The following is a 115,343-nucleotide window of genomic DNA, read 5'->3' as shown; positions in this document are numbered from 1 at the left end:
AGTAAAAATATAACCGCTTGCAAAACCGCTTTCATTTTGCTATTATAAACTTGTACGTACAAGTTGCAGTTTATTTTTATTAAAGGAGAATAAAAATGTTTGGTTTTGGAAAGAAAAAAAGTGTAAGTGAGGACAAGAACCTTTATACACCTTTAGCGGGTACAGTTATTGATTTGGAAAAGGTTTCCGACCCTGTATTTGCCAAAAAAGTTATGGGAGATGGTTATGCTATTGAACCCACAAGTAATGACATTGTTAGTCCAGTAGCAGGAGAAGTCAGTCTAGTACAAGGACATGCTATCGGCTTCACGCGCGCAGATGGTTTAGAAGTGTTGCTTCATCTAGGAATTGATACAGTAAGTTTAAATGGACAACCTTTTCAGATTAAGGTTAAGGTGGGTGATATAGTCGACGGTGGCGATGCTCTGGGACAGGTCAATTGGAAAGAAGTGGAAGCAGCGGGTTTACCACTTACGAGTATGGTTTTAATTACAAATACAAATGAAAAGCTCGATAGTCTTACCGTTAAAAAAGGAATTGCTCAAGCAGGCGATCTGTTGGGCCAAGCAACTGCAAAATAAAAAGGAGAAATCATGGCAGATTACAAAAAATTAGCAACAGAAATTATTGCTGCTGTTGGTGGTGAGGAAAATATCACAAAGGTGATTCACTGTATCACACGCTTACGTTTCTATTTAGTCGACAAAGAAAAAGCAGACGATAAAAAACTTGAAGCAATGGATGGTGTAGCGGGGGTTGTCTACAATGCAAATTTGGGGCAGTACCAAGTCGTTATCGGTCAAGCTGTTGAGGATGTCTATGACGAAATTGTGGCCCAGCTGGGCAGTCGTGTCGTGGATGGTGAAAGTAGTGAAGAAGTCGAGGAAACAAAAGTTTCTAAAAATCCAATCATTCGTGCTTTTCAAGTTGTAGTTGGAACAATTACGGGGTCAATGATGCCGATTATTGGTTTATTAGCTGCTGGTGGTATGATTAATGGGATTCTTAACATGTTTGTTAAAGGAAACCATATTTTTGAACTTATTAGTCCGACAGATCCAACCTATATTATTATTTCAACAATGGCGATGGCACCATTCTACTTTCTTCCTGTCTTGGTCGGCTATGCTGCTGCTAAACAGTTAGGTTCAGACCCATTTGTCGTGGCTGCAGTTGGTGGATTTATGATTCACCCTGCTTTACAAGGCTTAGTTGCAGCACCTAATGTTATTGAGAAAGGAGAGATTGTAGCTGGAAAAGCACCAGTCGTCATGGAATTATTTGGCGTAACTTTTAATACAAGTTATTTTAATATTCCTGTTAGCTTGCCAAATTATGCTTATACTATTTTCCCGATTATTGTAGCAGCTTGGATGGCTAAACCAATCGGTGCTTGGCTTAAGAAACACATGCCTTTAGCGCTTCGTTCGATTTTTGTACCGATGATTACTTTCTTTGTTGTGGCTTCATTAGTACTCTTGTTGGTAGGACCCGTAATTAGTATTGTTTCCTCTGCGCTTGCTTCAGTCATTACAGGCTTGATTAATCTTAATCTCACAATAGCAGGAGCAATTATTGGTGGACTTTACCAAGTTCTAGTTATCTTTGGTCTCCATTGGTTGGTTATTCCTATCTTGACGCAACAAATCGTAACAACAGGAGAATCAAACATTAATATGATTGTTTCCTTTACAATGTTGGCACAAGGTGCTGGTGCTCTAGCTGTCTTTCTCAAAACACGCCAACAAAGTCTCAAAGGGTTAGCTTTACCAGCAGCGATTTCGGCTTTTTGTGGGGTAACTGAGCCAGCCATGTATGGGATTAACTTGAAATATATTCGTGTTTTCATTATGAGTTCGATTGGTGCAGCTGCAGGCGCTGCGGTTGCTGGCTTATTTGATCTGCATATGTACGGCTTCTCAGGCTCACTTATTGGTTTCCCTAACTTTGCTGCAACGACAAATCCTTTGACTCATGCTGCAGGTAACCCTAACAACTTTATCTACTTTTGGATTGCGACAGCTGTTTGTATTGTTGTATCCATGACTTTGGTTTGGTTCTTTGGCTTTAAAGATTCAGATACAATGGGAACAGGACTTGAAAAGAAAAACGTCTTTAAATCAGCCGTAAATAAATAAGAAACAAAAGGAAAAAACTATGACATTGAGTGAAAAAGTCATCTATCAAATTTACCCTAAATCATTTTTAGACACTACAGGAAATGGTATTGGTGATCTCAGAGGAGTAACGGAAAAATTACCTTATTTGGCGGAATTAGGAATCGATATGATTTGGCTTAATCCTTTTTATCCCAGCCCGCAAAGAGATAATGGTTATGATATTTCTGACTATACTAATATAGATCCAGTATTTGGTGATTTTAAAGATTTTGACCAAATGGTGGCACGTGGTAAAGAGTTAGGTATTGAATTTATGTTGGATATGGTTTTGAATCATGTTTCAACAGAACATGAATGGTTTAAAAAAGCACTTGCCGGTGATAAATATTACCAAGATTTCTTCATTCTTAGAGATGAACCTACGGATTGGGTGTCGAAATTTGGTGGCAATGCTTGGGCGCCATTTGGCGATACTGGTAAATATTATCTTCATCTTTATGATATTTCTCAAGCCGACTTAAATTGGCGTAATCCCAATGTTCGCAAAGAACTGTTTGAAGTTGTCAATTTTTGGCGTGGGAAAGGTATATCAGGCTTTCGCTTTGACGTGATTAACGTTATTGGAAAAGACGAAATACTTAAAAACAATCCAGAATTTGATGGGAAATTTGAGTATACTGATAAACCAATCACGCATGAATATTTGAAAATGCTCAATGCTGCTACTTTTGGCCAAGATGAACATGCCATAACTGTGGGAGAAATGAGCTCAACGTCCATCGAAAACAGTATTCTCTATACACAACCGGAGCGAAGAGAACTCAGTATGGTTTTTAATTTCCATCATCTAAAAACAGATTACAAAGATGGTGATAAATGGACCAAAGTTCCCTTTGATTTTCAAGCGCTCAAAGAGCTTTTCCATGAATGGGGCGAAAAAATGTCACAAGGTGGCGGCTGGAATGCTACTTTTTGGAATAATCATGATCAACCTCGAGCACTCAATCGTTTTGTGGATGTGAAAAATTTCCGTATAAAAGGAGCAACGATGCTAGCTGCTGCGATTCACCTCAGCCGTGGCACACCTTTTATTTATATGGGTGAAGAAATTGGTATGATTGACCCTGATTATGATTCTGTTGCCGATTACCAAGACTTAGAAGCTTTGAATGCTTACGAAAGACTTTTGAAACAAGGAAAAACAGAATCCGAAGCGTTTGAAATAATCAGCAGTAAATCACGTGACAATTCAAGAACACCGATGCAATGGGACGATAGCGCAAATGCGGGCTTTAGCAAAGGAGAGCCATGGCTGAAGTTGGGCAAACATACCGACATTAATCTGAAAAGAGATAAAAACGGAGAAATCTATAATTTCTATAAAGAAATGATTCGTTTACGAAAAACGGAAAAAATTATTTCTGAGGGAGATTATAAAGCTGCACTTAAAGATTCAGAGCACATTTATGCTTTTGTACGTGAATATAAAGGCCAACTTTTACTTGTACTGAATAACTTTGCCAATCACAGCGTGAACTTTACTTTGCCACAGGGTTTTGAAGATGCAGAAGTCTTCGTTAATAACTATGATTCATATAAGTCTGAAACACTGGCACCTTATCAGTCGGTTGCTTTATTAGCCAGATAGTGACCGTTATAAAAGTCTCTTTTGTTGAAAAAATACGATGAAATCGTTAAACTAGAGCTATCATAAATTTTTAGAAAGAGATGAAAATGACTGTATTACTTTTTGACATAGACAACACACTTCTTGATTTTGATAAGGCAGAGTACATGGCTTTAGGCAAAATCTTTGAGCAATACCATATTGAAGATACAAAAGAAAACAGAGCCATCTACTCACGTGAAAATAAAGCACTTTGGCGAAGTCATGAAGCAGGAGAAATCAGTCGTGAAGAGCTTCTTTCTACACGTTTTGCTAATGCTTTTAGAGCTTTGGGAGTTAAAGAAACTTACGATGCTTCGGCTGTTGATGCAGCTTACCAACTTCACTTGGCTCAAGGTCATGAATTGATGGACCACGCTATGGAACTTTTGGATTGCCTGGCGCAAGAAGCAACAGAAATGTACATTGTTAGTAATGGTACATCAAAAGTTTCTCGTCCACGAATTTTAGAGTCTGGCATTGCCGGATATTTCAAAGAAATATTTATCAGTGAAGAAATTGGAAAACACAAGCCATCAAAAGAATTCTTTGATTATGTATTGGAACATATCGATCATGCTGCGGATAAAGATTTTGCGATTGTTGGTGATACCTTAGCTACGGATATCCTAGGCGGAAAAAATGCAGGTATTAAAACAATTTGGTATAATCCTAAACACTTAGAGGCGCAAAAAGATTTAACACCAGATTGTGTTATCGAAGATTTATTAGAAATACCTTCTCTACCTGTCCTCGCTTGATAATTCCGAACAATGGAATAAGAATATATTTAGAAAAGCCCCCTGGGGCTTTTTCTTTTTCTCTAAATATCTTAAGATAGAAGTGAGAAGAAAGTGAGAAAATATGAGGGTTTTAGTTGTTGGCTCAGGTGGGCGTGAACATGCACTTGCACGAAAATTTGCAAAAAGTGAAAAAGTAGAGAAAGTTTTTATTTGCCCAGGAAATGTGGGTATGGCGGAGGAAAAGCTGGAAAGTGTAGCTATTTCCGAACTTGAAAATCATCTATTGGTAGACTTTGCGAAGAAGAAAAAAGTAGACTTGACTTTTGTTGGTCCAGAAACAGCATTGATGAACGGCATTGTGGATGCTTTCTTAGACGAAGGGTTGCTTATATTTGGACCGAGAGCTGAAGCTGCTCAAATCGAAGGCAGTAAAACTTTTGCTAAGTCAATAATGAAAAAATACGGCGTACCCACAGCAGACTACGAGAGTTTTACGGATCTCGGAAAGGCTCTAAATTACGTTGAGACAAAAGGTGCACCTATTGTTATCAAGGCAGATGGCTTAGCTGCAGGAAAAGGCGTCACAGTTGCCATGGATTTAGAAGCAGCAAAAGCTGCTTTAGAAGATATTTTCCAGACAAAAGCAGCAAAAGTTGTGGTAGAAGAATACCTTGATGGCGAAGAGTTTTCACTTTTTAGCTTAGTACATGATGGAAAGATATACCCGTTACCTATTGCGCAAGATCACAAACGTGCCTTTGATGGCGATCGAGGGCCAAATACAGGGGGGATGGGTGCTTATGCACCTGTACCTCATATTTCAGATGCTGTAGTACAAGAAGCCATAGAAAAAATTGTTCAGCCAACTGTGGCTGGGTTAGAGGCGGAGAATAAGCCTTTTACTGGTATTCTTTATGCCGGATTAATATTGACATCCGAAGGTGTCAAAACGATTGAATTTAATGCTCGCTTTGGTGACCCAGAAACGCAAGTGGTTCTAGAAACTATTACAAGTGATTTTTTTGAAAATATATTGGATATCTTACAAGGACGAGAGCCAAACTTGATCTGTAATACCGAAGAAGTTACCTTAGGAGTAGTTGTAGCAAATCAGGGCTATCCCGATGCTTCAACAAAGAGTGTTGTTCTACCAGAGCTACAGGATTTGAACTGTTATTATGCTGGTGTTATAAGAAAAGATGGTCAGCTCCTTTCAAAAGGGGGACGCATATACATGGTTACCGAAACCGGCAAAGAGATAAAAAGTATTCAAAAATCACTTTACGAGAAATTAGATAAGTTAGACAATACAGGGATGTTTTATCGTAAAGACATTGGAAATAAAGGAGTATAAAAATGGCAGATGTTGCAGTAATTATGGGATCACTTTCAGATTGGGAGACAATGAAACAAGCGACTCAAATTTTGGAGGAGTTCGGTATCGATTTTGATAAAAAGGTCATTTCCGCTCACCGGACACCAGAAATTATGATGAATTTTGCGAAAAATGCGGAGCAACAAGGCTATAAGCTCATAATTGCTGGCGCAGGAGGTGCGGCACATTTACCTGGAATGGTTGCTGCAATGACACTTCTTCCTGTTATTGGTGTGCCTATTCAGTCACGTGCCTTATCTGGCTTAGATAGCCTTTACTCCATCGTCCAGATGCCAGGTGGAGTTCCTGTTGCTAGTATGGCTATAGGCACTTCAGGAGCCAAAAATGCAGCTCTCTATGCTATTCAGATTTTGGCACTTGCTGATAAAAGCTTAGTAGAAAAATTGAAAAAATATAGAAAAGAAGCAGCCGATATATCAGTCTCTTCAACTAAAGAATTGTTGTAAACTTTTAATTTAAAAACGAGCGTAATATTTGTAAAAATATTTTGATTTTAGTAAACAAAAATCCGGATAATATGCGGATTTATTTTTAAACTATCCGAAAAGAATAGGGAGAACAAAGAAAAATGGCCTATAATAAGAATATGCAACATAAGAAAAAAACAATTGGAATTATTGGTGGTGGGCAGTTGGGCCAAATGATGGCTATTTCTGCACAATATATGGGCCATAAAGTGATTACACTCGATCCAAATCCGAACTGTTCCGCAGCAAAGTGTTCGGATGAGTTGATTATTGCGGAATATGATGATGTTGATGCGCTTCTTAAGCTAGCTTATGCTTGTGATCTGATAACCTATGAGTTTGAAAATGTATCGGCTAGCGCTTTACATCAGCTTGATGCCTGTGTTGCTATTCCGCAAGGCATTCGATTATTAGAAATCACGCAAAATCGTCGGTTAGAAAAAGAGTTTTTAGAACAATGTGGCGTGAAAATAGCCCCGTGGAAACTCGTAGAAAATGCTCAAAATCTTCCAGAGCAAGTAACAAAAAAACAAGTATTAAAAACAACAATGGGTGGCTATGATGGACACGGTCAAGTTGTTTTGAAATCTGATGAGGATTTGAAAGAGGCCATGAAGTTAGCAGAGAGTGCAGAATGTGTACTGGAGGAATTTGTTGATTTTGATTGTGAGATTTCTTTAATTATTAGTGGGAATGGTAAGGATTTTGTGACCTTCCCCCTTTGTCAAAATGAACATATTAATAATATTCTACACCGTACCATTGCTCCTGCTCCCGTACCTCTTGAGGTCAGCGAAAAGGCTAAAGGTTTGGCGCTGGCGATAGCTAAAGAGCTCCAGCTTTCAGGGACACTTTGTGTAGAAATGTTTCTGACAGCAGCGGGCGAGATTTATGTAAATGAACTTGCCCCACGTCCCCATAACTCGGGACACTATACAATAGAGGCTTGTGATTTTTCACAATTTGACTTACATATCAAGGGAATTCTCGGCGAGGAATTGCCGCAACCTCGCCTATTGAAAAAAGCCATTATGCTCAATATTCTGGGACAAGATGTTCCTCAAATGGAGCAATTAGCTCATAAAAGGCCTGAATGGCATATCCATGATTATGGAAAGTTGGAAGCGAAGGTCGATAGAAAAATGGGGCATGTGACGATACTGACAGATGATTTTACAGAAAGTCTGAAAGAAATATCCCGTTTAAAAATATGGGAATGATTTACAGGAAGGAAGAAGAGGATGCACACAATCAGGCTGTCGATGGAAAGTCGAAAAACAATTTTTCGAATCGAAACGCTGAGTGAAGAAATAAATCCTGAATGGACACTTATTTTTCGCAGGATATTCAAAGATAGACTGGTAAGTTATTTAGAAGAGCAAGAGAAAACGAAGCTTGGTCTCTTGTTTCAAGGAGAGACAACTTTCTGGCTACAACATTCCGCTATGCAGGCAACTTTATTTGTACCGCTGGCTTCACATGACTTTATCAGTTAGCGTATACATTACAGATGGCTTATATCTTTTATTTACGGACAGAGGAAATTTGTCAGTTTAGTCTGCTCTTCACTTCAGCTGCAGCACGAGTTTTAAACTTTTGGGAACAAGGGATAATACGTTCAAACTTAAATGGAGTGATGGGAAAGAATCTATGTATCGAGGCAGCCAGTCACTTAGAAGAAATCTTTAGCAATGTTACGCGACACACTGACTTAAGAAACCAGGCCTCTAGGGTTGTTGCTCTTTTAGAAAAAACGAAAAGTATCCCTATATCTGAAGACCAGGAGCTTTTTCAAAAAGGAATCGATACAATATCTTCTTATAAAAAAGCAGAAGTACTCAACGAGCTTCTTAAAAAGATAAAGCAAGAACAAGTGGTAGGAAGCTTAACAGAACTGTACTTTTGTCAGCTCCTCTTAAATTATTTTAAAATATAGAAAATGTGTCTCTGAAGAGAGGCATTTTTTTAATGCAAGTTGTTTGAAAATTATGTAAGACATGATATAATGAAGATAAGATTTACAAGTGTAAACACTAACTCAAGGAAAATAATTATGACAAAACTAAATTCGGAATTTGCACTGGGAGGGATACACCATGTTACGGCGATTACTTCAAGTGCCCAAAAGACCTATGATTTTTTTACAAATATTTTAGGACTGCGACTGGCAAAACTTACCGTTAATCAGGATGACTACGACACCTATCACCTTTATTTTACGGATGAAGAGGGAAATCCTGGTACGGATATGACATTTTTTGATTTCCCTGGAATAGGTGCCGGTAGCCACGGTATCAATAGCATTGACCGTATTTCTTTTCGTGTTGCTCAAGATATATCTTTAGAATACTGGCATCAAAGATTTGAAGCGGCAGCTGTGCCACATGGTTTGGTGGCAGAACGCTTTGGTAAAAAATATCTTGAGTTTGAGGATTTTGATGGTCAGCGGTACCAATTGATTTCCGACGAAAAAAATCAAGGTGTCCTTGCTCCAGGTAAACCTTGGCAACTTTCAAATGTAGAAGTTGAGCATGCTATTGTAGGCTTAGGACCTGTTTTCATTAAGCTCGCAGAAGTAAATATTATTCATCAATTGCTCGCAGAAGTTTTTGGATTTCGCAAGAGTGCTACTGAAAATAATTTCACTCTTTTTGAGGTAGCGAAGGGGGGCAATGGTGCTTCTATTATCATTGATCAGGATAAAGAAGCACAGAGAGCATATCAAGGCTATGGCACGGTTCATCATGTCGCTTTTCGTACAGCTAATCCTGATACCCTTAGATATTGGATTGAGCGTGTCAAATCTTATATGATGCCTCACTCGGGATTAGTAGAACGTTTTTATTTTTCCAGTGAATATGTAAATGTTGCACCCGGTGTGCTTTTCGAAATCGCTACAGATACTCCGGGTATTGCTGCCTTAGATATGGTACAATCCGGGCAAGCCAAGGTTGATAGTTACGAAGAAGCGCTCGTAACCTCAGGCTTTTGGATAGATGAGACTTCAGACGAGGCAGGTCTCTCACTAAGTTTGCCTCCGCATCTCTTTCCAGGAGCAGAAGCGGAAAAGGCACGAACTGCAGCTGCTTTACGACGTTTGGATACGTCAGATGCATTTCGAGATAGAAAATTAGAACCACTGTGGACTATGGAAAAAATTAAAGAACGTCGTATAGGGAGAAAGAATGAAAGTATTTAAACCAGAAGATATGAGCAGTACTGATGCTTACAAATTAATTTCAGGACTCGTTATTCCAAGACCGATTGCATGGTTGACAACCCAAAATTCTACAGGGCTTGTCAACGCAGCGCCCTTTAGTTTTTTTAACGTCGTATCAAAAGATCCAGTCATTGTATCCATTGCTATGACAGAGATGAAAGATTCTGTTAGAAACCTTTTGGAAACAAAGGAAGGTGTCATCCATCTGGTCAATATGGATAATGTTGAAGCCATGAATCAAACATCAGCACCTCTCACTGCTACAGAAAGTGAAATTGAAAAATTCGACATTAAAATTACAGCATCAGAAGAAGTAAAAGTACCTGCTATAGAAAATGCTAAAGCCCGTTTAGAGGTTGTGCTCCATCAGCATATTCCAGTAGGAAAAACAAGCCAATTAATGCTCTTAGAAGTAAAAAATATTCTTATGGATGATTCTGTCATTGATGAGGAAAGACTCTATATTAAAGCGAAAGAACTTGATCCCATTGCGCGCTTGTCAGGGAGAGCCTATACAAGCTTAGGTCATACATTTGAAATTACACGACCAACAAAGTAAGTGCTTCTAATTAAAGTAGAAACTAAATTTTTCTTTAATTTTCCAACCATATTATTATCTTTTTCTCTCTTTTTAATTTAAAATATAATTATACAGGAATTAAATTGATAATTTTAGAAAAGGGAGGCTTTTTATGAGAGAAAAATACAAAAACATTTTGGTAGCTGTTGATGGTTCAGAACAATCTGACAAAGCAGTACGTGAAGCTGTAAAAATTGCAGCACGCAATGAAACATCGCTATTTGTTTTGAATGTCAAAGACGATGTGCGACTTTATGGTTCAGCTTATGGTGTACCACTTATCTTGGAAAATTTAGAAGAGCAATCACGGGCAATCATTGAAAGAGCTTCTGAAATTATCAAGAAACAGGTAGAGTTTAAGGCATATCGAGTGGAAGGTTCCCCAAAAAAAGAAATCGTAGATTTTGCTCAAGCAAATGATATTGATTTAATCGTTATTGGTGTTACTGGTAAAGGCGCCTTTGACCGTTTATTAGTTGGTTCTACAACAGCATATGTTATTGATCATGCGCGTTGTAACGTTATGGTTGTCAAATAAGCAAAAAAGCTTTCCTCAGGAGAGCTTTTTTGCTTATAAAATTTTTTCTGAATTCTGAGTCGTTTTCCTTAAAAAAAAGGGCGAAGCATTATATAATAGTTTTTACAGGAAAAATAAGTAAAAGGATTTTATAATGAAAAGAGTTGTATTTGGCCTGGTTGCAATTATAGTTTTAATAGTTGGAAATTCTGTATGGCACAATTCAGAGCATGGTGGCAAGAATTTATTCGTGAAAATTCAAGAAGATGAAAAAATTGAAATGAAAAAATCGGATAATGGTCACGTTACAAAATATAAATATTCCGTCATTGGATTTGATGAAAAAGGAAAATCGCAAGAAATAAAGCTTACGGCACAATATAGTTTAAAACATTATGACTATTTGAAAGTCGTAACCAATAAGAAAAAAGGCGTTTTGAGTTGGAAAGAAGTTAAAAAGCAAGAAATTCCTAAAAACCCCCTGTTCGAACTTGAAAAAGCTTAAGTTAACTTGCATTAATTCTTTGATAAAATAAAATTATTTAACACTTGCGATAACGCTTTCTTGATGTTATAATAGCAGTGTAAAAAATAATAAACTCTATCCCTCAGCAATAAGGTTGGGGGATTATTTTGTGCCAAATTTAACGATTCAGACAAAAGAAAAACCGCTCTGTTGAGCGATTTTTTATTTCTATTTTATTTGTTTTACCTAGGAATTATTCCCATTCAACAGTTGCAGGTGGTTTAGAGGTAATATCGTAGACGACGCGGTTGATATGATCCACTTCATTAACGATACGTACTGAAATTTTTTGTAAAACATCCCATGGAAGTTTGGCGAACTCTGCTGTCATACCATCGATAGAAGTGATGGCACGGATAGCGAGTGTATAGTCATAAGTACGAATATCGCCCATTACACCGACTGAACGAACGCCAGTATTAACAGTGAAATATTGCCATACATCACGGTCTAATCCAGCAGCAGCGATTTCTTCACGAAGAATGGCATCTGAATCACGGACGACCGCGATTTTCTCAGGTGTCAAGTCACCCATAACACGAATGGCAAGACCAGGTCCTGGGAATGGTTGACGCCATACAATCTCATCAGGCATACCAAGTTCTGTACCAAGGGCACGAACTTCGTCTTTGAAGAGAGTATTTAAAGGTTCAATCAATTCGAACTGCATATCTTCTGGCAAGCCGCCAACATTGTGATGTGATTTGATTGTTTGAGCAGTATCTGTTCCTGACTCGATGACATCTGTATAAAGGGTACCTTGAGCGAGGAATTTAACATCTTTAAGTTTAGAAGCTTCATCATCAAAGACGTAAACAAATTCGTTACCGATGATTTTACGTTTTTTCTCTGGATCAGACACACCAGCTAACTTATTCATGAAACGTTCTTCAGCATTAACACGGATAATATTTAAGCCGAATTTGTCTCCCAACATGTTCATCACTTGATCACCCTCGCCTTTACGAAGGAAACCATGGTCCACAAAGATTGAAGTCAATTGGTCACCGATAGCACGTTGTAAGAGCACACCAACTACAGATGAGTCTACACCACCAGAGAGACCAAGCAAGACTTTTTTGTCTCCCACTTGTTCACGGATTTTTTCAATTTGCATGTCAATGAAGCTCTCCATTGACCAATCACCTTTAGCGCCACAAATATTTAAAGCAAAGTTGCGAAGCATATCTGTTCCGTATACAGAGTGACGTACTTCAGGGTGGAATTGAATACCGTAAATGTTACGTTCTGTGTTTTCAACCGCTGCAAATGGGCTATTTGGAGAAGTAGCAACCACATGGAAGCCTTCAGGGATTTCAACAACACGGTCACCGTGGCTCATGAGAACATCTTGTGTTTCAGGAGTATGAGCGAAAAGTTCAGATTTTGCTTTAAGTTCGATAGGTGCAACACCATATTCGCTTTCAGAAGCACTCTCAACTTTACCACCTAATTTGTGACTAATCAGTTGCATACCATAGCAGATACCTAAAATAGGTAATCCAAGTTCGAAAATTTCAGGATCAATATCAAATGAACCCTCGTCGTAAACAGAGTTAGGACCCCCAGAAAGTACAATCCCCAAAGGGTTTATTTCACGGATTTCTTGAGCTGTGACTTTGTGACTCATCAGCTCTGAGAAAACACCGATTTCACGAATGCGACGCGCAATCAATTGATTATATTGACTACCATAGTCAAGAACGATAATTTTTTCAAGTTGTTTATCAGACAAGTGGGCCTCCTAAAAATTAATATTAAAATATTTTATCATAAAAGAACAGATTATAAAAACGTTTGATACAAAAATACAGCATTTTTAATTAAAGAGTAAATTAATGTTATGCTTTTTCAAAACTTTTTCAAATAAATTTTATCAATGTAATGATTCTCTGTTTTGTGTAAGATGACTTCCGCACGATTGCGAGTGGGCTCAATGTAGTCACGCAAATTAGGCAAATTTGTATTGGCCCAAGTCTGACGCGCTAGCTGCATCACTTCATCGTAAGGCATTTTTGTAAATTGGTGATAATAATTATTTGGATCATTTTCGGCAAGTTTGAGTAGACTGTCAAAACGCTCCAAATACCATCTTTCAATCACAGCTTCATCCGCATCGACATAAATAGAAAAATCATAAAAATCACTAACATATAGATGCTCGCTCTGTGGATTTTGGAGAACATTTATCCCTTCGACAATTAAGATGTCAGGTTGATCGATCGTTTGGGTTTGATCTTTGAGGATATCGTAATTTTCGTGGGAATAAATCGGAATCTCACATGTTTCACCGTTCTTTACGCGGTAAAGAAAGTTCAAGAGGTGCTCCATGTCATAACTTTCAGGGAATCCTTTACGGTCTAACATGTTTCGCTCTTCTAAAACGGCTGTAGGATAAAGAAAGCCATCGGTTGTCACAAGTTCTACGCTTAATTTTTTAAATTCACGGGATAAAAGAAGTTGAACAAGGCGAGCTGCAGTCGATTTTCCAACTGCAACAGAACCGGAGATTCCGATAATTAATGGCGGCGTTTTAACAATTTTTTGTAAAAATAAGCCTTTTGAAAAGCTTAAATCTTCAATATTTTTCTTATAGAGGCGGACCAGATAAATTAAAGGCAAGTATACATCGATAACGTCTTGGAGTGAAATTTCATCATTGAGTGAACGAATGGCATCGAGCTCCTTATTTGTCAAAGGCACGATTGAAGAAAGGTAGAGATTTTGCCACGTTTCTCGCGAAATTTCATCATAATTGATGAATTTATTCATAAAGATATTTTAGCATATTTTGCTTGTCGGCTGTGTTTAGAGACTTGTTTTAACAGCAAGATTAACTTTATAAAATTATCAAGAAAGCCCTAAACCTAAGCAGTATCCAAGCTAGGAAGCTCCGACTTGTTTGAAAAAACAAGATTAGAATGTAAGGGTTTTCTAATCCTTCCTCTCTATCTGTAAAGGTTTTCCCAGAAAAAATGAAATATTTTGTGATAAAATAAACTGTAATGGTAAAAACAAATATGTATTATGAAGACAATCGAGATTTAGCACATGACGTGCAGGAACTATCGGTTGAACTTTTAGGGCTTCCCCTCCACTTTCTGACAGATGCAGGTGTATTTTCTAAAAACGCTATTGATTACGGTTCACGTGTTTTACTGGATAATTTTCAACCAGAAGGAGCGAAGACTTTGCTCGATGTCGGTTGTGGTTATGGTACCCTAGCTTTAACTTTAGCAAAAAAATATGGCTTGAAAGCCACACTTGTAGATGTAAATAGCCGCGCCCTTGATTTAGCTAAGAAAAATGCTGATAAAAATAATATAGAAGTCAATGGTATTTTTTTATCAAACATATATGATAATGTTGAAGGAAAGTTTGATGCTATTATTTCTAATCCCCCTATTCGTGCGGGGAAAGAAGTGGTCCACACTATTTTATCCGACGCCTATGAGCATTTAAATGATGACGGGCATTTAACGATCGTTATTCAGAAAAAACAGGGAGCACCGAGTGCACAAAAGAAAATGAAGGATGTCTTTGGCAATTGCGAGATTGTCGCTAAAGATAAAGGATATTACATTTTAAGAAGTTATAAGGAGAAACTATGACCTACAGAATGGTAGACCTGATTCAAAAAAAACGTGATGGCGGCCACTTTGAGAAGGCTGAAATCGATTGGCTTATCTCTGGTTATGCAACGGGCGAAGTTCCGGATTACCAAATGGCAGCACTAGCTATGGCGATTTATTTTAAAGGTATGACGACAGAAGAAACAGCCAACTTGACCATGGCCATGGTTGTCTCAGGTAAAGAATTTGATTTGTCAGCCATTCCTGGTGTGAAGGTAGACAAACATTCTACAGGGGGTGTAGGTGATAAAGTAACGATTATTTTAGCACCTTTAGTAGCCAGCTTTGATGTCCCTGTCGCTAAAATGTCCGGCCGTGGTTTGGGACATACCGGTGGAACCTTAGACAAGTTAGAGTCTATTCCCGGATTTGAAATTGAAAAAACAGAAGAAGACTTTATTGCCCAAGTAAAGAATTCAGGAATCGCTGTGATTGGTCAGTCTGATGAGTTGGTTAAAGCAGACAAACTTCTCTATGCACTTCGGGATGTGACAGCCACAGTTGATATTATTCCATTGATTGCAAGCTCTATCATGTCTAAGAAAATTGCTTCTGGCTCAAATGCTATTTTGCTTGATGTAACTGTCGGCGATGGTGCTTTCATGAAAAATATCGAAGATGCGCGCCTCTTAGCCCGCACGATGGTAGACTTAGGCAAGGCTGTTGGACGTGAAACAGTAGCAGTTTTGACCAATATGAACCAGCCGTTAGGACATGCTATTGGTAATCGTAATGAAATTACGGAAGCCGTGAATACGCTAAATGGAAAAGGTACATCGGCATTCCGTCACTTTATCGCGGAACTGGCTCAAATTATGCTTGCGTTAGCAGGTGTAGAAAAAACTGTTCCAGAAATCATCGAAAACCTTGATAATGGTAAAGCTTATGCTAAATTCCTTGCTATGTGTGAAGCACAACACGGAGATGCAACAGCATTTAAGCATTTGACTGCAGAATTAAATGTGGTACATACTGTTGAGATCTATGCTGAGCGTGAAGGTTTTATCTCACAAGAAAAAGCAATGGGTGTCGGTATTGTTGCGATGAAGCTAGGAGCTGGAAGAGCGACCAAGACAGATACAATCGATTTTGAAGCAGGTATTAACCTTGCGAAAAAAGTGGGTGACCCCGTCCAAAAAGGTGATCTTATTGCTACACTTTATAGCAATCGTGCCATTTCTTCCGATTTGATTGCGGAGTTTAAGGACAATATCGAAATTTCTGACCAGCAAGTTCATGCCCCTGAAATTTTGGAAATTATTCGCTGATGAAAAATGAACTTCCCCCTATTCCTAACGGAATAAAAGCACTCCAAAGTGTAACAGCCGCTGTACTTGGCGCAATTGGAATGAATCTTTGGGCCCAGAATACGCTGCTCAAAGTTACACTTTTTATTCTTATCTTTATCTCGGTTTATACGATTATTGGTATGCTTTACCTTAAAAGTCGCAAGCCCAAATAGATTTTAACGTTCACAACTAAAGCGTACTTAAAAGTTCGCATAATAAATAATAACTAGGAGAAGACCTAAAAATGAAAATCAATCAATACATTGACCACACAATCCTCAAAGCAGATGCAACACAAGAAAAAGTTCAAGCTATCATTGATGAAGCAAAAAAATACGAATTTGCTAGTGTGTGTATCAATCCAACTTGGGTAGCTTTTGCTGCTGAACAACTTAAAGATGAAGTTTCAAAAGTATGTACAGTTATCGGTTTCCCTCTCGGAGCAAATACTTCAGAAGTCAAAGCCTTTGAAGCCACAGATGCCATCAAAAAAGGTGCAGACGAAGTAGACATGGTGATTAATATTGGTGCAGCTAAAGACGGCAAATGGGACTTAGTGGAAAGTGATATTGCAGCAGTTAATGCCGTTAAGGATGGTCGTATCCTTAAAGTTATTATCGAAACAAGTCTTTTGACAGATGAAGAAAAAGTCAAAGCTTGTCAAGCTGCACAACGTGCGGGCGCTGATTTTGTTAAGACATCAACAGGCTTTTCAACAGCTGGTGCCAAAGTTGAAGATGTAAAATTGATGCGTGAAACCGTTGGACCAGATATGGGTGTCAAAGCTTCAGGTGGTATCCGTAATCTTGAAGATGCCAAAGCCATGATTGAAGCTGGCGCAAACCGCTTGGGCTGTTCTTCAGGTGTCGCTATCATGGAAGGTGAAACTGCCAATGCCAGCTACTAAAGAACTCATTGAAGCAGCACGCGAAGCAAGCAGTCATGCTTATGTCCCTTATTCCAATTTTCCTGTGGGTGCAGCGCTAGTCACTACGGATGGTAAAGTTTATCAAGGATGTAATATTGAGAATGCGAGCTTTGGCTTGAGCAATTGCGCAGAGAGAACAGCTATTTTTAAGGCTGTGTCCGAAGATCATTTGGAATTTTCAAGTCTGTATATTTATGGAGAAACGGCTGCTCCAATCAGTCCTTGTGGTGCATGCCGTCAAGTCGTATCTGAATTTTGTGAGGCTGATATGCCGGTTTATCTTCTTTCAAAAATGGGGGAAGTTAAAGAGACATCAGTGGGGCAATTGTTGCCTTATTCCTTTAAAGAACTGGAATAAAATTCTAAAATTGACAGAAAAAAAGCTATTTCCGAACAAAGATGTAGATAAATGCTACATCTTTCTTTTTGACTTGAATTAATATGCAAAATATCTTAAAATAAACTTATACATAAAAACTCTTACTTGCGAGAGTTTTAAAAATTTTTAAATTTGGAGGAAAACGTTTCCATGAATAAACGTATTTTCGCAGTTGGTGCTCTTGCACTTGCATCAGTAGCAGTTCTGGCAGGATGCCGTGGACGTGACGCAGCTTCAGGTGGTGAAGCCAAAACAGATCTCAATGTAGCGATGATTACCGATACTGGTGGTGTTGATGACCGTTCATTCAACCAATCAGCTTGGGAAGGTTTGCAAGCATGGGGTAAAGAAAACAACCTTTCAAGAGGTAAAGGTATCAACTATTTCCAATCTAACTCAGCTTCTGACTACACAGCGAACTTCAACTCAGCTGTATCTGGTGGATATGACTTAGTTTTCGGTATTGGATTCGGCCTCCAAGAAGCAACTTCACAAGCTGCTAAAAATAATCCAGACACTAAATTTGCAATTATTGACTCTGTGATTGAAAATCAAGAAAACGTTGTTTCAGCAACATTTGCTGACCAAGAATCAGCTTATCTTGCCGGTGTTGCAGCAGCCAAAACGACAAAAACTGACCATGTTGGATTCATCGGAGGGATTGCATCAGATATCATCACAGCCTTCCAAGTTGGTTTCCAAGAAGGTGTTAAATCTGTTAATCCAAACATCAAAGTAGATGTGCAATATGCAGGTTCATTTAGCGATGCAGGTAAAGGGAAAACCATCGCTTCAGCAATGTACTCTGGCGGCGCAGATATTATCTATCAAGCAGCTGGTGGTGTAGGTACTGGTGTATTCACAGAAGCACGTGTCCTTAACGAAACAAAGAACGAAGCAGACAAAGTTTGGGTTATCGGTGTAGACCGTGACCAAGAATCTGAAGGTGACTTTAAATCTAAAGATGGTAAAGAATCTAACTTCGTCTTAGCTTCTACACTTAAAGAAGTAGGTAATGTTGTCAAAGACGTTTCAAACAAAACTAAAGACAACAAATTCCCTGGTGGTGAAATTCTTAAGTACGACTTGAAAAACTCAGGTGTAGCTCTCGCACGTAACAATACTTCCGATGAAGCATGGAAAGCTGTTGAAACTGCTAAAGAAAAAATCATCAATGGTGAGATCACAGTCCCTGCAAAATAATTATACCAATTATATAAATCAGCTATTATAGCTGGTTTTTTATTTGAAATTGGTATATAATAATAAAAAAACAAGGCAGAGGGAGACACCATGCAAAGAAGCAATGTTCCAAATTATATAAGAATTCATGATGCAATCAAAGAAGAAGTTGAAAAAGCAGTTTGGAAGATTGGTGAACGGCTGCCGAGTGAACGAGATTTAGCTGAGCGCTTTGGCGTAAGTCGGATGACTGCGCGGCAAGCAGTAACATCGCTTGTCGAGGAAGGAATCTTGGAACGCCGTGTGGGGAGTGGGACGTATGTTGCTAGTCGTCGGGTGCGCGAAAAGATGCGGGGTACAACCTCCTTTACAGAAATTATTACTGCACAGGGAAAAACACCGTCAACTGAAGTTTTAAGTTACCTCAAAACTTTGCCTAACGAAGTCGAGTGCGAGAAGCTGGAAATTTCGAAAGAACAAACGATTATCCGGATGGAACGTGTGCGCTATGCAGATCAAGTCCCCATCTGTTATGAAGTTGCAAGTATTCCTTATGATGTGGTAAAATCTTTTGAAAAGAAAAATATTACCTCTAACTTTTTTAACACACTGACACAAGCAGGCTATGAAATTGAGCGTAGTCAGCAGATTATTTCCGCTAAAAAAGTCAGTACCGAAGTTGCTGAATATCTTAAGATTAAGTCAGGCGATGCTATTTTAGGACTTACCCAAATTTCTTATTTGGCCGATGGTCGCGCATTTGAGTACGTCCTGTCTCAGTATGTTGGAGATCGATTTGAGTTTTATTTGGAACGTTAAAAAGAAAAAAGACTCTCTTTATAGAAGTCTTTTTTCTTTTTATAAAGTAACAGTAAATGTCGTTCCTTTACCCGGAACGCTGATTACCTCGATGTGTCCTTGAAGTTCTCGGACGTTTTTGTCCACGATAGACAAGCCTAGACCAGTTCCTGTGACTTGGGTACGGCTTTCATCTACACGGTAGAAACGTTCAAAAATACGTGATTTTTCAATTTCTGTTAAACCAGGACCGTTATCTGTGACGGTGAAAACAACTTTTTTCTTGTTTTGATGGAGGCCAACGTAGATTTTTCCATGATCATCCGTGTATTTAATCGCATTTTCAATTAAATTTTCAAAAATGCTATGCACCATCTGACGGTTGGTAACTTGAGAGATGGGAGCAATATCTGTCTGAAGTGACAAGTGCTTTTCATCAAGCAAGGGTTGTGAAGTGTTTAAAATCTCCTCGACAAGTGTGGCAAGATTAATTTTCTTCTTGTCGATATGAATATTTTGTTTGGTTAAAAGAAGCGTGTCTTGAACGAGTGCAATCAAGCGTGAGCTTTCTTTACTGATAATGTGGGAAAACTCATGACGGTCTGCTTCAGAAAGTGTGTCATCTTTCAGTAACTCAGCAAATCCTTTAATTGAAGTTAAAGGTGTCTTCAGTTCGTGACTGACATTAGCAATCAGTTCATTATGGGCATTTAGTGTTCGCTTAAATGCTGTTATATCAAGTAAAGTGACTAAGAAGCGGTTGTCCAAGTCTGGTAAAGGTGAGATACGTACTTGATAATAAGCATTAATGTTCTCAAAGTAAAAGTTCTTCTCTTGTGTGGTCGGATTAAGCATCTTATCCACTAAGAAACTCAAAAAGTCAGCATAAGGGCTGAAAATATCAAGGTTGTGTGTATCCGCAAATTCATTTTTAAACGAAGCGTTTGTTTTACGAATTTTTCCTTTAGCATTGTAAATGAAAATAGGAAATTGGAACAGTTCAATGAATTCGTAAATATTCTCTTTCTTTTCACTGTGCGATAAAATTTGATTTTGGATGTATTCGCCCAGAGAATTTAGCGCTAGAGTTACTTTATCATCGTTTTCGCTCATCAAATAACTTTGCGTGAGAGGGCTACGCTCGATGTTTTTGATTTTAGCGACAATATCTTGAGTGAAAAGATAATTACGTCTGGCATGAACAAAAACGTAAGAAGCACAGGCAAGGTAAACAATCAAAGCAAAGCCACCGACCATCATGTTGGTAAACCAAGGTGAAGTGCGACTGTCTTCAGCGTGAAGGTAACCTGTTATCACACCGTCAACACGGATAGGGCTTGTAATTTCAATAGAGTGACGGCTAACAGATTGTGCATAGTCTGCGCCCTCTTCAATCTTTGCGGTTTCTTGGTTGTGTGTACCTGCAGGAAGATACTGAAACTTGTTAGGAAGCGCAGAATTTGGATTTTCTGCGAGGAGCGTTTTCGTAGTATCAATGGTGTGCAAGACACGATTGGTATCTGTTTTTAGAATCTGAATGTTGAGAAAAACAAGCAGAATCACAGTCGCAACAAGATAAATGATTGTCGAGAGGACAATATTTTTTAGCTTAATCTTTTTCATCAGAGAAGTAGTACCCAAATCCTCGTTTTGTTTTTATAAATTGATTGTCTAACTTTTTACGAATTTTGCTGATTAAAACATCAATAGTTCGCGTTTCGGCAGCGGAAGAAATCCCCCAAAAGTGCTGCAGCAATTCTTCACGCGAAATCACATCGCCTGAGCGCTCAATTAAAAGTTCTAAAATTTCAAATTCACGTTTAGTTAGCTCTAAAGGTTGTCCATCAAAGATACAAACTTTTTTAGTGAAATCAAGCTCCAATCGGTCAAATTTAATACCAGATTTTTCCGCGGATTTTTCGTTTTCAATCGTTTTATTATAGTGCTGGTGGCGTCGAATGAGCGCATTTACTCGGACAATAATTTCTTTCATAGGTGTTGCTTTGTCCAAGTATTCATCTGAACCTGAATTAAGACCAGTCAGTTTCATTTCTTCGTCATCACGCGCAGTGAGTATCAAAATAGGTGTGAAATTTTGCTTTTTTCGCAAAATTTCCGTTACTTCAATACCAGAGAGTTCGGGCATCATTAAATCCAGCAAAATTAAATCGTAATGATTTCTCTTAGCCTTATCCAGAGCTTGTTTGCCATCACTGACAGTTGTAACTTCAAAATCGCTCTGTCTAAAATTATAAGAAAGTAAGGTTAAAATCGAACGATCATCATCCGCAATTAAAATCTTTTTCATTCCTCTATTATAACAAGCTTTTATCTGAAAACAAAGCCTAAAATCTGGAAAGATGTCCTTATGATTATAACGATAATTATGATAAAATTATAAAAGATAACGGACAATTAAGTTATGAATAAGGATGAAAACAAAGATTAAAAAATCAGTTGTTTTCTTAGAATATTAGGAAATTATGGAAATCGAAAAAACAAATCGTATGAACACCTTGTTTGAGTTCTATGCGACACTTTTGACGGACAAACAGATGAATTATATTGAACTTTACTATGCGGATAATTATAGCTTAGCTGAGATTGCTGAGGAATTTAATGTTAGTCGTCAAGCTGTATATGATAATATTAAGCGGACAGAAAAAGTATTAGAAGGCTATGAGGAGAAGTTGCATCTTTTTTCTAATTATGTGGTGCGCAACCAGTTGATCGATGAGCTTTTAGCAGAATACGCATCTGATCAACACTTAACAACACAATTGCGTGAAATTCAAAAAATTGATGAAGATGAATTTTAAAAGGTAAAGAATGGAGTGTACAAAATGGATATCCGTATCATTGTTCCATTGATTCTACTGGCTTGTCTCTATTTAGGGGCTTGCTTTTACAGTATTTTTAAAAGTGCGCATGTTAAACACCTGCCAAAATGGGCTTGGGCCCTTGTCTGTATCATTTCGATTCCCTTAGGCGGAATTCTTTATTTTATTGTAGGAAGGGACACATATGAATAAAATCATTGAAATAGAAGACTTGACGGTTTCTTTCGGCAATTTTGATGCTTTAAAAAACGTGACGTGCTCAATCAGTGCAGATCCAGGTATCATTGGCTTGATTGGCCCTAATGGTGCAGGAAAGACAACCTTAATTCATGCGATTTTAGGACAACATAAAGCGAGTCAGGGTGAAATTAAGCTTGCTAATCAAGCTTTGGCCTATTGTCCGGACACACCTGAATTTCCTGCCTACCTTACCGCAACAGAGGTATTACAACAAAGTTGCGCCTTGAACGAAAAAGCAGAAGAGCCTCAACAAATTGAGGCAACCCTCGAAAAAGTCGGTTTGTCAGAGTATCCCAATAAGAAAGTTGGTGGCTATTCACGGGGGATGAAGCAACGTTTGGGAATTGCAGTCGCGCTCTTACTTGATCCAATTTTGATATTTCTAGACGAACCAACAAGTGCTCTAGATCCTATTGGTCGCATTGAGATTTTGCAACTGATTACTAAAGTATCACAGGAAAAAACGGTGGTTGTTTCCAGTCATCTTCTCGCAGATATTGAAAACATTGCCGATCGCCTCCTTGTTTTAAATCATGGCGAACTTATTTTTCAAGGCACACTTTATCAGTTCATTGAAAGCAGCCAGTTGGACGAGTTTGCAGAACTAGAGATTAAAAGTGAGCAAGTCAAACAGGAAGTCATGGATATTCTTCAGGTAAATGATATTGAATTCTATCCTGAAATTACGGGGAAATTGATGATTAAGAGTGAATATACAGAGAAACTGTTACAAATTTTCCCGGATATTGGGCAAAAAATAAGTACTTATCGTGCTACAAGCAACAGTCTTGAGATGGCTTTTGAGCGTGCAATTACAGGAGGAGAACAGTGAGAAGATTAATTCTTTTGGAAATGAAAATGTGGTGGCGCAATAGCCGTCTCCTCATTCTTTTCTTTTTATTTGCTTTTTTTGGCATTACCTCACCCGTTTTGATTTATTATATGAAGGAATTTCTTGCAACTTTTGGAGGGACAGAAGGGACGATTATTCTCATGCCAGACCCCAATTGGAAAGCTTTGATGGAGTCGTATTTTAGTAATATTTCTCAGATTGGCCTTTTTGTTTTGGTTTACTTTACTGCGGATACTTTTAAGTTGAAAAAGGAGAGTTCACTCGGGCTTTATTATTCAACCGTAGCCCGAAATTCGATTATCCTATGGACGCCTAAGCTTTTCCTTGCCTTTTTAGTCACTCTAGTGAGTAACTTGGTAGGTGTGGCAAGTGCCACATATGTAACCTGGGTTTTCTTTCCTGAAATTGAGTTGAGCAGGGTACTCTCGTCGAGTTTGGTTCAAAACCTAGCTCTACTTACCTTGGTCATATTTGGCAGTGCTGTTACTGTTTGGACACGGAAGGCGTTTCTAGCAGTTGTTTCTACAATTGTACTGATGGTAGTGAGTTCGATCATTCAGACACTGAGTGATATTTCCGAATGGTTGCCCCTCAGTTTGCTTTCTCCAATCAACGTGTTAAATGCGCCAGGCCAAGTTAATTTAGTCACTGTTGGCATTTGTGTTGGCATTATAGTCCTTTCGATTATGGCCATTTTAGTACGACCATTGCGCGTGAAATATTAGGTGACTTGTGCTATAATTAATGTCTGGAAGTTATTCCACCGTAACGGGGGCGTTACGGATTCGACAGGCATTGTCGCGCATGAACTGCAACTGGTGGTGATGTCACCTAAATCCATCGCAGATAAATATAACTGCTAAAAATAACACTTCTTACGCACTCGCTGCCTAAACACCAGCTTGCGTAGCTGATGATCGTTCGCCGATGGCGGCCTGAAGCTCTAAACCTCAGTCGGATACGTTTTTATGGTGGCTTTACATAAAAAAAGAGATTTTAAAGCACCGCAAATTTCTACTGTTTGAGACTGGCTTTGGAAATTTGTTAAACTAGAGAAAGTCCTATGGTTGTAGACGTTGATGTAGCAAGGTGTCTGGACAGGGGTTCAACTCCCCTCGCCTCCATATACCAGTTTATATAGATTCTTATAGACTAGAAAACCGCTTTATTGAGCGGTTTTTTCATACAAAAAAAGCGCCCATTCAAATAGGCGCTGTCAGTTATGCTATCGTTTCTAAATTATACACGGCTTCTTCAATGGTGTTGCCGATACTACTTAATGAAGAAGTAGGGTCTACCAGAGAAGCTTTAAATAAATTCGTTGAAGTATCTAGAGATACTGTGTATTTGAAGTTTTTAGTGTTATTAGTGAATGTCATATGCATTCCCCTTTCTTGTTTCTATTCGAAAGGACACTATAACGAATATAACGAAATTCTATTTTTATTGTAGCACAATAAACTTAAAACACAAATTTAATTTACTTAAATGTTCGTTAAAATTCCACTGCTATCTTTTGATATTAAATAATAAAGACAGGCAGCAATCGACCAGGCCCAAACGATATGTCCAAAGAACTCTGAGAAGTGTTCAGCAAACGGCTGTTTCCAAGGTGCAGGAATGGTTTTCATAACAGGCAATAAAACGATGTGCCAGATGAACCAGATGATGATTCCATAAGCAGCTCCTTGCCAAAGGGCAATGCAGGGCCAATATTGTGCAATAAAAATAAATAATGAAGCAAAGAATATGGAAAAACTAAAATGTAAGATTAAAGAAAACCAATATACTTTTTGATCACGTGAATATAAAACATAAGCATGCGTAAGTGAAGAGGGTACTCCAAATTGCTCCAACATACGCTGGGGTGGATTCGTGGCATTTCTTTCAGAAGTTCTTGGTGGTAGAATTGCTTCCCAACCAATCTTAACCATTCCAGAAATCATGCCTGAAATAAAGCCATACCAGATACTTAGAAAAATTATTTCTTGAAGAGAAGCGCTAGGGATAGTGAATGAAAACATAGAATAACTCCTTTTATTGTAATTTATATTTTAACAAAAAAACTTTGCAAGATTGTGTGTTAAAACTTTATAAATAAAACTCCTACACCGTAGGAGTTTTGTTTGCTTTTTTATCCGTTCTTTAAATCTTGAGAGGCAAATTTTGAATGATAGCCATAAGCTGCTAAGATAACGAATACAGGCAAGGCTTGAATAAGATAGCGACTTCTCCCACCTTCAAAGAGAAGCAAGAAGAGCATAAGCCCAATCATAGATAAGAGTAACCACATAACTTTAAAATCATATTTTGATTTTAAAGTTGAAAGTAAAATCCCAAAAATCACAATAATATAGATGATTTGAGCAAAGAATCTGTAGAAAAAAGTATTTTTTCCATTGGCATAACCTTTACCATTGCTATCAGTATAAATAAAGCTTCTTAAAAACTTTCCGAAGTTTGAATGAATAAAAGGTGAGAGTTTTTCGCTTGGATTGAGATTAGGTGTGACAAGAAAACCAGTTTTACCTGCACCGTCTGCGCCCCAAGCATAGGCACCATCACGGACAGTTTTACAATACTTTCCATATAGGAATTTGACATATCCTAGAGTTCCTAATTCTTTTAGTCTTTGCTTGAAGACCTCAATATTTACCTCTTTCTTTTCCTTAGCAGTTTTGGCTGATCTGGTAAGTCGCACGTCAGGTACATTATACATGCCATTTTTAGAGATACCTAACATCAAAAAATGAGTCATAGGAAACGCTTTATTTTTATCAAATTGAACATAGTTTTGATTGTTTTTATAAAGTGTAAAAGGCATTGCAAACACTAAAGCACCAATAATAAAGACTAAAAAGGAGATAAAGAAAGGTTTGAGTTTTCTTAGCTTAAGCATAGAAATTAAAAAGTATGCTATCACAAAAATAATTGCAGAGGGCTTCAGATAGTAAGCTATGGAGCTGAAAAAACCAGCAGAGAGTAAAGATATAAGTCTGTAGTGAGCGGAAATATTGTCTTGACTCCATTGTGTCAAAAAGAAGATACCTAAACTGACAAAGGGTAACACAAAAGTATCACTGTATGTGTTTAAAAACCAAGGACTAAAACCGAGTGTTGCTATAAAAAGTAAGATACTGTATCGAGCGGTTTGTTTATCGAAAAGATGCTTTGCTGTAAAATATGACATTGCTATAGAAAAATCTATTGCGATGATATTTAAAATTTGTAAAAGAGTTAGACTATGAACAACTCTCATAAATAAGAAAAGTAAAAAGTTATTAGGATAGTTCTGCAGATAGATCCACTTCTGAGAATTTATATCGCCCATAGCAGCATGATAGACTCCATAAACATCGTATCCTGAGAGTCCAGAAGCAAATAAAAGGGTAACTATTTGAAAGAGAACCATAATCCCAAATACTGCGACAATATTGTTACCTAAAAATCTTATAACAGATGATAACCAATCTTTTAATTTATCGCGATTCAGATAAGATACGATCAATGCTATTAAACTAAGGATGAAGATATAAGCTCCATTTTTTGAATAAATTTGCTCTAAAGAAAAATTTTCTGAACGAATAGCACTGAAAAGCCAAAAAGAACTCAAGAGAAAGGCTACTACAAATAGTGCTTCATATAGAAAAATTTTTTTAGTGATTGCTTTTTTGGAATTCTTTATCAAGAATGCTTACTCCTCTAAGTGTAGTGGCCCTGAAGTTAAAGTGAATAAAAATTTTTTCTTCTAGATAAAAAGAAATATATTTTCTGTCTATTTAATTTGGGGCTTTTATACCTGTATTATAGATAAAAAACACTGATTATGCAATTTTTTATACAACTAAAGTTGCATATTTTTGATAATTTTTAAAAAATATTTTCTAAAATAAAGACACTAAAGAGGGCTAATTATATAGAAGAAATAATGACAGAATCTTAAATAAAATCAGGAGTTTGGGAGGGCGAATTCGCCCTGTTCCAATAAAGCTCAGAATAAGAAAGAGTTAACGCAGTCCAAATATTAAGAAGACTCAAGCTTGATTATTACAATAATGTAAGAATATTTTAGACAAATTCGGAGTAAAATAATGCTAACAACTTAATGTTGTGTGTTGAATGGAAAAATAAAATGAAAAAAATATTGTTTGGTTTTTTAGGCGTGCTCTTAATTTTAGATATTGGCTTTTTTTGGAAAAATATTAGCTATACACAAACGATTTACTTTGCCCATGTGCAAGGGAAGGTAAATACGAAAATACTTAAGAACACGGATGGGACTTTAGACGGTCAATATAATTATACGGTAAGGGGAGTCAGTTCTAGAGGAGATGTTAGAGAGCTTCATCTTAAAACAGATCATCAAATACATGTGGGAACTTATCTGGAAATTCATGCGGCCAATAAAAAGGATGCAAACAGCTGGAAAACAAGGCAAGAGTATGAAATCCCTCGAACAGCACTAAATAAGCTTGAGGAATAGTGGATTTTTCACATTTAATGAAGAGTGAAAATTACTTTCTTAAGAAAATGTAAGTTATAACAGTAAAAATAACAGTAAAATAGTTTTATAGAAGAAAAATAAATGAGGTATGAAATATGAAAAAAGTATTAGTGGGAATTGTGGCACTTGTATTGATTGTTGTCGGTGGAGGTTATGGACTAATGTCAAATATTTAGACACAAAATGAGCTATATTTTCTTAAAATAGTTTTCTTCTTTCTGATTTGGAGTTAAACCATTGTTTGCGGAATGAGGATTATAGTTGTTATAAAACTGTTCGATGTATTCAAAGCAAGAGAGTTGAACTTCTTGAATGGAGTGATAAGTTCTTCTGTTTATTTCCCGTTGTTTGAGGTACTTGAAAAAGGCCTCAGTGACAGCATTATCATAAGGATATCCAGGTTTGGAGTAAGAAGCAAGCAATTGATGCTCATCTAATATTTTTCTAAAGGAAGCTGATTTAAATTGGCTACCTTGATCCGAATGAAAAATGATTGGTTCCTTAGGCTTCCTCTTATTTATAGCCATCCCTAATGTGTCACAGGCAAGTTTAGCATCAATCCTGTCACTTACTTTCCAAGCAATACATTTTCTAGAGTAGAGGTCAAGGATGGCGCAGAGATAAACATGCCGTCTATGTCCTATAGAAATATAAGTGAAATCAGTTGTCCATACTTGATTCGGGGACTTAGGATTAAATTCTTGTTTAAGGAGATTATCAGAAGAAAATGCAGGAGAGTGTTTTGATTTAACTCTAGGTTTAATCGTTGACATTTTAGGGAGTGTCATAGACTTGAGAAGTCTTAAGATACGCCCCTCAGAAATATTAACGCCATAATCACGCAGGAGAATAATTTTAAAAGCTCTCGTTCCAATTCTTTTCTTGGCTTTCATATAAATCTCAAGGAGTAATTTTCTCAAGCGTTGATTTTCTATTTCACGTTTTGAGGGCTTCTTGTTTATGAAGTTATAGTAGGTGGAACGATTGACATGTAAAACACGACAGAGCATAACTGTCGTGTGTTCAAATCGGAGTCTATAGACTGCTTTTAATCTCACTTGGAGTTTTGCATGAATATGGCACTTGCTTTTTTTAAGATAAGATTTTCTTCTTCGAGTTGGGCATTCCTTTTTTGTAATTCTTGAATCTGTTTAGCAGTCAAGACCGTATTATCTTCAAGACGAACTTGAGAGTACTGGTTGATCCATTTTGCAAGTGCAGAAGGGGAGACACCATAGTCTTTACAGAGTTCGGATTGAGTTTTACCTGTTTGGTAGAGATTAACGAGAGATTGCTTAAATTCCTCGTCGTAACGTTTAAAACCTGACATAAAAGTCCTTTCATTTTTGTGTCTTAATAGACAGATTATAACACACAATTTTCTGTCCACTTTTATAGTATAGCTCCAGTTATGCTTGGTATCATACAGCATATGGTGGCGACAGTTACTACGTGCATATACAAGAAGATGGTGTTGCTAAAAAAGAAAAAGACGATTCAGGGTAAGAATTTACGAGGTACTATTATACGCTGACCGGCTATGATGAAAAGGGAGAAGCAAAAGAAATGAACTTCACTGGAGATCATAATCTTAGACACGATGCTTATTTAAGACTCGTATATAACGATAAGAAGGGAGTCACGAGCTGGGAAGAAGTCCAGAAGCAAGATGTTCCTCAAAAAGCACTGAATAAAATCTAGAAAATATACTTATAAAAAAATCTACGTATATATAACGTAGATTTTTTGAATTTATAATATAGAAATAATTCGACAAGGGGTTATTCGGCCTTGGGATACGTATTTGTTGCTACGTCATAAGTAACAAGGTAAATGGTGCCATCAGGTAAAACTTTGTATAAACCAACGGTTCCGCTTCCACCATTTGCTCGCATTTCTTTTGAAAAAACTTGGATTACAAAAGAATCTTGCGTGTTCACAGCATCAAAATAAAAATCCTCTGGATTGGAAAGATAGCTTTTAAAATAATTAAGTACAGTATCCTTAGTAAAATTATTGCTGTCAAGTTGGGCTGCTAAAGTAAAATCAGAAGAAGTACCAGCATTATCTGTAATCTGAATTGCTTCAATCTTATCTGCTGTTGCATTAAAGTTGATCTCTACTTGTCCTTGATTAAAAAGATAAATTTGGTTAAAGGGTTGATTTTCAGTCTTAGATTTAAAAGTACTTTCATTGATAATGACAGAGCCAATATCTTTTCCGGTATGAGAATAATATTCAATATGGTCTTTTGTGATAATTAGAATATCGTTGCTGCTGTTTTTATAGAGTCCATGAAAGTTTGAATAGTCTCCTTTGGAAAACTGTTCTAAAGCTACAGGATAACTTTTTGGCTGTTCACTTGATGCGACAGTATCCTGAGAAGAACTAGGGGCAGATGTTGAGGAGGAAGTGTGAGTACTTGACTGCTTATCTTGAGCAAAATTGGCAGTGTTCTCTTTTTTATCCGCTCCGCAACCAACAAGTAAAAGTAGTGGAATAAATGCTAATATAATTTTTTTCATAAATTAATCTCCTAATTATAGTATACCATAGATGAAAAGAGTACGCTTTCTTTTACTGTAAGAAAGTCATTTAATAGAAGAAAAGTAGAAATAGAGGAGCAATTCAAACAATAATGTTCTAATTTCGCTTGATTAAATAAAAACAACATTTCATTTTGTTTTTACAATCGTCGATGATACAATAGAAAGGTTACTTTTTTTCAGAAGGAGAAGGATATGGAAAATAAGAGATACAAAGAACTGAAAATCGCTGAAAAAGGCGCGTGGATTAGTATTTCAGCATATATCATTTTAGCCTTTACAAAGATATTTATGGGAATATTTGCAAACTCGGAGGCCTTGCGTGCGGATGGCTTGAACAACTTTACAGATGTGATTGCCTCAATTTCCGTACTTATAGGACTGAAACTTGCCCGAAAACCAAAGGATGATGATCATCGTTATGGGCATTGGAAATTTGAGAATATTGCGAGCATGATTACGTCTTTTATCATGCTTATGGTTGGGCTCGAAGTTTTATATTCTTCTTTTGAAAAGATTGTAAATAATTCTTTTACACCACCAAATCCCTTATCTGCGTTAGTCGGTATCGGCTCTGCTTTGATCATGGTGGCTGTGTATATCTATAACAGCAGATTAGCGAAAAAAGTTAATTCGCAAGCCTTGATGGCAGCAGCAAAGGATAATTTAAGTGATGCTTATACATCAATTGGTGCGGCTGTAGCAATCGCCGCTTCTTATCTTCACTTTTATATTTTAGACACGATAGCTGCTTTTATTATTGGTATTATTATTATCAAAACGGCTATTGATATTTTCAGAGAGAGTAGTTTTACGTTATCGGATGGTTTTCCTGAAGAAGATTTGGAAAAGTATAAGAATTATATTTTAGAAATTCCTGGTGTGAGAGGTGTCCCTTTTCTTAGAGGAAGAACTTATGGTGCCAATATTTTTCTAGACATCGTCATCTATGTGGATGCTCAACTTTCGGTTGCGGAAAGTCACTTGATTACTGAAGAAATAGAGCAGCAGCTGTCCGAAAAGTTTGAAGTTTTTGATGTCGACGTCCATGTTGAACCCTTTTCCGACTAAAAAAGTACCGGTCATTTTCCGGTACTTTTTATTGCTTACATGATAGGTAAGAGAGAAGTGAACATCATCATTCCAAAAGAAATAATGATGAAAAGTGCAATTGCTACTTTAATAATTGAGGTAAATAAAATTTTAACCATTCCTTAATTCTATCAAAAAGAAAGAAGATAAGCAAAAGAAGATTAGAACTTTTTAAGCAATAAAGGCCAGCATTTTTGTGCCTATATAAATAAGAAGAAAGAGGCATACTGCCAAAATAAGCAATGCTTGAATTAATGCTTTAAAATAAATTTTTAACATAGATGAATTTTAACAAAAATGGCAAGGAGAAGCAAAACTTCTGTGATAATAGTTTATCTTATGAAGAGATAAAATATATCATGCGCTGCACACTCCCTAATTAAAAAGACCTTGATATTTCAAAGTCTTTTTAATTAGGGAAGAAAAGATTCGGTAGATGAAACATCAATAGCAACACTGGGGTAGCTTTCTTGATAAACTTGGTCAAATGCTCCAAAATAACTCATCTGCCGTGTAGTGAAATCCACCTCATATCGGATGACTCCCGCTTTCCAAAGCGACGCCAAGAATTCAGGGAAGGAAATTTTACCGGCTTGATTTGCACGAATGTTTTGGACCAGAGCAATTTGATCAAAATCTGGGCAAGGCCCAACACGCCCGATTAAAGGGTTTCCTGGGTTTACGAGTGAGCCCGTTTCCGAAAAATAAAAACTGTCTCCAGAAGGAAGATGCCATATATTTTTTACAATTCCTTCCTGTCTTAAACATTCGGCCAGATAGGGGAAGCCCTTAGATTCAGCACCGACATGGTTTGCTTTGAGCATCGCTCTTTGAATATTTTTTGAAATCATGTGTACAATCTCTTTTCTATTCAGATATCTATGATGCCATTAAATCATAATTTAGGGAAGAAGTAAATCTTTGAGGATATATTTGGGGGAGGAAAATTAGCTTTTTGAGTACAAAAAAAGGCATCTACTTAAACGTGTGAAGTAGATACCATCACGAGGAATAATCATCCATTGCTATGAGCTCCTTATGCTAATTCTTCCAAGTTGTGCATTGCTTCTTCAATGGTACGACCAAGCCCATAAACCGCTGGATCATTAGCCAAAAATACTTTAAAAATATCTTTTGAAGTATCCAAAGATACAGTATACTTGAAATTTTTGTTTTTGTTAGTGAATGTCATAATGCATTCTCCTTTCTCTATATGATATCGACGAAAGGACACTATAACGTACATAACGAAATTCCATAATTATTGTAACACATTCTTTTTAAAAGTACAAAAAAGCTACTTTTAAAAGTAATCCTAAATATTTGTTCTAACTTTTCACTGAAATATTTGAAATGTTGCAGCGAAAGAGCGATAATAGACTTAAGGAAAGAATGAAGCGGAGGTACTAATAATGGAAAAACAATATCACAATATTTTAGTTGCACTAGATGGTTCAGATCAATCTTATAATGCCGTACATGAGGCAATTACTTTGGCAAAGAGAAACAATGCAAAACTTCATGTTTTGACTGTTAAGGATATGGAACATCATTACGGAATGACCGGTTTTGGTATCGTCGAAAATCCTGAAATTGATATGATGGCACAAGATATTTTGAAGAAAGCAGCGGAGATTATCGGTGATGAAGTACCTTATGACAGTTATGAAATTGTTGGTGCGCCCAAACATATGATTGTCCAATTTGCAGGAGACAAGAAGATGGATTTGATTGTTATTGGCGCAACTGGGGCAGGGATGATTAATAAACTCATGTTAGGTTCAACCACACAGTTTGTTGTAAATCATGCACCATGCAATGTCTTGGTCGTTAAATAGATACAAAAAGTAGCTTGTCATTGACTTCTTTAAAAGCTTTAATTTTAGTATTGCTTAAGACAAAGGAGATATAATACAAGTATTCCAGTAAGATGTTTATCTTATCACTTCAATACGCTCACTATTGTGGGCGTATTTCTTTTACTCCTTTTTCGGTTGAGTGTTGCTTTTAAGGAAATGATTTCGTTTTTAGGGAAAGAAAATGTACAATAGAAGTAGAGAAAGACATAAAAGGAGGAATGATTATGACTGACTATTATAAAAATATTTTGGTTCCTGTGGACGGATCTGAACAATCTTACAAAGCAGTAGATGAAGCGATACGCATTGCTCGTCTCAATCATGCAAAACTACATGTTCTGACAGTAAAAGATATCAATAAATATTACGGTGCTGTTCATAAAGGTATTGTAGAAACACCAGGATTGGATCAACTTGCGCAAGATATTTTAGCAAACTGCAAAGATATTATCCGCGAACAAGTTGAATATGAAACTTATGAAATCGCAGGCAAACCGAAACTAAGAATTGTTAACTTTGCGGAAGAAGAAGATAAAAATATTGACTTAATCGTCATTGGTGCAACGGGAACAGATATGTTTGACCGACTTTTGGTAGGCTCAACCACAAATTATGTTATTAATCACGCACCTTGCAATGTCATCGTGGTTAAAAAATAGTATTCTTTGTTTGATTTAAGAAAAAAGGGTTATACTTTACTTGTTCCAAAATTTTTCATAAAACTCCCAAGTCCTCGTATTGCGAGGGCTTTTTTTGATTTTTAAACCATAGCCTCAAATCACCTATCTTCTATTTGACCTACAACCATAAGTCAGGAGGAAAAAAGGAAGCGAAGAAAGAGAAAATCTTGTTGTATTTTGCAGCTCTGAAAGGACAAAAATTATTTGGATAAGAAAAGGACTTTCGTATTTTTGTTTTTTGGAAAGATTTGCTTATTGTGTTCATTTTAAATATATGATATTATGTAAGTGTGAGATAAATGAGAGGTTTTTCGTGAAATAATATTTCGCTATAAAATTTTCTTGTGGACATCTGTAAAAAAAACCTTAATTTATTGAAAGAAGCTCCTGTTTTCAGGGGCTTTTTTCAATTTTTTTTTGTTTTTTAGTGCATTTTTTCTTGAGTTTTATGACTTTCTCTTTAAAAACAATTTTTTTATAACTATTTGAGAAAAAGATTGTGAATATATATACAGAAATATGAATTTTATTTCATTTTTCCTGTATGTTTTTTTATTTACATAGGTTAATTGGCAATAAAATTAAGGTTTGTCTAAAAAATGCAAGTGAATAAATAATTAAAGAAGGAAGCGTAGAGAGTGTATAAGAAGCTACTAAGAAAAATAAATAATTTATCAGAACTTGTAATGAAATTTAGTGACAAAGAACTCAAAAATAAAACTGATGAATTAAAAAAACGTATTTCAAATAATGAGAAAGAAATTGATATTATTGCCGAGGCATTTGCAGTGGTTCGCGAAGCAGATAGAAGGGTGCTGGGTTTATATCCTACAGATGAACAAGTTCTAGGAGCTTTAGCCCTTTATGAGGGGCAGATTGCTGAGATGAAGACTGGGGAAGGAAAGAGCTTAGTGGCTACTTTACCTCTTTATTTAAAAGCACTGTATCTGGACACAGTCTTTCTAGTGACAACGAATGACTACTTGGCCAGTAGGGACTTTGAACGTATAGGTGCGGTTTACCAATGGTTAGGGTTAGAAGTCGCAGATGGTACGAGTGATCCTGAGGAAGAAGAATTTGATGTGAAAAAAAGGCAAGAAGTTTATGCTGCAAATATTATATATATTTCAAATGGAACTTTAGCTTTTGATTTTTTGATTGATGGCTTGGCTGAAAAAAGAGAAGAGAAATTTATATCGAAGTTAACTTATGCCCTTTTAGATGAGGTGGATGAAATTCTCCTAGACAGTGCGCAAATGCCTTTGATTATCTCAGGTGCGCCAAAAGGTCAGTCCAATTATTTTGAAAACACGAATGCTTTCATTACGATACTCCAAAAAGAAATCGATTTTAAGTTGGACGAAGAACAGAAAAATGTTTGGTTAACAGAAAAAGGCATTATAAAAGCAAAGAAATATTTTTCGATTTCAAATCTTCTTGACCAACAATTCTTTACGCTCTACCAACATATTATATTGGCATTAAAAGCACATCATACATTAAAACGAGACCGAGATTATCTTGTGGAAGAGGGTGAAGTTAAACTGCTTGACCGAAAAGATGGACGAATTTTAGAAGGGTCGAATCTACAAAATGGTTTACACCAAGCTATAGAAGCAAAAGAATTTGTTGAATTAAGTAATGAAACACAGACAATCTCATCTATAACTTACCAAAATTTATTTCGTCAGTTTCAACAGTTGGCTGGCATGTCAGGTACAGCAAAAGTTGCAGAAAATGAATTTATCAATACCTATAATCTCCCAGTAAAAATGATAAAAACGCATAAAAAAAGTATCCGAGTCGACCACAAACCGAAAAGCTACACAAATTTTGCGGCTAAATTAGAAGCAAGTCTTGAAAAAATATCTTCCTTACATGCAGAGGGACGTCCTGTTCTCGTCATTACAGGGTCTGTTGATGCCTCAGAACTTTATTCTTTGAATTTACTTAATAGAGGAATTCCTCATAATATTCTTAATGCGAAGAGTAGCTCTAAAGAAGCACAAATTATTTCTGAAGCAGGTCAGGTCGGAGCGGTGACTGTTTCTACCTCTATGGCTGGTCGAGGGACGGATATTAAGATATCGGAAGAAGCTAGTGAAAAAGGAGGGCTTGCAGTTGTTATCACTGAGCGGATGTTAAATAGGCGTATTGAATTACAAGCCAAGGGGAGAGCAGGCAGGCAGGGGGAACCTGGAGATACTTATACCTTTGAGTCCCTAGAAGATGATGTGATTAAAAATTTCGTTCAAGAAAGCATACAAGCTTACTATGAAAAATATAAAGAAGTTACAAGACCAATTCGTAATTATAAGGTAAAACATGCTTTTATGAAAGCTCAAAAAATTTCAGAGCAAAACGGCTATGATGAGCGAATAAAGGCGCTCCAATTTGATGAAGTTTTACGCCTGCAAAAAGAGCAAGTAAATAAGAAGCGTCAAGAAATTATGGAACTTAGAAGTGTTTCTGAAGCTTTATTAATAGTAAATCAGAGTGCAGAAATTGTCGTTAATGAGTATTTTTCAACTTCAGAGAGACAGACATCACGGAGTATACAGCGTTTTATTTTAGATCATATTGACTATAATTTTAAAAATGTTAATGAAGAATACCTGAAAACAAATGAACTTAAACAATTGTATATAAGGCATATTTTAAAAGAAAATCTTCAAGTAAAAAGAGAAAAAATTGGTGATGATAGAGCTTTTCTTCAATATTTACAGATTACAATGTTGAAAGCTATAGATAATGCTTGGAGCAATCAAGTAGACGCAATGAATCAACTTCGTTTTGTTGTGCAAAGTCGATCGACAGCACAGAAAAAGTCAATTGCTGAATTTGAAAAAGAGGCCCAAAGAAGTTACCAACAAAGACAAAGTGAAGTCTCATTGCTCATTCTAAAAAATGCTGCATTAAGTTTGCTAGATATTAAGAAAGGGGAACTTATCGTAACTTTTCCTTAGAGAAGTGATAAGAGGACAGATGAGAAAGTATATAACAAATTTATATGGACAAAGTGAACAAAGCACGGCTATGACCGCGCAACATATGATTACCAAGCTTGCACAAGATGAAGGTTTTAAAGAAATCAGTATTTCTGCTTATTCGGTGAGCGAAGATACAGCAGAGGAAAAAGAAAAAAAGAATCTTTGGTATGCTGTCATCTGTTACGCAAGGCGATTTGGCCATTGCTCAAATGCCATCTTGGAATGGCATCGCATTTGATAAAGTTTTTTTGAAAATACTCCGTGAAAGGGTAGATAAACTGGTGGTATTTATCCATGACTTTGTGCCTCTTATGTTTCAAAATAATGATTATTTATTTGAGAGATACCTAGAGTGGACTAATGTCAAATATTTAGACACAAAATGAGCTATATTTTCTTAAAATAGTTTTCTTCTTTCTGATTTGGAGTTAAACCATTGTTTGCGGAATGAGGATTATAGTTGTTATAAAACTGTTCGATGTATTCAAAGCAAGAGAGTTGAACTTCTTGAATGGAGTGATAAGTTCTTCTGTTTATTTCCCGTTGTTTGAGGTACTTGAAAAAGGCCTCAGTGACAGCATTATCATAAGGATATCCAGGTTTGGAGTAAGAAGCAAGCAATTGATGCTCATCTAATATTTTTCTAAAGGAAGCTGATTTAAATTGGCTACCTTGATCCGAATGAAAAATGATTGGTTCCTTAGGCTTCCTCTTATTTATAGCCATCCCTAATGTGTCACAGGCAAGTTTAGCATCAATCCTGTCACTTACTTTCCAAGCAATACATTTTCTAGAGTAGAGGTCAAGGATGGCGCAGAGATAAACATGCCGTCTATGTCCTATAGAAATATAAGTGAAATCAGTTGTCCATACTTGATTCGGGGACTTAGGATTAAATTCTTGTTTAAGGAGATTATCAGAAGAAAATGCAGGAGAGTGTTTTGATTTAACTCTAGGTTTAATCGTTGACATTTTAGGGAGTGTCATAGACTTGAGAAGTCTTAAGATACGCCCCTCAGAAATATTAACGCCATAATCACGCAGGAGAATAATTTTAAAAGCTCTCGTTCCAATTCTTTTCTTGGCTTTCATATAAATCTCAAGGAGTAATTTTCTCAAGCGTTGATTTTCTATTTCACGTTTTGAGGGCTTCTTGTTTATGAAGTTATAGTAGGTGGAACGATTGACATGTAAAACACGACAGAGCATAACTGTCGTGTGTTCAAATCGGAGTCTATAGACTGCTTTTAATCTCACTTGGAGTTTTGCATGAATATGGCACTTGCTTTTTTTAAGATAAGATTTTCTTCTTCGAGTTGGGCATTCCTTTTTTGTAATTCTTGAATCTGTTTAGCAGTCAAGACCGTATTATCTTCAAGACGAACTTGAGAGTACTGGTTGATCCATTTTGCAAGTGCAGAAGGGGAGACACCATAGTCTTTACAGAGTTCGGATTGAGTTTTACCTGTTTGGTAGAGATTAACGAGAGATTGCTTAAATTCCTCGTCGTAACGTTTAAAACCTGACATAAAAGTCCTTTCATTTTTGTGTCTTAATAGACAGATTATAACACACAATTTTCTGTCCACTTTTATAGTATAGCTCCAGCTTGATGGAACATTTTAAAGCTGTACAGAAAAATGTTTCAGGTATGGCTCAAAAAGTACAAACAGCATTTACAGATGGTATTGATACAAGGCTTTTACAAGACGATGTTTGGCAAGATACATTCAATGTTGGAAGTGGTGCTAACATTGTAGCAGCACAGAAAGTTGTAGGAAGTATTCCAATTGATCAAGCAGGGCAAGAACAAGCAAAAACTGAAATACATGCACCAATGACTGTTGTTGTTCGTGAAAATCCATCAGAACGTGAAATTGTTCGTCAACAACAATTACAATGGCAACAAGCTGCATATGATTTTTAGAAAGGAAAGAATATGGCCAAACTTCCTAATGTGGAAATATCTTATAAAAATACTTTAAATCAAGAAATAAAGATGGACCGCTTTGGTCCTTTTTATCTGACAAGTTATGAGGGGTTTGGATCACCCGAAAATGAAATAAACTCACAAAAAATATTTGGTAAAAGTGGTCAAAGAAAAACATCCAGCTCACTTGCTTATCGGGATATGTCTGTAGGTCTCGCAATTAAAGAAGAAAGCTTTGAATCTTTAAAAGATAAAGAACATCAAGTTATGGCAATTATTAATCCAGAACTTGCAGGAACTTTATTTATTCGAATTGATAAAAACTTATACAGCATAGATGCTGAAGCTATAAAAGGCTATGAAGGTAGCAAAGATAGTAGTGCTTCAACTTCATCATCTATCATGCAATTTAGAGCTTTAGATCCAGAGTGGCGTGATGAAAATGTTAGAAACAAATCAATACCGCTCTCAACAAATGATAATAAACTTAAATTCCCATTATCAATTACTCCTGATTTTGCTTTTGCAACAATTTCACCAGGACAAATTGTAAAAATTTTGAATAAAGGAGACTTTGTTGTTGGGTTTGAATTAAATATTCAATGCAATGCTGAAGTCACTAATCCTCGAATTTACAATGTAGTCACGCAAGAATTCTTTGGTTGGACAGGAACTTTTGATGCTGGAACAGTGATTTATTTGTCCACAATTCATGGAAAAAAGAAAACCTGGTATCAAGATGATACTGATCCAGAAGCAACAAATGCAATGGGAACTCGTATGGCTGGTTCATCTTTCTTTGGATTGGATAATATAGAAGCAAACAATCTTGTAGTGCAAGCAGATATAGGTGAGGAGAATATTCTTGCAACTATCTCCTTCACTCCATTGATAATTGGGGTTTAATTATGGATATTGAAGTATTTAAACGTGTAGGAACAAGCGGATTTACATTTGAATCCGCAGGTATTATAGATACTTTTGATTCTTTAACTGTGAACTGGAGGTATTATACATATTCTCAGTTTTCTTTAAAAATATTGCTTGAAGATGTTCAGAAAGTTATTTATTCCAATGATGAGGAATCAATAGAAAAAAGAAATATCCTTACATCACTTTATACTGCAGACAATATTCTAAACATTAATAATGTTTATTTCTATATTGATCGTGTAACTTGTGATGATTCCACAAAAGGGAGTTTAGTTGTTTCTGGGAAGTCTTTAAGAGCGAAAGCCTTAAAACGTATTGTATACCGCATATATCACCAGACGAAGAAACCAGAGCAAATTATTTATGACCACCTTAACAATGAAGTAGTTAATCCAAGCCAAGCAAATCGCAAAATACAATATCTTTCAATTGCAGCGCCAGCAGCACTTTCAACAACAAATGTTGACTATCAAAAATCTTATGGAGTTGTATCTGATGAAGTGGATAATCTTTGCTCTACTTATGATATTGGTATTAGAGAAGTAGGTACAAACTTACAAACACCCCACAATAAGCTTGAAATTGTAAAGGGCCGTGATTTATCGGACATCGTGGAATTTAATGTTGACTTTGACAACTTGCTTTCAGAAAGTTATGAGTCCTCTAATTTTGATGAAGCTACGATGGCATGGGTGTTTGGAGAAGGAGAAGGAACTGCACGTATCAATGTCAAATTGAATGATACTCTTTCAGGTTTAGAACGAGAAGAAATTTATGTTGATGCACGAGATATTCAAAAACAAACGCAAGATGGTAATGGCAAAGATATTACTTTAACAGATGCTCAATATAAAGCAGCATTAACAAGTCGAGGCATTTCTAAGCTAGCAGAACAAGAAGCTATTTTGACATTAAATGGTGACATAGATTTGGAAACAGAACTTTTTGTTTATGGCAAAGATTACCAGCTGGGGGACCGTGTACGCTTTACAAGTAAACTTTTCAATGTAACAAAAACATCTGTCTTGGCAGGTATTGACGAAACATGGGACGAGGCAGGGCATCATATGTCTCCATTGTGGGATAAAGAAAGCCCAACTGTATTTGATATTATAAGAAGGAGATTAAACAAATGACACAATATAGTTTTCCGTGGAATGACGTCAACGGAGACCGACTTTATGATGCAGATGACTTTATGAGATTCTTTGCAGCATTTCTTAAAACAGGGGTTGTCATGTCATTCAAGGATGGATTGCGTGTACGATCTGCACAGAACGGTATGAATATTCAAGTTGGGGGAGGTTCTGCTGTTATTGGAGGAGGTTCGTACTTAAACGATGAAAATATTGCAATTCAAGTTAATGTTGCTTCATCAGTGCAAAATCGTACAGATTCAGTTGTTTTACGTATGGATAAGAATGCTCGAGACACATATCTTTACTATAAACCAAGTGACACAACGGTTGTTCGCAATGATATCTTGTTTGAACTTCAACTTGCAACCATATCTGTGAAGATGAATGCAACACAAATTACCGATGCGGATATTACAGATATGCGTAGTGATTCAACTGTTTGTGGTTGGTCTACTCCATTTGACAACATCAATGTGGATGGAATTGTAGATCAGTATACAAGCATATTTGAGCAGGCTGATTCAGATTTTAAATCATGGTTTCAGAATTTAAAAAATCAATTGGATGATAATCAAGCAGCAAATCTACAAAATCAGATTGATACTATAAATGGTGTTATTGTTCAAAAAAATATCCCAGATGGTGCAAATCTTGATGAATATAAATCAGAAGGAGAATTTTCAAAGAAAACACCAACTATAGTTGTTGGAGCACCAGAAGGTGTAACTGGGGCTTTTCGTTTATCTGTTAGAACAATGATAGGTTCAAGCGGAATTTTCCAAACACTTTATGATTATGTGACACGATCAATGTATTATCGTATTGGAAATACAACGTTAGGATTTAATCTTCCATGGAAGAGGGTTGCGACTACAGATGATATTAAAGAGCTTACGGCAGGAGATACTGATGGATTCTTACCATTAACCATGGATAAGGGATTCACAGCTAATCAAGCTGAATATTGTATCAAAAATGGTTGGATTTACATTACGGTTCAAGGTGCTAGACCAAATTCAACGGTTACTGGTGAAAGCTACTACACCTTCTTAACATTGCCAGCGGAAATTACTGCTCATATCACCCATAATGAAGGTTTTATGTGGAGTAACTTCCAGGGGGGAGGTACAACTTACTCAGGGGGTATTCTAAGCAATGGCCAAGTACAATTGTATCTATCACCGAAAACTAACTCTCTTGCAAGTAACCATAGATTTAGTTTTAACATGACAATACCACTAAGAAAAACTAAATAAAAAAAAGGAGAAAATAAAAAATTGGAAGAAATGTTTAGACATGCTTGGATATTATTCATGGATGTCTTAGAAAACTGGTCAGCATTGGTTATTGTGTCATTAATGTTAAGTTGGCTCTATCGTAGATTCACGAAGCGGCAGCAGTGTCAACTTAAAGATATTCAAATGCATATTAAACGTATCGAACTACTTCAAGCGATCAATCATGATTATGGGTTACAAGTTGTAGGTGGGATATTTGATGAATATGAAGCGTTGGGCGGTAATCATTACGCACATGATCAATTTGAACAATATAAAAAAAATAAAATGGAGGAAAGATAATGTTTACTAAACTATTTTTTAAAGATACTGCAGAACGTGCAGTAAAGACATTTGCGCAGTCAATGGTTGCGGTAATGACTGCGGGAGCTACAGGTGTACTTGATGTAGATAGGGTTAATGCACTGAGTGTATCACTATTAGCCACACTTGTTTCAGTGCTTACATCAATTGGAAGTGGGACAGTTGGCGATCAATCAGCAAGTGCAATCAATCTGAACAAGGAGAATAAATGATAAGTTTAGGACTATGGGGGCTGTTCATGTTCTTATTCTTAGGCGTCGTTATCTTTACTGAAAAAATAAAGGAGAAAAAGAAATGAGTAAAATTTATGATCTAGCGGTTGCAAAACTTGGACAAGTAGTAGACTTTGATGGGATGTACGGTGGACAATGTGCAGACCTTTCTACATATGTAGTCTATTGGGCCACAGGGGCACGTATTACAGGCAATGCGATTAATACGGTTGATGTTAATAATATTAATGCTATTAAAGCTAAAGGAGTGACACCACAAGTATTTATGGCTTCTGGTGGCTACTATCCCATTATTCCTCAAAAAGGGGATATCTTGGTAGAAAATCCAAATAATGGTGGATATGGTCATGTTTTAATTGTAGAGTCAGCAACAGCTACTACAGTAACAGCCATTGAACAAAACTATGATGGATCAGCTCAAACAGCAAGTGCTAAAGGTGTGGAACGTCGCACACGTGCTTATCTGACACCGTATGCAATCTTACGCATTCCAGATGCAAGTACACCGTTTCCCAGCGGACAAGGTGCGGGAACTTATAAAGTTACTGCATCGGCACTTAATGTACGTGATTATCCATCAACCAAGAAGGGTAAAGTGGTTGCTGCTTACAGCTTTGGGCAAAGCGTAAATATCTCTGAAGTAATTACTAGCGAAGGCATGAAGTGGGGAACATATACATCCTACAGTGGTGCGAAACGATATATTAGCATGGATTATTTGAAGAAATAAAAAAGAATGTCTGGTCAATTGACCGGGCTTTTTTGATTACTTTTAATTATCATGGTATAATGTGTATGAAAAATAAATTCTTTATCATTAACACTTAGCCCCTTCACGCTAGGTGTTTTTATATTTGTAATAATGTTTGTTTCATGTTATTATGTCTAGGTTAAGATTAATAAATTTTACCCTCAGCAATTGTGTTGAGGGTTTTTGTTTTGTCTAGATATTGAATAGTGATATAATATAATTATCAAAAGAAGAAGCTTGCTTCTAATTTTGTTTTTCTTAGTTCCCGGTCCTTTGACTGGGAGTTTTTTTGATACAATAAAGATATGTAAGATGTAGTTTCTCGGAATAAGGTACCAAGTGACTCTTTTGTTTTACTTTACTTCAATGGTATAGCATGTTAATATATAAGCATAAAATTTTTCACAAATTTTACTCCAAGACACCTCTGACTATTACATTCAGAGGTGTTTTTTGTTATAATATAAAAGGCAATAAAAATAAATTTTTGATTTATTATTTTTTCTATTTATCACGCCTTGCCAGCGTATTTTTTGTTAGATATTCACTTTTAAATATACTGTAGTTAACAGGTGTCTCCTTGGCACATAAGACAGATTCTTCGTGTATGAATTTCTTCGAGAGTTAGTTAAGTTTCTAACCGTTGGCATTTAATTCATAAGCGAAATTTTTTATGTCAATTTGACAAAAACAAATAAGCGTGATACTATGTACTAAGTAAGTTTAGTTAAAGTTATATATTTTAAATATGTCCTTTCACCATAATGATTTACAATCTAGTTGAAGGGAAATATATATACTATGACAAACGGAACAGTAAAATGGTTTAACGACTCTAAAGGTTTTGGCTTTATCACTGCAGAAGATGGGACAGATGTGTTTGCACACTTCTCAGAAATTCAAAGCAGTGGCTTCAAAAAACTTGAAGAAGGCGAAAAAGTAACTTTTGATATTGCGGAAGGCCAACGAGGCGCTCAAGCATCAAATATTTACCACGCATAATTAAAATCACTCTTAGGAGTGGTTTTTTTGTATCATTATGTTATTGGACATATTAGTGTTATAGTAAGAGTGTTCGTAGGCTACTTCTCTGTGACGAAGTTAGACCTCAAATACGAACTCTAGTTATGACGAGTAATTATAACTAGGCTATTCATCAGGAAGGCGCCTCTCACATATCGGGTGTCTTTTTTGTATGGTTCGCTATTGTCAATCTATTGTGTTATACTGACTCTGTCAGGCAGCTATACAATCCACTTACAAAAGAGTAAAGTTTCTAATCAATGTCGATGCCTGGCAGAACTTCTTATTGTGCGGTCGTGTATCTCAAGAAGTTTTTTTGATATAATGTAAGTGTATCAAGCTCGCATAAACCAATCTTATGCGCTTTATAAGAAGTAGAGTTTGATATAGCTCCCTTTTCAGGTTGGGAGAACTTTTTTGTTAAATAATGCAATTACTTGACATACTTTAATAAATAAAATATGATGGTACTTGAATAGGTCTCTATTCAATATTGTTAGTCCGTCAGTACAGTACTGAGGGACTTTTTATTAAGTATTCTCTTTACAAAAATAAAGTGTTGTGTAATTAATACATTCATTTAGGGAGGATATGATATGAAAAGAAATAAAGGTAGGGAGTGGCTAGGTGGACCAGCCCTTGTGATATTGGTTATTATGGCACCATTTGCAGTGATTTTATTCGTTCAAATTATTACAGCCATTTATTTGTACCTATAGTTGATAATTGAATATCCTATAATAAACGTCTGCTCTTAATGGTAAGTCTCTGCTTCGGTGGGGATTTTTTGTGCCAAATTTGTGCCAAAAGTTTTTTATTTGTATATTTTATGTATGATTTGAAAAGCAAGAAATATTAATATATAGGCGTTTTTCGGTTCTATATTTTGTATATATAATAGAAGAAAGTTTAAGATGAATAAATGAAAACAGCTCTAACCCTCGTGGTTGAGCTGTTTTATTTTCTGTATTCCAACTTGGTGTACATATTTTTTGAAAGTTTTAGTATTCTAAACTTCCTTGATTATTATTTTTATTTTCAGGGAGACCATGCTAAAATTGATAATGTCCTAATTATATTCAAACCCTAGTATAATTTTGATTTTTCATAATAAATATCCAACCCATGGATATAACCTTGATGTCCCCCTTTCTCCATAGGGGGATTTTTGCTTTGTTCCTGCGCTTTTGACAGTTGCAACTCTCTTTGTTAACGCTTACTTTAGTGCTATAATATAGATAAGGTAAATACTGAATCCTTTATTTCAGTATACACCTTTATTTGATCGCTCCATATCTGTGCTTTGGTTCTTTGCCCGCAGATGTGGAGTTTTTCTATATAAGCAATGATTTGTAATTATAATGTTATATAAGGTAATGAGAGGAGAAAGAGATGGAATTTCTTAGTGAAAACAAGATTTAGAAAAATAAGAAGAACAAGTGCATAAAAACAAGGAAAAATATTATGAAAAAGAGAACAAATACCATTATGAGAAAAAGTCACACAATAATTTGTTCAAGATTAAAATAAATACCATTATTGGTAGTTTAAGAAAATTATTCCAACATATGGGTAAGAAAAAATTATTTCTATTAACTGCCTCTCACATTAGAAAAAGAAGTTTTCGAGATAAATTCCTTAAACATCAATGATAATGAGCTATAAGAGTGTTTTAAGTCCAATATATAGTATAAAAAAATATGGAAATAAAAGAATGAAAACAAGAGCAATTTCTCCTTAATTTTTATTAAGAAAGTGGTTTAAAATCTTATTGTCTTAACTGAAACTAAAAATATTGAAAAAATTACTTAATTTAATTAGCAAAAATTTTTAATGTATTTAAATACAAAAAAAGACATGGTTAATTTTTTTAAAATAAGAAGCGCATTAAATAGGGGTTTTTATTATACATTTTTTCCATTTTGTAGAATAAATTTTCTGAATATTTTGTTTACAAATGTTTTCGCTTTCTTTTTTTTGTTCTGTTTATTTTAAGTTATGTTTAAGGTAAAGGTCATATAATGAGTCCCTCATGAAGGAAATGAATTTGACTTTGAAAATTTATTTTCTTCTGAGTGAACTTATACATTTTAAACCGTGAGCTTTCAAAGATATGTAATTTCGCAAGCAGCAGAGATTTGAAGGCTCCTTATAACAAACGTCCATAGCGTGCAATGACGTTAAACTGCTGACGGTAATCCTACACAAGCGTTCAAGACTTTATGATGTGTATGGGAAGTAACCATGATGATAGAGTATATACGGGGGTTCGTAATTGAGCTTTAACTCTATGGAATATTCTTAGTGGCGAAATTGAAAGGTCTAAATGAAATTCAGTAAAGTTGCTATTTCAACTGGTGTTATTGCTTCATTCATGTTTATCGGTACTGGTATGGCCCACGCGGACACACCGAAACAAACTACACATGATGTTGCAATTGAAGTTATTAACGGTAACTACGGTACAGGTCAAGATCGTGTCACAATGTTGACAAACAAAGGTTTTGACTTTGAAGACGTACAAACAGAAGTTAACAATATTTTGTTAGGAAAAGCTTCAGCAACTCCTACAACTGCCAAAAAAGTTGAAACACAACCTGCTAAATCTAAAGTAGCACAAACTGTATCAGGACTTGACTTAGGTCAAACTTCTGGTCAAGTAAATATTGAAGCCCTTGCCAACTACATGGTTTCTAATACTGCCAACGCAGCAGGATATTCTGCAAGCGAATGGGTATATATTATTGAACATGAGTCTAATGGACGTGCAGATGTTGCAAATGCAAGTTCAGGTGCATACGGTGCGTTCCAATTGTTAGGTCACGGTGAATACGCTGGCATGACTCTTGCTGAACAAATCGAAATGGCAAGTAAACTCCCTGCAGGAAGCTGGGTTGTTTATAACTAATAGGAAGTGAATTACAATTCGTTTCCTGGAGTGCTTAACTAAGATTAAACATCCAAGGCTATCACAAACAGTGAAGGCCTTTTTGTTTTGCCTTTAACCTTTTTAAAAATCAAAAAATCAAAAAAACTCTTAAAAAATTTAAAATTATATGTTATAATAAAAGAGTAGATTTAGTAAAACGTACTAAATTCATAACAATTAAAGAGACAATATAGGTTGGGCGCAAGCTTCAAGAGATTTCCTCCGAGGGTAAGGAGGAGATTTTTTGATAGCTTGCGCCCTTTTTGTTTACATTCTTTTTTTCGATTGCTACGCTCTTGAAAAAAATGAAGTGTATGCCTAACTGTCGAAAATACAAGGAGGAAGCTTTTGGAATTTTATAAAAAAGCAAAAGTAGAAGTTATTGAGGAGTTTTTAGTTGACACTAAGACTGGCTTAAATCATGAACAAATATTGAAACAAAGGGAGCTTCATGGAGAAAATAAACTTCCGGATGAAGAGGAAGAATCATACTTAGCTACGTTCCTCAAAAGTTTTAAAGAACCTATCGTTATTGTTTTACTTGGTGCGGTAGCTCTGTCCTTTGCTAGTTCTTACTACGCTTTTCAATTTCAAAATGATAGTAAGCATGGGATGGAGGCACTATATGAAGCGATTGCTATCTTAATCTTAATTATCATAAATGCCTTTTTAGGCTTTTATCAAGAAATTAGTGCACGTAAGAGTTTGAACGCATTAAAAGAGATGAACAATCGTTATGTTACTGTGTTACGAAATGGTCAATTTGAAAAAATACTTTCAACAGAGCTTGTCACAGGGGATATCGTAAAAGCCTCAATTGGAGACTTTGTCGAAGCAGATGTCCGTTGGATTGAAACCAATGAGCTCCAAGTTATCGAGTCGCATTTGACTGGCGAAGCAGATGCGATTAGCAAGCACACAGATGCTATTCTCGAGACGACAGAACTAGGTGATCGTCATAATATGGGCTTCTCTGGTTCAAGCGTTTCTGGTGGACAAGGTTTAGGGATAGTTGTGGCTGTTGGGGAACATACTGAACTTGGTAAAATTGCCAAACTGATTCAAGCAGTTGAAAACAGGACGTCGCCACTGCAAAATACGGTTCATAAGTTAACCAAAACCTTGATGCAAGTTTCAGCCGGTATTGTTGTCTTTACCCTCGTAGTGGGTATCATCCAAGCTGGTGAATTAAGCATAGCATCAATTACATCTGTTTTATCAACCTCAATCGCCTTAGCTGTAGCCTCTATACCTGATGCTCTACCTGCTGTGCTTTCGATTGTTTTAACGATTGGCGCTGCCAAAATGGCGAAGAATAAAGGGCTTATCAAGTCACTTAACAGTGTGGAAACACTAGGAAGTACTTCCTACATCTGTTCAGATAAAACAGGAACACTTACCAAAAATGAAATGACCGTTACACATTTCTATACAAACGGCCAGTACTATGAAGTTTCTGGTCTGGGCTATACTCCAGAAGGGGAAATTCGTAGTCTTTCTGATGAAGAGCAAGAGCCTTCATATTCGGCCTTTATTGCAGGTGCACTTTTGTGTAACGAGTCTGCTCTCAAAGAAGTCGAAGGAAAATTCGTGCCTTTTGGTAATCCAACTGAAATTGCCTTGACTGTTTTGGGGCAAAAAGCTGGCCGCACAAAAACTCAACTTTTAGAATCACATGAGCTCATCCGGACGCTGCCTTTCACTAGTGATCGTAAAACAATGAGTGTCATTGTCAAGAAAGGCGACAACTATCTTCTCTATATCAAGGGAGCGCCAGATGTTCTGGTTGAGAAAAGCCGCGCCCTTTTGATTGATGGTGAATTAAATACTGAAGAAAGCGAAAAGCAAAAATTTATCACGACTGTAAATGATTATGCCAATGAAGCTTTGCGTACCTTGGCGGTAGGATACCGTATCCTCAGTAAGGAAGAAGCAGAACAAGGTCAGCTAGAAGATTTAGAAAAAGATATTATCTTGACAGGGGTTGCAGGAATTATTGATCCTGCGCGTGAAGAAGTCAAAGCTTCTGTTAAAACATTGCAAGATGCAAGTGTCGAAGTCGTTATGATTACAGGTGATCACGAAAATACAGCTCGTGCTATTGCTTATAATCTTGGCATTGTAAAATCCAAAGAGGCTAAAGTCATCAAAGGTATCGAAATTGAAGAAATGACAGATGAAGAGCTCTATGAAGTCGTTAAAACAACGAATGTCTATGCGCGTGTTTCCCCTGAACACAAGCAAAGGATTGTTAAGCAACTTCAAAAGCACGGGGAAGTTGTGGGTATGACAGGAGATGGTGTTAATGATGCGCCGGCTCTAAGAGCAGCCGATATTGGAATTGCCATGGGAATCGCAGGAACTGAAGTAACCAAGGATTCTGCTGACTTGATATTGCTTGATGATAAGTTTACAACGATTGAAAAAACAGTCGAAAATGGTAGAACTATTTATGCCAATATTAAGAACTTTATCCGTCATGAATTAACGACGAACGTCGCAGAAGTACTTTCCTTGATATTAGGCTTACTTTTCTTCACTGTAAGTATTGGGAATGTTGACTATACCACACCAACTTTAACAGCCTTAATGGTACTTTGGGTCAATATGGTCAGTGATGCCGTGCCTTCTTTCGCTCTGGGATACGATGTCGCTGAGTCAGATATTATGAACGAAAAACCACGTGACCCTAAAGAATCTGTCCTAGCTAACTACACATGGTCAAGAGTCTTGATCCGAGGCACAATTATGGGCTTGATGGTCTTTGTAGCCTTTGTTTGGGCCGCAAAACAAGGCATGTCAAGTAACGAAGCACAAACGGTGGCCTTCTTAACACTTGTTTATGGTCAGTTGTGGCATGTTTTTGATGCAAGAAGTTCACAAACTCTCTTCAGAAGAAACCCATTCGGCAACCCACGTTTAGTCCTTGCTGTTGTCTTTGCAGGTATCTCTTCATTTTTAGTGACGATAATTCCATTCTTTAATGTTGTCATGGGAACTGCACCATTGAGCTTACCTGTTTATCTTCTTGTACTCTTTGTGCCAGCTTTACCAACATTTATCCTATCAGGTATTAAAGAAATCTTTAAAGTGAAAATTTGGTAAGGAGAATTTTTGAGATGTGTAACTATAATATGCTAAAATAACAGTATAGTAATCCTTGGAAGGAAGTATATACATGGAAAAAGTAAAAAGCTTTTTTACACCCAAAAGAATTTTAGTTCTCTTGATTCTTTTGCTCATCGTAATTTTTGCGGTTCTTAATTTCTCACCTGTTCGTGTTAACATGCTTTTCTTTAACATTGATATTCCCATGTTCTACGGTATTATCGCTGTAGGGCTGATTGGGTTTATATGTGGATATGTGATGCGGGGGAGAAAATAGCCTGAAAAAATCAAGACTGAAGTGTGTTACACGCTTCAGTTTTTTTATATTATTAGGTTTCCTCTTGCAAAAATATTAGAATTTAGAAAGGAGATTAAAAAGAAATGAGCATATAATATGGAAGAATTAATCCGGTTCTACATTAAAAAGAAGGAGTTTAAAAAGCTTCAAGTTATTCTTAAAGATTTACAAAGACATGAACTGAAAGAGATTTTTAAACATCTAAAGCAAGATGAACAGGTCATTTTTTTTGAAGTCCTTTCAGAAGATAAAGCAGTGGCGTTGTTCAAAATTCTTGGCACTCAGCAGCAAAAAAATCTTTTAGATGCGCTACAACCGCCAATGGTGCAAACTTTTCTCAATCAGCTGTCGTCAGACGATCGTGTCAGACTTTTTGACCGACTACCTGAAAGACGAGTGAAGAGTCTTCTGGGTGTTTTAACACCCGATAATAGATCAGAAACACTCCATCTCCAAGCTTATGTCCCAGAAACAGCCGGTCGAATTATGACAACGGAATTTGTAACTTTGACAGAAGATATGACCCAAGAAGAGGCGTTGGCAAAAGTCACAGAGGAAGCCACGCGCAAGGAAAACATCTATATTTTGTTTATTATTGACGAGAAGTTAAAGCTCACTGGTTTTATAACTTTACATCGACTTTTGATGATGGCGCCAACAGCAGTCATTAATGAGCATATGTCGCGTCAACCGATTTCTGTTAAAACTTCTGAGGACCAAGAAAAGGTGGCACAAAAAGTCAAAGAGTTGGATCTTCTGGCTTTAGCTGTGGTGGACGATACTAATAAATTAGTAGGCATAGTAACCTTCGACGATGCAATGGAAATTCTTGAAGAAGAGGCAACAGAAGACATTTTGAACCAAGCAGGTTTATCCGACTTAAAAGATACAGAGGAGGACCGCAGCAAGCTACTTATTAATGGCAAGTTAAATAAAATTTTGGCAGTACGTTTACCCTTTCTTTTAGCCACCTTGTTGTTAAGCATGCTTTCTGGTTTAGTCATTGAAAATTTTGAACAAACTTTAGAATCCATCGCAATGGTGGCAATTTTTATCCCATTGATTATGGGCATGGGAGGAAATATTGGGACACAATCTTCAACAGTCTTTACACGAGGCTTGGTTTTAGGGCATATTGAGATTGAGAACTTCCTTGAGCACTTTTTCAAGGAATTACGTGTCGGTTTGACCATTGGCGCATTGATGGGAATTATGGCGGGGCTAATGGCGACCATATGGCTAGGTTTTCCGATGTTAGGTTTGGCAGTTGGTTTAGCCCTTTTTGCCACGATGACCGTCGCATCCTTGCTGGGCTTTTTAGTCCCTTTTATCTTAATCAAGTTAAAAATCGACCAAGCTGCAGGATCAGCACCAATCATTACAACGATTAAAGATTTAGTTGCCTTACTGATTTACTTCACCTGCATTTCGCTCTTCCTTGGTCATCTTATTTCATGAGTTTGATAAGATAGAAAAAATTTAATTTCTGTTAAAATAGACAAATATGAGACTAGATCACTACCTGTTCCTCAATGGATGGAAGGATAAGAAAGAATGCAAACGCTTGATACAGACCAGAAAGATTATAATTGATGGAGAAGTAGAGTATAACCTAAGTCGCAATGTCGATCCTCAGATGCATGAAATTATTGTCAATCAGCAACAGCTCACAACATTTGGACATCATTATTTTATGATGAATAAGGCAGCTGGTGTACTTTCAGCCAATAAAGATGAGCACCTGCCCACCTATCGTGACCTTGTGGAAGAAAAGAATGATGCACTTTATCCTGTGGGACGGCTAGACTTTCTAACGACAGGATTATTATTCATCACGGACAATGGGCCACTGGGCATCGATATGCTTAAGCCACAGCAACATGTTTCTAAAACATATTTCGTAGAGACATGGGAACCACTTGAAGTAAGTGATAGAGCTGCCTTTGAAGCAGGCCTTGAATTTATCGGAGGCGTTCGTACGCAGCCAGCGCAACTCGAAATTTTAGATGTGCATCATGCTAAAGTTACTATCCAAGAAGGCAAATATCATCAGGTCAAGAAAATGTTCTTAGCTTTAGGTAAAAAAGTTGAGCAACTTCAACGTTTAAGTTTTGGACCGCTGGTCCTAGATGAAGATTTGCAACCAGGTGCTTATCGCCCTCTTACGCAGCAAGAAATCTTGAGTCTGAAGCCCTATATGAGAAAGTAAGATTCTTTGACAGTCTGATAAGGCAAGTGTTATAATCATTATCACTTAGAGCCGATGAAGAAAGGAAGTGTCACTATGACTATTTATGATTTCACAGTGAAGGGAAAACAAGGAGATGATATCTCTTTGTCCGACTATAAAGGCAAAGTTCTACTCGTAGTGAATACTGCGACAAGATGTGGTTTTACACCACAATATGATGGACTTCAAAAACTTTATGATGAATATAAAGAGTCCGGGTTTGAAATTCTCGATTTTCCTTGTAATCAATTTAAAGAGCAAGCACCTGGCACAGCTGATGAGATTGATCAGTTTTGTACATTGAACTATGGAACAACTTTCCCACGCTTTCAAAAGATTGATGTTAATGGCGCGGATGAAAGCCCGCTCTATACATGGTTAAAAGAAGAAAAAGGAAGCCCGCTTGGAAAAAAAATCAAGTGGAATTTTACGAAGTTTTTGATCAATGCTCAGGGGGAAGTTGTCGCACGTTATGCTCCAGCAACAGAACCTGAAAAAATTGCCAAAGATATTAAAAAAGAGCTTGAAAAAGTAGAAAAATAGGAGCACGTGCCTCCTGTTTTTTCTTTTGGTATCATTATAAAGAAGCTCATATTTATAGCTGGTTTATGCTATAATTGAGTCATGAATATTCTGCTCGAAATCCAAACGAAATTAAGAGAACTTTCCCCTAACGAGTCAAAAGTTGGAAAGTATGTTCTCGCTTTTCCTGAGGCTGTCATCAACCTAAGCACCCAAGACATTGCTAAAAATAGTCAAGTGTCACCAGCTACAGTTATTCGCTTTGTCAAATCCATCGGACTTGAAGGTGTTCCCCAACTTAAGCAGCAACTTTCCGTCTGGAAGGCGAGCGCCCAATCGGATACAGATTTTCAAGAATTACGTCCTAATGAAGAGATAGACTCAATAAAATCAAAATTAAAAGCGCGCATTAATCATATGACAGAACTTGTTAATGGTCATTTAAACAATGAAAGACTTGCTAAAACGGTCGACCTGATTGATGAAGCGGAGTTAATCTTTATTTTCGGGATTGGGGCTTCTTTTCTTGTGGCACAAGACTTAGCTCAAAAATTGAACCGTATTGGCAAAATCAGTATTTGTGCGGACAATACGCATACGATGGCTGTTAATTTAACCAATAATAATCAAAAGAAACTCTTTATCGCTGTCAGTGACCGAGGGGAATCCCGTGAAGTTTTAGCTATGCTTGATTTGGCTCAAGCTGAAAACATTGAAACCATTGCGATTACCGGTATTGAAAACTCAAGTCTTGCTAAACGTGCCGAATATCCGCTCATTTCTCTATCAGGAGAGAATTTTGAGTTTAGGCATGCAGCTACGGTTTCAATGTTGGCACAATTGTATCTCATCGATTTGCTCTTTTATGCCTATGTCAGCAAAAACTTTGATGATGCACGAGAATCAGTGATTCGTTCTTTAGATATCGTTCGTCATCTGGAAAAAAATTATTGATGTGAAGTTATACATAAAAACAGTAAAAATCTTGGCGTTTTCGTTGTGAAGCGCGATTTTTACTGTTTTCTTTACCTTAAACTTTTTTATGTTAAAATAGAAGAATGATTTTACTACAAGGGAATGGGATAGCACGCACTTTTGGTGGCGATGTTTTATTCGAAAATATAAATTTTAATCTTCAGGACCACTCACTTATGGCTTTAGTCGGACGCAATGGTGCGGGAAAATCGACTTTATTGAAGATTATTGCAGGCGTTGAAGAACCTTCAGCAGGATCGATTTCTAAGGTCAAGGACTTGCATTTAAACTATTTGGCTCAAGATACAGGACTTTCTTCAGAATTAACGATTTTTGAAGAAATGTTGACGGTCTTTGAAAAACTCCGTCAAACAGAGCGACAATTGCGTCAGATGGAATTACAGATGTCGGAGTTAACGGGTGGTGACTTAGAGAGTTTGATGCACCGTTATGATTCTTTATCGGAAGAATTTCGTCAAGCCAACGGTTTTACCTATGAAGCAGAGATTAAGTCAGTACTTAATGGTTTTCGTTTCGATGAGAAGATGTGGGACCGTGCTATTTCTTCCTTATCTGGTGGACAAAAAACACGATTAGCTTTGGCAAAAATGCTTTTAGAAAAGCCTGATTTGTTGATTTTGGATGAGCCAACCAACCATTTGGATATTGAAACTTTGGCGTGGTTAGAAACTTACCTGAAAAACTATTCAGGTAGTCTTTTGATTGTCAGTCACGACCGTTATTTCTTAGATAAGGTTGTGACAGAAACTTTGGAGATTTCACGAGGCAAGCTGACACGCTTTGCAGGAAATTACAGTAAATATATTGAACTTAAAGCAGAGATGCTCGCCACTGAGCAAAAGAACTATGATAAGCAACAAAAAGAAATTGAAAAATTAGAAGATTTCGTTGCTCGAAATATGGTTCGTGCCTCCACAACAAAACGCGCCCAATCACGCCAGAAAAAGTTGGAAAAGATGGAGCGTATTGAAGCACCGACCGGAAGTGAAGCAGCTGCACATATGACCTTTTCCCCAGCTAAAAAGTCGGGCAACATCGTTCTTACAGTTGAAGATGCAGCAGTGGGATACGATAAAGTCCTCGCTGAACCTATCAATATCGATACACGCAAACATGATGCCCTTGCTATTGTTGGACCAAACGGGATCGGGAAGACAACATTGATCAAGTCAATTATTGGTCAAATTCCTCTTCTTAAGGGTCAGGTGAAGCTGGGAGCGAATGTCGACTTAGGATACTATGATCAAGAACAAGGAGCGCTGACACCTTCTAACAGTGTTCTTGACGAGATTTGGAATGAGCATCGTCTCTTACCAGAAGTAGAAATACGTAATCTTTTAGGGGCTTTCCTTTTCAGCGGCGAAGATGTGAAAAAGACCGTTTCGATGTTATCGGGAGGAGAAAAAGCACGTCTTCTCTTGGCGAAGCTCGCTATGCAACATGATAATTTTCTTGTATTGGATGAACCTACCAACCACTTGGATATCGACAGCCGTGAGGTTTTGGAGAATAGCTTGATTGACTTCGATGGTACTTTACTCTTTGTCAGTCATGACCGTTACTTTATCAACCGTGTTGCGACCAAAGTCCTCGAAATATCACCTCAAGGAAGTAAACTTTACCTGGGCGATTATGATTACTATTTAGAAAAAAAAAGCCAAGAAGAAGAGACACATCAAGAAGTTGTTTTGGAAGAACAACCAGAAAGTTCGGGCCAGATGGACTATGCACAACAAAAAGAAGCACAGAAAATCCGTCGCAAGTTCGAACGTGAAGTCAATGCTGCGGAAGAAAAACTTGCTGCTCTGGAACAACAAAGCGAAGAAATTTCCCGAGCTATGTTAGACATAACAGATGACTTTGTTAAACTAGGTGAACTCCAAGCAGCACTCGACCAACTGGCTGAACAAAAAGAAGAAACAGAGATGAACTTACTGGAAGCGATGGAAAGCTTAGAAAGTTTATGATTGCAAACTTACAGTAAATCTGTTAGACTATATAACAAGAAACCTTTAAATTAGCACGAGAGGCTAGCAAGGAAACCGTATAATTGTCTATTTGTATAGTATTTAGGTGCATTCTAAATATTATTGGCATATTTTTTTACGCACTTGCAGCTTTATGCAAGTGTTTTTTTGTGTAAAACAGCGTGCTATTGATATTAACTTAAGGGACTAGAAAGAGGATAACATGTCATTATCAAAAACTATCGCTGCTGATTTACTCGAAATAAAAGCTGTAAGCTTATCGCCGAGTGCACCATTTACATGGGCAAGTGGGATTCAATCTCCTATTTATACAGACAACCGTTTGACCTTGGCTTATCCAGAAGTACGCACTCGTATTGAGCAGGCTTTTGCGGATTTGGTCAAGGCAGAGTTTCCTGAGGTCGAAGTAATTGCAGGTACAGCAACAGCAGGTATTCCTCATGGTGCAATTATTGCTGACTATCTTCAATTGCCTTTTGCCTATATTCGTAGCAAACCAAAAGATCACGGCGCAGGAAATCAAATCGAAGGAAGTGTCTCTAAAGGACAAAAAATGGTATTGGTTGAGGATCTTATCTCAACAGGAGGCTCAGTACTAGAAGCAGTGGCTGCCGCACAACGTGAAGGGATCGAAGTTCTCGGTGTGATTGCTATCTTTACCTACCAACTCGAAAAAGCAGCAACAAAATTCCAAGAAGCGCAAGTGCCACTGCACACATTAACAAATTATTCTGAACTTATCCAAATCGCTCAGGAAACAGGTTATGTAACAGAAGCTGAACTTGAAATGCTTAAAAAATTCAAGGATAATCAAGAAACATGGAGTAAATAACATAATAAACATTATGTAAAATATAAAAAGGGGAACAGATGATACTCATAAAAAACGGCCGTGTAATCGATCCTGAGTGCGGTTTTGATCAAGTTGCTGATGTGTTAGTTAAAGATAAGAAGATTATTCGTATTGCCCAAGATTTGGAAGAAGAAGGTGCAGATATTATTGATGCCAGCAACATGATTGTTGCTCCTGGGCTCATCGATATTCATGTTCATTTTCGTGAACCAGGTCAAACGCATAAAGAGACGATACACACTGGTGCTTTATCTGCAGCACGTGGTGGTTTTACGACAGTAGTAATGATGGCAAATACTAAACCGATTTTATCGAGTCCTGAAGTGCTTGTAGAGACACTGAAACTTGCAGATGAAGAGAAAATTCATATTAAGTCCATTGCTTCTATTACCAAAGATTTTGACGGGCGACATTTGACGGATTTTGATGCTTTGTTAAAGGCAGGCGCAGTTGGCTTTTCAGATGATGGTATTCCACTGAGTGATTCAGGGGTCTTGCATGAAGCTTTGAAGAAAGCCAAGGAAACGGATAGTCTGCTCTCTATTCACGAGGAAGATCCCAACTTAGTGGATACGCTTGGAATCAATGAAGGCGAAGTGGCACACCAATGTGGTCTAACAGGAGCGACAAAGGTGGCTGAGTACAGTATGATTGCACGTGATGCAATGTTGGCTTTGGATACTCAAGCGCGTTTACATATTCAACATTTGTCTGCAGGCGAAAGTGTAGATGTAGTTCGTTTTGCACAAAAGATGGGCGCAAAAGTTAGTGCTGAAGTTACACCACAACATTTTTCACTGACAGAGCAAGCTGTCCTAGAGATTGGTACAAATGCAAAGCTTAATCCTCCACTGCGTCAAACGAAAGATATTGCGAAAATTTTGGAAGGCTTGAAAGACAACACGATTAGTGTTATTGCGACAGATCATGCGCCACATACCCATGAAGAAAAAAATGTTGCTTTGGCTGAAGCACCGAGCGGAATGATCGGCTTAGAAACTTCTTTGCAACTGGGGCTTACGCATTTGGTTACTCCTGGACATCTTGAACTGGCTCAATTGCTGGCGAAAATGACTGTTAATCCAGCCAAATTATATGGTTTTGATGCGGGATATTTAGCGGAAGGTGGACCGGCTGACATTACTATTTTTGATGCTCATAATACTTATAAAGTGGATGAAAACTTTGATTCCAAGGCAAGTAACTCACCATTTATCGACCAAGAACTTGTGGGACAAGTCAAATATACGATTTGTTCAGGAGAAATTGTTTACCGCCCATAAAAATCTTGCAAGAGCTTACATAAATTGTTAAAATGATTTTAATGTTTAATAAATTTTATTCTAAGCAATAGGAGAAATCTCATATGAAAATCAGTAAAACAATTAATGCTCCTGTCGAGTTTGTCTACAATCAGATTCTGGATTCATCACTTTACGATATCGAAAAAAATACTGGACACAGACCTGACATCAAGTCTCTTAATGGCTTTGAATACTCAAAAACATTTGGCAAAAACCAACATGGAACTATTACGATTGATGAAGTTGTGAAAGCCAATAAGTATGCTTTTACCACGAAAACCATCCGTAATACATTCAATACACGTTGGAATTTTCATCCTGTTGATGATAAGAAAACAGAGATAACTATTGAGGAAAGCCGTACTTCCAGCGGAATGATTCAAAAATTAAATGATATGTTTGTCGGAACGCTCCTGGGACACTGGAAAAAACGTCAGATGGTCGCTATTTTGAATCACATTGAACAAGCTTATAGTGGTGGGAAGTGAAAAGATGGAAAAGAAACACCATGAACTTTTAGACCTCGCGACTTATGCTTTTAATAAGCCCCGGAGTAAGGAGCGAGAAGAAGCGTTTGATAAACTTTTAAGTTTTTCAAAACCTTACAGTTACTGGGAAAACGATGAGCTATCCTCTATAATTATCGATACCTCTTTTAGGGTCTATTGGAAGGATGCAAAGCTAAAGATGTCAGGAATTGGTTATGTTGCCTCTTACCCAGAATTTAGAGGAAACGGCAGCATTCGTAAACTCATGACCGATATTTTAGAAGACAACTATGAAGCTGGCACCGCCTTAAGCTATCTGGCTCCCTTCTCTTATCAGTTTTACGGACAATTTGGTTATCATTACGCTTTTGACCAAAAAGCATATACGATTCCTGCACAAGAATTTCCTAAAGGCAAAAAAACAGTGGGTCAAGTGCACCGCCGCACTGTAAGTGAGGAGCTTTTGGAAGAAGTGGCTGAGGTCCATGATCAAGTCTATAACCAAGGTTCACTAGTCCGTCCACAACATGTTTGGGAATACTATTTCAAGTATAAAGCACAGCCCTTCTTTGCGACTTATGAGGAAAATGGCAGAGTCCTAGGTTACTTAATTTATGAATTTGCAGGTACGGCTTTTGTAATTCGTGAATGTATTACATTGACCCAAGAAGCTCAAGATGCACTTTATCGTTTTGTCTCAAGCCACGCTGCAAGTTTTGAAGTCATCAAATGGACTGCTCCTTCAAATGTTTTCCTCGAATATGATTTGGCTGAACCATCACGCATAGAGCTACAGTTGCAACCTTATATGCAAGCTCGTATTGTTAATCTGCAAGCATTTTTGAAAGTGAACGGTCAGCCTGAATTTTCTGCCCGTATTGTTGATGATATTTTGCCACAAAATAATATCTGTGTGGGCCCTGACACAGACCAACCAGAGGAAATGACCATTGGAGTATTTACTGCCCGTGTACTACGAGAAAATAAAGCCATTCTTCGTGAATATTTTTAAAATAGTCAAACTAAACACCGAATCTTAACATTTTTTGTAAGATTTGGTGTTTTTATTAATTAAAACTAAAAAAATAACATGATTTTGTTTCTAAATTTGTAACATGTTTCAGAAATCAGCCGGAAAATTAAAGTTTTTAATGGTTTGAAGAAAATGAAAGCGCTAAAAATAAGGGTTTCATTAAAAAATACTTGTTTTTTCGCTTAATATTGTTAGGACAAATTATATTTGAAATCGCTTTCTGAAACCGCTATACTATTGGTATAGATAAAAAGAAGGAGATCATAGAAATGGCAGAAAAAGTTATTGCATTAGCCTGTGCAGCAGGTATGTCAACATCATTACTCGTGACAAAAATGCAACAAGCTGCACAAGAAGCAGGAAAAGATTATGAAATCTACGCAAAGTCTGTAACTGAAATTGACAACATGTTGTCTGGCTCAGAGAAACCAGATGTATTGCTTCTCGGTCCGCAAGTGGCTTACATGAAAAATGAAGTCATCAAAAAAGCAGCAGCAGTTGATGTTCCTTGTGATGTGATTAAAATGCAAGATTACGGCATGATGAATGGAAAAAATGTTGTAGCAGCCGCTGACGCATTAATGAATGGATAAAGAGAATTTGTAGAAATTCTAGATAAAGAAAGGAGTATTATGGGAAAACTAGGAATCTCGATTTATCCGGAACGTTCCAACTTTGAAGCTGATAAAGCCTATTTAGACTTAGCGCACCAATATGGTTACACCCGTGTCTTTACCTCACTTTTAGAAATCAAAGGAGATAAGGAAGCAGTTCTTGAGGGCTTTACGAAAGTGATTGCTTATGCTAATAGTCTTGGTATGGAAGTCATGGTAGACATTAATCCCGCCTTATTTGAACAACTTAACATTAGCTATGATGATTTAAGTTTCTTTGATGAAATGGGTGCTGATGGTATTCGTTTAGACCTCGGATTTACAGGAGCTGAGGAAGCACGTATGACGCGCAACCCTTATAATCTTAAGATTGAGATTAATATGAGTCAGGGAACAAGTTATGTGGACAGTATCATGGATTACTCGCCTAACATTGAAAACTTACTTGGCAGTCATAATTTCTATCCTCACCGTTACACAGGTCTAGCGTTTGATCATTACGTGAAATGTACCGAGAAATTCAAAAAGTATAATTTAAATACTATGGTGTTTGTTAATTCTCATGAAGCAACATTTGGGCCGTGGCCCACACAAGATGGCTTATGTACCTTAGAGGATCATCGTGACTTAAGCTTGAAGACACAAGTAAAACATTATAAGCTTTTAGATGGTATTGATGATATTACTATTGCTAATGCTTATGCGAGTGAAGCAGAGCTTAAAACAATGGCAGAAGTTTTCCATGCGCAAATGCCAGAACTGAAAGTTGTGCCAAGAGCTACGATGACGGAAAATGAACGAAAATGTGTCTTTGAGGCTACGCATAGTTATCGTGGCGACCGCTCAGAGTACATGCTACGTTCAACCATGACTCGCGTTATTTACAAAGACTTGGATTTTCCGCCACATGATACAGATACTATAAAACCAGGCGATGTGATTATTGACAATGATGGATATGGTCAATATAAGGGGGAAACCCAAATTGCTCTGAAGGAAATGAAAAATGATGGCCGGGTCAATGTTGTTGGACATATCGCGGAAGACGAAATGTTCTTACTTGACTTTATCAAGCCTTGGAGTTCGTTTAAATTTATTGAAAGTGATGAGCTATAATTTATAACCTTATACGCAAATAAATTAAAATTTTAGGAGGAATTCTATGAACGGAATTACGATGTGGATGGAGAAATATCTCGTCCCAGTAGCAGCAAAAATCGGGTCGCAAAAGCACCTGGTTGCCTTGCGTGACTCATTCATTGGTATCCTGCCAGCAACACTGACAGGTGCCCTTGCAGCGATGGTATCAGCCATCGTCACAACATTCCCACAGTCCATTCAACAAATGGTTTTGGGTCCAACCAAGTTTGCCCAACTCGCACCAGAAGATGTTTGGACGCTTGCTAATACACCAATCATTGGCGATTTGAATAACATTTCAACACTTGTCAACCAAGGGACTTTGACAGTTATTGGTCTTATCTTTGCTTTCTCTTGGGGTTACAATTTGGCCCGTGCTTATGGTGTCAATGACCTTGCAGGTGGTGTTGTAGCAGTTGCCACTCTCTTTGCTGGTTTGCCAAACCAAATGCCTAAATTCTTGGATGCTTTGGGTGTGAGCGATGCCGGCGTAGCTGCAACAGACAAAATCAATGGTGTATTGACTGGTCAAGGTCTTGCAGCATGGAAGCCACTCTTTGCTGCCGCACATATGGATGCTGGTGCTTACTTTACGATTATCATTATGGGTGCCCTTGCGGTGATTATTTATGCTAAACTTATGTTAGCAGATATCACTATCAAGATGCCTGAGTCAGTCCCACCGGCTGTAGCAAAAGCTTTCCTTGCGATTATTCCAACGATTGCTGCAATCTACGCTGTGAGCTTGATTTACTATGTTATTGATAAATTGACACATGATTCTGTAATTAATTTGATTACACACTATATTGCAGAACCCTTCCAAATTCTCTCACAAAATATTTTCTCAGTTCTTATTGTTACACTCTTCGTTTCAATCTTCTGGTTCTTCGGACTTCATGGACCAAACGTCTTGGCACCTGCTCTTGATGGGATTTGGCTTCCACTTGGTCTTAATAACCAAGCCCTTTACTTCCAAGTTCACTCAGACGGTATTCGTGACTTAGTAGCGCGTGGTGCAATTGATAAAGCACATGCGATTAATGGTGACTATGTCAGTCTTTGGGTTCGTGGTTCATGGGATGCCTTCGTCTGGTTTGGTGGTTCTGGTGGTACAATTACCTTAATCCTTGCCATTCTGATCTTCTCTAAACGTAAAGATTATAAGACAGTAGGACGTCTTGGTTTAGCACCAGGTATCTTCAATATTAATGAACCTGTACTCTTTGGTATGCCAATTGTACTGAACGCCATCTTCTTTATCCCATTTGCAATTGCTCCATTGGTAGCGGTTATTATCGCCTATGTTGCAACGATGCTTCATTGGGTAGATCCAGTTGTCAGTGCTGTGCCATGGGTTACACCACCAATTATGAATGCCTTCCTTGCGACAGGATTTGACTGGCGTGCAATTATCTTAGCAATTGTCAACTTACTTGTAACCTTTGCTATTTGGACACCATTCGTTATTGCAGCAAACAAGATGGAAGAACCTGAATTATAAAAAACAGAAAGGAACCCAATGATTATTGTTAATGTAGCTATGATGCAAGAAAAAGTAATTCACCTTCTAGAAGAAAATGGATTTACTTATAAGGAAAAAAAGGGATTGAAACTCTATTTTCGAGGTCCGAATAGCGACTTAGCTACGGATGCTCAAACTGCAAAACGCTTAATTAAACAAAGTTCATTTGGTTCAGCATTATTCTTTAACGTCGAGGAGGTTTAAATATGGCTTGGATATATGCATTACTTAGTTTGTCACTCTTACTTCTAGCTTATCAAAACTGGAGTTTTGGAGGTACACTCTTTATTCTATCTGTGGTCATGCTTATACTTGCACGACAAAAGAAGAAAAAAGAAGAATAATAAAAAAGACTTGCTCCGGCAGGTCTTTTATTATGTTTGACTTTAAAGCAGAAGCGTTATAAGATGAAAGAAGTGAACATAGGCTTTATGATTTGAGGCAAATCTCATTCTTTGACTAAATACCCCTAAGGGTATATAATGGATATATCAAAAATTTGAGGAGAGAAATAGGCGTTCAATCCAAATGAAGCAATTAAAAGAGAAACTCGGTCAAGTTGCACTGATTGATGTTCGAGAAGAGGATGAATATCTCGAAGGACATGTGCCAACGGCAATCAACATGCCCCTGAGTGTTTTAGAGCAAAGATACTTAGAGATAGAAGATGAGAGCTATATTATTTGTCAAAGCGGTATGCGGTCTATGCGCGCTTGTCAATTCCTAGAGGCACAAGGAGTGGCAACTACGAATGTTACAGGTGGTATTCTGTCTTGGGATCAAGAATTAGAAAAATAAGAGGAAGAAAATGACGAAAAAATATCTTATCGTTGGGGGCGTTGCCGGTGGCATGAGTGCAGCCACTCGATTACGCCGTTTAAAAGAAGATGCAGAAATTATTGTTTTTGATAAAGGACCATATGTTTCTTTTGCAAACTGTGGGCTCCCCTACTATCTCTCTGGTGAAATCGAATCAAGAAATAAACTTATCCTACAAACACCTGAAAGTCTGGCACAGCGTTTTAATTTAGATGTTCGTCCTGAATCTGAAGTGGTTTCTATTGAGCCGGATAATAAAGAAATTACTGTAGTATCGAATGGGACAAGCTACACGGAAAATTATGATGCATTGATTTTGTCACCTGGCGCAAGTCCTTTTATTCCGCCTATAAAAGGTTTAGCGGAAGCGGATAATGTCTTTAGCCTACGTAACATTCCTGACTTAGATAAAATCACAAACTATATGGAAATGGAGCACCGCAAGCAAGCATTGATTATTGGCGCGGGTTTCATCGGTCTAGAGATGGCTGAAAACTTACGAAAACTTGGTTTAGAGGTTACAATCATCGAAAAAGCCAATCATGTTTTACCAACTCTTGATCAGGAAATGGCCATTCATATAGAAGAAGAATTGGCACATAATGGCTTGAAAGTACTCACGGGTGTCTCTGTTGTAGAGTTTCAAGACCAAGGAAAAACGGTTATTCTGGAAAATGGTGATAGCCTTAGTACGGATGTAGTTATCCTTTCTGTTGGGATTCAAGTGGAGTCAAAACTTGCTGCTGATGCGGGAATTAAGCTTGGGATGAGAGGAGCAATCCTTGTCGATGAGCAATATCAAACATCTGTGCCTGATATTTATGCCGTGGGGGATGCCATTCTTGTTAAAAATCAAATTACTGGTAATAATGCGCTCATCTCCTTAGCAAGCCCAGCCAATCGCCAAGGACGTCAAGTTGCAGATGTTTTGGCAGGATTGCCTGTTACAAATAAAGGGAGTATCGGCACAGCCATTGTTCGAACTTTCAGCTTGACAGCTGCCTCTACTGGACTTTCAGAGAAGCAAGTACAAGATTCGAACTTAAAATATAAGGCTGTGCATATCACAGCCAATGATCATGCAGGTTACTATCCTGGCGCAAGCTCTATTCTTCTCAAACTGATCTTCAATCCAGAAAGTGGTCATATCTATGGAGCATCAGCAGTTGGTCAAAAAGGTGTAGACAAGCGTATTGATGTTTTGGCAACAGCGATTAAAGCAGGGATGACGGTTTTTGATTTACCAGAACTTGAATTGAGCTATGCGCCACCATTTGGCTCTGCTAAGGATCCTGTGAACATGATTGGTTATGCGGCTATGAATATTGCTATGGGCTTGTCAGATAACATTCAGTGGCATCAGCTCGAAGCAGAACTTGCCCAAGGTAAAGTACTCTTAGATGTGCGTCAAGAAAATGAAGTGGCGCGTGGTGGTTTTAAAGAAGCGATAAATATACCATTAAACGATTTACGCCAAAGTATGGACAAATTAGATAAAAATAAAGAATACATTGTCAGCTGTCAATCAGGACTTCGCTCTTATACAGCTGAACGTATCTTGAAACAAGAAGGCTTTAAAGTAGAAAATCTTGATGGAGCTTATGGCTTGTACAGTAAGGTGAAGGACATTTAACTCAAACTGAACGAAAGGATTATTTTAGGATAGTCCTTTTTTCTTATTGAAATTTTTAATGAATTTGTAGGCTGCTTATGGTATAATATTAAAAAATATTTGTTAGATTTGGGGAAGTCATGAGACTTGAACTATATGAAGAAAAGCCAGAAGAAGCGAGTGCAGCTCTTGCTCAGGTTTTTGAAGCCTTTAGTAAAGAAACAGAAGAGGCCGAGTTGCAAACAGTACGCTATAACTTAGCTGAAGATACGGACATCTTTGCGCATCATCCTGCTGTCAATCAAGCAATGAAAAAAATGGAAGCGGCTTTGCCTTTGATGTTGGTAGATGGAGAAATTATGACGATTGGCGCTTACCCTGATATGGAAGATTTGACGGAGATTACGGGTTTGAGTTTTCAAGATATTAGAACACGAGAATGTCAGTGTGGCAATTGTAACTGTGGAAAGGGATAAAATGATCGAAAATTTTCAACGACCAAGCAAAGAAGAATATTTTAAAGAAATCGTCGAAGTTGTAGCTAAACGCTCTACCTGTACGCACGCTCAAGTTGGTGCTCTTCTCGTGACTGCGGATGGGCAAATTCTTTCGACAGGCTATAATGGTTCTGTAGCACTTATGCCGCATTGTACAGATGTAGGGTGTCTGGAAGATAAAGACGGACATTGCATTGCGACTGTTCACGCGGAGCAAAATGCAATTGCCCAAGCAGCAAAGCACGGTGTTTCACCAGAGGGAGCAATTCTTTATACGACTTTATTCCCTTGTATCGCTTGCTTGAAGCTCGTCTTGGCATCGGGTGTAAAACATATCAAATATATCAATGAATACCATGCTAAAAATCCTTATGAGGAAGAGTTGATTGAAACTTTAGGTATTCAAGTTGAAAAAATATAAAAATCCAGAAATCATGCTGGTTTTTTTATTTTAACGTAAAAAACGGTTCCCTAAGTTTATCTGTAAAATTTATTCTTACTTGAGCTTTTTATGTCTGTTTTTGCTAAAATAAATAAATGGGAATAAAATACAGTCAAACACATAAAGTCGCTTTTTATGAGAGCGACACACGAGGCAAGATGAAAATATCAGATCTTCTTGCCGTAGCACTTCAAATTTCGGGAGAGCAGTCTTATACGTTAGACCGTAGCGACACATGGATTTGTGATAACTTCAATCTATTTTGGGCTGTTATCGAGCACGAAGTTCAGGTTCATCGCTTACCCGAGTTTAATGACCAGATTACAATTGAAACAGAAGCCACGTCTTACAATAAAATCTTTTGTTATCGTGACTTTATTTTCAAAAATACAGCTGGCGAAACCTTAGTAAAAATAAGTTCAACTTGGGTTTTGATGAACAAAGATACACGTAAGGTAGAACGTGTTGTTGATGAGATTGTGGCACCTTATGAGGCACCAAAAGTCAGCAAAATTGTTCGTCCTCACAAATATCTTACCTTGTCTGATCAAGCGCAATGCAGCCTAGCTTTTCCAATTCGTTTCTCTGATCTGGATATGAATGGACATGTGAACAATGCTAAATATTTCGACTGGGCTGTTGATCAGTTGGACTATGATTTCCGTATGGCATACGAACCTAAAAAAATATATATTCGCTATAATCACGAACTCCTTTATGGCAATCATGAGTTTATTCATCCTGTTTTTGAATTTCAAGGAGACACCACTTGCCATATTATTAGGAAAGATGGTGTAGATAATGCTAATATTGAGATTGAGTGGTCAAAAATAAGCGAGGAGAATGAACGAAAATGAGAAAAGGTTACAAAAAATATAAAGGATATCTGATTGATTTAGATGGCACGATTTATATGGGCAATCATCGTATTCCTGCAGGGGAAGACTTTGTTCATCGTTTGCAAGAAGCGAAAGTTCCTTATCTGTTTTTAACAAATAATACGACAAAAACCCCACGAGTGGTCCAAAAACGTTTGGCTACACAGTTTAATATTGATACACCTTTAGAAACTATCTATACAGCAAGTGCAGCTACAGTCGATTATATGAACGATTTAGGCTTGGAGAAGACTGTTTATATTATTGGTGAAGATGGCTTAAAAGAAGCAATCTATGAAGCAGGCTATAAAAAGGATCGTGAAAATCCAGCATATGTTGTTGTTGCTTTGGATTCTGACTTGACATATGAAATGCTTGCTTTGGCAACTCTTGCTATACATAAAGGTGCGAAATTCATCGGAACAAATCCTGATTTGAACCTTCCAAGCGAACGAGGACTTTTGCCAGGAGCGGGCTCTTTGGTTAAAATGATTGAAGCAGCTACACGTGTTCAACCCACCTTTATTGGAAAACCTGAGGCGATTATTGCAGAAAAAGCGGTGGAAAAAATGGGCATTCCTAAAGAAGATCTTTTAATGGTTGGTGATAACTATTTGACAGATATTCGTACAGGGATTGATAATGGTATCGACAGTTTGCTTGTTACAACAGGCTTTACAAAAGCTGAAGAAGTCCCTGGACTTCCAATACCACCAACCCATGTCGTTTCAAGTTTAGAGCATTGGGAAGTTTGAGATGCGTGATCGCCTGATTTTCACGAGTCTTATTTTATGGGGTATTGCAGCAGCAGTAAGTTTAACTTTACTTTTGGCTGTCCCACTCTTTTACATAGATATTCATTTTGAAAATTTGACCCAGATATCAGGACTTTCAGCAGAAGTACTAAGAAATAACTTTAATGTTCTGATGACTTATCTGGTTAATCCATTTGAAAGTGTGTTACAGATGCCTGATTTTCCTTCGTCTCCCGATGCTTTACAGCATTTTAAGGATGTGAAAAAGCTCTTTATGCTTGCTTTAGGACTCGCGCTTGTCCTGAGTCCCGCGCTCATCTTATTTTTGAAAGAACATTTAGCCATTCTCTATCATAATGGCCTACGTTTTGTGATGGGAACTCCTTTGTTTATTGGTTTGGTTGCTGCCTTGATTGGATTTGATAACTTTTTTATCTATTTCCATGAGATTTTTTTCCCAGACGACACCTGGCTCTTCAATCCCGATACAGATCCGATCATTAATGTCTTGACGGAGAACTATTTTATGTTCACTTTTATTCTATTTGTCATCCTTTTTGAATTAATTTTTTTCCTCCTTTACTGGTCAGGAAATAAAAGACTGCAAAAGAAAACTTTCGGGAAAACCGAACAATGAGATGTAAAACTGATATGAAATCAGTTTTTTTTCTTTTGTTTTTATCAATATGCGTTAAAATAAATAAGGAAGGTTTGGTTTGCAGAGATTTTTATCGCCAAACTAGCGAGGTTGTCCATAACGGAAACTCGGTCGGTATTCTGTAATAACAAATGAATAAAGAGGCATTCTTATGAACACAATGGTTCCAGTTTTTGATTACGAAGATATCCAACTTATCCCTAATAAGTGTATTATTAACAGTCGTAGTGAAGCAGACACGTCAGTTAAGTTGGGGGATCACACTTTCAAACTTCCCGTTGTTCCAGCAAATATGCAAACAATTATTGATGAAAATATTGCTGAAATGTTAGCTAAGCAAGGTTATTTCTATATCATGCATCGTTTTGAAGAAAGTACACGTAAAGACTTTATTGAAAAAATGCATGCTCAAGGTTTGATTGCATCAATTTCTGTAGGTGTTAAAGACAATGAACGTCAGTTTGTACGTGAGTTGGCAGAAACAGCAACAATTCCAGATTATATTACAATTGACATCGCGCATGGTCACGCCAATTCTGTTATTGAAATGGTACAGCTCATCAAGCGTTTGATGCCACAAGTTTTTGTTATTGCGGGGAACGTAGGAACACCAGAAGCTGTCCGTGAGTTAGAAAATGCTGGTGCTGATGCAACGAAAGTTGGGATTGGCCCAGGTAAAGTTTGTATCACTAAGGTAAAAACAGGATTTGGTACAGGCGGTTGGCAGCTTGCAGCTTTACGCTGGTGTGCAAAAGCAGCAAGTAAACCAATTATTGCTGATGGTGGTATCCGTACGCACGGTGATATTGCTAAGTCTGTTCGTTTTGGTGCAACAATGGTAATGGTTGGTTCACTCTTTGCAGCTCACGAAGAGTCACCTGGTAAAACTATTGAACAAGATGGCAAACTTTTCAAAGAATATTTTGGCTCAGCAAGTGAATACCAAAAAGGTGAACACAAAAACGTTGAAGGAAAGAAAATTCTTTTGCCACACAAAGGTGCATTGAAAGATACACTTCAAGAAATGCAAGAAGATCTCCAAAGCTCTATTTCTTACGCCGGTGGACGTGATCTTAATGCATTACGTAAAGTCGATTATGTTATCGTGAAAAATTCTATTTGGAACGGTGATTCATTATAAAAGATAAAAACTGTCTAGTGACAGTTTTTATCTTTTATATTAAATAGTAGAAAGTTAATTATTTTTGAATCCAAGTAGAAGATGATGTAGAATGTTAGTAAAGATAGAAAAAGAAAGCAGGGTGAGATATGAAAGTACTTGTCGTTGGTGCAAATGGAAAAGTGGCGAAACATTTAGCCAAAAACCTAAAAGACTATCCTAAACTTCAAGAAAAAGCTGTTATCCGTAAAGAAGAACAACAGGAATTTTTTAACCAATTAGAGATTGAAACTATTATCTTGGATATTGTCAATAATTCAATTGAAGAATTTGCTGCAGCAATGTCTGACGTTGATGCTGTTGTTTTTAGTGCCGGCGCAGGTGGTTCTGGATTGGATAAAACAATTATGATTGACTTAGATGGAGCGGTTAAAATTATGACGGCAGCCGAAAAAGCAAAGGTCAAACGTTTTGTTATGGTCAGCACTTTCCGAGTGGGAAGAGAAGAAATTACACGTCAAATTCAAGAAGATTCTTCGCTTAAGATTTACACGATTGCAAAGAATTATGCGGATGAATGGCTCAAAACACGAACAGAGTTAGACTGGACAATTATTCATCCTGGAATGCTTACAGACAAAGAAAGTACTGGTAAGGTAGCATTAGCAAGCCATGTGGAAGCAGGAGGAATTCCGCGAGAAGATGTGGCTAAAGTTATTTTGGAAACGTTGGTAAACGACGTGACCATCAGAAAAGAATTTGAAGTGGTCAGTGGAGTCACTCCGATCGATGAAGCCGTCAAAAATTTAAAGGATTAAAAGAAATGAACGTGTGACTTAAATCACACGTTCACTTTTTTTACATGAATGTCATATTGTTGCTGATAATATTGGGCAATTTCTTGACTACCAATTTGATGAAATATTTTTAATGCTTGAAGCATCATCGTATTTCCAGCCTTTTCATCTTTGAAACGATAGGTCCAGAAACCTTTGGAGAGGTTAAGGAGATTGCGCAAAAACATCGATTGTACGAGTTCTAGTGATTCAACCCGATTGAGAATATGTGCACTGTATTCTTGGTAGCCTTTGCTTGCTAAGAGTGCTATAGCACGACAGCATGCACAAACAAAAATTTCCAGATATTTCACGGAGTTAAATATTTTATGCTTTTTTTCTAAGAGGAATAAGTCAAGAATATATAAAATATCGCGTATGCTTAATTTATTCATTGTAAAGTAAAATAGATAAAGCTCAATCTGGCCCCAAACTTTGATATCATAGAGATAATCTGTGATTGTATCAATATTTTCTGAACTTAATTCAGTATATGAAGCTTTTGCTGCTAAGGAGATATAAGGATAGCCTGCTTCAAAAGCGACTTTATAGAGATTGTCAAGTGCTTTTTTATCTTGTTTAAGAAAAGCCATCTCGATTTCCTTTAAAAGGGCTTCTGATTCATTGGGTGCATAATCGTTTAAAAGGTATTCGTATTCCTCAAGCCCAATCCCCATTAGTTGCAAAGCTTGTACGACTTTTTCAAAATTCATCATGGTTTCAGCTCGCTCAAAACGAGAAAGGGTGGCTTTTGAGATTCCTATAGAAGAAAAGTCCGATAAGGAGATATGTTTTTGCTCACGTATTTGTCGAAAAACATATCCAAATTTTTTATATACCATAAAATCTCCAGTCATTCATAGTGGCAGTTATAGCTATACTATCAGAAAATGCAACAAAAAATTAAAGTGTTATCAAATACGTGACGATAAAGAATATCGTTGCTTTTATGCAACGATATGAAAAGATAAAATTATTTATTATATTATAATATATTGTAAGAAGCAGAAGAAGAAAAGCCACTTTTCTTTTTCATCAAAAGGATAGAGGTGAAGATGATGGATCTTATCAAAGAAATACTGGGGCCTTATTTTTTTGCCAAATTATTTTTGATTCCGGCAATCCTAGGTGGTATATTTCTCACTAAAAATATCATCCATCGCAGTAAATACGCTGAAAATCCTTACTCTGCCTTTTGGTTCTATTCGAGTAATTTTACATTATGGATTTTTCTTTTAAAATTATTATTTATTGAAATAGCTCAGGATGGTGCTTATGGTTATTTACTGAGTGATATTTCGCTCATTTTTATTGCTATTGCAGTCGATTATTGTATTGTTACGCATTATGAAAAAATAGAATATGCAATGCTTCCGCTATTTACTATTTTCTATCTGTTTTATATTTACAACTATGGTTTTCATTGGAAGTCGATTTTATTAGTTACCTTATCTCTGGGTCTTTTTTGGCTGACGCTCTATTTTATTGCCAAAAATCAAACAGCTGTAATGCAAAGTTATGGTAAAATGATGCTGATAGGTTTAAGTCTGGTTGTTTCTGTGCAGCTCTTATTCCTTTCCGAATTTGCTTTTAGTTTGATACATTCATTAGAAATTTTCTGGAAAACATTTATACTCCTTGTGATTGCCAAGTTTATTTTGTTGGATATTTCTTCTATTGTAGGAGAGTATGCAAAGTACAAACGATATACTTATATTGATGCACTGACCAATGTATATAATAGGAGAAAATTTGAAGAAACGATGGATGAAATCCTCGCCAGTGATCAGATTTCCAAATTTTCATTAGTCTTTTTTGATATTGATAATTTTAAACACATTAACGATCATTATGGGCATAGCTCAGGTGATTATGTATTAAAAGAAATTTGTATGCTCATCAAAAAGTATTTGAGAGAAACAGGAGAAAACGGGCAACTTTTCCGCTATGGTGGAGATGAATTCTTTCTTCTTTTTCGCAATCGCAAAGGAGAAGTCGTACGTGATATTATGGAGCAGATAGCCAAGGAAATTTCCGAATATGTCTTTCACGCGAGTTCTAACACTATTAAAACATCAATTTCAGTCGGGGTGGTTGAAATTACGGATAAAGTAACACGTGACCAAGCCATCTATCGTGTTGATAAACATTTATATATTGCAAAAGAAAACGGGAAAAATCAAGTTTACTTTAAATAGAAAAAAAATTGATTTTTCTCTTTTTTTTGTCTATTTCATTTTGTTTTAAGAAAGTTTTTAAGTATACTGAAGTTGTAGGAAACAGGAAGGTATGCTTTTACATTAAAGGAGTATCAGATATTGCAAAAGGAAGAATTAAACAAGGAACAAACCGAAGAAAATTACAGTTATTCCGATCTGTTCTTTGAAAAGGGACATTGGCTTTTAAAAATTAAACAACTCCTCATCGCTCTTTTGGGTTGGGTGTGCTTCATTGTGCCGACTTTTATTACCATAGCATCCTTTTTATATAAGACTTCAAATGGGAAGTATGGCATTGCCTTTTGGAAATTTTCCGAAGGAGTTTTGGAAATTAAATTTTTGTTGATTCTGCTGGCTTTCTGTGTGGTCATCACCTTTACTTATGCAGCGAGCATGACAATTATTCAAAATAACCGAAGGGAATCGGTCATTGAAAAATGGCCTACATTTGATTCGGTCTCCAGTATTGAGCGAAGAAAAAGGGGAAAGAAATTTATGGCGGACCGCTTCGGTGAAGAAGAATTCCGTCATAATGTAAAATATTTTGAAGTTCTACCAGAAAAGAATTTAAAAAATGACGAGCTTTCAAAAGTTCTAGGTAAAGATGAGGTTGATACTTATGATATCTGATATTTTCGGCCAGATGTTTACATCGGATAGTGGTCTACAAATGGTTATCACCGTGTGTTTAATAATCTTGTGTCTTTATCCCGTTATTGGTGCTTTGTTTTGATTTTTTGGCTCTTTGAGTTACCGTTTCCTAAAAAAAGGGCGAAAAGAGACAAATTTTGTGGAACTAGCACCTGATGAGCAACCGATGATTACGATTATGATTCCTGCTCATAATAAAGAAGTGATGATTGAGGAAACGATTGAGTACTTAGCTACAATGCTCAATTATAGTAACTATGAAATATTAGTGATTAATGATGGTAGTACCGATCAAACTTTGCCTATTCTCCAAAACTTACAAGAAAAGTACGATAAGTTGCGTGTTATTAATATCTTGAAAAATCAAGGAAAGGCACACGGATTTAACATTGGTACTTACTTTGCGAAGGGGGAATATATTTTAAGTAATGATGCGGATACAATCCCCGAAAGAGATGCGCTTATGAAATATATGAACTATTTCATGAGTGAAATCGATGTCAACACAGCTGCGGTTACAGCCAATATGGATGTGCAGAACCGGACGACTATTATGGGAAAATCGCAAACTGTTGAGTTTTTAAGTATCGTTGGTGTCATTAAAAGAAGCCAAACCGCGATCAATGATTCAATGTACTCGTACAGTGGAGCGAATACCATGTATAAAAAGCAGTTTTTGATCGACGTTGGCGGCTTTAGACAAGACCGAAGTACAGAGGATATTAGTATCGCTTGGGATCACTTAATGTATGGTGTGACGCCGCGTTTTGCCCCAGATATTATTTTTCACATGAATGTACCAGAAACCCTTTCGCAGCTCTATAAGCAAAGAAAACGTTGGGCTCAGGGAGGTACTGAAGTATGGTTTACTAACTCACTGAAGTTTATCTTGCATCCCATTAAGTACCGTTATGTTCTGTCAATGTTTATTGACACGACTTTTTCCATCATTTGGTCATTCTTCTTTTTCATTACGTCAATTATATTTATCTTGGCTATGCTCTATTTCCTTATTGTAGGTAATTATGAGCAGCTTTGGCATGGGTTTGCGATGTCCTTTATCTTTGTTACCTTCGAGCTTATAGCGGGCACCTTGCAGCTTTTAGCCGCACTAATCTTAGACAGTAAGGGACAAAAATTCAAATACTTTATTTTTGCTCCCCTCTATATGTTATTTTTCTGGATGGTCAATCCATTGACGATAATCACGACTTTTATACCAGCCATGAAGGCTTGTTTTGGTAAAAGTGAACACGCTGGTGCTTGGGTCAGCCCTACAAGGAAAAGCCTGAAGAAAGGATAAACTATGCTTTTAGATGTAATGTTTCTGTTGACAATAATCTTTATTCTTCTCTGCTTGCTCGGAATTGTAACCAGCTATGTTTGGGCGAAACGACAAAACAGAATTTATCCTAAAACAATGGAAGATGCTGAAAATTATACATTTTACTTTCAGACAATTATTGATAATAAAGGAGAAAAAACTGGTTTAGAAGCACTGCTCCGCAAGTATGATGTAGAAAAACAAGAATGGGTTTTCCCAGATGATATTGATAAATTTACCTTACGTGAAGTGATTTATCTGCTTCATAAAAGTTTTGTGAAAATAAACTATCCGTCACAATTTTTAGCCATTAATATTAGCCTGAAACAACTTGCAGATCCACGTTACGAATACTTTATTCGCTGGGTCAAAGGCGAATGCTATCCGATGGAACTGCGGATTGAAATCAATGTGGAGTTGACAGACAAGATTGGCTGGCTCATGAAATCAAGGATCAAGAAGAATTTGAAGTTAAGCCAAGACATTGGTGTTCATGTTATCCTAGAAAAAGTCGAACCAAGTAAAAAATACTTTCACAAGATCAAGTGGCTATTGAATGATATCTATGGTGTGAAAATCCCGCTTTCTAAATTTCAAAAGAAAAGTGATTCTGAATGGTTTGATCTCAACATGGGCGATTGGGTCCGTTTGATTAGAGAAAAAAACAAAAATATTGATATCACTGAGGTTGAAGATCGAGCAGGTATTGATTTAGCCGATAAATTAAAAATCGACAATCGACAAGGTTATTTTATAGACAAGCCTCATTATGAGAAATAGCTTGTTCTATTTTTTTGCTTAAATTAGTGCTTGAAAGTTGCATTATTTAGGAAAAAGAGTAGAATAGGTTTGAGCAAAACGATTTTAAAAAAATGTGGCGCATCTCAGACAATAATCAATGAAAAAAGGACGAGTACGGAAATGACTGAAATGACTTTTGAAGAACGCTTAAAACAGCTTCGAAAGACTTATCTTGAAGGCGATAGTGAAGATAAGGAAGCTCAAGAGATGAATGCTTTCATGAGTTTATCAAAAGAAGATAAAATCAAAAAAATTGAAGCCCATTTAACAGAAATTGAAAATAAAAGAGAAGCTTTGGAAAGCACTCTCTCCAATCAAACAGATGCTCTCTCACGTGAGAATATTCAGCATCATCTGGAAGCATTAGCTGACAAAAAAGAACTTATGCTTCAAAAATTAGAATATGTTAAAAAAGATGAATTTAGTGCTGCAAAACGAGAACGAATCAAACGTCAGTTGGCAGAACTGGAATTTAAACGTTGTCGTCTACGCATGAATAATAAGGACTGTTCAAAGTTGGACAAGAAAATTCAAGAGAAACAAAGACGATTTAGAAATGATATTTAAGGAGTTATATGCTTCAGTCTATCCTTCATGTGATCATTTTCTTGCTCGCATTAGTTTTTTCAAATGTTATCAATAAAATTTTCCCTAAGTTAGCCTTGCCTTTAGTGCAAGTTCTCATAGGGATTCTTTTTGGTTTTGGAGGTATTTCAGAATTTCTTCACGTTGATCCGGAATTCTTCCTTGGTTTCATTATTGCGCCGCTCTTGTTTAGAGAGAGTACAGAAGCAGAAGTGAAACGGATTGTTAAACACCGACATTTGATACTTGTGCTTATATTCCCGCTGGTTTTTGTTACTGCTCTTGGATTAGGTGGTATTTTACATCTGTTTTATATGAGCATTCCTTTAGCAGCTTGTCTGGCTTTAGGAGCTGCACTAGCCCCAACGGATGCAATTGCTGTGGGTACGTTATCGACCCGCTTTGTTTTTCCTCAAAGAATCATGAATATTCTCCAGGGTGAGGGACTCTTTAATGATGCATCTGGTATCGTATCCTTCCAGATTGCTGTGCTTGCACTTGTGACAGGGACTTTTTCTTTACCACAGGCGACCCTTAATTTAATTCTGTCCATTATAGGTGGCTTTGCTATTGGTATTGGGCTTTCGATTTTTAAAAATAAAATTTTAGAAATTCTTGATGATGTCGATGCGCGTGATGTCAGTGGCTATTTGATGCTGGAGTTCGTAATGCCGCTTGCAGCATTTGCTTTGGCCGAAGTTTTGCACGTTTCGGGAATTATCGCCGTTGTTGTTGCTGGTATCTTCCAGTCCAATGGTTTTCGACCAACTACTGTGTTTGATGCACAAGTGACGCGTGTCAAAAATAGTGTATGGGAAACGATTGTGTTTATGTTGAACTCAAGTGTCTTTATCTTCCTTGGGATTGAGTTGCATAGTCTTGTTTTTCCTTTCCTTTTTGATCGGACATATTCCGTTTTTTGGCTGGTTTTTGTTGTACTACTTTTGACTTTTGCTCTATTTTTGCTAAGATTTTTAATCTTATTGTCTTATTATTTGGTGACTGTCAAAGACAAGGGAGAAATCTTTCACTCTTATTGGAGCGAACTGTTATTGTTGACTTTTTCTGGTACAAAAGGGACGGTTTCCATTGCGACCATACTTCTTTTACCTCAGCTTGCGGATAATACCAACAATCTATTAATCTTTTTTTGCGCCTCAGTTACTGGTTTAAGCTTTCTTGTGAGCTTGCTGACTTTGCCTTACTTTGCAGTTGAGAAAAAACGCACGGTCAATAATTTGGCAGTTATCGCAATTTTAGGTGACGTTGTGCAAGAATTACGGGAAAGAATTACTGAGAAAGCGCAAAATGGCTATCACCTTGTGATTGCTGATTATCAAAACCGGATTCAGAAGCTCATTGTAGAGCAAGAAAGTGCTGGAATTACAGAAAATTTTAACACCTTGCAATTATTAATTATCCGTGTAGAAATTGAAGGGCTTGAAGATGCGCTAGAGAAAGAAAAAATCTCGATGCGTACTTATCGCACCTACCATCGCTACATACATACTTTGGAGCAAGATTTGGCACATGACTTGGTTTCGAGTATCCAGTTTGCCCAAGTGGTTACTTTGCGTGCTTTGAAAGTTTTAAAAACACGTATTTCTCGTTTTGACTTCCAACTTTCCCGTCCAAAAGTTGAAGATATGGAAGAAACGCGCCAAGAGATTAGCAATCTTTATTTAGATAATACAGAACTTGTTCTTGAACTTTTGGAAAATTTAGGGACAATCTATAATGCACAACTTGTTGACTTTCTCCAAGCAGAACGCTTCCGTCAAGCAGAGCATATTGCTCAAGGTAACTGGAACTATGTTAATGGATTTCGTGTAGCTACAGAATTGACGAATATAGAAGAATTGATGGAAGCCTATTATTTAGAGCGTAAGGTGATTTTCGAATATGAGCATACAGGACGAATTGCGCTTAATGAAGCTAAAAAATTACGCCAAACCGTTAATCTTTTGGAAGAATATGCCTTAGCAAGCGATCACCGTTCCTTCCTTTACGATTTATTTGAATTTCGTAAAAGAAGAAAAGGAAAATAAAAAAGCGTGTGAGCGATCTTTTTTTTGACCAAAAATAATTTTTTGTGATATAATAAACGTATCTTCAGGGCACCGTGAAATTCGGGACCGGCGGTTAAAGTCCGCGAAGCTGAAAAGCTTGATGTGGTGTAATTCCACAACCGACAGTAAAGTCTGGATGGGAGAAGAATAGGAAATAAGACCAGCTCTTTTTGGGTTGAGTCCGTTTTCGTCAATATTCAAAAACTCCCTTCAAAATGAAGAAATATTATTTTCTATTTTGGAGGTTTTTTCGTGTCAAATTCAAAAACACGTCGACTCACACTTATCGCAATGCTCAGTGCAATTTCTTTTGTACTGTCCTACCCAATGTTCCAATTTCCTTTGGTGCCAAGTGCAAGCTTTTTAAAGATTGACTTCACAATCTTGCCCATTTTGATTGGACTATTTATGCTTGGCTTAAGCAGTGCTTTTGCTATTCTTATCATTCGTTCGCTTTTGTGGTTACTTTTAAATAGTGACGGAGTGAATACCTATATTGGTTTACCAATGAATATTTTGACAGTTACTGTCTTTGTGCTGGTACTTTGGTTCTTTCTCCGTCACAGGTTTAGCTTGCGTAACTATATTATGGCAGCCATTTTGGGGACATTGGCTTTGACTGTCTTGCAGGTAGTACTTAACTATGTATACGCTATACCCCTTTACGCAATGTTTGCTAATTTTGATATCGCAACAATGTTTCCTGGTGGTATTTCAGCTTATATTGGTGCTGTTATTGTCTTTAATATTCTACAAGGTCTCATTTTTGCAGGAAGCTTTGCTTTACTGTATTGGGCCCTCCGAGGATCAAAAGCCATCAAATTTATTAATGCTTAAACAGAAAAATAGAGCCTATAACTCAGGGCAAACTGAAAGAGAAAATGATCATGACTTCGTTAATGGTCATTTTTTTGTTTTTTTATTAATTTTTCCCTTGCATTTTTTAAAAACATCTGATATACTAATAGAAGTTCTGAAAAGGACTGACCGAAGACAGTTGGGGACATAAGTCATAAGCATCCAACCGAGGACAAACATTTTAAACAATGATTGAACTCTCTATGTCTTTTGGTCGTGGGGATTTTTATTTGTAAAAATTCCTACGAACAAAATAAAATGGAGGTAAACAAATGAGCGATTACAAAGTAAACGAAGCAACTATTGCTAAGAAAGCTGAGTTGGTTGACGTATTTGCAGAAAAATTCGAAGCTGCGACATCTATCGTTGTTGCGAGCTCACGTGGTTTAACTGTAGAACAAGACACTCAACTTCGTAAAGAGTTGCGTGAAGCCGGTGTGGAATTCAAAGTTGTTAAAAACTCAATCTTGCGTCGTGCAGCTGAAAAAGCTGGACTCGAAGGTTTGAACGACAGCTTCGTAGGCCCATCAGTAGTAGCTATCTCAAACGAAGATGCTATTGCCCCTGCTAAAATTTTGAGCGAGTTTGCTAAAACAGCAGACAAACTTGAAATCAAAGCTGGTGTTATCGAAGGAAAAGTTACAAGCAAAGAAGAAGTTGCAGCTATTGCATCTCTTCCAAGCCGCGACGGTCTTCTTTCTATGCTTCTTTCAGTGCTTCAAGCACCTGTCCGCAACGTGGCTCTCGCAGTCAAAGCTGTTGCAGAAAAAGAAGAATCAGCTGCTTAATTCCATATGGAATGACAGTAAGCAAATTTTATATCGGCGGATTTACGCAACAAACTAAAATTTACTAGGAGAATCAAAATGGCATTGAACATTGAAAACATCGTTGCTGAACTTGAAACAGCAACAATCCTCGAACTCTCTGAGCTCGTTAAAGCAATCGAAGAAAAATTTGACGTAACTGCAGCTGCTCCTGTAGCAGTAGCAGCTGCTGGCGGCGAAGCTGCAGCAGAAAAAGATTCATTTGACGTTGAATTGACAGCAGCAGGCGACAAAAAAGTTGCTACAATCAAAGCTGTTCGTGAAATCACTGGTCTTGGCTTGAAAGAAGCTAAAGAACTCGTTGATGGCGCACCAACAATGATCAAAGAAGGCGTTGCAACTGCAGAAGCTGAAGAAATCAAAGCTAAATTGGAAGAAGCTGGTGCTTCAATCACACTTAAATAATCATTTAAGTTCAATTTAGATGCAAGCTTCCAATATTTTGGATAAGATTGCAATAAAAAAACAGCCATTATTGGCTGTTTTTTTATATCGTTATGTAGTGAGTTGGCACAAGTATTCCCTTGTATTTTTACGTGAGAAATTATATTTTTGTTATACTAGATTTATAATAGAAACTGATTCGAATACAAAGAGGAGTGCATATGATTGATAAATACAACTTGCCTAAGGAAGAATTACTTTCTTTACTAATGGAAGAGTCCAAGTTAGCACCACAGCATCAGCTGCCAGGTGAAGAGATTGAGGGGGTGAATGTTACCATGCAGTTTTTACGTGATGAAACTGGTCAAGTGCGTTATCTCCCGCGCCGTAAAGTGATGGGCTATGATCTTGATGGTGTAATTTTTTCTATGAAGAAAGCCATTGAATATACCAATCAAAAATTGGGCACTAACTTAAATATTGAAACGATGGAAGCTATTGACTATGACTTGATTTATTATGCAACAATGGATGAAGACATTCAGCGAAAAATTATCAGAGAAAGTACACCAAATCGCAATATGGTCGAAGATTTGGCAGAAGAACATTTGAACGGAGCAGAAATAGTACTGATTACAGCACGTCATGTTTCTTATGCTAAAGAAACGATAGAATCGCTTAATCGTTTCGGTATTTATTATGACAAAATTTATTTTACTGAGGAGAAACTGCCGTTAATTATTGGATTGGATATTGATTGGTTCTATGATGACAAACCGGAAACCATTGCAGCCATTAAAAATCATAAAGTACGCACAAAAGCCGTGCTTGTCTCAGCGCCCTATAACCGTGGTGCCACAGACTATGATTATCGCTATAAAGTAGGACTTGAATAACTGTTTGGAGCTTCTTGCTTGAGTGCTGTGAGAGTTTACTTTCATATTTCTGTCACAGACCAGATATGGCATGAGGGATCTTCGATATTAATGACACGCTGGCCATGAGCAATGAAAAAAGGGTTTTCAGGCGTACCGGGAGCAACCAGTTGTCCACCATTGTCAAATGCCAGCACTAAAATGTTGTCAATATCCTTCAAATAGATTTGCAGACAAAGACCAACACCGCCTCGAGATTTCGGGGTGTTTTCTTTTACTTCAGCTAAAGCAAAGGGATAATTTTCTATTTTAAAATGACATCCATCCTGTATGCTTGCTCCGAAAACATTTTGATAAAATTTTATAGATTGCTTAATATCTTGCACAAAAAGATTAATTGAAATGTCCATAATAGCACTCACTTTCTATTCTTTATTGTACACAATGTGCGTGTAGTTTACTAATGATTTGTAATTCATTTATACGAGAAAGCATCAATATTATAATTAAAAATAAAAAGCTTTGAAAATCAGATAAAAACAACTAAAAAAATGATAAAATAGGACTTAAGCAACCCCCAAAAATTGAATTTTATAGTTTGCAGGCTCTTGTCTACGGACTTTATGAAGAAGGAGAAAACGATGCCTGATACGATTAGTGTCATTGCAGATAAGGTCAATAATTTAAAGAATGTGTCGCTTGAAATCCCCAAGAAGAAAATAACAGTCTTTACTGGTGTTTCAGGCTCTGGGAAATCAAGCCTTGTTTTTGATACTCTTGCCGATGAGTCACAACGCCTCTTAAATGAAACCTTGCCTGCATTTGTTCGACAGTTTCTACCCAAATATGAACGTCCTGATTTGGAGCGGATTGAAAATCTTCCGGCCTCCATCGTCATTGACCAAAAAACTTTAGGGGGCAATGCGCGCTCGACTCTTGCGACAATCACTGATATTGCACCTGTTATTCGTCAACTTTTTGCAGGTGGAGGAAGCCCCCAGCTTGGAGCAGACCATTTTTCGTTTAATCTTTCAGCGGGCATGTGTCCAGAATGTCAAGGTATTGGTAAAAAACTAGAGTTGAAAATGGAGCTTTTTATTGATAAAGAACGCTCACTTAATAATGGTGCAGTTCTTTTTAAGCCTTACCAAAAAATCATCAAAATGTATGTAGAGAATGGTCTTTTTGATGGTGAAAAATTATTGAAAGATTATACAGAAGAGGAGCTGGATCGCCTTTATCACGGCAAAGAAGTCGGCAAAATCAAAATGGGCGAATACAACCTTACCTACGAGGGAATAGTTGACAAGTTTAATCGTGGTTTCTTGCAGAAAGAAGGTGACTTGTCTGCAGGTGCCCAAAAGACACTTGCAACTTATACGCATGAAGCGCTTTGCCCAGTTTGCCAAGGGAAACGTTTAAACCAAGAAACACTAGCGGTACGTTGGTTCGGACATAGCTTTGCGGATTTGATGAGTATAGAGCTGACAGAATTAAGTGATGTTCTGGCTCCACACGAGGGAACAGAACACCTTAAACAACAAATTGATCATCTGATCAACCTTGGGTTAGGTTATCTCAGTCTTGATCGAGAAACGACGACTTTATCTGGTGGAGAATCTCAGCGTGTAAAATTAGTAAAGCATTTAAATAACGCGCTATCGGATATGCTCTATATTTTTGATGAACCCTCTGTTGGTCTGCATCCGAGGGATGTGGCTCGTATTAATAGCATCTTTACAAAGCTGCGAGATAAAGGAAATACTGTGCTTATTATTGAGCATGATCCGGATGTCATCAAAATTGCTGATTGGGTGATAGAAGTTGGACCTGGTGCTGGTGTACATGGTGGTGAGATCATGTTTGAAGGAAGCTATGAGCAGCTTCTTCAGTCTGATTGTTTAATGGGGAAATATCTTTCTAAGATGACAACCATTAACAAAAAACCAAGACATCCAGTTCACTTTTATCAAGGAGAAATTTCAAACGCTAACAACCTTAAAAATGAACATCTTGATATTCCTCAAGGGCTTCTCACCGTTTTGACCGGTGTAGCTGGTTCAGGAAAATCAACACTTGTAGAGCATTCTTTACGATCAACTTATCCAGAAGCTATTATGGTGACACAAGCAAGTCTAGCTGCCAACAGCCGTTCGAATCCAGCGACTTTTATAGGCATTATGGATAACATCAGAAAAGCCTTTGCAAAAGTGAATGAAGTTAAGCCTAGTCTATTCAGCTACAACTCCGAAGGCGCGTGCCCCGCTTGTGAAGGTAGAGGTTATATCGAATCTAACTTGGCATTTATGGAAACAGTGAAACAAACCTGTGAAGTTTGTCAGGGGAAACGTTACAAGATGGAAGCTCTAGCCTTTAAATATCAAGGAAAAGATATTACGGAAGTCCTAGACTTAACGATTGAAGAAGCTTTGGATTTTTTCAAGTCTGCTCCAGCGATTAAGAAAAAAATAAAAGCTATGAACGAAGTAGGACTTGGTTATCTGACATTGGGACAGCCAACGAGTACTTTATCTGGTGTGAACGTCAGCGCTTGAAGTTGGCTAATGAGTTTTATCAAAAAGGAAATCTTTTTATTCTGGATGAACCATCAACAGGTCTGCATCTGTCTGATATTAGCCGTCTGATGAAGATTATGAAACATTTTGTTGACCAAGGCAATACCTTGGTCGTGATTGAACATCAGTTAGATATCATTCGCCAGGCGGACTGGATTATTGATATAGGTCCAGAAGGTGGCTCAGCTGGTGGCCAAGTGATTTACGCAGGACCGCCAGCTGGGTTACGAAATTGCTCAGCTTCACTTACTGCCCAATATATCTAATAGGAGACATAAAGATGTTACAAGTTATTCTGCATATTGATGAAAACAACAAATGGAATACACTCCTCTCTAACGTAAAGAATCTCAAAGAATGGCTCACTCAGAATAAAGAACCAGGCAAGATTGAGATTTTAGTAAATGGAGAAGCAGTAGAAATGGTACTGAAGTCCTCACCAGTGGATCTTGTGGAAGTCTTCAAAAGAGACGTCAAAGTTGCCGTTTGCCAAAATTCTTTAAACATGAGAGGATACAAAGTAGAAAGCCTACAAGAAGGTTGTACAGTTGTGCCCGCTGGTATTGTGGAACTCGTCCAAAAACAGAACTCAGGCTTTGCATATGTTAAACCATGAGATATTTTACTTTCAATATAGAGCATAAAATCATTCCAAACTATCAGGATGATTTTTTTTAGCTATATAGTATATTTGAAATAAAAAAAGACCTCCTATGAGATCTTTTATTTTTAATTATTCAGCAGTTTTCACAGCAACTTCGCCAGAAACTTTAAATTGGTTAGCGGCATCCAATTCTTTGTATGCGTCCAATTGTTCTTGAGTTGCGAAGTAAAGGTTACCATTGATTTCAGATGGGATTGTTTTGCCATCTGTACCTTTCATATCGCGAGCTTTGATTGATGCATTTTCTGCAACGTAAACATCACCTTTAATGTTACCACCTTCGAGGTCAAAGCCAGGTGATTTAATGATCAAACGTTTTGTAGTCAAAGTAAATGAATCTGTGACTTGGTGTTTGTCGTTTTGGGCGATCAATGCCAATGTACGTTGAATTTGGCCGCTCTCGTTCATGAAGATACCATCAACAGTGATGTCTTTATCAGCCGCATCGATATCTGAGTTACCAGATACTAACCAAGCACCTTTAGCGCTCAAGCCTGAAGCTAAGACATCAGCTGCATCTGTACCAGTTGTTGCACCAGTTTGAGTATCAGGTCCGTTACCTTCAAATTCGTGAGTTACTTCACCGTGTTCACCAATAGTGATTGCACCCATAGGGAACTCAAGAACTTCACCTTCGACAACTTTAGTTTCACCTGTTACTTTTGGTTTTTGCTCTTCAGGAAGTTTATTATAAGCATCCATGAGGTCTTGACTTGCAAAAGTCAAGTTACCGTCGATAGTTGCTTTACCTTCAACACCTTTACCGCTTTGTGCACCGAATCCAGGTGCGAAGACAGCTACATCACCTTTAATTGTACCATTAGAAAGCTTGAAACCAGGTGATTTTACTTCAACTTTATCAACAGTCAAAGTGTAACGGTCAGTCACAACGTGATCAGCATCTTGTGCGTAAGCTGCAAATTTACGTGCGATTTGGTTTTTGCTAGCATAAACACCCTCAACAGTCAAAGTTTTACCTGAAGCATCCATGTCTTTTGTGATTGCTGCCAACCATGAACCGTTTTTAGACAATCCTTTTTGTAAATCTTCGAAACTGTTTGCTCCAGCAGTTGCTCCTGTGAAGGCATCAGCTGATTTGCTGCTGTCAGATTGTTCAGTTTTCGCATCGTTGTTGCCGTTTGCTGAGTCATTGTTGTTGCCACATGCTGCAAGCAAGAAGATTGAAGCTGCTGACAAAGTTACGATTGAAGCCAATTTAGTGGTTTTCATTTAGATTCTCCTAAATAATAAATTTGAATTGAGTTTGAGAGTGGTTATGAAATCGCTCGCAAACCTCGACACTTTAATTCTAACTTAAAAAAAAATAAAAAGCAAGAATTTGCCGGTTTATTCACAAAGTTAAAAAGTGCATCTTTTCCATACAAATTGTGAGATACGAATGACAATTACTGCATTGTATATCTTAATTTATGACATCTATCTGCAATAGATTGCTTAGGGTTTCTGTGTGTTTAATTGTTTTTCATCCTAAAAAATAAACCTTAGAAGAAGAGATAACATCAAAAATTTAATTGTGCTCAAATGTGGATGTCTCAGGGATGGGCCAACACTTTAATTCTATCTATTTAGACAGTAGAATTAAAGAATATTACTATAAGTTATGCCGATGTAGTCTAAAGAAATAAACAGAAGCGATGGAAACAGAAAAATTAAAAGACAGAGTTGAAAAGTTGGAGAGCAAACATGAAAAGATGACTATTGGATTATTTGTTCATGATATTATCCTGATTGCTTTATCTGTGGCGGTGAGTTACTTTTTTTGGATGAAGGTAATCTCTATAGAAGAGAAAGTTTTAACAAGAGGGTTAAAGCTTTTTTATTAAAAATGTCATCCAGAGATAAAAAAGTGCAATCTTGGTTATTGATTGAAATATAATTTCAATTAATATATAATGAAAGGGTATTCAAAGAAATATTGTTCTGTTGAATAGACATGTACGTTTTGCTGATTTCCTAAAAGAAGGAGTCAATCGCTAGTGGCTGAGCCGATGAACGTGCGCATATTTTATTTAAACAAGTGATCATTATTAGCTGGATTTATAGTTGATATGAAATAAAATTTACTTAAAGGAGTAAACATGCAAAAATTTCTCAAGTGGATTGAAACAAGATTGATGCCACCTATGACCAAAATTGGGATGCAACGCCATATGGTTGCTATACGTAACGGGGTTATCTCTACACTCTCCCTTATCCTGATAGGCTCTTTCATAATGGTTTTCGCCAATTTTCCGATTCCGGCTGTGGCGGAATGGTTAGCACCACATATAGCCAACTTAACAATTCCTTTTCGAATTACAATGGGTTTAATGGCAATCTATGCCTCTTTTGCCATGGGGGATTCTTTGGCTAAGTCTTATGATTTAGATGGTGTCACAGGAGGCGTTCTCTCATTAGCAGCTTTTTTGACTTTAACAATCCCTTTAAATGTCGATACTGTACTGACTGAAGCAGGCGAAGCGGCGATTGGTTGGGTCCTGCCTATGCAATACTTAGGTGGTGCAGGAATGTTCTCTGCGATTCTAACAAAGATTTTCGCCGTGGAAATTTATCGTTTCTTCATCAAATGGGATATCACGATTAAAATGCCTGATGGAGTACCACCAGCAGTTGGTCGTTCATTCGGAGCATTATTACCAGGAGGATTTATTATTATCTTTCTCTGGATAGTACGTGTAATGCTCAATTTTGATATTAATGCCTTTATCATGAGCATTTTCAATCCAATTGCTGATCTGATGGGCAATAATATGTTTGGTGCTTTATTACCTATGATTTTTATCCATTTGCTTTGGGCGGCTGGTGTTCATGGAATGAACATTATCGGCTCCATTGTTCGTCCGATGTGGCTTATGATGCTCGATGCAAATATGGCTGCTATGGCAGATGGAACTCCGTTGACACAACTTCCTTATGTCGCACCAGAGCAATTTTATCAATGGTTTGTCACAATGGGCGGTGCGGGTGTAACATTGGTTCTTGTTTTCCTGCTCTTTACTTGTCGTGCCAAATATCTGAGAGATATGGCAAAACTGACCTTTGTACCAGGGCTATTTAATATCAACGAACCTTTAATCTTCGGTATGCCTTTGATGATGAATCCGGTCTTTACGATTCCTTTTGTTTTGAATCCCATAATCTTAACGATTGTTTCTTACAGTGCTGTCAGATTAGGATTGGTAAATGGTTTTGTGGCCAATGTGCCATGGACCTACCTGCTCCAATTGGTGCTTATATGGCAACGGGGAATGACTGGCGTGCAATTATTCTTGTTTTAGTCAACCTCTTTATTGCTGGCTTAATTTATTATCCATTTGTAAAAATGTATGACAAGCAAATGCTTGAAGAAGAAAAGAAAGCAGCTGCTGAAACTGAAGGAGCTTAGATTTAAGTGCTCATTATTTAAATAAAAGTTCACATATAGAAATTGTATAGACTTATGTTATATTCGATTCTCTTTTTTATCGCTACAGTAATTGTTATCCTTCGCGCGCGCCATTTCTCTATCAAAGCAGAAAACTTTAAAAATAAATATTTGCGAAGCCGTTGGTTTTGGGGGATTATGAGCATGCTTGCTCTGGCAATTGGTATTTTACTGCTCCCAAGTTTCCTTGTGCTACTAAAAACCCCTCTTATCATTTTTGCGGTATTCGCAGCAATGGTTTTCTTTGAAATGACACGACATGCGATTGAACGGGCTATGACCATCTATAATAAGAAAAATATAAATACATATGACAGCAAAGATATTCACGAAGTGAACAGTTTGAATTAATTTTAAAAGGAAGAACATATGAAACGATTAGGAATCTCGATTTATCCAGAACATAGTACACTTGAACAAGATAAGGGTTATATTGACCTTGCCCATAAATATGGCTTTAGCCGTATCTTTACCTGTTTATTGTCCGTCAATGGCGAAAAGGAAGAAATTTTACAGAATTTTAAGGAAACGATAAGCTATGCCAGAAGCAAAAATTTTGAAGTGACGGTTGATATTGCACCACGTATTTTTGATGAGTTGGGGATCTCATATGATGATTTATCATTTTTTGCGGAGATGGGTGCGCATGGGATACGTCTAGATGTAGGTTTTACAGGTAAAGAAGAAGCCTTGATGACTTACAATCCCTATGGGCTCAAAATCGAGATCAATATGTCCAATGCGACAAAGTATATGGAAAATATTTTAAGTCATGTACCCAATCGCGACCTTTTAGTCGGCTGTCATAATTTTTATCCCAAGCGTTTCTCAGGGCTTTCTTATGATTTCTTTGTCAAATGCTCAAAAATGTATAAGGAAAACTACATTCAGACGGCAGCTTTTGTTAATTCTCACGATGCAACTTATGGTCCCTGGCCAGTGATGGAAGGTTTGGCAACTCTGGAGATGCACGGTGATTTGCCCATCGAAGTTCAAGCCCAGCATTTATCAGCTACAGGGTTTGATTGACGATATTATTATTGGCAATGCTTATGCTTCAGAAGCGGAGATACAAAAGCTTGCTGCTCTCAACCGTCAGATGATGACTTTTGGTATTGAGCTTGACGAAGCAATTACAGAGTTAGAGCGTGTGATTGTAGAAGAAGAGCCGCATTTTTACCGTGGTGATATTTCTGAGTATATGATTCGCTCCACGCAATCACGGGTAAAATACAAGTCTGAAGCCTTCCCTAAAGGAAATACACGTGATATTAGACGGGGTGACATTATCATTGAGAACGAAACATATGGTCAATATAAAGGAGAGCTGAACATAGCACTTAAGGACATGAAAAATTCAGGTAAAACAAATGTAGTTGCCCGAATCCGGGAAGAAGAAATCTTTCTTTTGAATTATTTACAAGCTTGGGAAAACTTTCAATTTCAAGTTAAAGGATAATTGAAAGATATGAAGATTATTATTGGCGTGGATGCTGGTGGAACAAAAACAGAAGCTGTAGCTTACGATAGAGATGGAAATTCTATAGCGCAGGCATATTCTTCCTTTGGAAATGTATTGATTGATTTTGCAGCAGCTTGTCAGCATATTCAGCAAGCCATCAAAAGGTGCTTGAATGTATTACCTGATGCGGAGTTAGTTGCCCTTTCTTTAGGTGTGGCTGGAGTTGGTTCAGGAAAATATAACGCAGAGCTTCAGCAAGCTTTATCATCCTTTGGAGTTCCTATCCGGATAGAGACTGATGCACGTATCGCACATGCGGCCTATTTCCCTAAGGGTGATGGTATTTTGACAATCGCAGGGACAGGTGCTGTCAGTTTTGGTCACAGAGGAGAAAAGCAAGTAATGACTGGTGGTTGGGGGCATCTGATCGGAGCCGATCGTGGCTCTGGATATTGGATTGCTCTTCAGGCTATTGAAAAGATGGCAAACGACGAAGACCAAGGGAAACCTTTATCCCAACTTTCAAATGCGATTCTCCATTATCTTAACCTTCCTGATTCATTCGCAATAAAACGATTTGTCTACGGCGCACCTAAGAAAGAACTTGCAGCACTGACACCTATTATTGTTGCCGAAGCAAATAAGGACAGCTTTACAGCTCAAAATATTCTGAGAGAAGCAGGACAGTTTTTGGCACAGATAACAATTGATAACTATAACAAATTAGATCGGCCCCAAGACATAGGCATTGCCTTAAAGGGCTCTGTCCTTTTGAAAATACCTCAAGTGCAGACAACATTTATACAAGAAGTAAAGAAATTTGTGCCAACAGCCTCTATCATAACAGAAGAAGTATCCTCAACCAAAGGTGCCTTTTACTTGGCTTTGGCTGAATTATAAAAGAATATTTCGCAATATTCTTTGTGATTTAAAAAAACACTTGAGCAATATTCTCAAGTGTTTTTATTATACGTTCTTCTCAACATTTATTCTTGACATATCAAAAAGATAGGTTTACAATTGTAAACATAGGAGGCGGGCATATGGAACTACATCATATATCTCTACTTACAGCTGACTTTGAGCAGAATTTTGATTTTTATGTTAATATTTTAGGCTTGCGTTTGGTGAAAAACTCTATTAATCAAGGTAATATCTATATGCGACATGTGTATTACGGTGATTTTATGGGGACTCCTGGAACTGTAGTGACTATTTGTCCGGTATCCAATTCAAAATTCCTAAGGATTCTACTGAATACTGGGCGAAACGTTTTAAGAAGTTCGGCTTAGAATATCAACACACAGACAATACTTTACAGGTTCTTGATTTTGACAAGATTTTACTTGAGTTTATCGAAGTAGAAGAGCAAAATCAAGATGCCCACATCAATGTGCTGTCAGATGTACCTGCAGCTTTCCAAATCACAGGGCTCTGGGGGAGTCGTCTTTACAGCTCAAATCTTGAGCAGACAAGGCTCTTTCTCCAAGAGATACTTGGGAGTGAGGGAGGTATTACGCTTCTTCCCGCAACATCTAAAGAAGGCAAACGAGTCTGGGGGAGAGGGTCAATTGACCATATCGCTTTTGCAGTTCCTAACAGTAAAGCGCTCGATAATATATGGGAAAAAGCGCTAAGCTTAGGTTATGAGAGAGAATTATATGCGGATCGTGGTTATTTTCGATCGGTATATCTTAAAGAGCCAGGCGGTGTAAGGATTGAGTTTGCGACCCTAACTCCAGGCTTTACTCTGGATGAATCAATTCAAGATTTGGGAAGCGATTTAGCTTTACCGCCACGTTATGAAGCAAAACGTCAAGAACTCTTGCGCTATTATAAAAAGCAAGGTGTTCATTTTAAAAAAAAGAAAGAAGAAAATCATGAAAATTAAAGTACAACATCTTAACGGCCGTCAAGAAAGTAAAGAATTCGCTAACGTAGAAGAATTTGTTCTCCTCCAAAATCGTGAAATTCCTGCTTTAGAAGATTCAGCGAAAGTATTAGAACTCGAAATTGATGGTCAAAACCGCGAATTTGAAGGAAATATTGCTGCGCTTTATTTTGAATTGAGCAAATAATAAATTCCCGCCTGCTTGGCGATAATAATATATGGAGAAACAAAATGACAAGTGGACGTTTATCTGCATTTACAGATGGAATTGTCGCCATCTTAATTACTGTTATGGTTTTAAACCTGCGCATTCCTAAAGGTCCAAATTGGACAGACTTATTTGATATGGGATTTATTTTCTTAACCTATCTTGCAAGTTTTTACTTGTTGGCCATCTATTGGAATAACCATCATCACCTTTTCCATCTGGCTGAACGTGTTTCAGGAAGAATTCTGTGGTGGAATGTCGTGCTCTTATTTTTTATGAGTTTCATTCCCTTTACCACAAACTGGCTGTCTGAATTTTCAGGTTCAAAAACGCCTGAGATTGTTTATGCTGTAAATAACTTATTTATTGATATTATTTTCAATATCTTAAGCTACGAAATTTTTAAATCGAGAAATTATAAACTAAAGGACATGCATTGGGTTTGGAAAGGCGGTTTCTCCATCCTCATTTTAATGGTCGGAATTTTACTGACCGTTTTACTGCCTGTAGCTCAGATTTCATTAGTGGCAACAATCTTGAGTATGATTCCGTGGGTAATTCCAGATAAGCAGATTGAAAATTATGTCAATAAAACTTAAACAATCTATTGTCAAAAAAAGTGGCTCAACACAGTGTTTGGTCACTTTTATTTTGTTGAAAGAAACATAAATTGTGTTAAGATGAAGTGAGAGGAGAAGAAGCATGATCAGAAAAATGAAGGCTGAAGACCTGCAAAAAGTTGTAGAGCTTTGGCTGAGAGTTAATATTGCTAATCATCGGTTCATCAAGCGTGAATACTGGTTGAAACAAGCTGCAGCTGTTGAAGAAGCTATGAAAGATGCTGAAATATATGTTTACGAAGAAAACCAAAAAATCATTGCTTTTGTCGGTTTGATTGACCAATATATTGCAGGCATTTTTGTGAGTAATAGCAAGCAGTCTAAAGGTATTGGCAAATCACTTTTACAGCATATTAAAGCTTCAAGTCAAACGCTCTCTTTAAAAGTTTACCAGAAAAATGAAGGTGCTCTTCGTTTCTACCAAAGGGAAGGCTTTAAAATAGTGGCTGAAGGCTTAGATGAAGATAATAATGAAAAAGAGTTTTTGATGACTTGGAACTAAAAAGAACCATATTTTGGTTCTTTTTTGATTTTTACTCAATTGTTATAAAACTCAGGTAAGATGAACTGGTCATTATTTTCAAATTGTAAAGCGAGACTTAGCATCAATACTTCCGAGTTTTTCTGGCCCCAAAGTTGAACACCTTGTGGTAAATGTGTTTCTTCCTTCAAGTAAATTGGAAGTGACAAGGCAGGTTGTCCTGTGAGATTACTGATAAAGTTGTAAGGCGTGAAAGCTAAGGAGTTTTCGAATGCTTGTTCTATGGTTGAGATTTGTTCAGAAAAGTCGTATAACTCCATGTGTTTCATTTTTTCCGTAATGTTAGGATGGATGAGTTCTTCGTCCACTTTGGGGGCTGTTTTGGCTGTTGTCGGCGTTAAGAAGAGGTCAAAATTTTTGAAAATTTCTTCATCCAATGTGGCACATGCGCTATCCCACTTATTTAAAGCTTGAACATAAGAAGCAGCATCCGCATTACGACCAGCTTCTAACAAGGCATAAGTTAGTGGCTCTACATCACTGTTAATTATCTTGCGGTCATTAGCAATTTCCCAAGGTTTAAGCATAGCATATGTTTCAGCAGCATTCATTTGATAATATGTTTGAATCAAAGGGCGAGCATCGAAAGGAAAAGAAACCTCAGTTAGTTGATGACCTTGAGCATTTAGAAAGTCGACGGCTTTTTGAAGGGCGGCCTTAGAAGTCTCCGAAAGCATTATTCCCGATACCGGTGATTCAAAGGAATAAGCAATGTTTAAAGCTTTGTTTGGTTCTGTGAGATGATGCAGTGCCTTCTTATCTAATAACTCTGTTTGATAAGGATCAGCTTCTTGTTTAAGTTGCATTTCGGCCACAAAACTTGCTGTATCACGTACAGAAATAGTTAAAGCTCCAGTAGTTGCTGCACCTTGCCAACCTCGGTAGTTTCCTGGGCCCTGTGGCATAAGACCTCGTGTCATTTTCAAACCAATAAGACCTGAAAAAGAAGCAGGAATACGTATGGAGCCACCACCATCAGAGGCGCCAGCCATAGGGAAAATCCCAGAAGCTACAGCGGAAGCAGCTCCACCTGAAGAGCCACCAGAGTAATAAGCTGTATTCCAAACATTACGTGTGTCGCCATAAAGAGCTGAGTCTGTAATATTTTTAAAACCAAATTCAGGAGAATTTGTTTGTCCGAAAGGCGTTAAGCCAGCTTTAAGAGCAGCTTTGACAAAGTTATCGTCTGAATGGGCCATATTGTCTTCAAAAAGTTTTGAACTCGAAGTTGACGGAAGTCCTGCATGATCTTGCCCCAGCATCTTTAGTGGAAAGGGAAGACCTGCGAAATAACCGTTTTCTGTTTTTGATAAATCAGCTTGAGCCTGATGCAAGTCATAGGCAACGACGGCATTGTATTGCGGATTGATTTTTTCCAGTTTTTTTTGAGTGTTTTGGAGTAATTCAGTAGCACTGATTTGACCAGCACGGATTTTTTCTGCCCAATATGTAGCGTCTTTAATCTTTCTCATCTTTCATATCTTCCTCTCTAGGAGTAAAATCGCCACCGAGGTATTTTTCAGAAAGTTTTTTCATCGTTCCATTTTCTTGAAGTTTTACCAAGGCTTTATCGACTTTCTGTTGTAGGTCTTTGTCTTCTTTTTCCTTACCAAAAATGAAATAGCTAAATCCTGTATGTTTATCTGTCTCGCCTAAATCAATTGGTTCGACTTTTAAATTATAAGCATGTTGCTGGATGATTTGTGTGAGGGAAATTTGATCGTAAATCACAAAGTCACTTTTTCCTGAGTCAACATCAGCAACATAAGAAGCTAATGGATAGCTGGCGTCCATATATTTTAAATTCATTGCTTTGTCAGGATTTTCCTTGTTCCAGTTTTCCAGCATTGTTGCGACTTGAACACCAGATAAGACTTCGGTGGTTTTACCGGCTAAGTCATTCAAAGATTTGACTTGTAAATCAGGTTTAACTGCTACCGATGTTGCTGACTTAGATAGAGGTAGTGAGTAATTGTATTTTTCTGCACGTTCAGGTGTCCAAGAAAGAGCATTTGCAGCCATTTGAAAACGTCCATTATCAATTCCAGAAAGCACGGAATTAAAATCAATGACTTGGAATTTTAATTTGTATTCAGGAAGTTCTTTGAAAACAGCGCGTGCAAGTTCGACATCATAACCTGTTAACTTATTATCCTCCATATAAGTATTAGGTTTTGAGTTGGCATTTGTGGCCACGATAATTTCCTTTGGCTCAGGCTTAACGCTTTCTTTTTTGCTGCAAGCGGTCAAAACCCCAAAAGAAGTGAGAGAAAATAAGGCTAGACCTAAAACTAATTTTTTATTCATTTATATATATTGGGTTTTTGCAAACCCTTCCTTTCTGTATATTTTTATTTTAGCAAATTTTAAAAATTCAGAAGCTTTTTATGTTTGGAAATTTTTGGTATGATCAAAAAGAACAAAAGAATAGGATAGAGGAGATAAAAATGGCAAAACATATCTTTACATCGCAAATTAATTGGCCCGGTGGACGTAATGCTATCGGAAAGCTAGAGACAGGCGCTTTGCAAGAGAAAATTTCGATTCCATCTGTGATGGATGGTCCAGGTGTGGGGACGAATCCAGACGAAATGCTCTTGGGAGCTGCAAGTACTTGTTATACGATTACACTGGCAGCTTTACTTGAACGCAATGAGATTACAGTACTTGATTTTAAGGTTGAATCTGAAGCAACAGTTAGTGTTGAAAAAGGAGTTTTTGCTTATGAAAAAATTGTCCATGACCTTTATTTGAAAATTGATGAAAAAGCAGATTACGACAAGACTTATCGCCTTGCTCAATATGCCGAAACTTCTTGCATGATTTCGAGAGCCGTGCAAGGTAATGTTGCAATCGAAGCTAACATCCATCTAGAAAAGGAAAAAGCAAGTTAAGCAGATATTCCATTTTTATTTTGGTGGAGGGTAAGTACTAACATGATATAATAGCAGTAAAAGTTTCAAAAAATTCAATTCGAGAAAAAATAGAAATCTGGAAATAAAAATGACGATTGCTTATCCTAAAATACTCTCAAGCTCACAAGTAAAACCTTATCTTTTTCAAGCGCGGTTTGGCTTAGAAAGAGAAGGTCACCGCGTGGATTCATCGGGAAACTTAAGCCACTTAAACCATCCGGCAGCACTTGGTTCTCGGAGCTTTCATCCTTATCTTCAAACTGACTTTTCAGAAACACAAATGGAAGCCATTACTCCAGTTTTTGAAGAGCCAAAGCAAGCTCTACAATTTATGGAGGCTCTTCATGACGTGATGATTCGCTCTCTTGAACAAGATGAGCTCCTCTGGGCCCAATCCATGCCTCCCGCTTTGCCGGAAAATGAATCAAATATCCGTCTTGCCAATCTAGAAAAAAAAGAAGATGTCCTTTACCGTGAAGGTTTAGCAGAAAAATATGGCAAAAGAAAGCAAATGGTTTCTGGTATTCACTACAACTTTGAGTTCGGTGAGGATTTGCTAGAAGCCATGTGGAAGCATCAACGAGCGACTGATTTTAAAGCCTTCAAATCTGAAATTTATATGAAGCTCTCACGACAATATTTGCGCTATATGTGGATTATTACATATTGTTTAGGGGCTTCGCCACGTGCCAATGCTGGATTTTTTACTGATAGAAATGAAAAATTACAGGAACCTGTACGTTCTATTAGAAATTCTAAATTTGGCTATCGGAACACGCCAGATATTTTCGTAAGCTATCAGAGTCTTGAACAGTATTATGATGACTTGCAAACTTACGTTAAAAAGGGTGCACTCTCTGAGATGAAGGAGTTTTATTCTGCTGTTCGTTTACGTGGTGGAAAGCGGGCGGAAGAGTTGCTGGACGTGGGCGTTCAGTATGTCGAGTTTCGCAATTTTGACTTGAATCCTTTTGTGCGTGTCGGGTTGGATGAAGATACTGCTCGATTTATTCACCTTTTTAGCCTTTATCTGATATATAAAGAGGAAGAAGAGACGCCAGATGCTGCTCAAAGATTAGGTTATACAATAAATGATGTTGTAGCTTTAGAAAATCCTTTAGAAAAAACAGCTTATTATAATGAAGGCAAGCTCTTTTTCGATCAGATGCGCTGGTTTGCCCAGAACTTAGAGTTTGCCCAAGATGATTTGGCGCTTATTGATAAGTTTGCTCAAATGCTGGAAAAACCAGAAACCACAATTGCTGGACAGATGGAGCTGGCTTATCGTCAAGACAAAGCTTTTGCTTTGGACTTGTCTCGCAAATACCATCAGCAATCCTATAAACGTCCTTTTCAATTGGCAGGCTTTACTCATCTCGAACTTTCGACGCAAAATTTGCTTTTTGATGCTATTCAAAAAGGCTTAAAAGTTGAAATTTTAGATGCACAAGACCAGATGATTGCTTTAAGTTATAAATCTCATACAGAAATTATCGAAAAAGGGAATATGACTTCGAAAGATTCCATGGTCGCTTATGCCATTATGGAAAATAAAGTGGTCACGAAAAAGCTGCTCGGTCGGGCACATTTAAAAACCCCGCAAGGGCAAGAATTTAGCAATTTAGCAACTGCACAGGCTGCCTTTCCACTTTTTGAATCGGCCGCAATTGTTGTCAAGCCTAAATCAACGAATTATGGCATAGGAATTTCTATCTTTAAAAAACCAGCGACACAAGAACAGTTTTATAAAGCTCTAGAAATTGCGTTCCGAGAAGATAAAGAAGTTCTTGTTGAACGATTTGTTTCTGGTACCGAATACCGTTTCTTTGTGCTGGATGGCAAGACAAGGGCAGTCCTTCGCCGGGATGCCGCACATGTTATTGGTGATGGAGTATCCACGATCAGCCAACTGGTCGCACAGAAAAATGAGAATCCTCTACGTGGCCATGATCATCGTTTTCCCTTAGAAAAAATCCAGATTACTGCCACCGAAAAACTTATGCTGGACGTCCAAGGTTATACGGAACAGAGTATCCCTGAAAAAGATGTAAAGGTAAACCTCCGAGAAAATTCTAATGTATCGACAGGTGGAGACTCTATCGATGTCACTGATGAGATGCCTGAAATCTATAAGAACATTGCTGAAAAAGCTGCTGATGCTCTGCAAGTCAAGATCACTGGAGTGGATATACTGATCGAAGATCTCAATAATAGCTTGGGTGAAAAGTACAGCATTATTGAAGCTAACTTTAATCCTGCTATGCTTTTCCATCTCTATCCGTTGAAAGGGAAAGGTCGTCGGGTAACTATGGACGTTTTGCAATTCCTCTTTCCGGAAATTTTTGCCTAATAAATAAAATTCCTCTACCTATGAGGGATTTTATTTATTGTACGGTATTTATGAACATTTGATATGAAAAAATTGATAATAAATTTATACTTTTTTATTTTTGTGCAGAATATGATAGAATAGACTTAACAAATAGAATAGGATAAAAAGGCGGTTTCAAATTTTTGAATCTGTCTTTTTATCGGGTATTGGGGTATAGTTATGAAAAACAAACAATGGATGATTAACCTAGCAATTTCAAACTTATTGCTTGTGTTCTTAGGTGTAGGTCTCGTTATTCCTGTTTTGCCACAACTGAAAGAGCAAATGCATTTTTCAGGAACAACAATGGGAATGATGATTTCGATTTTTGCTATTGCCCAATTGATTGCTTCTCCGATCGCTGGGCATTTATCGGATAAGGTTGGACGAAAAAAGCTCATTGCTTTGGGTATGATTATTTTCTCCTTTTCTGAACTTTTATTTGGTTTAGCACAAGTTAAAGCTCTTTTTTACGTGTCTCGCGCTTTGGGAGGCATTGCAGCAGCTTTATTGATGCCTTCTGTTACAGCATATGTAGCAGATTTGACAACATTAGGCGAACGTGCCAAAGCCATGGGTAAAGTTTCAGCAGCAATCAGTGGAGGTTTTATCATTGGTCCTGGTGTCGGAGGATTTTTAGCGACTTTTGGTATAAGGGTTCCTTTTTTTGTGGCTGCACTATTAGCCTTTATCGGATTTATTTTGAGTATGACTGTGTTAAAAGAGCCAGAAAAAACAATGGATATTAATCCTGACACACCAAAAGCATCTTTCTTGGATATCCTCAAAAATCCAATGTTCACATCGCTTTTTGTCGTTATTTTAATTTCTTCGTTTGGTCTGCAAGCCTTCGAATCAATTTATAGCATCATGGCGACAATCAATTTTGGCTTTACTACAAGTGAAATTGCTTTAGTAATTACAGTAAGTGGTATTATCGCCCTTTTCTTCCAACTCTTCCTATTCGACTGGATTGTTGGAAAGATTGGTGAAATGCATTTGATTCATTTGACCTTCTTTGCAAGTGCGCTCTTTATTGCTATTATTGCTTTCACAGGTAATCGCATCACTGTTGCTATTTCTACATTTGTTGTCTTCCTCGCTTTTGACTTATTTAGACCGGCAGTAACAACTTACTTGTCAAAACACGCAGGAGACCAACAAGGAGCAATCAATGGATTGAATTCAACCTTTACAAGTTTTGGCAATATTTTAGGTCCATTGGCTGCAGGAGTAATGTTTGATATCAATCATTTCTTCCCTTACTATATCTCGGCGATTATCTTGTTTGGTACCGGTGTATTGTCAATGCTTATGAACCGTAAATCGAAAAAATGAAAAATTAAAAAAGAGTTCTTTAAGAAGAACCCTTTTTTATTTGGCATTCGCAAAGATTACCAAGTAAAGTAACGAATCAATTTGAAAATACCTAAGATAAGAACAACAACACCAAGAAGTGTCCAAAGTGCCATTGCACCCCATAAAGGTGTGAGCAAGAGCATGAAGCCCGCAACGACACTGAGAAGTCCTGAAAGAATTGTCCAAGGTTTAGATGGAGAATATGGAACAAACCCAAAGGAAACAAAGCCTTCAGTAATCCATGTGAAACCAACTAAAATACCAATGATGATAAACAAGGTAGCTGTTGCAGCTGCCAAGTTAATTAAAGAGAAAATCCCCGCAACCAAGTAAACCGTACCTAAAAGAAGATGTCCAAAGCGTGACCACGGATTTTCATTCATCAAGGCAAAGATAGAAACAAGATAAGAAACTCCAATTAAAATGAAGGAAATCCCAATCAAAACAGTTCCAACTTGTGCTGTACGTCCTGGCCAAAATAAAATGAGTAATCCAATAAGTGTGGAAATAAGACCATTAATTCCGACGTTGTTACGTAATTTTTTCGAAAAGTTTTCAGAAAACATATTTATACCCCTTTCTTTTCTGATAATTTAATTATAACTTATTTTGGAGAGAAGTGCCCATAATATATTTGCCTAGTTATTATAATTGACATTCTGAAAAAGGACATTTATACTTAAGGTAAAATGAGAGTCGAAGGAGAAAAAAATGCAAATATCAAGTCGCTTTACGATTGCACTTCATATTTTTGCCTGTATCCATACCTTTGAGGGAGAACATAAGATTACTAGTGATTTTTTAGCTACAAGTATTAATGTAAATCCCGTGATTATTCGAAGAGTATTACAGCAACTGAAAGCTAACGAATTAGTGCATGTTGTGCGCGGGAGCGGTGGAGCTGCAATCGCTAAACCAATTGAAGACATTAGTTTATTCGATATTTATAGTGCGGTTGAAGTCATTAATAAAAATGGCTTATTCCATTTTCACGAACATCCCAGCCCTGACTGTTCTGTCGGGAAAAATATCCATCAAGTACTGTATGATAAACTTGATTTAATTCAAAAAGCGATGGAAGACCAAATGAAGGCGATGAGTTTACAAGAAGTAATTACGGATATTGATCATTATGTGGCGATAAATCCTTAAGAAACCAAATCGTTGACATTTAATAAAAGCTTATGTAGAATTAGTTGTAACAAAAAATATTACAACGGAAAAGACATGGAGGTCTAATATGAAATTAGCAGTAGTAGCAGCAAATGGTAAAGCCGGTCGTCTTATTGTACAAGAAGCGGTAGACAGAGGCTTGGATGTAACAGCAATTGTTCGGGGCGAAAACAAAACAGTAGCTCCGTCTTCTATCGAGAAAGATTTGTTTGATTTAACTAAAGAAGACATCAAGGATTTTGATGTTATTATTGATGCTTTTGGAACATGGGCAGAAGATAGCTTGGAGCAACATACTACTTCAATCCAACATCTTGCTGATCTTGTTGAAGGTACGGACAAGCGCTTGTTGATTGTTGGTGGTGCCGGAAGTCTTTACCTTAATCCAGAACATGATTTAGCACTTTATCAATCAGAAGGTTTCCCAGACGCTTTCAAACCTTTGGCAACAGCTATGTCTGATTCATTAACTGCGTTGAGAAAACGTCAGGATGTGAAATGGACTTATGTAAGCCCTGCTGCAGATTTCCAAGCAGATGGTGAAAAAACTGGAGATTATGTTGTTGCGGGAGAAGAGTTTACGGTTAATGACAAAGGCGAAAGTGTGATTAGTTATGCAGACTATGCGAAAGCGATGATTAATATTGCACTGGAAGGAAATTATGTCGGACAACGTATCAGCGTTTTTCAAAAATAGTAAAAATAAGAGGGATTTTCTCAAGAAAACCCCTCTTATTTTTATATGTAAATTTATGAGCAAATAGTTTGACCTTTACTGACCAAAAGAGTATAATTAAGAGGTAGTAAGAAAAATGAGAAAAATACTACATTACTATGAAATGAATCGAGGTGCATTATGGACATCGAAAAAATGACAACAAGTATGCAAAAATCGCTTTATGAAGCGCAACAAATTGCGCAGACTCGCCATCATCAAGCGATTGAAATTCCACATTTATGGCGAATATTTGTGCAACCGAACAGTTTTGCCTTTAATTTTTACAAAGATTCAGAAATTAACATTGAAGAATTTACAAAAATTATTGAAAAAGAAATAGACAAGATTTCTTCTGTTGAAGGTAGCAATATTACCTATGGTCAAAATATTAGCGCAGATCTCTTTAATCTGTTCAATGCAGCAAATAAGATTGCCAAAGATATGGGTGATGAATATCTCTCAACTGAAATTGTACTCTTGGCCCTTTTTGAGTTAAAGAAAAATCCTTTAACAGAATATCTGGTTAGCCATGGAATGAATAAAGAAAAAACGAAATTAGCAATTGAAAACCTACGAGGAGGTGATAAAGTGACAAACCAAAATGCTGAAGATACATATAAAGCACTTGAAAAATACGGCGTCGACCTTGTTGCTCAAGTGAAATCAGGAAAACAAGATCCTGTAATCGGACGTGATGAAGAAATTCGTGATATTATTCGTGTCTTATCACGTAAAACAAAAAATAACCCGGTTCTAATTGGTGAACCTGGTGTAGGTAAAACAGCCATTGTTGAAGGACTTGCGCAACGTATTGTCCGTAAAGATGTACCTGAAAATCTAAAAGATAAAACAGTATTCTCTTTGGATATGGGGGCACTTATTGCAGGTGCTAAATATCGTGGTGAGTTTGAAGAACGTCTGAAAGCAGTACTGAATGAAGTTAAAAAGTCTGACGGACAAATTATTCTCTTTATTGATGAGTTACACACGATCGTCGGTGCTGGTAAGACTGAAGGTTCAATGGATGCTGGTAATCTTTTGAAACCGATGCTTGCACGTGGTGAATTGCATTTAATTGGTGCAACAACTTTGGACGAGTACCGTAAATATATGGAAACAGACAAAGCTTTGGAACGTCGTTTCCAAAAAGTTCTAGTTACTGAACCAACAGTTGAAGATACTATTTCCATTCTGCGTGGTTTGAAAGAACGTTTTGAAATTCACCACGGTGTAACAATCCACGATAACGCATTGGTTGCAGCAGCAACACTTTCTGATCGTTATATTACAGACCGTTTCTTGCCAGATAAAGCGATTGACTTAGTCGATGAAGCCAGCGCAACAATTCGTGTTGAAATGAATTCTCTGCCAACAGAACTCGACCAAGCAAACCGCCGCTTGATGCAGTTGGAAATTGAAGAAGCAGCGCTCAAAAAAGAACGTGATGATGCTTCGAAGAAACGTTTAAATATCATTCGTGAAGAAATTGCAGAACTTCGTGAAGAAAACAATCAACTTAAAGCCCAATGGGAAGCTGAAAAGAAAGAAGTGGGCAATATTTCTGATAAACGGAATGAACTGGAACGTGCACGCCATGAATTAGAAGAAGCACAAAATGAAGGTGACTTTGAAAAAGCAGCGGCCTTACGTTACGGTAAAATTCCAGAAATTGAACAATCACTGAAAGAGCTTGAAAGCAAAGCAAAATCAGATGATCTCAGTCTTGTTCAAGAATCTGTCACTGAAGAACAAATTGCGGAAGTTGTAGGCCGTATGACAGGTATTCCTGTGACAAAACTGGTGGAAGGTGAACGTGAAAAACTCCTTCATTTACCAGAAACTCTTCATCAACGTGTAGTAGGGCAAGATGAGGCAGTTGAAGCTGTGTCTGATGCTATTATTCGTGCTCGAGCAGGAATTCAAGACCCTAATCGTCCTTTAGGTTCCTTCCTTTTCTTAGGACCTACAGGTGTTGGTAAGACAGAGTTAGCTAAAGCCTTGGCCGAAAATTTATTTGACTCCGAAGAACACATGGTTCGTATTGACATGAGTGAATATATGGAAAAACACAGTGTATCCCGTCTTGTCGGAGCTCCTCCAGGATATGTTGGTTATGATGAAGGTGGTCAACTGACTGAAGCTGTGCGCCGTAACCCATATACAATTATTTTGTTGGACGAAATTGAAAAAGCACATCCAGATGTCTTCAATATCTTGTTGCAAGTCTTGGATGATGGTCGTTTGACGGATTCAAAAGGCGTTTTGGTTGACTTCAAGAATACTGTTTTGATTATGACATCAAATGTCGGATCACAATATTTGCTAGACAATGTTGATGATCAAGGCGAAATATCTGAAGAAACAACTGAAGAAGTGATGAAACAATTGCGGATGCATTTCAAACCAGAATTCCTCAACCGTATTGATGATACTATTCTCTTCAAACCATTGTCATTGAATAATATTAAAAATATTATTGTGAAGATGACCGGTCAATTGACACAACGTCTTGAAGAAATGTCTGTTGAACTAGAACTTAGTGAAGAAGTCAAAGCATGGATTGCAGAAAATGCTTATGAACCAGCTTATGGTGCACGTCCATTAAAACGTTACTTGACAAAAGTTATTGAAAATCCACTTGCTAAATTAATTATTGCAGGTAAAATTCCACCAAAAACTAAAGTTCTTGTTAAACTTGTCGACAATAAAATTGACTTTGATATCTTACCCATCGAAGAATAAGTGAAGAAAAAGAGAAAAGCCCGGGTTATCTCGGGCTTTTTGTATATAAAAATAGTGTTTTGTCGAAATTTACAGATAATTCTTGACAACTTATAGCTTTTAGATGTAAAATATAAACACGATATATAGGAGGAGTCAATCATGGAAAAAACTTTCTTTATTATTAAACCTGACGGCGTTCAACGTGGTCTTGTAGGTGAAATATTGAAACGAATCGAGCAGCGTGGTTTTCAACTAGAAAAACTAGAGCGACGTTCTGCTCCAAATGGAGACTTGATTGACAAGCATTACGAAGCATTAGTTGATAAAGATTTTTATCCAAATATTCGTTGTTATATGACTTCTGGACCAGTAGTTGTTGGTGTGATATCTGGTGTAGAAGCTATTTCTTGCTGGCGCACAATGATGGGGACAACTAATCCTAGTCAAGCTCAACCAGGGACTATTCGTGGAGATTTTGCTCAATCACCTGAAAAAGGTAAAGCCATTAAAAATATTGTCCATGGATCAGACTCACCGGAATCTGCAGAGCGAGAAATAGCACTCTGGTTTTCATAAACAGAAATAAGGTCAAGGACAAAGGCTTTCCATGGAAGTTTGAGCGACAAAGCTCCAAACATTAAAGGGAAGTCTTTTTTTGTTTGCTATTTTATTCAAGGAGAAGAATATGAAAGAATTTTGGGGACTTCATCCGACCATTAAAATTAGGTTAGTGATGAATTTTTTAGGAGCACTATGCTTTAGTACAGTTGGTGGCTCCATGACAATTTACTATAATAAATATATGGGTGCTGGTATCACAGGACTCTTGCTTATTGTGAGCTCTATTATGGTTTTTTTGGTTGGCCTTTATGCGGGACATTTGACAGATTTAAAAGGTCGTCGGCCTGTCATGCTTTTTTCAACTGCAGTAACTGCAGTTGGAGCAGCACTGGCAACTTTTTCTAACTCGGGATTTTACTTTAATCCTTGGACAACCTTTTTCGGATTTTTAATCGTGAATTTTGGTTTTGGCTTTTTTAATACAGCCAGTCAAGCGATGATTGTTGATTTAACAACAAGTGAAAACCGGAGAACAGTCTACAGTATTCAATACTGGATTATCAATTTTGCTATTATGATTGGTTCGGGACTTTCTGGTTGGTTTTTCCGTGATTATTTGGTCTGGCTTTTGCTGGTGATCACTATTGAAGAAATTTTGAGTTTTGTCGTTGTCTTGTTTTGGATTGATGAGTCTTTTGACCCGCATCAAGAACATCAAAAGAAAGCACCAAATATTATAAAAGCTTATTTCTTTGTGGCTAAAGACAGCATCTTTATGTCTTATTTATTTGCTTCGGTTTTTATTGCGATGATTTTTAATCAAATTGATTACTATTTGCCAGTACATCTAAGTGACAGTTTCTCAACAACACGAATTTTAGGGTTGGAACTTTATGGTCAACGGATGTTGACACTTTTCCTATTGATCAATACCTTGATTATCGTACTCTTTATGAGTAAAATGAATCAACTTACTAAAAATTGGTCGCGGAGCACAGGGATTACATTAGGAATTTTTCTCCAAGGTTTAGGTTTTATTATTGCCTTTTTAGGTCATAATTTAAGCTGGGAAGTTACAGCAGCAGTAGTTGCTACTTTGGGCGAAATGATTCTTGTACCTTTCTCTCAAGCTTTGAGAGCCGACCTGATGGAAGGTGATCATGTTGGGACTTATACGGGCGCCTTTTCAGTGACTCAGCCAGTCGCTTCCGTACTCTCAGGTGTTTTGGTTTCGCTGTCAGCACTCTATGGGAATATTGGCATGGCTATATTTATGGGAATAATTATCCTTTTAAGTATCCTTCCCTCACTGCGGGCTATTCGAATGCATGAAGCCTCATAGAATTTTAAAACGGTCCATGTTATAATAAAAAACAAAGGAGTAAAAATAATGTCAGAAGGAATTATTGCTCAAAAAATTGTTTCTACCCATGTAAACGTATAAATAAAATTTACATGGGAGAATAACAAATGAAAGAAAACAAATATAATAATCAAGAATTTTTTTCAAAATATGCTCAAATGGAGCGTTCAAAATCAGGGTTAGAAGCTGCTGGAGAATGGTCAGAGCTACGAAATATTTTACCTGATTTTCATAACAAAAAAGTTTTGGACCTTGGCTGTGGATATGGTTGGCACTGCAAATATGCTGTTGAAAATGGAGCATCTTATGTCTTAGGCACAGATATTTCGAGTAAAATGCTGGAAAGAGCGACAAGTAAAAACTCAGATGAGAAAATAACTTATCAGTGTATCGCTATGGAGGACTTATGTCTTGAACTGGATTCTTTTGATGTGGTTCTGAGCTCATTAGCCTTACATTACATTGAAGATTTGGCCATGCTTTTTTCCAACATATACATGTGCTTAACTACGGGCGGTCAGTTTGTGTTTTCGGTAGAACATCCTCTTTTTACTGCATCTGGCCTGCAAGATTGGATTTATGATGTAAAAGGAAAAAAAGAGTACTTTCCTGTAGACAATTATTTCTACGAGGGAAAACGTAAGGTGTCCTTCTTAGGAGAAGAAGTAACTAAATATCATCGAACTTTAACCACATATCTCAACACATTGCTACAACTTGGCTTTGAACTTCAACATGTGATTGAACCTCAGCCACCTGAACAAATGCTTGTATTTGAAGAAATGCATGATGAGCTGAGACGCCCGATGATGTTGATTGTTTCTGCAAGGAAAAAATAAAGAAAAGCTAGGAATAATTATTCCTAGCTTTTAATTTTCACACAGGAGGATTATTTGTATGACGGAGTATGTGATATACTAAAGAAATAGAAAAAATTAGAAAAGGTGTTTTATGTCAGCCGTTAGTTTCATAGCTGTAATGTTGATTGGGGTCATTGCGGCAAATGTAATCAAAGAGTTTTTCCCAAAAATATCTGAAACCTTTATTTTGATCGGAGTAGGAATTCTTCTGAGTTTCTTACCAGAGTTTAGGCATTTTGAGTTGGAGCCAGAGTTTTTCATGATGTTAATTATTGCACCTTTAATGTTTAATGAAGGCAGTAAAACATCTTTGAAAGAAGTTAGAAAAAATTTCAGAGGAATATTCTTTCTCTCCATTACTTTAGCTGTTGTAACTGTACTCTTTGTTGCAGCATTGACCACAAATATTATGGGCAGCTGGATTTTCCCCTTGGCAATTTGTTTTGCTGCAATTGTTACGCCAACAGACTCTGTTGCTGTTAAATCTATTATTGCGGGTAAAAAAATGCCACAAGGCGTAAATGAAGCTGTCGAGTTTGAATCTCTTTTCAATGATGCATCAGGTTTGGTCCTCTTAAGTTTGGGGCTTTCGGTGCTGGAAAGTGGTCATTTTAGTATTTGGAGCGGACTTGGCCAGTTTGCTTTTGTTTCCATTGGGGGAATACTTATTGGATTAATTATCGGGACTTTCTTAGTTCGTATTCGCATTGCGATTAATCTTCGGGCAACAAATCCAGAAGCGACGATTATTCCGATTTCTATTTTAACGCCTTTTGCTCTTTATTTGCTTGCTGAGCATTTTGGCACCTCTGGAGTACTTGCAGTTGTTGCTGCAGGATTAATTCATAATTTTGAAGGCGATATGCTTAAACTTACGTCGACCAATGTTCAACTCACCAATAATACCATCTGGGAAATACTGAGTGGGATTCTCAACAATTTTGTCTTTATTTTATTAGGAGTAAGTCTCTTTGGTATTTGGGATATCTTTAAATCCTTAGGCTTAGAAGAAGCTGTTATACTCTTCTTTATCAGTGCTTTGGTTTACGTGCTGATGTTATTTATACGAAAATTCTGGACTAATCAAAGAGGTAATCGTTCTATCGAACATTTCTTCTCAAACGATAAGAAAGAGCGCGGTAAAGACTCCACTATTTTTGCTCTATCAGGAGCACACGGAACAATGACATTGGCAATGGCCTTCTCTTTACCCCTAAATACTGCTATTTTGAGCACTGAGAACAGAGAGATTATTATTAGTATGGCAACAATAGTCATTTTGCTCAGCCTTATTGTGCCTACCTTTATCTTGCCTAAACTCTTGTCACCAATGAAAGCTGCAAGTTCAGATGACATTGATAGTGTTCGAAATGATATGGTTGACTATGCTATTTTACATATGATGCAAGTGATAGAGGACAGTAAGGTGCGCAGTAGCTTAACAAAGCAATTGCAATCACAAAAAGGTTTGCAAATTCCTGATCATAATAAGAGTAGTCGACTCTTAGAAAACATTGTGACCTGGCAAGAAGCATTTTTGGATAGTTCAGATATTCAAGAAAATTTTTCAGCGAAAGCTATTGACTACTTCAGAATTTACTTGGAGAATAGCAGCAAGCGTGCCATGAGTAAAAAAATTAGAAGAATGTTTTCGAGAAGAAGTCGATTACGTGGAGCTGATCAAAGTGAGATGCAAGAATTCATAGCCGTAAGAAATGAACTTGGGCATTTAGAGGATGTTCTTTATGAGGCCACAATGGAAAAATTAAATCGTCTTGAAAGAGAACGATTTGAGAAGAAGGTTACTGATTTCAGCGACATTGAAGAAGTGAAGCGAGTCTTCGAAAATAGACATTACCGTATGCGAAATGAAATTCAAGAAGAAACAATCGTGCCTAACGAACTACTTATTGAAGCTTTCCAACTTGAATATCAGTATGTACTGGATCAGGTGAAATCGGAAACTATCTCAAAAGAAACAAGCAACAAACTCTTTAAAGAAATCAATAACGCGCAAGTTTTACAACTACAAAATCAATAAAAAGCCTTAAGGCTTTTTTATAATAACTTTCGCTTAAGAAAAGTACTGTAAAATAAAAAATAATAATTAAATTTAAAATGTCTTTGTGACAGACGGCCGTTTATAAGTTGCTCACAGATAAGGGGAGATTATGGTTTCAAGAAGATCAAAAAGAAATAAAAAAGGAATTTTGAGAAGATTAATTGGTTTTCTTGTTGGGCTTATTATCGTGCTTGCGCTTTTTGTGGGAGGTCTTGTTTTGCTTGGGCGTTATGCAATTGCCAATAATACGGATAATCTTCTGTCGAAAGTTATTGCCTATTCAGAAAGTTTGACTGATGCTTCAGGAAATATTGCTCCAGCCAGTCCAGAAGCGATTGTCTCAACACTGAATCAAAATGCCAGCAATATTGTGAGTCGTTCGCAAGGTTTTATTGATTCAGCCCAAGCCACAACAGATGGACAGACAGTAAAATATACAGTAAGTTCCTCTAAAATGAACGGCTTCCTATCTCACAGCATCTTAGCAACAAATGGTGATCAGATAGAAAAAGTTGCCGATAAAGTTTTAGAATCAATGAAAGCTTCTGGGGTAAATCATCCTCAACTTGTTGTGAATCTTACCGATGATCAAGGCAAAACAATTCAAACTATTGATTATAGATAAAGAGAGTAAAAGTTTCTTGACCTGAGCAAGAGGCTTTTTACTCTCTTTAATTTTATGTTATAATTAGAAAAAATGAGAAAGTAGGCCCAAATTTATGGAATATCAATTGAGCTCAACATCAGCTTTTCCACTTGTACATGTTACCCTGCAAGATAAGGAAGAAATTCAGATTGAGTCAGGAGCAATGGTTTACCACAACCCTTCAGTTACGCTTGAAGGTAAGATGAATAGCAATGGGAGAGGTGGTATTGGTGGCGCCTTGAAAGCTCTTGGGCGCTCAATAACAAGTGGTGAAAGTTTCTTTATCACTAAAGTCAAATCAAGCAGTGCTAATGGTCAAATCACTTTGGCGCCAGCTACTCCGGGTGCTGTGAAAGAACTTAATATTGGTCAAGAACAATGGCGTTTGAATACAGGGGCCTTCCTTGCAAGTGATGGGGATGTTCACTATACGATGGAACGACAAAAACTAAGTGGAGCTCTTCTTGGTGGAACTGGTGGTCTGTATGTTATGGAAACACAAGGAAGTGGCCGTATGTTAGTTAATGGCTATGGTGATATTGTCGAAATTGAATTAGATGGTACAGAAGAATATATCGTGGACAATCATCACGTCCTTGCATGGAGCAAAACGCTTGATTATTCAATCGAAGTCGCTTCTGGAACTTTTGGTTTTAAAACTGGTGAAGGGCTTGTCAACAAATTTAAAGGTCGTGGTAAAATCATGATTCAAAGCCGTAATATGGAGGCTTTTGCTGAGTCAATCATCCCTTTCTTACCAAGTAATGGTTAAATAAAAAAAGCTATCGGTGATAGCTTTTTTTATTTTTATGAATCTGATAGTTTTTGATTAAGCAGTGAGAGTTTTCTATTGCCTCGGTAGAGTTCAAATATAGTCCAAATGAGTAAAGCAATTACTAAAACAATAAGTAGAATTGCGGTTCCATCTGCAAGATAGGCAAGATTCTTAGGAAATAGACTTTCAATTTGATCTGGTAGACCAATAAGATTAAGGTAAGTCAACGCAATGACAGAGAACCAACCAAAGAGTTGAACAATCCAATTGTTTTTAAATTTACCCATTTCATTTTTACTATTTGTAAGCATTAGAAGAGGAATAATGGAAAAGGGCAGTGCAAATGCAAGAAAGACTTGCGAATTATTCATGAGATTGTTAATAGCTTCATGCTGTGCTTTTAGACTGTAGCCACGTGTCATCGTAACACAAATCAAGACAGGAACGACAGATAGTAAGCGCGTGATTAGACGACGCGCCCACATTGGCATCCGCATATGGATAAATCCTTCCATTATGATTTGTCCTGTTAAAGTCCCCGTGATTGTCGAATTTTGCCCAGAAGCCAGTAAAGCTACGGCAAATAAGGTAGATAAAGCACCTGTCTTAGCAACATCCGCAAGTACACCATTACTTAATAAATCTGGTGTCGAAAGGGCATCGTAAAGGCCAAAAAATGAAGGGTCGTCAATGACACCTGTCTTAAATACAGCAACACCCATAATGAGCAATAGCGAATTAACAACAAAAGCTAAACTCAATTGGATATTAGAATCCCAAGTTGAAAAACGAACAGCTCGAGCGATGTCTTTATCGTCATTATGGTCAATTTTACGACTTTGTGAAATTGAAGAATGGAGATAGAGATTATGTGGCATTACAGTTGCCCCAATGATACCAAGAGCTCCTGTTAAAGGTGTCATTCCTGTAATAGAAGGGGAAGTAGCAAAGGTCCGTGTATTTGGAATAAAACCTTCCACAATTCCTTTCCAATCGGGATTAGACAAAGCAACTTGATAGGTGAAAATAAATAAAATCACTAATATTAGACACACAACAAGAGCTTCAATGTTTCTAAAACCTACTTTTGTGAGGAGCAAGAGTAAAAAGACATCAAAAACCGTAATGAAGACCGCTAGAATAAGCGGAATATCGAAAAGTAAATACAGTGCGATTGCTGCACCAATAACTTCTGCAATGTCTGTTGCCATAATCGCAAGCTCTGTAAGTATCCATAGGATGATTCCTAAAGTTTTGCTGGTACGTGCACGGATAGCTTGGGCGAGGTCCATCTGGCTAACAATCCCAAGTTTTGCTGACATGTACTGAAGGAGCATAGCAATTAGGCTTGACATCAAAATGACAGAAATCAGTAAATATTGAAAATTTTGTCCACCTGTGATTGAGGTTGACCAGTTTCCCGGATCCATGTAACCCACAGCCACTAAAGCTCCAGGTCCTGAATATGCAAGAAGTGTCCTAAAAAACTTACCATCTTTTGGAACTTTTACTGTGCCGTTAATCTCTTGAAGAGACTTTCCGTTTGTATGATAAATCAACTTATGTGGTTGATTTTTAAAATCATTCATTTTTACCTTCTCTAAGTTGAACTATATTCAACATTGTTTTTTAATATTACTGTTAATATAAGAGAAAATGACTAGGTGTTTTCGTTTTCTAAAGCAGAAGCAACGGTTCCAGTTCTTTGCATTAGTAAGATTTTTTCTTGTAAAAATTGAGGAATAACCGAAACTTGGCCATTGTCCTCTTTCAGAATAATTGATCCATCCTGAAGCCGCTCAATAATCTGAATAAAGTGCGGGATGTTAATGTTTAACTTTTCAAAGAAGGCTTGTGCTTCCTCGTTTAAAGTCGTGATATAGTAACTTTTGTTTTCCTCAGCTTGCTTGAGCGGAATTTCTACTTTATTTTTTTTCCAAAACACTTCTGAAGGAATGGTTGAACCATGTGGATCAACAGCAGGATAATCTAATAAAGCGTAGAGATATTCCACAAGCTTTGGCGAAGAGGCGTGTTCTAAATTTTCAGCTTCATCATGAACTTCCTCTGTAGAATAGCCAAGTTTGTCCACTAAGAAACTTTCCCAAACACGATGACTTTTAATAATAAAGCGAGCCTGAACATTGCCTTGCTCTGATAAATTTACACCACGATATGGTGCATAGTCTACAAGTTGTTTTTTTGCTAATCTTTTAATCATTTCAGTTGCACTAGGCGCAGCAACAGATAATTTTTTTGCAATAAGTTGTATACTGACAGCTGAATCATCTCCCGCACGTTCCAAGGTATAAATAGCCTTAAGATAATCCTGCTCATTTTTTGTTAGTTTTAACACCTGAGTTTCTCCTTATATTATAACAAGAACATTATAGCACGTCCTTATTTATTTTTCAATAATATAAGGGTAGCCTAATGAGGAGGATATTTGCAAATGCAAATTAAAAAGCCACAAACATTTTTAAATTTGTGGCTTTTTAATCGCTTTAGTTCTTTTTGAGATGAATATCAAGTGCAAATTTGGTTTGGTTACTGATAAAGTAGGATTTAGAAAATTCAAAAGCATGTCCTTTTTGGTCGTAAGCAGTTTGCTCAATAACGAGGACGGGCGAATGACGTTCAATCTCCAAATTTTTGCTCACTTCCTCATCGGCTTGATCGGCGTAAATGACACGTTTAGCATCTACTAACTGTAGTTTTGCTTCCTGTCCCAGATAGTCATAGACAGAGCCTTCTAAGATTTCTTCGGTGATGGGAGCGATATAACTTGGCATGACAACATGTTCAAAACTATAAGCTTTGCCATTCAGAATACGAAGACGTTTAAATTCGTAAACCGGATCTGTTTTATTCAATAGAAGATGCTTTTGCTCTTCTATTGAAGGTAAACGCGCATCAAAAAAGAGTATTTTACTTTTAATCTCTTGATCACGATGCGAATAAGTTACACCAATCGGTAAATCTAAAGGTAGAAGCTCTGTGGTTTCTTCCACTCTCGGACGAATATAAGTTCCGGAGCCTTGTTTACTAAAGATTAAGCCTTCGTTTTCTAATAAAGTGAGAGATTTTTTTAAAGTAATACGTGACACATTATACTTTTCAGCAAAGAATTCTTGTGTAGGGAGAAGCGTTCCCGCTCGATAATGGTTGGTCAGGATGTCTCGTTTGATGTCAGCGTAAATTTCACGGTATTTGTACAATTTGTATACCTCGCTTTTTATGATTTGTATATATATTATATAACATTTTATACAATTTGTCTACATTAATTTCATATTCATCTTTACAAATTTTAAAAAATTGTATATAATAAAAAACGGAAGCGGTTTCTTTTTGATGGAAGTGGCTTCTAAAAAAAGAAAAAGGAAGTGCGTATTATGAAAATTGATGTGCAGAAGTTTCAAGAACCATTACTAAAAGTATCTGCTTGGGTGGAGCGGAATACGATTTTACAGGCCATTAAAAATGCCTTTGTAAGGACAATACCGTTCACGGTTGTAGGTTCCTTCTCTAATCTGATCAAAATGCAGCTTGATGCCCTTATTAAAAACCAAGATATTCATAATGCTTTATTGACGAATATCAGTAATCTGTTTGGTTATATCGGAAATGCGACCTTAGGTATTGTTGCACTTATTGTGGTCTTTTCTTCAGCATATTCTTATGCTTTCGAGCTAAAAAGAAATGAAAAAAACAGCCAACTTAATCCAATCATTGCAACTTTGCTAGCCTTTGCAGCCTATTTCGTAATGGTACCCAATAACGTTAATTATTTGGATCCGAAAGCGGATATTGTTGAAGGTTTTTCAACCTCATTTTTCAGCTATGAAGGGATGTTTACTGCCCTCATCGTTGGTTTAATTGCCGTGGCTTTATTTGCACGATTTACACGAAGTAAATTTACAATCAAAATGCCCGGCAATGTGCCACAAAATGTATTTGATTCTTTCTTCTCATTAATTCCGATTAGTGGTGTACTGTTAATCTTTGGCGCAATTCGGATTGCCCTACAATCATTGGGCTATGTGTCATTACTGCAAATGATTTCTGAAGTACTTATTAAGCCTTTGCTAACAGTAGGTACAGGATTACCTGCCATTCTCATCGTTATTCTACTCCAACAAATCTTATGGTTCCTCGGCCTTCATGGTTTCAATATCGTTTGGGGTGTCGTATCAGCTTTCTGGCTCCCTATTTTCTTAGAAAATGTAGCAAAATTTGCTGAAACACAAAGTTTTACTGGCATTTCTATTGCGCCAAATACAATGACCAACGTATATGCCATGATTGGTGGTTCAGGTGCGACCTTTGGTTTAATTATCGCAATGCTTATCTTTACGAAGAAAGGCGAAAAAGAACGTGAAGTGGCAAAACTTGCTTTAATACCTGGATGTTTTGGGATAAATGAACCGGTTATCTTCGGCCTTCCTATCGTTCTTAATCCGTTAATGTTTATCCCCTGGGTGCTTGTTCCAATGATTAACGCTGTGATCGCT

Annotated in this window: 113 protein-coding genes, 1 other RNA gene, 8 pseudogenes, 1 riboswitch and 1 other annotated feature (1 of these 124 running past the window's edge); of the genes and pseudogenes, 101 read left to right on the top strand and 21 right to left on the bottom strand. The window is 37.2% G+C overall.

Translation table 11 applies throughout. From position 1 onward, the window contains the following. Positions 1–95: 95 nt before the first annotated feature. The 12 genes and pseudogenes from P3G65_RS06890 (at position 96) to P3G65_RS06835 (ending at position 11,214) form a co-directional block, all read left to right on the top strand. On the top strand, positions 96–581 hold the full coding sequence (locus tag P3G65_RS06890) for a PTS glucose transporter subunit IIA (protein ID WP_019292356.1): 486 nt from the start codon (positions 96–98) through the stop codon (positions 579–581). 12 nt (positions 582–593) lie between these two features. After that, positions 594–2,138 carry a PTS transporter subunit EIIC gene (locus P3G65_RS06885; protein WP_019292355.1) on the top strand — a complete coding sequence of 515 codons (1,545 nt, stop codon included), beginning with the start codon at positions 594–596 and terminating at the stop codon, positions 2,136–2,138. Positions 2,139–2,157: 19 nt separating this feature from the next. Beyond that, positions 2,158–3,768 (top strand): alpha,alpha-phosphotrehalase, encoded by a 1,611-nt coding sequence (gene treC, locus P3G65_RS06880; protein ID WP_019292354.1) that lies wholly within the window; start codon positions 2,158–2,160, stop codon positions 3,766–3,768. A gap of 86 nt (positions 3,769–3,854) precedes the next feature. Then, positions 3,855–4,547 carry a YjjG family noncanonical pyrimidine nucleotidase gene (locus tag P3G65_RS06875; protein ID WP_284071136.1) on the top strand — a complete coding sequence of 231 codons (693 nt, stop codon included), beginning with the start codon at positions 3,855–3,857 and terminating at the stop codon, positions 4,545–4,547. A 103-nt stretch (positions 4,548–4,650) separates the two neighbouring features. Then, positions 4,651–5,883 (top strand): phosphoribosylamine--glycine ligase, encoded by a 1,233-nt coding sequence (gene purD, locus P3G65_RS06870; protein ID WP_019292352.1) that lies wholly within the window; start codon positions 4,651–4,653, stop codon positions 5,881–5,883. A 2-nt stretch (positions 5,884–5,885) separates the two neighbouring features. Next, the gene (gene purE, locus P3G65_RS06865) at positions 5,886–6,371 is read left to right on the top strand and encodes a 5-(carboxyamino)imidazole ribonucleotide mutase (protein WP_019292351.1); all 486 of its coding nucleotides are present in this window, start codon (positions 5,886–5,888) and stop codon (positions 6,369–6,371) included. 122 nt (positions 6,372–6,493) lie between these two features. Continuing rightward, positions 6,494–7,612, top strand: coding sequence for a 5-(carboxyamino)imidazole ribonucleotide synthase (purK, locus tag P3G65_RS06860; protein WP_019292350.1), 1,119 nt, complete (start codon positions 6,494–6,496; stop codon positions 7,610–7,612). Positions 7,613–7,633: 21 nt separating this feature from the next. Next, a pseudogene (locus P3G65_RS06855) lies at positions 7,634–8,328 on the top strand (hypothetical protein). Between the two features lie 39 nt (positions 8,329–8,367). After that, a complete protein-coding gene (locus P3G65_RS06850; RefSeq protein ID WP_019292347.1) occupies positions 8,368–9,591 on the top strand; it encodes a VOC family protein in 1,224 nt (407 codons plus the stop codon). After that, entirely contained in the window at positions 9,578–10,171 is a 594-nt protein-coding gene (locus P3G65_RS06845) for a flavin reductase family protein (protein ID WP_019292346.1), read from the top strand. Before P3G65_RS06850 ends, P3G65_RS06845 begins: the two co-directional genes overlap by 14 nt. A 133-nt stretch (positions 10,172–10,304) precedes the next feature. After that, a complete protein-coding gene (locus P3G65_RS06840) occupies positions 10,305–10,730 on the top strand; it encodes a universal stress protein (protein ID WP_014024946.1) in 426 nt (141 codons plus the stop codon). A 133-nt stretch (positions 10,731–10,863) separates the two neighbouring features. Then, positions 10,864–11,214 carry a YxeA family protein gene (locus P3G65_RS06835; RefSeq protein ID WP_019292345.1) on the top strand — a complete coding sequence of 117 codons (351 nt, stop codon included), beginning with the start codon at positions 10,864–10,866 and terminating at the stop codon, positions 11,212–11,214. Positions 11,215–11,428: 214 nt separating this feature from the next. On the opposite strand, the gene guaA is transcribed toward P3G65_RS06835, so the two are convergent. Together guaA and coaA are read right to left on the bottom strand one after the other, a co-directional pair. Continuing rightward, on the bottom strand, positions 11,429–12,970 hold the full coding sequence (guaA, locus tag P3G65_RS06830) for a glutamine-hydrolyzing GMP synthase (RefSeq protein ID WP_017370164.1): 1,542 nt from the start codon (positions 12,968–12,970) through the stop codon (positions 11,429–11,431). Positions 12,971–13,086: 116 nt separating this feature from the next. Continuing rightward, entirely contained in the window at positions 13,087–14,007 is a 921-nt protein-coding gene (gene coaA / locus P3G65_RS06825; protein WP_019292344.1) for a type I pantothenate kinase, read from the bottom strand. Positions 14,008–14,240: 233 nt separating this feature from the next. Between coaA and P3G65_RS06820 the strand changes: the two genes are divergently transcribed. From P3G65_RS06820 to P3G65_RS06790, 7 genes are all read left to right on the top strand, one after another. After that, a complete protein-coding gene (locus P3G65_RS06820; RefSeq protein ID WP_019292343.1) occupies positions 14,241–14,846 on the top strand; it encodes a class I SAM-dependent methyltransferase in 606 nt (201 codons plus the stop codon). Beyond that, complete coding sequence (locus P3G65_RS06815) at positions 14,843–16,135, top strand: pyrimidine-nucleoside phosphorylase (RefSeq protein WP_019292342.1); 1,293 nt, start codon at positions 14,843–14,845, stop codon at positions 16,133–16,135. Before P3G65_RS06820 ends, P3G65_RS06815 begins: the two co-directional genes overlap by 4 nt. Beyond that, a complete protein-coding gene (locus P3G65_RS06810) occupies positions 16,135–16,329 on the top strand; it encodes a hypothetical protein (protein ID WP_014024941.1) in 195 nt (64 codons plus the stop codon). Before P3G65_RS06815 ends, P3G65_RS06810 begins: the two co-directional genes overlap by 1 nt. A 71-nt stretch (positions 16,330–16,400) precedes the next feature. Further along, on the top strand, positions 16,401–17,063 hold the full coding sequence (deoC, locus tag P3G65_RS06805) for a deoxyribose-phosphate aldolase (RefSeq protein ID WP_004256814.1): 663 nt from the start codon (positions 16,401–16,403) through the stop codon (positions 17,061–17,063). Next, positions 17,050–17,442: a cytidine deaminase gene (locus P3G65_RS06800; protein ID WP_004256817.1), complete on the top strand. Its 393-nt coding sequence runs from the start codon at positions 17,050–17,052 to the stop codon at positions 17,440–17,442. The genes deoC and P3G65_RS06800 overlap by 14 nt, the downstream gene beginning before the upstream one ends. A gap of 171 nt (positions 17,443–17,613) precedes the next feature. Beyond that, on the top strand, positions 17,614–18,666 hold the full coding sequence (locus P3G65_RS06795; protein ID WP_019292341.1) for a BMP family protein: 1,053 nt from the start codon (positions 17,614–17,616) through the stop codon (positions 18,664–18,666). A gap of 90 nt (positions 18,667–18,756) precedes the next feature. Beyond that, complete coding sequence (locus P3G65_RS06790; RefSeq protein WP_004256827.1) at positions 18,757–19,464, top strand: GntR family transcriptional regulator; 708 nt, start codon at positions 18,757–18,759, stop codon at positions 19,462–19,464. A gap of 39 nt (positions 19,465–19,503) precedes the next feature. On the opposite strand, the gene P3G65_RS06785 is transcribed toward P3G65_RS06790, so the two are convergent. Both P3G65_RS06785 and P3G65_RS06780 read right to left on the bottom strand, forming a co-directional pair. Continuing rightward, positions 19,504–21,084, bottom strand: coding sequence for a cell wall metabolism sensor histidine kinase WalK (locus tag P3G65_RS06785; protein WP_019292340.1), 1,581 nt, complete (start codon positions 21,082–21,084; stop codon positions 19,504–19,506). Next, positions 21,053–21,751, bottom strand: coding sequence for a response regulator transcription factor (locus P3G65_RS06780; protein ID WP_004256833.1), 699 nt, complete (start codon positions 21,749–21,751; stop codon positions 21,053–21,055). Before P3G65_RS06780 ends, P3G65_RS06785 begins: the two co-directional genes overlap by 32 nt. A gap of 175 nt (positions 21,752–21,926) precedes the next feature. Between P3G65_RS06780 and P3G65_RS06775 the strand changes: the two genes are divergently transcribed. The 5 genes from P3G65_RS06775 to ssrA all read left to right on the top strand — a co-directional run bounded on the left by P3G65_RS06775 (position 21,927) and on the right by ssrA (position 24,503). Beyond that, positions 21,927–22,262, top strand: coding sequence for a putative DNA-binding protein (locus P3G65_RS06775; RefSeq protein ID WP_004256834.1), 336 nt, complete (start codon positions 21,927–21,929; stop codon positions 22,260–22,262). A gap of 24 nt (positions 22,263–22,286) precedes the next feature. Beyond that, positions 22,287–22,475, top strand: coding sequence for a PLDc N-terminal domain-containing protein (locus P3G65_RS06770; protein ID WP_017370945.1), 189 nt, complete (start codon positions 22,287–22,289; stop codon positions 22,473–22,475). Then, complete coding sequence (locus P3G65_RS06765; protein ID WP_019292339.1) at positions 22,468–23,355, top strand: ABC transporter ATP-binding protein; 888 nt, start codon at positions 22,468–22,470, stop codon at positions 23,353–23,355. The genes P3G65_RS06770 and P3G65_RS06765 overlap by 8 nt, the downstream gene beginning before the upstream one ends. Next, positions 23,352–24,101 carry a hypothetical protein gene (locus tag P3G65_RS06760; RefSeq protein ID WP_019292338.1) on the top strand — a complete coding sequence of 250 codons (750 nt, stop codon included), beginning with the start codon at positions 23,352–23,354 and terminating at the stop codon, positions 24,099–24,101. The genes P3G65_RS06765 and P3G65_RS06760 overlap by 4 nt, the downstream gene beginning before the upstream one ends. A 45-nt stretch (positions 24,102–24,146) precedes the next feature. After that, positions 24,147–24,503, top strand: a transfer-messenger RNA (tmRNA) gene (gene ssrA, locus P3G65_RS06755). A gap of 93 nt (positions 24,504–24,596) precedes the next feature. Here the strand turns inward: ssrA and P3G65_RS06750 are convergent. The 3 genes from P3G65_RS06750 to P3G65_RS06740 form a co-directional block, all read right to left on the bottom strand. Next, complete coding sequence (locus P3G65_RS06750; RefSeq protein ID WP_165706996.1) at positions 24,597–24,755, bottom strand: hypothetical protein; 159 nt, start codon at positions 24,753–24,755, stop codon at positions 24,597–24,599. A gap of 105 nt (positions 24,756–24,860) precedes the next feature. Then, positions 24,861–25,400: a DUF1440 domain-containing protein gene (locus tag P3G65_RS06745; protein ID WP_019335905.1), complete on the bottom strand. Its 540-nt coding sequence runs from the start codon at positions 25,398–25,400 to the stop codon at positions 24,861–24,863. A 110-nt stretch (positions 25,401–25,510) separates the two neighbouring features. Beyond that, positions 25,511–27,064, bottom strand: a complete 1,554-nt coding sequence (locus P3G65_RS06740; protein ID WP_284071134.1) for a glycosyltransferase family 39 protein — start codon at positions 27,062–27,064, stop codon at positions 25,511–25,513. A 444-nt stretch (positions 27,065–27,508) separates the two neighbouring features. Here P3G65_RS06740 and P3G65_RS06735 point away from each other — a divergent pair, with 444 nt between their 5' ends. Further along, positions 27,509–27,859 (top strand): YxeA family protein, encoded by a 351-nt coding sequence (locus tag P3G65_RS06735; protein ID WP_019292335.1) that lies wholly within the window; start codon positions 27,509–27,511, stop codon positions 27,857–27,859. Between the two features lie 193 nt (positions 27,860–28,052). Here P3G65_RS06735 and P3G65_RS06730 read toward each other — a convergent pair. Next, positions 28,053–29,210 (bottom strand): annotated as a pseudogene (locus P3G65_RS06730) (IS3 family transposase). A gap of 80 nt (positions 29,211–29,290) precedes the next feature. Here P3G65_RS06730 and P3G65_RS06725 point away from each other — a divergent pair. Next, positions 29,291–29,581: pseudogene (locus P3G65_RS06725) on the top strand (YxeA family protein); the annotation flags it as partial. Positions 29,582–29,661: 80 nt separating this feature from the next. Here P3G65_RS06725 and P3G65_RS06720 read toward each other — a convergent pair. After that, positions 29,662–30,405, bottom strand: a complete 744-nt coding sequence (locus P3G65_RS06720) for a hypothetical protein (RefSeq protein WP_019292580.1) — start codon at positions 30,403–30,405, stop codon at positions 29,662–29,664. A gap of 216 nt (positions 30,406–30,621) precedes the next feature. On the opposite strand from P3G65_RS06720, the gene P3G65_RS06715 reads away from it, so the two are divergent. Further along, positions 30,622–31,497 (top strand): cation diffusion facilitator family transporter, encoded by an 876-nt coding sequence (locus P3G65_RS06715; RefSeq protein WP_019292579.1) that lies wholly within the window; start codon positions 30,622–30,624, stop codon positions 31,495–31,497. A 434-nt stretch (positions 31,498–31,931) separates the two neighbouring features. Here P3G65_RS06715 and P3G65_RS06710 read toward each other — a convergent pair whose 3' ends face one another. Continuing rightward, positions 31,932–32,369, bottom strand: coding sequence for a DUF1398 family protein (locus P3G65_RS06710; RefSeq protein WP_019292578.1), 438 nt, complete (start codon positions 32,367–32,369; stop codon positions 31,932–31,934). 185 nt (positions 32,370–32,554) lie between these two features. After that, positions 32,555–32,710, bottom strand: a complete 156-nt coding sequence (locus P3G65_RS06705) for a hypothetical protein (RefSeq protein ID WP_016170924.1) — start codon at positions 32,708–32,710, stop codon at positions 32,555–32,557. Between the two features lie 220 nt (positions 32,711–32,930). On the opposite strand from P3G65_RS06705, the gene P3G65_RS06700 reads away from it, so the two are divergent. The 4 genes from P3G65_RS06700 to P3G65_RS06685 all read left to right on the top strand — a co-directional run bounded on the left by P3G65_RS06700 (position 32,931) and on the right by P3G65_RS06685 (position 37,285). After that, positions 32,931–33,356, top strand: coding sequence for a universal stress protein (locus P3G65_RS06700; RefSeq protein ID WP_019292577.1), 426 nt, complete (start codon positions 32,931–32,933; stop codon positions 33,354–33,356). Between the two features lie 245 nt (positions 33,357–33,601). Next, positions 33,602–34,036, top strand: coding sequence for a universal stress protein (locus P3G65_RS06695; protein WP_004256982.1), 435 nt, complete (start codon positions 33,602–33,604; stop codon positions 34,034–34,036). 659 nt (positions 34,037–34,695) lie between these two features. Beyond that, positions 34,696–37,023, top strand: coding sequence for a DEAD/DEAH box helicase (locus tag P3G65_RS06690; RefSeq protein ID WP_019292576.1), 2,328 nt, complete (start codon positions 34,696–34,698; stop codon positions 37,021–37,023). A 19-nt stretch (positions 37,024–37,042) separates the two neighbouring features. Continuing rightward, positions 37,043–37,285 carry a hypothetical protein gene (locus P3G65_RS06685; RefSeq protein WP_019292575.1) on the top strand — a complete coding sequence of 81 codons (243 nt, stop codon included), beginning with the start codon at positions 37,043–37,045 and terminating at the stop codon, positions 37,283–37,285. A gap of 133 nt (positions 37,286–37,418) precedes the next feature. Here the strand turns inward: P3G65_RS06685 and P3G65_RS06680 are convergent. After that, positions 37,419–38,576 (bottom strand): annotated as a pseudogene (locus P3G65_RS06680) (IS3 family transposase). Between the two features lie 83 nt (positions 38,577–38,659). Between P3G65_RS06680 and P3G65_RS06675 the strand changes: the two are divergent. From P3G65_RS06675 to P3G65_RS06505, 35 genes are all read left to right on the top strand, one after another. Further along, the gene (locus P3G65_RS06675; RefSeq protein WP_019292733.1) at positions 38,660–38,974 is read left to right on the top strand and encodes a hypothetical protein; all 315 of its coding nucleotides are present in this window, start codon (positions 38,660–38,662) and stop codon (positions 38,972–38,974) included. Positions 38,975–38,986: 12 nt separating this feature from the next. Further along, entirely contained in the window at positions 38,987–39,883 is an 897-nt protein-coding gene (locus P3G65_RS06670; protein WP_019292732.1) for a phage tail domain-containing protein, read from the top strand. Positions 39,884–39,885: 2 nt separating this feature from the next. After that, positions 39,886–41,046, top strand: a complete 1,161-nt coding sequence (locus P3G65_RS06665; protein WP_019292731.1) for a siphovirus ReqiPepy6 Gp37-like family protein — start codon at positions 39,886–39,888, stop codon at positions 41,044–41,046. Next, positions 41,043–42,305, top strand: coding sequence for a hypothetical protein (locus tag P3G65_RS06660; RefSeq protein WP_019292730.1), 1,263 nt, complete (start codon positions 41,043–41,045; stop codon positions 42,303–42,305). Before P3G65_RS06665 ends, P3G65_RS06660 begins: the two co-directional genes overlap by 4 nt. Before the next feature lie 30 nt (positions 42,306–42,335). After that, positions 42,336–42,629 (top strand): hypothetical protein, encoded by a 294-nt coding sequence (locus P3G65_RS06655; protein WP_035002144.1) that lies wholly within the window; start codon positions 42,336–42,338, stop codon positions 42,627–42,629. Continuing rightward, positions 42,629–42,862, top strand: coding sequence for a holin (locus P3G65_RS06650; protein ID WP_284071133.1), 234 nt, complete (start codon positions 42,629–42,631; stop codon positions 42,860–42,862). The genes P3G65_RS06655 and P3G65_RS06650 overlap by 1 nt, the downstream gene beginning before the upstream one ends. A gap of 82 nt (positions 42,863–42,944) precedes the next feature. Continuing rightward, positions 42,945–43,613: a CHAP domain-containing protein gene (locus P3G65_RS06645; protein WP_019292727.1), complete on the top strand. Its 669-nt coding sequence runs from the start codon at positions 42,945–42,947 to the stop codon at positions 43,611–43,613. A gap of 822 nt (positions 43,614–44,435) precedes the next feature. Then, on the top strand, positions 44,436–44,636 hold the full coding sequence (locus P3G65_RS06640; protein WP_017369912.1) for a cold-shock protein: 201 nt from the start codon (positions 44,436–44,438) through the stop codon (positions 44,634–44,636). Positions 44,637–45,253: 617 nt separating this feature from the next. After that, positions 45,254–45,376, top strand: a complete 123-nt coding sequence (locus P3G65_RS06635; protein ID WP_014024878.1) for a hypothetical protein — start codon at positions 45,254–45,256, stop codon at positions 45,374–45,376. Positions 45,377–46,983: 1,607 nt separating this feature from the next. Continuing rightward, on the top strand, positions 46,984–47,565 hold the full coding sequence (locus tag P3G65_RS06630; protein ID WP_019292725.1) for a transglycosylase: 582 nt from the start codon (positions 46,984–46,986) through the stop codon (positions 47,563–47,565). Positions 47,566–47,934: 369 nt separating this feature from the next. Beyond that, positions 47,935–50,691: a cation-transporting P-type ATPase gene (locus tag P3G65_RS06625; protein WP_019292724.1), complete on the top strand. Its 2,757-nt coding sequence runs from the start codon at positions 47,935–47,937 to the stop codon at positions 50,689–50,691. A gap of 73 nt (positions 50,692–50,764) precedes the next feature. Continuing rightward, positions 50,765–50,971, top strand: coding sequence for a hypothetical protein (locus tag P3G65_RS06620; protein WP_019292723.1), 207 nt, complete (start codon positions 50,765–50,767; stop codon positions 50,969–50,971). A 117-nt stretch (positions 50,972–51,088) separates the two neighbouring features. Then, positions 51,089–52,450, top strand: coding sequence for a magnesium transporter (gene mgtE, locus P3G65_RS06615; RefSeq protein WP_019292722.1), 1,362 nt, complete (start codon positions 51,089–51,091; stop codon positions 52,448–52,450). Between the two features lie 46 nt (positions 52,451–52,496). Beyond that, positions 52,497–53,201 (top strand): 16S rRNA pseudouridine(516) synthase, encoded by a 705-nt coding sequence (locus P3G65_RS06610; protein ID WP_029346238.1) that lies wholly within the window; start codon positions 52,497–52,499, stop codon positions 53,199–53,201. A gap of 75 nt (positions 53,202–53,276) precedes the next feature. After that, the gene (locus tag P3G65_RS06605) at positions 53,277–53,765 is read left to right on the top strand and encodes a glutathione peroxidase (RefSeq protein WP_019292720.1); all 489 of its coding nucleotides are present in this window, start codon (positions 53,277–53,279) and stop codon (positions 53,763–53,765) included. A gap of 81 nt (positions 53,766–53,846) precedes the next feature. Further along, positions 53,847–54,698 carry a MurR/RpiR family transcriptional regulator gene (locus P3G65_RS06600; protein ID WP_019292719.1) on the top strand — a complete coding sequence of 284 codons (852 nt, stop codon included), beginning with the start codon at positions 53,847–53,849 and terminating at the stop codon, positions 54,696–54,698. A 104-nt stretch (positions 54,699–54,802) separates the two neighbouring features. After that, positions 54,803–56,707 (top strand): ribosomal protection-like ABC-F family protein, encoded by a 1,905-nt coding sequence (gene abc-f / locus P3G65_RS06595; RefSeq protein WP_019292718.1) that lies wholly within the window; start codon positions 54,803–54,805, stop codon positions 56,705–56,707. Positions 56,708–56,930: 223 nt separating this feature from the next. Continuing rightward, positions 56,931–57,560: an orotate phosphoribosyltransferase gene (gene pyrE / locus P3G65_RS06590; RefSeq protein WP_019292717.1), complete on the top strand. Its 630-nt coding sequence runs from the start codon at positions 56,931–56,933 to the stop codon at positions 57,558–57,560. A gap of 38 nt (positions 57,561–57,598) precedes the next feature. Next, on the top strand, positions 57,599–58,864 hold the full coding sequence (locus P3G65_RS06585) for a dihydroorotase (RefSeq protein ID WP_019292716.1): 1,266 nt from the start codon (positions 57,599–57,601) through the stop codon (positions 58,862–58,864). Between the two features lie 83 nt (positions 58,865–58,947). After that, positions 58,948–59,373 (top strand): DUF3284 domain-containing protein, encoded by a 426-nt coding sequence (locus P3G65_RS06580; RefSeq protein WP_019292715.1) that lies wholly within the window; start codon positions 58,948–58,950, stop codon positions 59,371–59,373. Positions 59,374–59,377: 4 nt separating this feature from the next. Next, a complete protein-coding gene (gene eis / locus P3G65_RS06575) occupies positions 59,378–60,385 on the top strand; it encodes an enhanced intracellular survival protein Eis (RefSeq protein WP_019292714.1) in 1,008 nt (335 codons plus the stop codon). Between the two features lie 290 nt (positions 60,386–60,675). Next, complete coding sequence (locus P3G65_RS06570) at positions 60,676–60,999, top strand: PTS sugar transporter subunit IIB (RefSeq protein WP_284071132.1); 324 nt, start codon at positions 60,676–60,678, stop codon at positions 60,997–60,999. A 39-nt stretch (positions 61,000–61,038) separates the two neighbouring features. Further along, on the top strand, positions 61,039–62,136 hold the full coding sequence (locus P3G65_RS06565) for a DUF871 domain-containing protein (protein WP_019292712.1): 1,098 nt from the start codon (positions 61,039–61,041) through the stop codon (positions 62,134–62,136). A gap of 46 nt (positions 62,137–62,182) precedes the next feature. Next, entirely contained in the window at positions 62,183–63,664 is a 1,482-nt protein-coding gene (locus tag P3G65_RS06560; protein ID WP_004257558.1) for a PTS sugar transporter subunit IIC, read from the top strand. Positions 63,665–63,682: 18 nt separating this feature from the next. Continuing rightward, complete coding sequence (locus tag P3G65_RS06555; protein WP_019292711.1) at positions 63,683–63,889, top strand: hypothetical protein; 207 nt, start codon at positions 63,683–63,685, stop codon at positions 63,887–63,889. Positions 63,890–63,891: 2 nt separating this feature from the next. Beyond that, positions 63,892–64,029, top strand: coding sequence for a hypothetical protein (locus tag P3G65_RS06550; protein WP_014024702.1), 138 nt, complete (start codon positions 63,892–63,894; stop codon positions 64,027–64,029). A gap of 184 nt (positions 64,030–64,213) precedes the next feature. Next, positions 64,214–64,483 (top strand): rhodanese-like domain-containing protein, encoded by a 270-nt coding sequence (locus P3G65_RS06545; protein WP_019292710.1) that lies wholly within the window; start codon positions 64,214–64,216, stop codon positions 64,481–64,483. A 10-nt stretch (positions 64,484–64,493) separates the two neighbouring features. After that, the gene (locus P3G65_RS06540; RefSeq protein WP_019292709.1) at positions 64,494–66,137 is read left to right on the top strand and encodes an FAD-dependent oxidoreductase; all 1,644 of its coding nucleotides are present in this window, start codon (positions 64,494–64,496) and stop codon (positions 66,135–66,137) included. A gap of 119 nt (positions 66,138–66,256) precedes the next feature. Next, positions 66,257–66,592, top strand: a complete 336-nt coding sequence (locus P3G65_RS06535) for an arsenic metallochaperone ArsD family protein (RefSeq protein WP_284071131.1) — start codon at positions 66,257–66,259, stop codon at positions 66,590–66,592. Position 66,593: 1 nt separating this feature from the next. After that, positions 66,594–67,034 (top strand): cytidine/deoxycytidylate deaminase family protein, encoded by a 441-nt coding sequence (locus P3G65_RS06530; protein ID WP_004257543.1) that lies wholly within the window; start codon positions 66,594–66,596, stop codon positions 67,032–67,034. A gap of 116 nt (positions 67,035–67,150) precedes the next feature. Next, positions 67,151–67,912 (top strand): acyl-[acyl-carrier-protein] thioesterase, encoded by a 762-nt coding sequence (locus P3G65_RS06525; protein WP_284071130.1) that lies wholly within the window; start codon positions 67,151–67,153, stop codon positions 67,910–67,912. Continuing rightward, positions 67,909–68,688 carry a TIGR01457 family HAD-type hydrolase gene (locus tag P3G65_RS06520; protein ID WP_019292706.1) on the top strand — a complete coding sequence of 260 codons (780 nt, stop codon included), beginning with the start codon at positions 67,909–67,911 and terminating at the stop codon, positions 68,686–68,688. The genes P3G65_RS06525 and P3G65_RS06520 overlap by 4 nt, the downstream gene beginning before the upstream one ends. Position 68,689: 1 nt before the next feature. Beyond that, positions 68,690–69,325, top strand: coding sequence for a TIGR01906 family membrane protein (locus tag P3G65_RS06515; RefSeq protein ID WP_284071129.1), 636 nt, complete (start codon positions 68,690–68,692; stop codon positions 69,323–69,325). 172 nt (positions 69,326–69,497) lie between these two features. Further along, positions 69,498–70,487, top strand: coding sequence for a GMP reductase (guaC, locus tag P3G65_RS06510; protein WP_019292704.1), 990 nt, complete (start codon positions 69,498–69,500; stop codon positions 70,485–70,487). A gap of 128 nt (positions 70,488–70,615) precedes the next feature. After that, entirely contained in the window at positions 70,616–71,284 is a 669-nt protein-coding gene (locus P3G65_RS06505) for an SDR family oxidoreductase (RefSeq protein WP_019291910.1), read from the top strand. 23 nt (positions 71,285–71,307) lie between these two features. Here the strand turns inward: P3G65_RS06505 and P3G65_RS06500 are convergent, their stop codons facing one another. Continuing rightward, complete coding sequence (locus P3G65_RS06500; protein WP_019291909.1) at positions 71,308–72,144, bottom strand: Rgg/GadR/MutR family transcriptional regulator; 837 nt, start codon at positions 72,142–72,144, stop codon at positions 71,308–71,310. A 213-nt stretch (positions 72,145–72,357) separates the two neighbouring features. Here P3G65_RS06500 and P3G65_RS06495 point away from each other — a divergent pair, with 213 nt between their 5' ends. From P3G65_RS06495 to P3G65_RS06450, 10 genes and pseudogenes are all read left to right on the top strand, one after another. Beyond that, the gene (locus tag P3G65_RS06495; RefSeq protein WP_019291908.1) at positions 72,358–73,500 is read left to right on the top strand and encodes a GGDEF domain-containing protein; all 1,143 of its coding nucleotides are present in this window, start codon (positions 72,358–72,360) and stop codon (positions 73,498–73,500) included. A 120-nt stretch (positions 73,501–73,620) separates the two neighbouring features. After that, positions 73,621–74,151 carry a hypothetical protein gene (locus tag P3G65_RS06490; RefSeq protein WP_019291907.1) on the top strand — a complete coding sequence of 177 codons (531 nt, stop codon included), beginning with the start codon at positions 73,621–73,623 and terminating at the stop codon, positions 74,149–74,151. Further along, positions 74,141–75,475: pseudogene (locus tag P3G65_RS06485) on the top strand (glycosyltransferase). Before P3G65_RS06490 ends, P3G65_RS06485 begins: the two are co-directional and overlap by 11 nt. 3 nt (positions 75,476–75,478) lie before the next feature. Next, positions 75,479–76,276, top strand: coding sequence for an EAL domain-containing protein (locus P3G65_RS06480; protein WP_019291906.1), 798 nt, complete (start codon positions 75,479–75,481; stop codon positions 76,274–76,276). A gap of 141 nt (positions 76,277–76,417) precedes the next feature. Continuing rightward, a complete protein-coding gene (locus P3G65_RS06475; protein WP_019291905.1) occupies positions 76,418–76,864 on the top strand; it encodes a hypothetical protein in 447 nt (148 codons plus the stop codon). 8 nt (positions 76,865–76,872) lie between these two features. Beyond that, complete coding sequence (locus P3G65_RS06470) at positions 76,873–78,930, top strand: sodium:proton antiporter (RefSeq protein WP_019291904.1); 2,058 nt, start codon at positions 76,873–76,875, stop codon at positions 78,928–78,930. Between the two features lie 56 nt (positions 78,931–78,986). After that, positions 78,987–79,103: riboswitch (FMN riboswitch) on the top strand. Between the two features lie 100 nt (positions 79,104–79,203). Continuing rightward, positions 79,204–79,788 carry an ECF transporter S component gene (locus P3G65_RS06465; protein ID WP_019291903.1) on the top strand — a complete coding sequence of 195 codons (585 nt, stop codon included), beginning with the start codon at positions 79,204–79,206 and terminating at the stop codon, positions 79,786–79,788. Positions 79,789–79,920: 132 nt separating this feature from the next. Continuing rightward, positions 79,921–80,047: a sequence feature (ribosomal protein L10 leader region), on the top strand. Between the two features lie 34 nt (positions 80,048–80,081). Further along, positions 80,082–80,597 carry a 50S ribosomal protein L10 gene (gene rplJ, locus P3G65_RS06460; RefSeq protein ID WP_004257506.1) on the top strand — a complete coding sequence of 172 codons (516 nt, stop codon included), beginning with the start codon at positions 80,082–80,084 and terminating at the stop codon, positions 80,595–80,597. A gap of 78 nt (positions 80,598–80,675) precedes the next feature. After that, on the top strand, positions 80,676–81,041 hold the full coding sequence (gene rplL / locus P3G65_RS06455) for a 50S ribosomal protein L7/L12 (protein WP_004257497.1): 366 nt from the start codon (positions 80,676–80,678) through the stop codon (positions 81,039–81,041). 200 nt (positions 81,042–81,241) lie between these two features. Continuing rightward, positions 81,242–81,916, top strand: coding sequence for a hypothetical protein (locus P3G65_RS06450; protein WP_019292334.1), 675 nt, complete (start codon positions 81,242–81,244; stop codon positions 81,914–81,916). A gap of 41 nt (positions 81,917–81,957) precedes the next feature. On the opposite strand, the gene P3G65_RS06445 is transcribed toward P3G65_RS06450, so the two are convergent. Next, complete coding sequence (locus tag P3G65_RS06445) at positions 81,958–82,305, bottom strand: VOC family protein (RefSeq protein WP_019292333.1); 348 nt, start codon at positions 82,303–82,305, stop codon at positions 81,958–81,960. A gap of 231 nt (positions 82,306–82,536) precedes the next feature. On the opposite strand from P3G65_RS06445, the pseudogene P3G65_RS06440 reads away from it, so the two are divergent. Both P3G65_RS06440 and P3G65_RS06435 read left to right on the top strand, forming a co-directional pair. Beyond that, positions 82,537–84,737, top strand: a pseudogene (locus P3G65_RS06440) (ATP-binding cassette domain-containing protein). Between the two features lie 14 nt (positions 84,738–84,751). Continuing rightward, positions 84,752–85,087 (top strand): DsrE family protein, encoded by a 336-nt coding sequence (locus P3G65_RS06435; protein WP_019292332.1) that lies wholly within the window; start codon positions 84,752–84,754, stop codon positions 85,085–85,087. Positions 85,088–85,204: 117 nt separating this feature from the next. Here the strand turns inward: P3G65_RS06435 and P3G65_RS06430 are convergent, their stop codons facing one another. Continuing rightward, the gene (locus P3G65_RS06430) at positions 85,205–86,365 is read right to left on the bottom strand and encodes a hypothetical protein (protein WP_019293462.1); all 1,161 of its coding nucleotides are present in this window, start codon (positions 86,363–86,365) and stop codon (positions 85,205–85,207) included. A 425-nt stretch (positions 86,366–86,790) separates the two neighbouring features. Between P3G65_RS06430 and P3G65_RS06425 the strand changes: the two genes are divergently transcribed. The 10 genes and pseudogenes from P3G65_RS06425 (at position 86,791) to P3G65_RS06380 (ending at position 93,263) form a co-directional block, all read left to right on the top strand. After that, positions 86,791–86,979, top strand: a complete 189-nt coding sequence (locus tag P3G65_RS06425; RefSeq protein ID WP_284071128.1) for a hypothetical protein — start codon at positions 86,791–86,793, stop codon at positions 86,977–86,979. A 255-nt stretch (positions 86,980–87,234) separates the two neighbouring features. After that, positions 87,235–88,541 (top strand): annotated as a pseudogene (locus P3G65_RS06420) (PTS sugar transporter subunit IIC). Positions 88,542–88,595: 54 nt separating this feature from the next. Then, complete coding sequence (locus P3G65_RS06415; protein WP_019292328.1) at positions 88,596–88,931, top strand: hypothetical protein; 336 nt, start codon at positions 88,596–88,598, stop codon at positions 88,929–88,931. A gap of 18 nt (positions 88,932–88,949) precedes the next feature. Continuing rightward, positions 88,950–90,039: pseudogene (locus tag P3G65_RS06410) on the top strand (DUF871 domain-containing protein). 9 nt (positions 90,040–90,048) lie between these two features. After that, the gene (locus P3G65_RS06405) at positions 90,049–90,942 is read left to right on the top strand and encodes a BadF/BadG/BcrA/BcrD ATPase family protein (RefSeq protein WP_029346179.1); all 894 of its coding nucleotides are present in this window, start codon (positions 90,049–90,051) and stop codon (positions 90,940–90,942) included. 143 nt (positions 90,943–91,085) lie between these two features. After that, positions 91,086–91,334 (top strand): VOC family protein, encoded by a 249-nt coding sequence (locus P3G65_RS06400; RefSeq protein ID WP_230318194.1) that lies wholly within the window; start codon positions 91,086–91,088, stop codon positions 91,332–91,334. Continuing rightward, on the top strand, positions 91,259–91,933 hold the full coding sequence (locus P3G65_RS06395) for a VOC family protein (RefSeq protein ID WP_019292326.1): 675 nt from the start codon (positions 91,259–91,261) through the stop codon (positions 91,931–91,933). Before P3G65_RS06400 ends, P3G65_RS06395 begins: the two co-directional genes overlap by 76 nt. Further along, entirely contained in the window at positions 91,923–92,120 is a 198-nt protein-coding gene (locus P3G65_RS06390) for a hypothetical protein (RefSeq protein WP_019292325.1), read from the top strand. The genes P3G65_RS06395 and P3G65_RS06390 overlap by 11 nt, the downstream gene beginning before the upstream one ends. A 44-nt stretch (positions 92,121–92,164) precedes the next feature. After that, on the top strand, positions 92,165–92,740 hold the full coding sequence (locus P3G65_RS06385; protein WP_019292324.1) for a TMEM175 family protein: 576 nt from the start codon (positions 92,165–92,167) through the stop codon (positions 92,738–92,740). Between the two features lie 103 nt (positions 92,741–92,843). Next, entirely contained in the window at positions 92,844–93,263 is a 420-nt protein-coding gene (locus P3G65_RS06380; RefSeq protein WP_019292323.1) for an N-acetyltransferase, read from the top strand. A gap of 35 nt (positions 93,264–93,298) precedes the next feature. Here the strand turns inward: P3G65_RS06380 and P3G65_RS06375 are convergent, their stop codons facing one another. Continuing rightward, positions 93,299–94,774 carry an amidase family protein gene (locus P3G65_RS06375; protein ID WP_034999392.1) on the bottom strand — a complete coding sequence of 492 codons (1,476 nt, stop codon included), beginning with the start codon at positions 94,772–94,774 and terminating at the stop codon, positions 93,299–93,301. Continuing rightward, positions 94,761–95,609 (bottom strand): transporter substrate-binding domain-containing protein, encoded by an 849-nt coding sequence (locus P3G65_RS06370; protein ID WP_019292322.1) that lies wholly within the window; start codon positions 95,607–95,609, stop codon positions 94,761–94,763. Before P3G65_RS06370 ends, P3G65_RS06375 begins: the two co-directional genes overlap by 14 nt. 140 nt (positions 95,610–95,749) lie before the next feature. Between P3G65_RS06370 and P3G65_RS06365 the strand changes: the two genes are divergently transcribed. The 3 genes from P3G65_RS06365 (at position 95,750) to P3G65_RS06355 (ending at position 99,926) form a co-directional block, all read left to right on the top strand. Beyond that, on the top strand, positions 95,750–96,196 hold the full coding sequence (locus P3G65_RS06365; protein WP_019292321.1) for an SACOL1771 family peroxiredoxin: 447 nt from the start codon (positions 95,750–95,752) through the stop codon (positions 96,194–96,196). Positions 96,197–96,305: 109 nt separating this feature from the next. Continuing rightward, positions 96,306–98,567 carry a bifunctional glutamate--cysteine ligase GshA/glutathione synthetase GshB gene (gene gshAB / locus P3G65_RS06360; RefSeq protein ID WP_019292320.1) on the top strand — a complete coding sequence of 754 codons (2,262 nt, stop codon included), beginning with the start codon at positions 96,306–96,308 and terminating at the stop codon, positions 98,565–98,567. Positions 98,568–98,768: 201 nt separating this feature from the next. After that, on the top strand, positions 98,769–99,926 hold the full coding sequence (locus P3G65_RS06355; RefSeq protein ID WP_029346176.1) for an MFS transporter: 1,158 nt from the start codon (positions 98,769–98,771) through the stop codon (positions 99,924–99,926). A 56-nt stretch (positions 99,927–99,982) separates the two neighbouring features. Here P3G65_RS06355 and P3G65_RS06350 read toward each other — a convergent pair whose 3' ends face one another. Further along, positions 99,983–100,513: an HdeD family acid-resistance protein gene (locus P3G65_RS06350; RefSeq protein WP_014024733.1), complete on the bottom strand. Its 531-nt coding sequence runs from the start codon at positions 100,511–100,513 to the stop codon at positions 99,983–99,985. A gap of 145 nt (positions 100,514–100,658) precedes the next feature. Between P3G65_RS06350 and P3G65_RS06345 the strand changes: the two genes are divergently transcribed. The 9 genes from P3G65_RS06345 to P3G65_RS06305 all read left to right on the top strand — a co-directional run bounded on the left by P3G65_RS06345 (position 100,659) and on the right by P3G65_RS06305 (position 110,826). Further along, a complete protein-coding gene (locus P3G65_RS06345; protein WP_019292319.1) occupies positions 100,659–101,099 on the top strand; it encodes an Rrf2 family transcriptional regulator in 441 nt (146 codons plus the stop codon). Positions 101,100–101,187: 88 nt separating this feature from the next. Then, positions 101,188–101,817, top strand: coding sequence for an SDR family oxidoreductase (locus P3G65_RS06340; RefSeq protein WP_019292318.1), 630 nt, complete (start codon positions 101,188–101,190; stop codon positions 101,815–101,817). Positions 101,818–101,976: 159 nt separating this feature from the next. After that, positions 101,977–104,580, top strand: coding sequence for an ATP-dependent chaperone ClpB (gene clpB / locus P3G65_RS06335; RefSeq protein WP_284071127.1), 2,604 nt, complete (start codon positions 101,977–101,979; stop codon positions 104,578–104,580). Positions 104,581–104,721: 141 nt separating this feature from the next. After that, complete coding sequence (gene ndk / locus P3G65_RS06330; RefSeq protein ID WP_019292316.1) at positions 104,722–105,138, top strand: nucleoside-diphosphate kinase; 417 nt, start codon at positions 104,722–104,724, stop codon at positions 105,136–105,138. Between the two features lie 109 nt (positions 105,139–105,247). Then, positions 105,248–106,465, top strand: coding sequence for an MFS transporter (locus P3G65_RS06325; RefSeq protein WP_019293348.1), 1,218 nt, complete (start codon positions 105,248–105,250; stop codon positions 106,463–106,465). A 128-nt stretch (positions 106,466–106,593) separates the two neighbouring features. Continuing rightward, positions 106,594–107,325, top strand: a complete 732-nt coding sequence (locus P3G65_RS06320; RefSeq protein ID WP_019292315.1) for a bifunctional 2-polyprenyl-6-hydroxyphenol methylase/3-demethylubiquinol 3-O-methyltransferase UbiG — start codon at positions 106,594–106,596, stop codon at positions 107,323–107,325. A gap of 112 nt (positions 107,326–107,437) precedes the next feature. Continuing rightward, positions 107,438–109,387 (top strand): sodium:proton antiporter, encoded by a 1,950-nt coding sequence (locus P3G65_RS06315; protein ID WP_019292314.1) that lies wholly within the window; start codon positions 107,438–107,440, stop codon positions 109,385–109,387. A gap of 130 nt (positions 109,388–109,517) precedes the next feature. Then, positions 109,518–110,033: a hypothetical protein gene (locus P3G65_RS06310; protein WP_019292313.1), complete on the top strand. Its 516-nt coding sequence runs from the start codon at positions 109,518–109,520 to the stop codon at positions 110,031–110,033. Between the two features lie 94 nt (positions 110,034–110,127). Further along, positions 110,128–110,826: a TIGR00266 family protein gene (locus tag P3G65_RS06305; protein WP_019292312.1), complete on the top strand. Its 699-nt coding sequence runs from the start codon at positions 110,128–110,130 to the stop codon at positions 110,824–110,826. Between the two features lie 35 nt (positions 110,827–110,861). Here P3G65_RS06305 and P3G65_RS06300 read toward each other — a convergent pair whose 3' ends face one another. The 3 genes from P3G65_RS06300 to P3G65_RS06290 form a co-directional block, all read right to left on the bottom strand. Then, on the bottom strand, positions 110,862–112,418 hold the full coding sequence (locus P3G65_RS06300; RefSeq protein WP_284071126.1) for an Nramp family divalent metal transporter: 1,557 nt from the start codon (positions 112,416–112,418) through the stop codon (positions 110,862–110,864). 71 nt (positions 112,419–112,489) lie between these two features. Next, positions 112,490–113,185, bottom strand: a complete 696-nt coding sequence (locus P3G65_RS06295) for a metal-dependent transcriptional regulator (RefSeq protein WP_019292310.1) — start codon at positions 113,183–113,185, stop codon at positions 112,490–112,492. Between the two features lie 148 nt (positions 113,186–113,333). After that, complete coding sequence (locus tag P3G65_RS06290) at positions 113,334–114,047, bottom strand: GntR family transcriptional regulator (RefSeq protein WP_019292309.1); 714 nt, start codon at positions 114,045–114,047, stop codon at positions 113,334–113,336. A 177-nt stretch (positions 114,048–114,224) separates the two neighbouring features. Between P3G65_RS06290 and P3G65_RS06285 the strand changes: the two genes are divergently transcribed. Continuing rightward, on the top strand, positions 114,225–115,343 hold the 5' portion of the coding sequence (locus P3G65_RS06285; protein ID WP_019292308.1) for a PTS sugar transporter subunit IIC. It continues 222 nt past the right edge of the window; only the first 1,119 of its 1,341 coding nucleotides appear in the window; the start codon lies at positions 114,225–114,227; the stop codon falls past the right edge of the window.

It is taken from the genome of Lactococcus sp. bn62, from assembly GCF_029492705.2.
GTDB lineage: Bacteria > Bacillota > Bacilli > Lactobacillales > Streptococcaceae > Lactococcus > Lactococcus petauri.
The sequence above is the reverse complement of the archived record's forward strand: the minus strand, read 5'-3'. Positions and strand labels throughout refer to the sequence as shown.

Excerpts from the sequence above, each read along its gene's own strand:
- P3G65_RS06890 (WP_019292356.1), top strand. The coding sequence starts at position 96 with ATGTTTGGTTTTGGAAAGAAAAAAAGTGTAAGTGAGGACAAGAACCTT.
- P3G65_RS06885 (WP_019292355.1), top strand. The coding sequence starts at position 594 with ATGGCAGATTACAAAAAATTAGCAACAGAAATTATTGCTGCTGTTGGT.
- treC (WP_019292354.1), top strand. The coding sequence starts at position 2,158 with ATGACATTGAGTGAAAAAGTCATCTATCAAATTTACCCTAAATCATTT.
- P3G65_RS06875 (WP_284071136.1), top strand. The coding sequence starts at position 3,855 with ATGACTGTATTACTTTTTGACATAGACAACACACTTCTTGATTTTGAT.
- purD (WP_019292352.1), top strand. The coding sequence starts at position 4,651 with ATGAGGGTTTTAGTTGTTGGCTCAGGTGGGCGTGAACATGCACTTGCA.
- purE (WP_019292351.1), top strand. The coding sequence starts at position 5,886 with ATGGCAGATGTTGCAGTAATTATGGGATCACTTTCAGATTGGGAGACA.
- purK (WP_019292350.1), top strand. The coding sequence starts at position 6,494 with ATGGCCTATAATAAGAATATGCAACATAAGAAAAAAACAATTGGAATT.
- P3G65_RS06845 (WP_019292346.1), top strand. The coding sequence starts at position 9,578 with ATGAAAGTATTTAAACCAGAAGATATGAGCAGTACTGATGCTTACAAA.
- P3G65_RS06840 (WP_014024946.1), top strand. The coding sequence starts at position 10,305 with ATGAGAGAAAAATACAAAAACATTTTGGTAGCTGTTGATGGTTCAGAA.
- P3G65_RS06835 (WP_019292345.1), top strand. The coding sequence starts at position 10,864 with ATGAAAAGAGTTGTATTTGGCCTGGTTGCAATTATAGTTTTAATAGTT.
- coaA (WP_019292344.1), bottom strand. The coding sequence starts at position 14,007 with ATGAATAAATTCATCAATTATGATGAAATTTCGCGAGAAACGTGGCAA.
- P3G65_RS06820 (WP_019292343.1), top strand. The coding sequence starts at position 14,241 with ATGGTAAAAACAAATATGTATTATGAAGACAATCGAGATTTAGCACAT.
- P3G65_RS06815 (WP_019292342.1), top strand. The coding sequence starts at position 14,843 with ATGACCTACAGAATGGTAGACCTGATTCAAAAAAAACGTGATGGCGGC.
- P3G65_RS06810 (WP_014024941.1), top strand. The coding sequence starts at position 16,135 with ATGAAAAATGAACTTCCCCCTATTCCTAACGGAATAAAAGCACTCCAA.
- deoC (WP_004256814.1), top strand. The coding sequence starts at position 16,401 with ATGAAAATCAATCAATACATTGACCACACAATCCTCAAAGCAGATGCA.
- P3G65_RS06800 (WP_004256817.1), top strand. The coding sequence starts at position 17,050 with ATGCCAGCTACTAAAGAACTCATTGAAGCAGCACGCGAAGCAAGCAGT.
- P3G65_RS06795 (WP_019292341.1), top strand. The coding sequence starts at position 17,614 with ATGAATAAACGTATTTTCGCAGTTGGTGCTCTTGCACTTGCATCAGTA.
- P3G65_RS06790 (WP_004256827.1), top strand. The coding sequence starts at position 18,757 with ATGCAAAGAAGCAATGTTCCAAATTATATAAGAATTCATGATGCAATC.
- P3G65_RS06780 (WP_004256833.1), bottom strand. The coding sequence starts at position 21,751 with ATGAAAAAGATTTTAATTGCGGATGATGATCGTTCGATTTTAACCTTA.
- P3G65_RS06775 (WP_004256834.1), top strand. The coding sequence starts at position 21,927 with ATGGAAATCGAAAAAACAAATCGTATGAACACCTTGTTTGAGTTCTAT.
- P3G65_RS06770 (WP_017370945.1), top strand. The coding sequence starts at position 22,287 with ATGGATATCCGTATCATTGTTCCATTGATTCTACTGGCTTGTCTCTAT.
- P3G65_RS06765 (WP_019292339.1), top strand. The coding sequence starts at position 22,468 with ATGAATAAAATCATTGAAATAGAAGACTTGACGGTTTCTTTCGGCAAT.
- P3G65_RS06750 (WP_165706996.1), bottom strand. The coding sequence starts at position 24,755 with ATGACATTCACTAATAACACTAAAAACTTCAAATACACAGTATCTCTA.
- P3G65_RS06745 (WP_019335905.1), bottom strand. The coding sequence starts at position 25,400 with ATGTTTTCATTCACTATCCCTAGCGCTTCTCTTCAAGAAATAATTTTT.
- P3G65_RS06735 (WP_019292335.1), top strand. The coding sequence starts at position 27,509 with ATGAAAAAAATATTGTTTGGTTTTTTAGGCGTGCTCTTAATTTTAGAT.
- P3G65_RS06720 (WP_019292580.1), bottom strand. The coding sequence starts at position 30,405 with ATGAAAAAAATTATATTAGCATTTATTCCACTACTTTTACTTGTTGGT.
- P3G65_RS06715 (WP_019292579.1), top strand. The coding sequence starts at position 30,622 with ATGGAAAATAAGAGATACAAAGAACTGAAAATCGCTGAAAAAGGCGCG.
- P3G65_RS06710 (WP_019292578.1), bottom strand. The coding sequence starts at position 32,369 with ATGATTTCAAAAAATATTCAAAGAGCGATGCTCAAAGCAAACCATGTC.
- P3G65_RS06705 (WP_016170924.1), bottom strand. The coding sequence starts at position 32,710 with ATGACATTCACTAACAAAAACAAAAATTTCAAGTATACTGTATCTTTG.
- P3G65_RS06700 (WP_019292577.1), top strand. The coding sequence starts at position 32,931 with ATGGAAAAACAATATCACAATATTTTAGTTGCACTAGATGGTTCAGAT.
- P3G65_RS06695 (WP_004256982.1), top strand. The coding sequence starts at position 33,602 with ATGACTGACTATTATAAAAATATTTTGGTTCCTGTGGACGGATCTGAA.
- P3G65_RS06685 (WP_019292575.1), top strand. The coding sequence starts at position 37,043 with ATGAGAAAGTATATAACAAATTTATATGGACAAAGTGAACAAAGCACG.
- P3G65_RS06675 (WP_019292733.1), top strand. The coding sequence starts at position 38,660 with ATGGAACATTTTAAAGCTGTACAGAAAAATGTTTCAGGTATGGCTCAA.
- P3G65_RS06670 (WP_019292732.1), top strand. The coding sequence starts at position 38,987 with ATGGCCAAACTTCCTAATGTGGAAATATCTTATAAAAATACTTTAAAT.
- P3G65_RS06665 (WP_019292731.1), top strand. The coding sequence starts at position 39,886 with ATGGATATTGAAGTATTTAAACGTGTAGGAACAAGCGGATTTACATTT.
- P3G65_RS06660 (WP_019292730.1), top strand. The coding sequence starts at position 41,043 with ATGACACAATATAGTTTTCCGTGGAATGACGTCAACGGAGACCGACTT.
- P3G65_RS06655 (WP_035002144.1), top strand. The coding sequence starts at position 42,336 with ATGTTTAGACATGCTTGGATATTATTCATGGATGTCTTAGAAAACTGG.
- P3G65_RS06650 (WP_284071133.1), top strand. The coding sequence starts at position 42,629 with ATGTTTACTAAACTATTTTTTAAAGATACTGCAGAACGTGCAGTAAAG.
- P3G65_RS06645 (WP_019292727.1), top strand. The coding sequence starts at position 42,945 with ATGAGTAAAATTTATGATCTAGCGGTTGCAAAACTTGGACAAGTAGTA.
- P3G65_RS06640 (WP_017369912.1), top strand. The coding sequence starts at position 44,436 with ATGACAAACGGAACAGTAAAATGGTTTAACGACTCTAAAGGTTTTGGC.
- P3G65_RS06635 (WP_014024878.1), top strand. The coding sequence starts at position 45,254 with ATGAAAAGAAATAAAGGTAGGGAGTGGCTAGGTGGACCAGCCCTTGTG.
- P3G65_RS06630 (WP_019292725.1), top strand. The coding sequence starts at position 46,984 with ATGAAATTCAGTAAAGTTGCTATTTCAACTGGTGTTATTGCTTCATTC.
- P3G65_RS06620 (WP_019292723.1), top strand. The coding sequence starts at position 50,765 with ATGGAAAAAGTAAAAAGCTTTTTTACACCCAAAAGAATTTTAGTTCTC.
- mgtE (WP_019292722.1), top strand. The coding sequence starts at position 51,089 with ATGGAAGAATTAATCCGGTTCTACATTAAAAAGAAGGAGTTTAAAAAG.
- P3G65_RS06610 (WP_029346238.1), top strand. The coding sequence starts at position 52,497 with ATGAGACTAGATCACTACCTGTTCCTCAATGGATGGAAGGATAAGAAA.
- P3G65_RS06605 (WP_019292720.1), top strand. The coding sequence starts at position 53,277 with ATGACTATTTATGATTTCACAGTGAAGGGAAAACAAGGAGATGATATC.
- P3G65_RS06600 (WP_019292719.1), top strand. The coding sequence starts at position 53,847 with ATGAATATTCTGCTCGAAATCCAAACGAAATTAAGAGAACTTTCCCCT.
- abc-f (WP_019292718.1), top strand. The coding sequence starts at position 54,803 with ATGATTTTACTACAAGGGAATGGGATAGCACGCACTTTTGGTGGCGAT.
- pyrE (WP_019292717.1), top strand. The coding sequence starts at position 56,931 with ATGTCATTATCAAAAACTATCGCTGCTGATTTACTCGAAATAAAAGCT.
- P3G65_RS06585 (WP_019292716.1), top strand. The coding sequence starts at position 57,599 with ATGATACTCATAAAAAACGGCCGTGTAATCGATCCTGAGTGCGGTTTT.
- P3G65_RS06580 (WP_019292715.1), top strand. The coding sequence starts at position 58,948 with ATGAAAATCAGTAAAACAATTAATGCTCCTGTCGAGTTTGTCTACAAT.
- eis (WP_019292714.1), top strand. The coding sequence starts at position 59,378 with ATGGAAAAGAAACACCATGAACTTTTAGACCTCGCGACTTATGCTTTT.
- P3G65_RS06570 (WP_284071132.1), top strand. The coding sequence starts at position 60,676 with ATGGCAGAAAAAGTTATTGCATTAGCCTGTGCAGCAGGTATGTCAACA.
- P3G65_RS06565 (WP_019292712.1), top strand. The coding sequence starts at position 61,039 with ATGGGAAAACTAGGAATCTCGATTTATCCGGAACGTTCCAACTTTGAA.
- P3G65_RS06560 (WP_004257558.1), top strand. The coding sequence starts at position 62,183 with ATGAACGGAATTACGATGTGGATGGAGAAATATCTCGTCCCAGTAGCA.
- P3G65_RS06555 (WP_019292711.1), top strand. The coding sequence starts at position 63,683 with ATGATTATTGTTAATGTAGCTATGATGCAAGAAAAAGTAATTCACCTT.
- P3G65_RS06550 (WP_014024702.1), top strand. The coding sequence starts at position 63,892 with ATGGCTTGGATATATGCATTACTTAGTTTGTCACTCTTACTTCTAGCT.
- P3G65_RS06545 (WP_019292710.1), top strand. The coding sequence starts at position 64,214 with ATGAAGCAATTAAAAGAGAAACTCGGTCAAGTTGCACTGATTGATGTT.
- P3G65_RS06540 (WP_019292709.1), top strand. The coding sequence starts at position 64,494 with ATGACGAAAAAATATCTTATCGTTGGGGGCGTTGCCGGTGGCATGAGT.
- P3G65_RS06535 (WP_284071131.1), top strand. The coding sequence starts at position 66,257 with ATGAGACTTGAACTATATGAAGAAAAGCCAGAAGAAGCGAGTGCAGCT.
- P3G65_RS06530 (WP_004257543.1), top strand. The coding sequence starts at position 66,594 with ATGATCGAAAATTTTCAACGACCAAGCAAAGAAGAATATTTTAAAGAA.
- P3G65_RS06525 (WP_284071130.1), top strand. The coding sequence starts at position 67,151 with ATGGGAATAAAATACAGTCAAACACATAAAGTCGCTTTTTATGAGAGC.
- P3G65_RS06520 (WP_019292706.1), top strand. The coding sequence starts at position 67,909 with ATGAGAAAAGGTTACAAAAAATATAAAGGATATCTGATTGATTTAGAT.
- P3G65_RS06515 (WP_284071129.1), top strand. The coding sequence starts at position 68,690 with ATGCGTGATCGCCTGATTTTCACGAGTCTTATTTTATGGGGTATTGCA.
- guaC (WP_019292704.1), top strand. The coding sequence starts at position 69,498 with ATGAACACAATGGTTCCAGTTTTTGATTACGAAGATATCCAACTTATC.
- P3G65_RS06505 (WP_019291910.1), top strand. The coding sequence starts at position 70,616 with ATGAAAGTACTTGTCGTTGGTGCAAATGGAAAAGTGGCGAAACATTTA.
- P3G65_RS06500 (WP_019291909.1), bottom strand. The coding sequence starts at position 72,144 with ATGGTATATAAAAAATTTGGATATGTTTTTCGACAAATACGTGAGCAA.
- P3G65_RS06495 (WP_019291908.1), top strand. The coding sequence starts at position 72,358 with ATGATGGATCTTATCAAAGAAATACTGGGGCCTTATTTTTTTGCCAAA.
- P3G65_RS06480 (WP_019291906.1), top strand. The coding sequence starts at position 75,479 with ATGCTTTTAGATGTAATGTTTCTGTTGACAATAATCTTTATTCTTCTC.
- P3G65_RS06475 (WP_019291905.1), top strand. The coding sequence starts at position 76,418 with ATGACTGAAATGACTTTTGAAGAACGCTTAAAACAGCTTCGAAAGACT.
- P3G65_RS06470 (WP_019291904.1), top strand. The coding sequence starts at position 76,873 with ATGCTTCAGTCTATCCTTCATGTGATCATTTTCTTGCTCGCATTAGTT.
- rplJ (WP_004257506.1), top strand. The coding sequence starts at position 80,082 with ATGAGCGATTACAAAGTAAACGAAGCAACTATTGCTAAGAAAGCTGAG.
- rplL (WP_004257497.1), top strand. The coding sequence starts at position 80,676 with ATGGCATTGAACATTGAAAACATCGTTGCTGAACTTGAAACAGCAACA.
- P3G65_RS06450 (WP_019292334.1), top strand. The coding sequence starts at position 81,242 with ATGATTGATAAATACAACTTGCCTAAGGAAGAATTACTTTCTTTACTA.
- P3G65_RS06445 (WP_019292333.1), bottom strand. The coding sequence starts at position 82,305 with ATGGACATTTCAATTAATCTTTTTGTGCAAGATATTAAGCAATCTATA.
- P3G65_RS06435 (WP_019292332.1), top strand. The coding sequence starts at position 84,752 with ATGTTACAAGTTATTCTGCATATTGATGAAAACAACAAATGGAATACA.
- P3G65_RS06430 (WP_019293462.1), bottom strand. The coding sequence starts at position 86,365 with ATGAAAACCACTAAATTGGCTTCAATCGTAACTTTGTCAGCAGCTTCA.
- P3G65_RS06425 (WP_284071128.1), top strand. The coding sequence starts at position 86,791 with ATGGAAACAGAAAAATTAAAAGACAGAGTTGAAAAGTTGGAGAGCAAA.
- P3G65_RS06415 (WP_019292328.1), top strand. The coding sequence starts at position 88,596 with ATGTTATATTCGATTCTCTTTTTTATCGCTACAGTAATTGTTATCCTT.
- P3G65_RS06405 (WP_029346179.1), top strand. The coding sequence starts at position 90,049 with ATGAAGATTATTATTGGCGTGGATGCTGGTGGAACAAAAACAGAAGCT.
- P3G65_RS06400 (WP_230318194.1), top strand. The coding sequence starts at position 91,086 with ATGGAACTACATCATATATCTCTACTTACAGCTGACTTTGAGCAGAAT.
- P3G65_RS06390 (WP_019292325.1), top strand. The coding sequence starts at position 91,923 with ATGAAAATTAAAGTACAACATCTTAACGGCCGTCAAGAAAGTAAAGAA.
- P3G65_RS06385 (WP_019292324.1), top strand. The coding sequence starts at position 92,165 with ATGACAAGTGGACGTTTATCTGCATTTACAGATGGAATTGTCGCCATC.
- P3G65_RS06380 (WP_019292323.1), top strand. The coding sequence starts at position 92,844 with ATGATCAGAAAAATGAAGGCTGAAGACCTGCAAAAAGTTGTAGAGCTT.
- P3G65_RS06375 (WP_034999392.1), bottom strand. The coding sequence starts at position 94,774 with ATGAGAAAGATTAAAGACGCTACATATTGGGCAGAAAAAATCCGTGCT.
- P3G65_RS06370 (WP_019292322.1), bottom strand. The coding sequence starts at position 95,609 with ATGAATAAAAAATTAGTTTTAGGTCTAGCCTTATTTTCTCTCACTTCT.
- P3G65_RS06365 (WP_019292321.1), top strand. The coding sequence starts at position 95,750 with ATGGCAAAACATATCTTTACATCGCAAATTAATTGGCCCGGTGGACGT.
- gshAB (WP_019292320.1), top strand. The coding sequence starts at position 96,306 with ATGACGATTGCTTATCCTAAAATACTCTCAAGCTCACAAGTAAAACCT.
- P3G65_RS06355 (WP_029346176.1), top strand. The coding sequence starts at position 98,769 with ATGAAAAACAAACAATGGATGATTAACCTAGCAATTTCAAACTTATTG.
- P3G65_RS06350 (WP_014024733.1), bottom strand. The coding sequence starts at position 100,513 with ATGTTTTCTGAAAACTTTTCGAAAAAATTACGTAACAACGTCGGAATT.
- P3G65_RS06345 (WP_019292319.1), top strand. The coding sequence starts at position 100,659 with ATGCAAATATCAAGTCGCTTTACGATTGCACTTCATATTTTTGCCTGT.
- P3G65_RS06340 (WP_019292318.1), top strand. The coding sequence starts at position 101,188 with ATGAAATTAGCAGTAGTAGCAGCAAATGGTAAAGCCGGTCGTCTTATT.
- clpB (WP_284071127.1), top strand. The coding sequence starts at position 101,977 with ATGGACATCGAAAAAATGACAACAAGTATGCAAAAATCGCTTTATGAA.
- ndk (WP_019292316.1), top strand. The coding sequence starts at position 104,722 with ATGGAAAAAACTTTCTTTATTATTAAACCTGACGGCGTTCAACGTGGT.
- P3G65_RS06325 (WP_019293348.1), top strand. The coding sequence starts at position 105,248 with ATGAAAGAATTTTGGGGACTTCATCCGACCATTAAAATTAGGTTAGTG.
- P3G65_RS06320 (WP_019292315.1), top strand. The coding sequence starts at position 106,594 with ATGAAAGAAAACAAATATAATAATCAAGAATTTTTTTCAAAATATGCT.
- P3G65_RS06315 (WP_019292314.1), top strand. The coding sequence starts at position 107,438 with ATGTCAGCCGTTAGTTTCATAGCTGTAATGTTGATTGGGGTCATTGCG.
- P3G65_RS06310 (WP_019292313.1), top strand. The coding sequence starts at position 109,518 with ATGGTTTCAAGAAGATCAAAAAGAAATAAAAAAGGAATTTTGAGAAGA.
- P3G65_RS06305 (WP_019292312.1), top strand. The coding sequence starts at position 110,128 with ATGGAATATCAATTGAGCTCAACATCAGCTTTTCCACTTGTACATGTT.
- P3G65_RS06300 (WP_284071126.1), bottom strand. The coding sequence starts at position 112,418 with ATGAATGATTTTAAAAATCAACCACATAAGTTGATTTATCATACAAAC.